Here is a 105392-nt window from a genome sequence, read left to right as displayed (position 1 = left end):
GCCGATCCACGCGCCGTTCGTGCCCAGCTTCGACCTGGCCGGGTTGCAGGTCCAGTTCGACGGCGGCGCCGTTCAGATCGGCGGCGGCCTGGAGAAGGTGCCCGGCTCCTCCCCGGTCGAGTACACCGGCGATCTGACGATCCAGATCGCCGAGTTCGGCGTGACCGCGTTCGGCTCGTACACGACGGTGAACGGGCAGCCGTCCCTGTTCGCGTTCCTGTTCCTCGACGCACCGCTCGGCGGGCCCGCGTTCTTCTTCGTCACCGGGCTGGCGGGCGGCTTCGGCTACAACCGCAGTCTGCAGCTTCCGGACATCTCGGGAGTGGCCGACTTCCCGCTCGTCGCCGGCGCGATGGGCAAGCTGGACTCGGCGACCACCCAGCAGCAGCTCGATCACTTCATCAAGCTGATGCCGAACGAGGATTGGCTGGCCGCCGGCGTGCGGTTCACCTCGTTCGAGATGGTGCGGTCGTTCGCGCTGCTCACCGTGGCGTTCGGCACGCGGACCGAAATCAGCCTGCTCGGCGAGTCGACGATCAGCGTGCCCACCGGCGCGACCACTCCGGTGGCCGTGGCCGATCTGGTCCTGCTGGTCGACCTCTCGCCGTCCAGCGGTCAGCTGGCCGTCAACGCGCAGCTCACCCCCCGTTCCTACGTACTGGATCAGGCGGCGCGCCTGTCGGGGGGGTTCGCCTTCTACGTGTGGTTCGCGCCCAGCCCGCAGGCCGGTGACTTCGTCGTCACGCTCGGCGGCTACAACCCGTACTTCACGCCGCCGTCCCACTACCCGCAGCAGGTGCCGCGGCTGGGGTTGAGCTGGCAGGTATCCGACGAGCTGTCGGTCACCGGCGGGCTGTACTTCGCCCTCACCCCGTCGGTCCTGATGGCCGGCGGCTACCTGCGGGCGACCTGGAACAGCGGCGACCTGTCGGCCTGGTTCGACGCCCAGGCGGACTTCCTCATCAGATTCAAGCCCTTCCAGTACGAGATCTCGGTGAGCGTGAGCATCGGGGTGTCGTTCACCCTGCACCTGCTGGTGGTCACCCAGCGGATCACCCTCCAACTGGGCATCGGCCTGACGCTGTGGGGACCGCCGTTCGGCGGCACCGCCCTCGTGGATCTGTCCATTTTCTCGTTCACCATCGCCTTCGGCGCGGGACAGCCGCCGCCGCCGGACGATCTCAGCTGGCCCGACTTCCGGAAGTCGTTCCTGCCGCCGGCCAACGCCTCCGAACGCCACGCCGCCGCGGCCGTCACCGTGTCCCCCGGCACGGTGACGCCCACCGACAGCCTGGTCACGATCAGCGCGGCGGACGGCCTGCTGGGCACGGCGCGGCAGGCAGACGCCACCGTGTGCGTCGTGTCGGCGGCCTCGCTGCGGGTCGCGGTCGCCACGCAACTGCCGTCGACCAGTGCCACCGTCGTCGCCGGCGACACGGTGACGCCGTCCGGCGCCTGGACCGATCAGCTCGGAGTCGGCCCGATGGGCGCCGCCCCCGGCGCGCTCGACTCCGTGCTCACGATCGGCATCACGCGTGGCGGCAAGCCCGACCCAAGCCGCTGGACCGCGGCCGCCACCACCGGCGGCGTCCCCAAAGGGCTGTACCTCAACACGAGCAACCAGATGCAGACCGACGGGACCGTCGGCGGCGCGCTGCTCGGCGTGGTGCTGACACCCAGCCCGCCGACCGGCGGCAGCACCACGCCGGTGCCGGTGGAGGAACTGCTCGTCGACGACCCGCCGCACCGCGACTTCGGCTGGTCTCCGGTGACGCCGCCGGACGGCGACACCTTCGACCAGCACACGGCCATGTCGCGGATGCAGTCGTCGCTGACCGATCGCGGCGTCGCCCAGGCGCGCCGCGATCTGCTCGCGGCGCTGCGCGACCAGGGCCTGGCGGTCGACGCCGACGTCGACGTGGCCGATTTCGCCGCGAACGCACTCGGTCTTATGGCGGCGCCGCCCCAGCTGCGGCTGCTCGGCGAGGAGGTCCGATGAGCGCGGACGAGGGCTCCATCAGCTTCGTTCAGTACCTGCTGCCCGCCCTGGAGGACGGCGAGTACACGATTACGGCCACGCAGGCCGTCAACGTGAACGGCCAGAGCGAGTCGCTGCGGGCGACCCAGTCCTTCTTCGTCACCGGCATTCGCTACCAGCTCGACGACAGCGGTGTGAACAGCGTGTTCCCGCCGCCGGGCAGCCAGGGCGAGTTCGACAACACGCTCCCGCACGTCGTACTGACCGACCCGACCCTGCCCTGGCAGCGCGAGCCCGGCGGGATCGCGACCCGGACGGGCTGGCTGGCGCTGCTGCTCTTCGACGAGCAGGACCCGCCGCCGTCACCACGGGCGATGACCATCGCCGACCTGGTCAGCGGCGGCGACGTGTTCGTCCCGCCGCGCACCCCCGAACTCGGGGAGCAGGCCTCGGATCCGGTCACGGTCATCGACGTCCCGGTCGGCCGGTTCGCGCAGATCGCGCCGTCGCCGGCCGACCTGACCTGGCTGGCGCACACACGGCTGGCCTCCCCGGCGGCGAAGGCGACCGACGGCGACACCCCGCCGGCGGCCGAGTTCGCCGTCGTCTTCGGCAACCGGCTGCCCACCTCCGGACACACCAGCACGGTGTTCCTGGTGTCCCTTGAGGGTTATGGACCTTACCTGCCCTCCGACGACGGCGTTCTCCCGGCCGCCGTGCCGCCCGCGGCCCAGACGGTACGGCTGGCGGTGCTGCGCAGCTGGACGTTCTTCGCCACACGGCTAGAACAGAGCTTCCAGGGCATTTTGCAGGCGCTGGACATGAACCCGGCCGCCCTCCAGCTCCCGGCGCCACCGGGCACGCCGGTCTCGCAGGCGCTCGGCATGGGCTACACCGCGATGAACCACACGCTGCGCGACGGCGGCGGCACGGTCTCCTGGTATCGCGGGCCGCTGCTGCCGCTCGGGGTCGCGCCCGCGGCGGCCGTCCACGCGCAGGCAAGCGATGAGCTGCTCCGCTACGACCCCGGCACCGGGATGTTCGACGTGAGCTACGCCGCCGCGTGGGAGCTGGGACGGCTGCTCGCGCTGCACGACCGCGGCTACGCCACCGCACTGTTCCGTTGGAAGCTGACCGTGACCCAGCAGGCCGCGAACCAGCTCGAAGAGGAGATCGTGGATCAACTGCTACCCCCGCTGTCCACCGACACCGATCAATCCCTCCCGCCGGCCCACCGCCGGCTCGCCCGGGTCATCCGCGACGTGGTCGGCCCGGCGGCGGCACAGCTCACGGAGAACGGGGGCCGATGATGCCACGCGAGCTGCCGGGGTTCGTCGGCCGTGAGGCGCTGCGCGCCCGCATCGCCGCGACATCGGGCGTCACCGCCGACCCAGAGCCGGGTACGGACGAGTATCAGGTGATCGACTGGCTGACCCGGCTGCACCTGCTCCATGGAGTGCCGTTCGCCTACCTCGTGCCGGACATCCGGATGCTGCCGATGGAATCGATCCGGTTCTTCCAGGTCGACAACGCCTGGGTGGAGGCACTGCTGGACGGCGCGTTCAGCGTCGGCGCCACCCGGGCCACCGCCGACGCCGGCGAGGCGCTGCGCGCCGCCGCCGTCCCCGCCGCGCGCGCCCGGCTGGGCCGGGTCCGCGCCGATCTGCTCGGCGACCAGGCGCCCGCGGCGGCTCCGGAAGCGATCAGCGGTTTCCTGCTCCGTTCCGCGGCGGTCTCCGGCTGGCCCGGTCTGGAGGTCCGCGGCTACGCCGATGCCGACGCCACGCAGCCGTTGCCGCTGCTGCGCCTGGAGCGGATGGCTCCCGCGCTGCTGCTGTGCCTGCTCGGCGGCGTACTGCGCCGGGTGGAGTTGCGCGAGCCACCGGAGGGCGTGCACTTCGGGCTGGATCCCGCCTCCGGCGGCGGCTGGCAGAAGCAGCTGCGCTACGCCGCCGGTCCCGGCACCGGCGGCTTCATCGACGGAGCCGTGCAGCCGGTCACCCTGCGCGCGGGGAGCACCACCGTCGTCAAGACCGCCGCGCTCGCCCAGGCCATGTCCTCGCGGGTATGGCCGTCGCCGACTCCGGCGACGGAGTTCAGCGCCGCGCAGTTCGGGCTGGAGATGGTGGAAGGCGTCCAGTCGGTCAGCTTCGAGACGGGGAGTTGAGCATGCCGAGGCGCTCGTTTCGGAAGGAAAAGCCGGACAAGCGGCGCAGGCGCCCGTTCCGCCGGCGTCGGGACGCGGAGCCGAGCCCGCCGACGCTGATCGTCTCCATCGACGTGGACGCGCTCTGCGTCGGCAGGCCCGACGTGGACGGGCAGGATCCCGGCGGCGTCGCGATGACGCTGGGACCGACTGCCGACTTCTCGGCGCTGCCGTACGTGGCCGACCGGGTCACGCACAACCGCGGGCCGTACATCAGCGCCGACGTGCTGGCCGGCTCGGTCCCCTTCGGAGGCGCGGTGCCCTTGGCGCAGGGCGTCCATCTGCACTGGGCCCTGCCCGCCGGGCTCAGCCACGCGATCGCCGGCGCCGACGGGCGGCAGGATTTCCCCCCGGTGCCCGAGCGCTGGCTGGTGACGCGCATCGTCCTGGACGTGGCCGTCGCGAGCCGGCCGACGGTGTCCACGCGGAGCTGGGTGGTGGAAAGCGACCGGCTGTCGGCGACGCCCACCGCCACGCCCGGCCGGCCCCAGCCGACCGTGCCCATGCAGCCCACCCCCGGGCAGAACTTCCGCTATCTCGGCGCGTCGTTCGACCTCGCCTCCTGGCGTGAGACGGGCGGAGCGGCGGAACGCCTGACCGGCCTGACCGCGATGGGCTACGGCCAGCCCACGTTTGCCGGGTACTACCCCAACTCCTGCACCAGCTTCGGCTTCCTCGACACGCTCGCCGACCTGACCGGCTACCGCCCCGCGAGCAGCACGATCAGCTACCACGTGGCGGGCTGGTACGGCGACGCCGCGAACGACCCGATGCGCACCGGGAAAATCGTGCCCGGGAGCAACCGATACGGCTGGACCTGGGACGGGACCGTCGCGCCCGCCGCGACGGTGTGCAGCGGCGTGGTGAACGGCATCAGCTGGGATCCCGCCCGGCAGTATCTGGACGACGCGCCGCGGCCGCTCACGGTCGCCGTCGCCGACACCGGCCCGGAGGCGCTGTCCGCGCTGATGGCGGCCGCCGCGCCGGGGTCCCCGGCGGCCGGCGACACCGAGCGGCTGCTCAACGCGCTGCAGTTCGGGCTGCTGTCCAAGAGCGCGCAGGTCGACTCGCAACCGAGTTTCGAGCAGGCGATGCACGATGCCGGCTTCGCGGCGGGCGGAGGCGGGTCGGTCTGGAGCGTCGTCACGGTGGACAAGACCGCCCAGGGCGGGGAGGTCCCCCTGCCCGCCCAGCTCGCCGACGACCTCAGCGCGCTGAACCTGCTCCAGCTGCGGGCGGACACGCTGACCCACGAACTGCGGACGCGCCGTCAGCAGCTGTTCGCCGACTGGTACAAGAACCTCGTCATCCGCTACCAGCCCGATCTGGCGCCGCCGGAACTGCGCGACCAGCTGGGCACGGTGCAGACCTTTCTCAGCGCGCAGGCACAGGCCATCGCCGCCATCACCCAGACCGGCGGCACCCTCGACACGCTGACGGCCGCCATCGCCACCGCGGCGCAGGCCATCCGGGCCGCCCTGCCCGCGGCTCAATCGCTGCGCGGCGACACCCCGGCCCGGCCGTACCGCGAACCCGCCGAGCCGGTGCTGCTGCTCAGCGGTCCCGACGTGGCCCCGGCCGCCCGGCACCTCGCGGCCGGCCGCGACCTGGGCGGCGCCGGCCTGTCCTGCCGTCTGGACACCGAAGTGGTCACCGCGGTGACGCTCCAGGCGGGAGCGGTTTCCGGCAGCGCCCAGGTCACGGTCCCGGCGACGGCGCTGGCCGCGCTGGCGGCCCTCCCCGATCAGGCGCCCGCCGCACTGCTGCAGGCGCTGCTGCGCGAGGCGATCCTGATCGCACCCGCGCTGCAACCGGCGGTGGCCGCCGCCTGCGCGGCGCAGGGCGGACGGACCAACCCGGCGGTGCTCGACTTCGCCGCCACCGGCAACGTGCTGCGCCAGGCCGCGGTCCAGTTCGTGGCCGGAAATCCGCCGACGAGGGTGAGCTACACGGGCAGCGCGCCGTCCCGCGCGGCGGTGCACGACTGGGCCACGACGCCGTGGCTCCCGCTGCTGCTCCAGTACGAGGTCGCGTTCCGCCCGCTGCAGTACATCGACCCGGTCCGCGGCGGCGCCTACGCGCCGGATTTCGTCAGCGCCAACTTCCAGCTTCCGACCAGCGCGGTCGACCTGGGGTACGTCCATGGCACGCCGCAGGACGAGCAGCTCTACTCCGGCAGCACGCTGCTGGGCGGCCGGACCGGCGCCACCATGGTGGACGAGATCCAGCGCTTCCTGAGCAACACCGGAAACGCCGACCCCGATCTCACCGCGATACTGGGTCAGTTGCAGACGTTGCCGCTGCTCGCCCAGCAGCTCACCGGCGCGGGGCAGGCCATGCTGATGCGGGAGCTGGTGCTGCAGTTGCCGGTCGGCGACCCGCTGGCCGCGCCGCCGCTGGCCAGGTTCACCGCCCAGATCGCCGCCGCGGTCGGGCCGGAGAACAGCGTCGCCCCGCTGCCGGAGGCGAGCTTCAACCCGCTGCGCACCGGCACGCTGTCCATTCGGCGGCTGCGCGTGGTCGACGCGTTCGGCCGGTTCAGGGACTTCGCCGGGCCGTCCGTGCTGCTGTCCGCGTCGCTGACGCCGCCGCCCGCCCTGAACGCGCCGGCCGGCGCCGCCTTCCTGCCGCCGCGGCTGACGCAGCCCGCCCGGCTGCTGTTCCGCTGGCTGGCCGCCGGCGACGACCAAGTGGAGACCAACAGCCACCCGGCCACCACGCCGGTGTTCGGGTGGCTGGTTCCCAACTGGCTCGACCGCGCGCTGGCCGTCTACGCCACCGACGGCACCCCGCTGGGTGAGTTCGCGCTGAGCATCGACGAACGCACGGTGCTGTGGACGCCGGCGCCCGGCGGCGCCTACCCGCACGGGGCGAGCGTCGAGACGGTCTTCGCCGGCCAGAATCCGCACCTGTACGGCATCGCCGTCGCGATCTACGCCGGAGGGGACGCCACGTTCCTCGCGCCGTTCTTCGCGCAGATACGCGAATCGCTCGACTTCACGCTGCCCGCGGAGTTCCGGGAAAGCGCGGAGTCCGCCGTACTGGCCGGCCAGCCGCTCGCCCTCGCCCGTGCCGGGCTGAACCTCGAAGTGCCCGGCGGCACCGCCGCCAGTCAGTCCTGGCCCAGCTTCGTGGCGCGAGTCCTGCACGGCGCGGCGCCGGATGACGCGGGCCTGAGCGCGGTGCGTTTCCCGGTCAGGCTCGGCGACCCGCAGCGCCTGGACGACAGCTTGATCGGCTTCTGGGTGCAGCAAGGCGACGACACCGACTGGCTGTCGTTCTACGCGCCCGCCGCGACCGCGTCCAACGGCGGCGTGCGGCCGCCCGCACAGGACACGGTCACGTTGTCGCCCACGTCCGACGCCGGGGCGGGCACCGTCGTGACCCTGCTGCTCGACCCGCGCGGCGTGGTTCACGCCACCACCGGCGTGCTGCCGGTCGAGCAGATCACGATCCCGCCCGAGCACTATGACATCGCTTCGTTGTCGCTGGCCTTGGCCACCCGCCCGGTGCTGACCGCGTCCAACACCGCGATCATGTCGCTGGCCCTCCCGAAGCAACACGGAGCCTGGAACTGGGTCACCGTCGCCGACGGCCAGTGGAAAGTAGCGCAGACGGCCGACGCGCCATCGTCGGCGACGCTCGACTACACCCCGCAGCAGATCACCGAGGGCTGGCTGGTCATGCCATGAACCAACAGGTAACGGCGGCGCTGAAGAACGCCGACGGCACGTCGAACATCTACATCACCCGGGACCCGACGGTGAACGCGCTGACGCTGACGCTCACCAACGGTTTAGGGGCCCCGATCGTGTTCCCGCCGGGGACGCCGGTAGCCGACGGCAGTCTCCCGGCTGGGCAGTCCGCCATCTACGTCTATCTCAACGGGTACATCGACAACGCCGACATCGCCGCCTTCGAGGTATCCGCACCCGGCTGGAAGGCCGCCACCTTCGCCGACGCGAACGATTTCCAGTATCTGGTCATCGCACCGGTGAGCCAGGTGAGCGTGCCGCAGGGCGGGGCGCTGAGCTTCCGGCTCGGCAACGTGCTGGTGTCGGGCCAGCCGATCAGCGGCAACGCGGACATCGACCTCGCCGGCGCGCAGGGCGTCACCGACGACCAGGCCGACGTGCCGCTGTTCCTCAACATCGCCAATCCGCCGCAGCCGGGGCTGAAGACGCTGCCCCTGAAAATCGACTTCAACCAGCCCTCCGTCTACGCCGGGGTGCCGCAGCAGCTGACCCTGCATCTGGTCAACCCCGGCGACGCGGTGCTGGTCCCCGGCGGCACCGGCGCATGGCAGGGCCACACGCCCACGTTCCAGCTCACCTTCGTCTACGGCGACGGTCCGGGCGCGCTGACGACCGTGCCCGACGCCGCGCAGATCGCCATGAGCATCGGCGACGCCTACGGCAATGTCTGGCAGCCGCCGCAGCGGCACGTCCAGGGCCAGGGCCCGTACTGGATCATGCAGCCCGACCCCGACGGGGGCGGCACGGTGCTCGGCAGCGGCGGGCAGGGCATCATCGAGTTCGCGCTGACCGGCATCGAAGCCACGCTGCCCGGCGGGCTCGACGAGGCGCTCACGCTCGCGTACGTGAGCTGGCACAGCGTCCCCGGCTACAACGACGGCTCCACGACAGTGATCATCACCAAAAAGCCGGGGCCCGAGGTGCTGTCGTTCTCCGCGACGCCGCCGGTGGTCCCATACGGCCAGGCCACCGTGCAGACCGTGCTCACCTGGGCGACCGATCACACCACCGGCGCGCGCTTCGACGCACCCGGGATCGCGTCCGGGCAGAACTTCGCGCCCTCGGGCAGCGGCCCGATCACGGGCGGGATCAGGGTCGGGCTCGGCACCAGGCTGACCCTGATCGCGTACAAGGACATCTCCGGGGGCGAGGGCGATTCCGGCCGCAAGGGCAGGAGCCGAGGGGGGCGGGGCAGGAAGCGGGCGAGCGAGGAGTTGATCGCCAGCGCCGTGCTGGACATCGGCGGTGTGACCCGCGGCGACGTGGCGACCGGCCTGCCGTCACTCGGCGGAATCGTCGTCCCCAAGGGCGCCGGCAAGGCGTTCTTGTTCCAGATCAACATCGGGATGAGGATCACCCAGCCGCTGACCCGCGGCGCCGTCCTCGACCTGGCGACGCTGAAGGTGACGGGCGGGTTCGACGTCGGCCCGATCATTCCGCCCAGCCGCAGCGGCGGCACCCTGATCAATGCCGCCGCGGCCGGTCCCGACGGGAAGACGATCCACCTGATCGCGTCATCGGGAAACGGCGACGTCAGTCGCCTCTCGCCCGACTACTCCATCCTGCCGCTCGACGTCGGCACCGCGCGGCTGGGCAAGCCCGTGGGTCTCGACTCGCTGGCGCCCTCGGGGCAGCCTTCCATTCCGTACATGCTGGTCACCGGAGACGGCAAGACGGTCTTCATCGGGAACAGCGACATGAGCACCCGCCGGCTCTGCGTGGCCGCGCTTGACCCCGCCACCTACGCCGTCAGGAACTCCTGGGTCGCCCCGGCCGACCCGGCGCTCGGCATGGAAGGTGTGGCCGCTGTCAGCCCGGATGGCGGCAAGCTGCTGCTGGCGGGCTTCGGTGGGCTGGCGGTCGTCGACGTCGCGAACGGGTTCGTCACCAAGGACACGCTGTACGTCTCGCAGCGGCTGCGCGTGATGGTCGCCAATCAGGTCGTCACCGCGGATTTCACCCGCGCGTACTGCTTCTGCGTCGACAGCGTCAAGTCACCCGCCCACGGCAGCCTGCTCACCGTCGACATCGACCCGGTCACGGGCGCGCTCGCACTCGTCAGCGACACCCCGCTCGGACTGACCCGGACCGACGGCCCGATCCTGCTGTCCGCGGACGAGGACACGCTCTACCTGAACTCTCAGGCGGGAACCCTGACCGCGATGGACACCGCGACCCTCCAGGCGATCCCGTACGGCTGCGGCGACTTCACCCCGCTGCTCGTGGCCAACGGCTCCGCCCCCGGCATCCTGCTCGCCACCGGCGCCAACGGCGTCAGCACCGACACCATCAGCGTGATCACGATCCACTAGCGCCGGTTCGGAGCCGGTGTTTGACGTCGACGGCGCCTATTTGCCTAACCTGCCTTAACCAACCCCAAGCGGCTGACCAGCAGGTCCCCCGACGGCACGAAGGACACGGCGGACACCCGCCCGGCGCGCCCGGCCGACGCGCTGGTCACCCCCGAGGCCGAACAGATGATCAAGGCTATCCCGGCGACCAACACCCCCGCGGATCACTCGAAATGAAGGATCGCGTGAATTCGGAGCGCGGGCCGCGCCCCTGGGTGCAGTCTGAGGTCCCAGGGGCGCGGCTGCGTCAGTTCGACCGCGACCTTCCCGTGCCTAATCCTTGGGCACGTACAGCCGGATGTTGTCGATGCGGGCCTGGCCCTCACCGACGTTCGTGTACGGCTCACCGATGACGAAGTAGTCGGGGTAGGCCGAACCGGCCGGCCACTGGTTGTCCCACGTCTTGGAGCCGAACGCGCCCCGCGCGGTGTGCGACGTGTTGAACTGGCCGTTGTACTCCTCGGCGTCCACGTTGTAGTGGAAGATCGGGACGTTCGCCCCGACCACGCCGGCGTCGTCGTCGATGAAGCCCCGGGTGAACCGGTAGGTCTGCTTGCCGACGTGCTTGAAGACGCCGCTCACCTCGAGCGTGTAACCCGCCTCGGTGCGCTCGATGGCGAACGCGTAATCCTTGTGGGGCATAAGCTCGGGCTGCAGTTCCACGGCCGACTTCTGCACGCCGGAAACCGGCCGACGGTCGCAGCTGGTCACGAACGTCTGCGACTGACCGAGTGAACCGGTGAAGTAGAGCATGTTCACCGTGGTGCGGTTGCTCTGGTCCCAGGGGTACTTCTCACGGGTCTGCGAGTTACAGACGTCGTAGCCGTTCGTGTTCCGGGACGGGGCCGGGCTGAACTGGTCCATGAGCACCTTGCGGTGCCAGTGGTACATCGCCAGGTTCCGGGGCATCGCCGGGAAGTCCAGGATCGACATGAAGTGGAACGCGTTGTACGCCTCGTTGCTGTCCTCCCGTACGGAGCGGGTGGCGCAGGGGTCGGCCGGTTCGATGTCGTTCGGGTTGCCGACCCAGGGGTAGAACGTCTTGCACTCCCCGAGGGTGTATCCGTTGTACTTGCCGTCGTAGAACAGCGAGCCGTTACGCAAGCCGCCGAAGTCGAGCGTCTTGAGATCGTACTCGATGCGGTAGTACTTCGGCAGCGGCTCAGTGTTGCGGATGATCGCGCCACCTGTGTAGTGAGGCACGATGATCTTGGCGACGGCGCCCACGGTCTCCAGCTTCTCCGTCGTGATCGACGGACGTTCGGCGGTGTCGGTATAGCTGTCGTCGACCCGCCCGCCGCTCTCTCGCGCGGAGAGGGACACCGTGAGCCAGCCGTCCCGGCCGAACTCGGTCTCCTGCCGGTAGGTCCGCATGGTCGCCATCGCCGCGTCGAACTTGGGACCGAGCTGAAGGCGGTAGAGGTCGCCGTTGTCGTCGTTGAAGTCGTCGACCGGCTCGCTGTAGTCGTCGAGCACCCACGGGCTGGCCTCGGTGCGGATCCGCTTCGAGAACGGCTCGTCATACTTGAGCCTCCAGCGCGGGGGGACGGGTTCCGGGTCGGGCGAGGCGGCCGCGCACGGCGGGGTCACTCCGTCGTCCTGGATGATCGTCAACTTCACGCTGTGTAAGGTCACCCCGGCCGAGCCCGCCTCGACGCGGAAGTCGGCGCCGCCGTTCTCGCGGTTGGCGAACCGGGCGTCCATCAGCTCGAAGCCCGCCGTCTTCCACGTGTTCGACCCGGTGCGGTTCACCGAACCCGTAGAGCCGTACGCGCTGCTGGTCGAGTCGTACTGGACGCGGAATGTGGCCCCGCCCTCGTCGAAGTACTCAACCTGCAGGCACGCGACGAACGCGCCATCGAAGGCGACCGCGTCGTCGACCTGGAAGTACATGTGTTCCGCCGGTGCCGAGGTCTGCACGGTCGCGCGTGCGCTCAGCCCGCCAACCGTCACGGGTGCGGTCGTGCCGTCACCCTGCTCGATCTGGCGGAGACCGTTCTCCTCGTTGATCTCGCCCAAGATGATCGAGGCACTGGGCCCGTCCGCGGCGGCCGACGTCGGGCCGAGGACCAGAGATGCCCCCAGGGTGACCACGCTCAGGGCCGCCACGGCCGGGCGACGTCTGCGATTGCGAGTTGTTGCTCTCATTGCGCTTCCTTTTCCGTTGAGCAAGGCGTCCGTTCGTGCCGCTCGGGGCCGCGTGTGAGGCGCGGCCCCCGTCACAGGTGCCGATGTGCGCTGGTTCGGTTCACTCGTCGGTCGCGCTCGCGCGCGGTAACTCCTTCCCGCCACCATTGGTCAGCACGAGCGTCGCGGTCGCACCCGTGCTTCCGGTCGAGTCGTCGACCAGGGCGGCCGTCATGTCCTGGCAGATGAGGGTTGTGGACACGTTTGGCCGTGACCGACACACCTTCGTCGTCGTGGGCGAACCCGACGTGCGCGACGCCGGCGGACGCCACCGTCTTCAGCAGCTCGAACACCTTAATCGCACTCGACTTCCTCGTCGTCGGCATTCCTGTCGTCACCATTCGAATAACTCGAATCCTCTTCGATTTGGTACCTGATCACAGCCTTGATAAATGCGAGACATCTTGTCAAGGGTTTCGATTCGTGGACTTTCCTGGCTGATAGACGGATTCCTCACGGGCATTCGAGAATGTCGAATCGGCGGTTCATCTCGACACCGGCGCGGGCCGTCGATGGTCGGCCACGGTGATGGGCACCGCGGCAAATGGTTACGCCGCTTGTCGCAAGGGGAGACAGATCCCGCCGCACGTCGAGCACGAGCCCGGTCACCGGCAGGCGGCGTTCGAAGGACGTCAGGCGCGCGCTCGCTCGTGCCAACCATGAGGTCCACTCGGTAGACTTGGCCACCAGCTGCTTTGTCAATGACCAGTTACTAAGTGAATCAGAACAATTTGAGGGGCCTTGCATTTGATTATGGAAGGCCTCCAGATCGCTGCAGAGCCGGATTTCCCCGACCTCGTCCGCGCGGCAATAATTCTCCTCCGCAACCCCTATCAGCAGAATTCTTCGAAGGTCGCGGAGACGTGGCGCAAGGCGACCTCAACTGAACCGCCGGAGTTGATCATCTTGGCGCGTAGGGTGGGCCCGTCCATCAAGCAAGCGAACGCCTTCAGCCAGCCCTAAGCCACGCCGCACACCCGATCCCTAATTGCGAGGAGAATTGGTAATGGCGTTCCAGGGTTTATTGATGACGGGCGGCCACGTGCTGGACGTGGCGGGCGTGGAAGTCGTTGCCGTCTTCTCGGTAGTCGGTATTGCTAGCCATGACCGCCTAAGCGACGAAAAGCAGGGCGGGAGCAGGGTGTCGGCGACGGCGACCGCGCCCTTCCCTCGCTGGGCATTCGGCCTCCGGCCGATCCTGGCGAGGAGCGGCAAGCCGCCCCGGATTCCGTACGTGCCACTTTCACTGGGCCAGGACAACGGCCACGAGACGGTCTGGCACGTCTCCGGCCTCGAGACCTCGTCCGCCAGCCAGCGCCAGGCCCCAAGCACGGCGCTAGGCACTGAAAACCGCCGGGCCGCCCGGTCCCCGAGCCGCTGGACCCGCAACTGGTCGGCCAGATCCGGGTACACCGCCGGGGCTGACATCCCCCCACCTGAATGAAGGAACCTCCGGGGGCGCGAGCCAGGAGGGGCGAGACGTCGGTGGCCACGGCGAGGCGTGTGTCACCTCCGTGGGTGCGGTCCCATCGGATCGGCCAACACCGCCATATCGATGATTCCGCCGATTCGCATTTCTCGCGGCCGCCTGTTGACAAACCGCGATGGTAACGTAAACACTGCTGCGAAACACAGCAGCAACATTGCCGCGAACCGATCGCCCCCGTCCCGCCGGGGGTTCCCCCGGTTTTCCCGCCCGGCCTGTGTCCTTCGCTGTTAGCGCAAACACTCTGTTTTCCGCTGTCGAAGGGTGGCCCAATGTCTTTGCGCTCCAACATCACCGCCTCGCTCATGGTCCTGATGAGCTCGCCGAGCACGCGCTCGGCATGGTCCTCCGTCGGGTCACGTACGAGGAGGCCGAGAACGATGAGAACAGGCTTACGCAGGGCGGCGGCCGCCGCCCTGCTGGTCGCCGGTGCCGTCGTCGCCCAACCGGCGCCCGCCCAGGCGGCTCCGGTCACGATCACCAACGGGACCCAGTTCCGTGACACCGCCGGAAACGTCGTGCACGCCCACGGCGGCGGGATGCTGAAGTCCGGCGCGTACCACTACTGGTTCGGCGAGAACCGCAACGCCGACAACACCTTCCGCGCGGTCTCGGTCTACCGGTCCACCGACCTGCTGAACTGGGAGTTCCGGCGCGACGTGCTCACCCGGACCTCGAACGCCGAACTGAACGTCGCCAACATCGAACGGCCGAAGGTCATCTACAACAGCTCCACCGGCCGTTACGTCATGTGGATGCACAAGGAGAACGGCCGGGACTACGGGGAGGCGCGCGCCGCCGTGGCCTCCTCGGCGACCATCGACGGCGACTACACCTACCACGGCAGTTTCCGTCCGCTGGGCCAGCACATGTCGCGCGACATCACGCTGTTCAACGACGGCGGCACCGCGTACATGATCTCCGCGGCGGACGAGAACTACGACCTGCACATCTACCGGCTCACCGCCGACTACCTGAACGTCGCCTCGCTGGTCGGCAACTTCTGGAACGACGCCCACCGTGAGGCTCCGGCGATGTTCAAGCGGGGCTCGACGTACTTCCTGCTGACGTCCGCGGCCACCGGCTGGAACCCCAACCAGGCGAAGTACGCGACGGCCTCCAGCGTCTCCGGCCCGTGGAGCGGATGGACCAACACCGGCGACGGCACGACCTTCGGCTCCCAGCCGGCGTACGTGCTGCCGGTGCAGGGCACCTCGACGACGAGCTACCTCTACCTGGGCGACCGGTGGGCGGGCGCGTGGGGCGGCCCGGTGAACGACTCCCAGTACGTCTGGCTGCCGATCACGTTCCCGTCCGCGACGAGCATGAGCCTGAGCTGGCACCCGCAGGTCACGATCGACGCCGCCACGGGCACGGTCACGGGCTCCGGGTCCACGCCGTCGTACCGGATCACGGCCCGGCACAGCGGCAAGGTGATGGACCTCGTCGGGGCGTCCATGGCCAACAACGCCGAGGTCAAGCAGTATCCGTGGAACGGCGGCGGCAACCAGCGGTGGCAGTTCCAGGACGCGGGCGGCGGCTACTTCCGCCTGGTGAACCAGAACAGCGGCAGATGCCTGGACGTGTCGGGCGGCTCGACCGCCGACGGCGCGAACGTCATCCAGTACACCTGCGGCGGAGCCACCAACCAGCAGTGGCAGTGGGCCGCCACCGGCAGCTACTTCCAGCTCAGGGCCCGCCACAGCGGCAAATGCCTCGACGTCACCAGCGCTTCCACCGCCGACGGAGCCGACATCCAGCAGTACACCTGCGGCACCGGCACCAACCAGCAATGGACCCGCACCCAATCCTGAGCCCTGACCGGTCGGCTGCGACAAGAGGCATCGCTATGAACAGACTCGCAACCCCTCGCACCCCCATCCGCCGTCACGTCGGCGCCGCTTTGGCGACGGCCGTCGTGGTACTGCTCGCGTTGTGCCAGTCGCTGGTGGTCGCCGGCCCGGCCGCCGCCGTGACCGTCACCGGCTCCGGTCGTGCCGCAGCGGCACCCGGGCCGTCCTTCACCAACCCCCTCGTGGGAACACCCAACAGCGCGGACCCGTCGATCGTGTACAGCGGCGGCAACTGGTACTACGTGGCCACGACGTGGTCCTCGAAGATCATCATGCGCAGGTCGTCCACCATGGCCGGCTTGAAGACCGCAGCGGAGACCACGGTGTTCACCCTGGCCGCCGGGCCCGGCTGCTGCACGATGTGGGCACCGGACCTGCAGTGGATCAACAACCGGTGGTACCTGTACTTCTCGGCCGAGGCGTCGCCGGGCCAGGGTCAGCGCCGGACCGGCGTGCTGGAGAGCTCCGGTACGGACCCGATGGGCCCGTACACCTACCGGGGAATCCTCAACCTGGAGCCCAACAACGGGTGGGCGATCGACGGCAGCGTGGTCCGGTTCAACGGCCACGTGAACCACTTCGTCTACTCCGCATTCCGCGGTGGGGAACAGGGGCTGTTCATCGCCCCGATGTCGTCGCCGACCCAGGTCTCGCGGAACGGAGTTCGGATCTCGTCCCCGACGCTGTCGTGGGAGCGGCAGGGCGGGGCGGTCAACGAAGGCCCTTACGCCGTATACAACGCCGGAAAGACATTCCTGACGTACTCGGCGAGCTCCTGTCAGACGCCTGACTACAAGCTCGGCATGCTGACCTGGACCGGTGGCGACCCGATGTCGCCCAGCTCATGGACGAAGAAGTCCACGCCAATCTTCCAACGCAACGACGCCAACGGCGTCTACGGCCCGGGCCACGCGTCCTTCGTCAGGTCACCCGACAACGCCGAAACCTGGGTCGTCTACCACGCGAACGCCTCCGCCGGCCAGGGCTGTGGCACCACCCGCACCACGCGGGCTCAGAAGATCAACTGGAACTCGGACGGCTCGCCCAACCTCGGCGTGCCGGTCCGGACCGGGACCTCGATCGCGGGTCCCTCCGGCGACTCGTAACACCCCTTGTGGCGCGGTGGGACGCCCGCGGCAAGGGCGTCCCACCTGCCAATCCGCTGTACGCCGCCGTTACGTAGCCGCCGGTCCTGCTGCTGGAGCAGCACGATGCGGCCCGGACGTACGTCAGCGAGTTCGACCCGGGAATTCAGATCTAGTGATTGGACATTCCATGGCACTGATCATGGCGTCTGATGGTTACTCATCAGGACCATCGCGCAGCACTCGGTCGCTGCGCCGGTTGCTGATCGCCCTCGTGGTGGCCGCGCTCACCGCAGTGGCAAGTCTCGTCTCCGCGCCGCCGGCCGATGCCGCCACCCGCCAGTTCCGCGGCATGAACTGGGCCGTGCTGGGTGACAACTTCAGCACCGGCACGCTCGTCGTGCAGGGCCTGAGTCAGTCCGACAGCAACGCGACCGTACGGGCCAAGGCCAACGCTCTCTACGACGACATGGCCTCCACCATGGGGGTCAACACCGTCCGGCTGCCCATCAACACGCACACTGTGGCCAACACGACCTGGTGGAACGCCTATCGCGGCGCCATTGACGCCGCCACCGCCCGTGGATTCAAGGTCATCCTCGCCTACTGGGAGGACGGCGCCGCCTCCGGCGGCAAGATCACGAACATCGCCGCATGGAACACGATGTGGTCCAGCGTGACCAACACGTACGGGTCGAACAGCAACGTCTACTTCGAGCCGATGAACGAGCCGCACGGCTACACATCGGCGGACTGGCGCAACGTCGCAGCGAACTGGCTCAGCTACCACACCTCGGCAGTGCCCGGCAGGGTGCTCATCGGCGGCACCGGCTACAGCCAGGACCTGCGGGACGTCTGCAACGACAGCCGCTTCAACTCGACGCTGCTGTCCTTCCACCACTACGCCTTCTTCTACAGCGCGATGACGTACGACGCCTTCCGAAGCCACATCCAGACGCGTCTGGGCAACTGCGCCTCCCGCGCGGTCGCGACCGAGTTCGGCGCGCCGATGTCCACTGGCCTCAACTACGGCGACGCGAACAGCACCGACAACTTCGTGCGCCACATCCGCGCCATGGCCCAGGTCATGCGTGACAACCAAATGGGCGGCACCTACTGGCCCGCCCTCGGCGGCAAGCCAACCGGAAGCCTCGGCTACGACCACTACTCCATGTACGCTCTCAGCGCCAGCGGCACGAATCTCAACTTGACGGTCCGCAACACCTCCGGCGCTGACCGAATCCGGTATGCCTGGGGTGACACCATCGGCGGCTCCACTCCTCCGCCGGCGTCGGGGACGGTCTACAGGATCAATGTGCGCCACAGCGGCAAGGCCATGGACGTCCAGCAACCGAACACCGACAACGGTGCGCGCGTCGGCCAGTACACCTACGGCGGCAACGCGTGGCAGCAGTGGCAGTTCCAGGACGCCGGCAGCGGCTACTGGCGCATCATCAGCCGCCACAGCGGAAAGTGCCTTGACGTGGTGAGCGCTTCAACCGCCGACGGCGCCGAGCTCGCCCAGTACACCTGTGGCACCGGCACCAACCAGCAGTTCCAGATGGTCGCCAACGGCAGCTACTTCCAGCTCCGGGCACGACACAGCGGCAAATGCGTGGACGTACCGTCCGCATCGACCGCGGACGGCGTGATCCTCAAGCAGTATCCGTGCAACACCGGCACCAACCAGCAGTGGTCGCGCACGGCCGTCTAACGGTCGTCTCGACGTGATCTTCTCGTTCGGGCGTGGTGGTGCGTCGCCTAATGCGTCCGCAGACATCTAGAAATCCGTTACGAATTCAGAATGAGAGCATATGAGAAGCTACATCGCTCAGCTTTCTCCCCGCTTCCGCTGGCTGGCGGCGCTCACGGGCATTCTCGCCGCCCTTCTCGGAAATCTGGTCATCGCCCAACCGGCGTCCGCGGCCACGACGCTGATCTATGCGACGTTCAAGGGTGACTCGGCGGCCGACCAGGAGCTGTGGATCTACCAGTCCACCAACGGCGGCACGAGCTACAGCGTTCTGTACGACACCAACTTCCGGGGCCCGACCGGTGTGCTCCGCGACCCGAGCATCATCAAGCGGGGCAGCACCTACTACATCGCCTACACGTGGCAGTCCTGGACGACGAACTCGACCTACTTCGCCGTCGCGCGCAGCACGAATCTGCAGAGCTGGACCAACATCGCCACCGTACCCTCCGGGATCAGCAACACCAGGTTCACGTGGGCGCCCGAGTTCTACGTCGAGGGCAACACCGTCAACATCATCGCGAACGTCGCGCAGACGACCTGCTCCAACTGCTTCCGCCCCTACGTCTACACGGCGCAGAACGGTGACCTCACCTCGTGGAGCGGACCGCAGCAGATGTGGGGCCTGGGCACCAACCACATCGATGTTTATGTGGTGAAGTCGGGCAATACGTGGCACGCGTTCGTCAAGAACGAGACGACCAAGTACATCGAGCACTGGACCAGCACGGACAGGCTCACCGGCGGCTGGATCAACCGGGGCAACCTGTTCAGCTCGGGCTACGAAGGGCCATCCCTGGTCCGCATGGACAACGGCCAGTACCGCATGTACATCGACAAATACACCAACGGCGGGATCTGGACCGCGACCAGCTCCGACCTCAACTCCTGGAGCGGTCTGAGCTTGGTCGGCTGCTCCGGCTGCCGCCACGGCACCGCAATTCCGAAGTAACATCCGTTTCCACCGTAACGCTCCTGAAACACCTTCCCTTCATCCCCCAACATCGTGAAGCAAGGGAGGCACTGTTGATGAGACGTTTCACCTCCTCACTCCGCACCATCGCGGCCGAGGTGGCGAGCTTGCTGACGGCAACCTCAGCCACTGTCTTCATCGGACCCACGGCAGTCCTCGCCGCGGCCCCTACGGTGAGCCAATCCAGCACGACCACGCTGACCAGCAGCGGACGGACGGCAGTGAGCTACTCCGGTCTGATGAATGGTGAATCCTTCCAACAGGACGGAATCACCACCTTCAACGGTTGGCAGTACGCCGCCTTCTGGGACCAGAGCGGCTACGCCAACATCTCCCGCCGCCAGGGAGGCACCGGTAGCTGGCAGAACGTTCGGCTGACCGACTACCAGACCACGTCCACCGACTCGCACAACGTCATCTGCATCGGCATCTCACCCCAGGACGGTTCCATCCACCTGGCCTTCGACATGCACTCAAACCGGCTCAAATACCGCCGGTCCGCCACCGGTCTGGCCACCTCGCCGGGCAGCGCCAACTGGGCGGCCGGCAGCTTCGGCACCGTACAGAACAGTCTCGGCGGCCAGAACTTCTCACAACTGACCTATCCACAGTTCTTCGCCGCCGCCGACGGCACCCTGCAAATGGCCATTCGCACCGGGGTCAGTGGCAACGGCGACGAGGTCCTCTTCGAGTACCGATCAGGCTCGTGGAGCTACATCGGCGAGTTCATCGACGGCACCTCGTCCGATAACAACGCGTACCTGTTCGGGATCGAATACGACAGCGGAGGCCTCCTACACGCCACCTGGACCGTACGCGAGACCTCCAACGGCAGCAGCAACCACGACATCTACTACGCCTACAGCAGTGACAAGGGCCGCAACTGGCGCAACAACGCAGGCACGGTGATAGCCACCACCGGCTCCAACCCGTTGGCCTCCAGCGCCACCGGCCTGCGGGTCTGGCCCAACAGCCAGAACCGCGGCCTGATGAACCAGGAGTCCCAGGTGGTGGACGCCGCAGGCGTCGTGCACGTGCTCGCCTCGCATCTGCCCGCCAACACACCGAGCATCACCGACTTCAACACCGCCCGTAACAGCGTGGTACTCGTGCACTACTGGCGGGAAAAGGCGTCCAAAGAGTGGAAACAGCGGTACCTGAACTACACCGAAGGACTGAGCCGCGGTGACATCGCGGTCGACTCTCACGACAACCTGTACGTCGTCAGCGGCCACTCCGGCACCAACGTCCTACAGATCGCGACTGCCTCGAAGGCGTCCGGCTGGACCGACTGGACCGTCCGGAACCGCTCCGCCGCAAACTACATGTCAGACCCGCTGATCGACCACGCACGACTGAAATCACAAAACGTCCTCAGCATCTACGCCCCCCGCAGGGGCGGCAGCCAGATCGAGGTACAGAACTGGAACACCACCGGCGGCTGAACCCTCGGCGCGCATCACCTCCGCGGTGATGCGCGCCGAGATCTCGCTGATCCGCAGCGGCTTGCCGGGTTCCTGATCGTATGGATCGGGCCGGGATGGATCCTGGCGCGGGACGCTGTTCCGGCTGCCCGTTCGTTCGCGAGGTCCTGGTCCACAATCATGTCGCCGGGATCAGCCAAGGGCTTCACCGCTCAGAAATCCTCCGCCACGTCGTCAGTTCTGGTGGCCCCTCGCCACCTGCGGAAGGATTGACGACCATGAACGACGCCAGACTGCCAGGCGATGACGAGGCCGCGTTCATCGCGGCGGCCCGCTCAACCGACGCGGCACAGTTCGCGCTCATCACGGAGCGCTATCGGCGTGAGCTGCAGGTGCACTGCTATCGGATGCTCGCGAACTACGAGGACGCCCAGGACATGACGCAGGAGACGTTCCTGCGGGTGTGGAACAAGCGGGAGTCGTTCCAGGGTCACGCCGCGCTGCGGACCTGGCTGTACCGGATCGCGACGAACGCCTGCCTCGACTTCCTGGAGAAGCGCAACGACCGCACACCCGTACCTGCCGAGCTGCCGGGTGCGGGCTCGGAAGTGCAGTACCTGCAGCCCTACCCGGACCGGATGCTCCCGGAGGACCCGCAGGAATCGGTGGTGGCGCGGGAGACGATCGAGCTGGCGTTCATCGTCGCCGTCCAGCACCTGCCGCCGCGGCAGCGGGCGGTGTTCATCTTGCGCGACGTCCTCGGCTGGCCGGCGTCGAAGGCCGCCGACGCCCTCGAGCTGACCGTCGCATCGGTGACCAGCGCACTGCAGCGGGCGCGCGTGACGATGCGCGAGCGGTTGCCCGACCGCCGCCTCGACTGGCGGAGCCCTGCCACGCACGAGCTGTCGGATGACGAGCGCGGCGTGGTGAAGTCGTACATGGACGCCCATGAGCGCAACGACCTCGACGGGCTGATGGCCCTGCTGCGCGAAGACCTGCGCTTCGCGATGCTGCCCGATCCGGGCACCGTGATCATGGGGGCCAAGGACGCGGTGGACGGCTGGGTCTCCGGTGGGCTCTTCCAGCGCGGCCACGACGACTGGCGCTGCGTCGCCACGACGGTCAACCGCATGCCTGCCGCCGTGCTGTACCTCCGCACCCCCGACGACCCGGAGTACCGGCTATTCGCCATGGCGGTCCTGCACATCGTCGACGGGAAGGTCGCCGAGCTCACCGGATTCGACGCCGCCGACAAACCATGGCTGGGCCTGCCCGCGACGCTGTGATCAGACAAGTCCCCGTTGCCCCGCCGGCGGGGCATCTTCATGCCCGAAGAACATCGTCACGATCAACGACGCCGTCGTCCTCGTCTTCAGCGAGTCGGTCAACAGCTCACTCGGAACCCAAGGAAGGGCCGAGAAAGGGTTCCCTCATCGCCGAGGGTCCTGGTGAGCACGCCCGACCTGGCCTTACGAGCCGAGCATTCGGCCCGTGCTCATCGCCTCGTCTCGTATCGGGTCAGCATCACGCCGCCGGGAAATGTCCGCGTCTCGACCAGGTTCAGGTTCACCCAGCTGTCCAGCGCGGTGAAGAACGGCGTGCCGCCGCCCACCAGGACCGGCGCGGTGACCAGCACGTACTCGTCGATCAGCCCGGCCCGCATGGCCGCTGCGGCAAGTGTGGCGCCGACGATGTCCATGGGGCCGCCGTCTTCGGCCTTGAGCCGGGTGATCTCGGTGACCGCGTCGCCGGTGACCAGGCGGGTGTTCCAGCCGACCGTGCTGGTCGTCGAGGAGAACACCACCTTCGGCATGTCCCGCCAGCGGCGGGCGTACTCGATCTCCGCCGGAGTAGCGTTGGGCTGCTGGTCGGCGGTCGGCCAGTGGGAGCTCATCGTCTCCCACAGCTTGCGCCCGTACAGCGACAGATCGCTCGCCCCCACCCGGTCGGACCACCACTGGAACAGCTCGTCGCTCGGTACGCTCCAGCCGAGGTCGTCGCCGGGCGCGGCGATGTAGCCGTCCAGGCTCAGGTTCATGCCGAAGATCAGTTTTCGCATCGTGCCTCCCGTGAGTCGATCTCACACGTACAGACGGGCGCGGCGCGGAAACCTAATCGGTGCGCGTGCTCGGCGGGCTCGAGCACCACCGTCACACAGCTCACAGCGCCGGGCCTCTCACCGCGCTGGAGATCGCCAAGCAGCTCCCGACGCCGGGCATGTGATCTTCCTGCAGATAACCTCAGTACGCACGGGCACGACATCGAAGTGCACGACGGAGCTATGCGTGGGCGAACATCTTTCACTGGTCGGGCGGGCACCGGAACAGGCTGCCATCGGCGCACTGCTCGACGGAGCCGCCGAGGCGGGCGCCGCCCTGGTCTTCCGCGGTACGCCCGGCGTGGGCAAGTCGGCCCTGCTGGAGTGGGCCGCCGCGGCAGGCGCCGGAAGGTTCCGTGTGGTGCGGGCGGTCGGTTCCATCACCGAATTCGGACTGCCCTACGCCGCGCTGCACCAGGTGCTGCGGCCGATTCTCGGCCACGCCGACCGGCTGACCCCGCACTACCGGCTCGCCCTCGATGTCGCCTTCGGCCGTACGGCGGGCGCGTCGCCGGACCCGTACACGGTGGCCATGGCGGCTCTGGAGCTATTGGCGGAGGCGGCGGCCGATCGGCCGGTACTCCTGCTGGCGGACGACGCGCAGTGGATGGACCCGGCCAGTCAGCAGGCGTTGGCCTTCGTCGCCCGCAGGATCTCCTCCGACCGCATCGTGCTGCTCGCGACGCACCGCGAGAGCGAGCCAGGGTTCCTGCTCGACGCGGCCATTCCGAGCATGGACATCGCCCCGCTCGACGTGGAGTCCGCGGCCGTGCTGCTCGACGGCGCCGCCGGCGCGCTGGATCCGGGTAGGAGGTCGCTGCTGCTCGACGCCGCATGCGGCAACCCCCTCGCCTTGCTGGAGTTGCCTCGCGCGCTGGACGTGCACTCCGGCGCGGAATTCGACCGGTTACCGCTGACCGCGCGCCTGGAGAACTCGTTCCTGGCCCGCATCGGTGAGTTCGACGACACCACCAAGAAGATCTTGGAGGTGGCGGCGCTCAACGATTCCGACGACGTCGCCGAGATCGTCGCGGCCGCCGAACTGCTGTCCGGTTCTGGCAACACCCCCTCCCTCGACCCGGCGGTGTCGGCCGGGTTGATCGTGGTGGACGGCGCCGCCGTACGCTTCCGGCATCCGCTCATCCGATCCGCGATCCTGCAACCCCTCGGACCCGACCGGCGGCGGGCCTGCCACAGCGCGCTGGCACGTGTCCTGGTCGACCAGCCGGAACGATCTGTGTGGCACTGGGCCGCCGCGGCGTTGAGACCGGACGCCGCGCTGGCGGCCGACCTGGAACAGCACGCCGAGCAGGCGATCAAACGCGGTGCCCCGGCGAACGCGGTACGGGCCCTGGAGCGCGCGGCCCAGCTGTCCGTCGACGGCCGTGACAAGAGGGAGCGCACCTACCAGGCCGCCGCGCTCGCCTACGCGGTCGGCCAGCCGGAGTCCGGAGAACGGTTACGCACCCGCTACCGGGATCTCGTGGACGGCGAGCACGACGACCTCCGATATGAGTGGTTGAACGAGCTGGCCAGCGGAGACGGTGGCGGGGAGCGGCGCATCACCACCCTCGTCGACCTCGCCGGGCGGGCCAGAGCGATCGGCGACGACCGGCTGGCGACCGACCTGATCCGCGCGGCGGCGCTCCGCTGCTGGAATCTTCTCCCCGGCCGCCCGATCGGCAAGGAGGTGATCGCCGCCGCGGACCGGCTGGCAGTCGCCGACCTCCCGACACGTGCCGAACTGCTCGCCTACGGCTCACCTTTCGACAGCTCCGACACGGTACGGGCACTGATAGCCCAGGTACCGGCCGCGGCCCGGGACGCGACCACCACCTACCGCCTCGCCCACGCGGCGGCCTGCGCGGGAGCCTTCGACCTCTCCGAAGGGCTGCTCGCCGAGGCGGCGGAACGGCTCCGTTCGGAAGGTCAGCTGTACACCCTCGGCAGGACGCTGTCACTGCTCGCGTGGACGGCGCTGCGCCGAGGGCACTGGTCCCACTCCGTGGCCGCGGCCGAGGAGAGCACCCGCCTGTGCGCCGAGACCCGTCAGCCGTTCTGGGAGGCCAGCTCGCGGGTGGCCCACGCCGCCGTGGCGGCGTTCCGGGGCGACTTCGCCACCGCCGAGAACCTCATCGCCGGCGCCGATCTCACCGACTCCCGCAGATTCGCCACCATCGAGGCCGCGACACTGGTCGCGCGAGCCGCCATCGCATCGGGGCAGGGTCACTACGAGCACGCGTTCACCTGTCTCGCCCAGCTGCACGATCCGGCCAACGGCGCCTACCACCCGGCACACGCCCTGTGGTCGCTGGCGAGCATGGCCGAAGCCGCCGCGGCATGCGGTGAGCTCGCCGCCGCCCGCTCGCTCGTCGCCAACCTGCGTCCGGAGGTACGCGAGACGACCTCGCCCACGGGACGCATGAACCTCAGCTTCGCAAGGGCGGTACTGGCCCCCGACGACGAGGCGGAGTCACGGTTCGCCGAGGCGCTGCGGATCGACATGACGATGTGGCCGTACGAGCGCTATCGCCTGCTCTTCACGTACGGGATGACGTTGCGCCGCCGGCGGCGCGTCCGCCAGTCACGCGACTACCTGCGCCAGGCCCGGGACGGATTCGACAGCCTGGGCGCCCGGCCTCTCGCGGAGCGCGCCAGGAACGAGCTGCGGGCAGCCGGAGAGCGCAGCGACTCGCGTGTGGCCGACGTCTGGGACACGTTGTCGCCTCAGGAGATCCAGATCGCGTCCATGGTCGCGCAGGGGTTGTCCAACCGGGACATCGCCAAGGGCCTGTTCATCTCGCACCGGACCGTCGGCAGCCACCTGTACCGGATGTTCCCCAAGCTCGGCATCACCTCGCGCGGAGAGCTGCAGCGGATGGCCGCGCAACACCGGCTCTGAGCCGTCAGCGGATCCCCCGATGCAGTCGTTTTACTCACGAGCGAGCCGGCGGCGCCGCGTAACGTCCCTGGCATGTCACCGATTCCCCGCCGCACGGCCCTGACCGGATCCGCGGCGGTCATCGCTGGCGAAGCGCCCGCTCCACCCGCGACCTGACCGACTGAGAGGATCCATGCCCTTCGTCACCACCACCGACGGCACCCGGATCTTCTACAAGAACTGGGGCGCCGGCCGCCCGGTCGTGCTGAGCCACGGATGGCCGCTGAACTCCGACAGCTGGGAGGCGTACAAGGATCTCGCCGACGGGCCGTTCTTCGGCCACAACCGGCCCGGCGTGAACGTCTCTCGGGGCATCCGGGACGCGTTCTGGCTGCAATCGGTGGCCGCCGGGCACCGCAACGCCTACGAGTGCGTCGCCGCGTTCTCCGCCACCGACTTCCGCGGCGACCTCGCCAGGTTCGACGTGCCCGCCCTGGTCATTCACGGGGACGACGACCAGGTGGTGCCGTTTGAGGTCGGCGGCCAAGCCTCCGCCGACCTGATCAAGGGGGCCGAGCTCATCGTCTACGCCGACGCTCCGCACGGCCTCACCGACACCCACAAGGAGCGGCTCGGCGCCGACCTGCTCGCCTTCCTCAACGGAGACAAACTGGCATGAAACCCAACACGATCGTCCTCATCCACGGCTTCTGGGTCACCCCCCGATCCTGGGAGAACTGGGTCACGCACTACGAGGCCAAGGGCTTCCGCGTACTGGCCCCGGGATATCCGGGCTTCGAGGTCGAGGTGGAGGCGCTGCGCGCCGACCCGACCCCGATCGTCGACCTGCGCGTCCCGCAGATCATCGAGAAGTTCGAGAAGGTCATCGGTGACCTGGACGAGAAGCCCGTCCTCATCGGCCACTCGGCCGGCGGCGCCTTCACCCAGATCCTTCTCGACCACGGCTACGGCGCGGCCGGCGTCGCCCTCAACTCGGCCCCTACCGAGGGCGTGCGGGTCGTCCCGTTCAGCCAGGTCAAGTCGACCTTCCCCGTGTTGAAGAGCCCGGCCAACCACCACAAGGCCGTCCCGATCGAGTACGACCAGTGGCGCTACGCCTTCACCAACACCTTCCCCGAAGACGAGTCCCGCGCCCTCTACGAGCGCTACTCCATCCCGGTGTCGGGCCGCATCCTGTGGGACAGCGTCCTGGCCAACTTCCAGCCCGGCAAGCAGGCCGTCGCCGTCGACTACCACAACGACGCCCGGGCACCCCTGCTCTTCGTGTCGGCGAGCGAGGACCACATCATGCCCCCCGCCGTCCAGGAGTCCAACGCCAGGCACTACAAGTCCAAGACCATCACCGAACTCAAGCACTACGAGGGCTACCCGCACCTCCTTCCCGCCGCCCCCGGCTGGGAGGCCATCGCCGACCACGTCCTCGAATGGGCCCTCGATCACGCCAAATAAGACCAGAAATCGGAAGGGCCCGCCGGCCGGCCCTTTCGCATCCGTACCAGCGGCTGACGGCCTCCTGCTCGCCCGCAGGGCGGTGAAGTCGGCGTGCGCCCGGGCGAGGACCTCGGGGTCGATCTGGTTCTGTGTGCCCTTTGACCGGTTGCGGAACCCCGGTCTCCCGCGGGGCGGTACTGCCGAGTTGAGCCGATGGCGAGTGCCCGCCCCCCGAACGGGGTCCTGGGCATCCCGAACGACTCGGCGCAGGCAAATCGACTTAGGGGAAAGGTATGGAATCTCAGAAAAGGCGGTGGACGATCGTGTTCACCGTGATGGTGTTCATGCTCACCGGGATGACCGCGGTCATGCCGGTCGCTGCTTCCGCGGGGGCACGGCCCGGTCCCCCCACGGGCACGACATCAGGCAACATGGTGATCAAGGATGATGCGGCCGGTGAAGGTGGCGTGCCGTCTCCGGAGACGGAGATGCCCGTCCCGCCGACGCTGCCGCCAGGAACCTCGGTGCCCGGCGACATGTGCGGGGACCCTTACTTCGGCTTCTGGCGGTGGGTCGAGCCGGGTTGGCAGCCGTCGGAGCGGCGCCGTCATGAATGGCATGCGAACTGCGCTTCCGGGCCGCGACGCGGTGCCTGGAGCATCTATATGGGTGGGGCGTGGAGCCCTGGCGGCGTTGTCTGCGTGGCACCGGGAGGTTCCTTCTACGCGGGCTGGAAGACGCTCAACTGGACACACGAGGACGGTGAACTGCACAGTGCGGGGATGACGATGGGTGACTGCACCCTGCCGTCACCGCCGGATCCTCCCGAGGTGCGGGTGACGGGGCAAGCGGTAGTGCCTCGTCGTATGGGCGAGAACGCGCCGATGCGGCCGATGGCGGGCGCCAGGTGGGAATTGTGGTACAAGGGCAGACACGGCACGTTGTCCGATCCGGAGGAATGGCACCCGGTACGCCCGGGAGCCGGCGGCACCGGGGATCCCCTGACCGGATATCTGGGTCCGAATGGCGAATTCGATATCGAGTTCGTCTACCCCCAGAATTACCAGTTGGCAAACGGGTCGATGTGGTACGGCTGCCTGCCCACTGAGCCGGAAGTCGATTTTCAGCAGTCCCACGCCTGTGCCGACGACAAACTGGTACTGCGCGTTGAGCCGAAGAACGCGGACGCGACGGTGAAGGTGTCCGAGCCGGGGGGAAACGGCGAGGTCGAGGTGTCCGACGAGATCGAGCTGGGACTGTTCTTCCAGCGCCCCGAGGATCAGGAACACGAGCTGACCTCCCCCGCCGCGGCTGCCTACGGCGGAATCCTCAATGTCCGCGACCGAACGGAAGGTGCTCTGGGAGCGGCCCTGGTACAGCTCAACGACGAGGGACACAACCGTCTTTCACCCTTCACCAACACCATCGAGATCGACACGGACTTCGCGCGGTCGAGCGCGGTGGAGCACGAGGCCGGCCACCTTCTGGAACGCCGCCTGGCAAGTGCCATCCCCGACTTGGATCCCGCGTGCCGGTCCCACGCCTTCACCCTCCCGTCCAGCGACGGATGCGGCTGGGCGGAAGGTTTCGCCGACTTCGTCGCGGTACTCGCCGAGAACACACCGGGGACGACCGACTGGACCCGGATGGTGGATCCCGGCGGTTACCACGACCTTGAGGGCTGCTACTCCGTGTTCGCCAACCCCGATCCGTACCGCTGTGAGTCCGGTCCCGCGGTGGAAGGGCGAGTGGCCGCCGCGTTGTGGGATCTGGTGGACGACAACCCGCCGCAGGAACCCAACATCGGCCCGACCGAGATCAAGAACGGTTTCGCCGACTACAGCACCTCCTCGTTTCAGGAGATCATGCGGGTGGTGGACGAGGCGGAACCGGAGACCTTCGCCGAGTTCTGGCGGGGCTGGGTCGACCATCAGTCGGGCGAACTGCGCGACGCGGAGACGATGTGGCTGAACACGCTGCACTACAGCAAGGTCTTCGATGATGATCTGTCCAGTTCCGAAGGTGGGTGGAAGCTGAGCGACTGCGCTCCCGAGCAGTGCTACGAGGCAGCCACAGCCTGGTCGCGGCCAGATAGCGGCCCGAGTTGGTCCATGACCTGGGACATCACCTCGGCGGTTGGACAGGACACGTCAGCATCCGGCCGGTGGGACATCTGGGTGCACATTCCGGAAAGGGAGAATCTCGATCCGTACGCGCACTACGAGGTGAAGTCGTCGGCCGGCGTCCAGACGTACATCATCGACCAGAAGACCTCCCGGGGCTGGGTGGGACTCGGCACGCAGGGATTCAAGCTGGGCACCGACGGGCCGGTGACGGTGCGGCTGTACAACGGTGAACAGCCACCCTCCGAGGGGACGAGCCTGGTCGCGGACGGCTTGCTGGTCGCCCCGAGCCTGTGAGCGGCCGGGAACATCCATCCCGGCGGTCCTCCGCCGACGGTCCGGCCGGAAGGATTCCCCTGCCAGGCTCTATCGTCTATCGTCGATTATAGATGAATGAGAATCCGGAACCGCTGGACCGGGAATCGGCCGAGGAGTACGCGAGCTGGTTCAAAGCTCTCGCCGACGCCACCCGCATCCAGATCGTGTCGCTGCTGGCCAGGCGGCGAAAGCCGATGACCGTCGGGGAGATCGTGCTGGCCTCCGGGGTGGGCCAGTCGACGGTCTCCCACCATCTGAAGATCCTGTCTGACGTGCGGTTCGTTCTGGTCGAGCGGCAGGGCACCTCCAGCCTGTACCGGATCAACGAGCAGTGCGTGAGCTGCTTCCCCACCGCGGCCGACGTCGTGATGGGCAACCCCGTCCCGGCCGCTCCGGTCTGCGAGTGAACGCATCAGGCCAGGTGAGTGAGGAGATCGTTATGGCGCACGAGGAAGTCGTCGACCGCTACTCCGCCCTGGCGCGGGCCGCCCTGGACGGGGAGAAGGTCGTGGACTGCTCACCGCAGGAATTCGATCGGGGCGGCTTCGGGCCCGCCGGCTATGACGAAACGGCGGGGCTGCCCGACGCGGCTGTGCGGGTCAGTCTCGGGTGCGGCGACCCCGTGGCCGTGGCCGAACTGCACACCGGAGAGACGGTGCTTGATCTCGGCTCCGGGGGTGGCATCGACGTGCTGCTGTCGGCGCGGCGGGTCGGCTCGTACGGGAAAGTCTATGGGCTGGACGCCAGCGCGGACATGATCGAGCTGGCCCGGAGCAACGCCCGCGAGGCGGGCGCGGCCAACGTGGAGTTCCTGCACGGCGCGATCGAGGCGATCCCGCTGTCCGATCATTCGGTCGACGTCGTCATCTCCAACTGCGTGATCAACCTGTCCAGCGACAAGGCGGCCACGGTCGCCGAGAGCTTCCGGGTGCTGCGACCCGGCGGCCGGCTCGGGATCAGCGACGTCGTCACCAGCCAGATTCTGGACCCCGCCCGGCGCGTGGCCGCCGAGCGGCGCATCGGTTGCGTCGCCGGATCGCTGACCGTCGCCGAATACCGCGATCTGCTGGCGGCCACCGGCTTCGTCAACGCAACGGTCACTCTGACCGCCGATCACGGTGACCACGTGCATTCCGCGATCATCCATGCGGTCAAACCCGCCTGCCCACCCGGGCTGGAGATCCGGCCGATGCGCGAGGCCGACGCCGCCCAGGTGCTGGCCATCTACCAGGCGGGCCTGGACACCGGCCAAGCCAGCTTCGAGACCGCCGCGCCGAGCTGGGACGGCTTCACCACGGGCAGGCTGCCACATCTGCGTTACGTCGCCACCGACACTCACACCGGTGAGGTCGTCGGCTGGGTCGCCGCCTCTCCGGTCTCATCCCGTCCGGTGTACGCCGGGGTGGTCGAGCACAGTGTCTACGTTCATCCGGGCTGCCAGGCGCACGGCATCGGCCGCGCCCTGCTCACCGCGTTCGTCGCCGCCAGCCAGGACGCGGGCGTCTGGACCATCCAGACAGGCATCTTCCCCGAGAACACCCCGAGCCTGGCTCTGCATCAGGCGCTTGGCTTCCGGATCGTGGGCACTCGTGAGCGCGTCGGCTGCCATCACGGGACCTGGCGCGATGTGCTGCTGATCGAGAGGCGAGTCACGGGCGCCTGAGGAAAGTCGCCCATGGAAGCAGATGGCCACTGAGATCGATCAATGTCAATATAGACAGCTGTTGATGTCGATTGATCTCGATAAGGATGCCTGGTGAAGGATCTCCCCCTGCTGGACTGCTGTTCGCCGCTGGCCCGTGAGCCACTGGACGATCAGCGGTCGGCCGAACTGGCGCGGGTGTTCAAAGCGCTCGGCGACCCGGTACGGCTGCGCATCCTGTCGATCGTGGCCGCGCACGAGAACGGCGAAGCGTGCGTATGCGATCTGACCGCCGCCTTCACGCTCTCGCAGCCGACCATCAGCCACCACCTGAAGGTGCTCAAGGAGGTAGGTCTGCTCACCAGCGAACGCCGCGCTTCCTGGGTGTACTACCGCCTGGTCCCCGAAGCGCTCGCCGACCTGTCGGCGCTGCTGGCCGCGCCCGAGCGGGTGGCTCGGTGAGCCGCCTGGGCCGTCGGCTTCTGGCCGAATTCGTGGGCACCGCTCTGCTGGTGGCCGTGGTCGTGGGTTCGGGCATCATGGCCCAGAACCTGGCCCCGGGACAGATCGGCTTGCAGCTGCTGGCCAACTCCACGGCGACCGTGTTCGGCCTGGCCGTGCTGATCCTCATCCTGGGGCCGGTGTCCGGCGCGCACTTCAACCCGGTGGTGTCACTGGCCGACTGGTGGCAGGCGCGCCAGCGGGGCACTGGTTTGTCGAGTCGTGAACTGGGCGGCTACGTCCTGGCCCAGGCGCTGGGCGCGATCGGCGGTTGTCTGCTGGCCAACGCCATGTTCGCCGTACCGGCCATCTCCTGGTCGTCGACCGAGCGGACCGGAGCGGCCGTGTGGCTGGGTGAAATCGTCGCGACGGCGGGCCTGATCTTGGTGATCTTCGCTCTCACTCGTACCGGCCGGGCCGCGGCCGCGCCTGTGGCGGTGGCCGCGTACATCGGCGCCGCGTACTGGTTCACCTCCTCCACCAGCTTCGCCAACCCGGCCGTCACCCTCGGCCGCGCCTTCTCCGACACCTTCGCCGGGATCGCCCCCATCTCGGTCCCCGGCTTCGTACTCGCGCAACTGGCGGGCGGGGTTATCGGATTCCTGCTGGTGCAGGGGCTGTTCGGCCGTCCAGGCGCGGATGTGCCCGAAGCAGTGAGCGGAGAACCCACGGCTAGTCGCTGAGCCGCGTTCACCCGCAGGCCATCAGATCGTCGTTTGACGCCATCAAATCCAGTCAGTAATTATTGAGTCAATGAATGCTGACTGGGCTGACGCGGTGGCGGGGCGGGCGCAGGTGCACGCCGCCCTCGGCGACCCCGCGCGGCTGACGATCGTGGACCGGCTGGCCCTGGGTGACGCCTCGCCGGGCGAGCTCGGCGGGCAGTTGGGCCTGCCCACCAATCTGTTCGCCCACCACGTGAAGATCCTGCACGAGGCGGGTGTAGTCGAGCGGCGGCGCTCGGAAGGTGACCGTCGCCGCACGTACCTGCGCCTGGTGACCGGCGCGCTGGAAGCGCTGATGCCGGTGCAGGCACGGCAGGCCCCGCGCGTGGTGTTCGTGTGTACCCACAACTCCGCCCGATCCCAGCTGGCAGCCGCCCTGTGGCAGCGGCGCAGCGCGGTGCCCGCCGCCTCGGCCGGGACCGTCCCGGCTCAGCGGGTCAACCCCGGCGCCCAGGCCGTGGCCCGCCGTCACGGCCTGGACCTGGACCAGGCCCGTACCGCCCACCTGGACCAGGTCGCCCAGCCGGAGGATCTGATCGTGGCGGTCTGTGACAGTGCTCACGAACGACTCGGCGGGCGCGAGCGCCTGCACTGGTCGATCCCCGACCCGGTCCGTCTGGGTACCGACGCGGCTTTCGAGCACGCCTTCACCGACATCGCCGGCCGGATCGACCGGCTGGCCCCCGCCGTCCTTCCCATTGATCCCCCCATCGACCTTCCTGTCCCCGCTGTCCGACTCCCGCAGGAGTGACTCATGCCTGAGACCTACCAGCGTGCCGACCTGAGCGTGGACCAGCAGCACGCCCTGCTGACCGCCGCCCGCAATCTCGGCGACCTGTTCGCCGGCACCTTCGGCACCGAGACCATCGAACGTTTCCTCCACACCAGCTACGACCAGTTCGCCGAGAAGGCCGCCATCCCGGCCTTCCTGCCACTGCTGGCCGAACGCTTCGCCCGCCAGCGCCTGACCGCCCTGGCCCGGGTGGAGGGCAACGCCGAGGACGGCCGCCCCATCGTGCTGTTCCTGTGCGTGCACAACGCCGGCCGCAGCCAGATGGCCATGGGCTTCTTCCAGCATCTGGCCGGAGAGAACGCCGTGGCCTGGTCGGGCGGATCGGAGTTCGCCAGCGAGATCAACCCCGCCGCCGTCGCCTCCATGGCCGAACGCGGCATCGACATCTCCGCCGAGTTCCCCAAGCCGTGGACCGAGGAGATCATCCGTGCCGCCGATGTGGTCGTGACCATGGGCTGCGGCGACACCTGCCCCGTCTTCCCCGGCAAGCGCTACCTGGACTGGGAACTGGACGACCCGGCGGGCAAGAGCGCCGAGGACGTGCGGCCGATCCGCGACGAGATCGAACGCCGGGTGCGTGACCTGCTGGCCGAGCTCAAGGTCGCGGTGGCGTGAGATCTTCCAGGCCCGGGTCATGGACCTTTGGCAATCGGGCGGTCAGGCGGTGACGAGTTCCACGTCGACTGGGCCGGAGGCCGCCCCGGGCTCGGACAGCGGGGTGAACAGGGCGCCGAGCTTGGCGACCACGGACGGGATGATCCAGTAGTAGACCCAGGTGCCGCGGCGTTCGGAGTCGATCAGGCCGGCGGTGCGCAGGACCTTCAGGTGGTGGGAGATCGTGGGGGCGGTCAGGTCGAAGGCGTCGGTCAGGTCGCAGACGCAGGCTTCGCCGCCCGCGTGGGAGCCGATCAGCGAGAGCAGGCGGAGCCGTACCGGGTCGGCGACGGCCTTGAGCAGCGCGGCCATCTCCACGGCGTCGGACTCCGACAGTGGCTCGCGGGCGATCGGCGCGCAGCAGGTGATGGTGGCATCGGTCACGGCGAACACCCCTTTACTTCGACATCTGTCTAAATCATAGGCGATGGTAGGCCACCAGGGACGACGCGGCGATCAGGCAGGCGACGGCGACCGCGCCCATGACCCAGCTGTATCCGGCCGTCTGGGCGAGCGCGACCGCGCCGAGCGGGGCCAGGGCCTTGTCGGCGACGGAGAAGACGGCGATTCTGCCGGACAGGGTGGCGTAGGCGGCGGTGCCGTACCGGTCGACCAGCAGGTGGGGCAGGGTGATGGAGGCGATGCCGAAGCCGAGGCCGAACAGCAGGACGCAGGCGACGGCGCCCTGCACCGTCGCTCCCAGAGGTGGCAGGAGCAGGACGGCCACCCCCTGGAGGGCGAAGATCGCGGCCGCGATCAGGGCGGCGGGCAGGCGGCGTTGCAGGCCGGTGGTGATCAGACGTCCGGTCACCGACAGCACGCCGAGCAGGCCCGCGAGGGTGGCGGCGAGTACGGGTGAGTGGCCGAGGTGGATGAGGTAGCTGATGAGCAGGACCGACATGATGGAGACCGCGCCGCCGTTGGCGGTGAAGGCGATCACCAGCAGCCAGAACGGGCGGGCGCGGGTGGCGGCTTTGACGATTCCGTCGCGTTCGGCTCGTGGCTTCGGGCGTGGACGGCGGCGCAGTACGAGGGCGTGCAACGGGATCGCGGTCACGCCGTACCCGATGGCCAGGATGACCAGCGCCTGGCGCCAGCCGTGGGAGTCGACGAGCAGGCCGGTGACCGGGAGGAAGATCGCGGAGGCGAAGCCCGCGACGATGGTGATCGCCAGGAGGGCGTTCGCCCGGTTGTCGCCGTCGAACCAGCTGACGACGACGGCGAAGGCGGATTCGTAGAGGACCATCGCGCAAGCGATTCCGATGACGGCCGAAACGACATACAGCTGCGGCAGATTCTCCACCCGCGACCAGGCCAGCACGGCGACCGTGCCCAGGACCGAACCCACCGTCATCAGGCCACGGCCGCCGCGCGCGTCCAGCCAGCGGCCGACCAGCGGCGCGCACAGGGCGGCGATCAGGATGGAGATCGTGAGGGCGGCGGCGACCTGTGCGCCGGTGGCATTCAGGTCGCGGGTCATCGGGATCAGGAAGACCGAGAAGGCGTAGTAGAGCACGCCGTACCCGATGGTCTGGGTGACGGCGAGCGCGACCACCATCCGCCAGCCCTGGGAGACCGAGGCCGGCGGCGCGGCGGACTCGCCGGTGGATTCGGCGACGGACGAGGCGGTCGACTTGCCGGTGGACCGGTCTGTGCCTTTGATGGTGGCGCTCATGTGGGCTCGCAGGAGATCAGCTTGCGGCCTGCGGCGGTGGCCGACCAGAATCCCCCGGTTTCGGTGAGGAAGCCCTGGGCGTGCAGTCGCCAGGTCAGCGTTCCTGCCATGCGGGCAATCGCGGGAGTGAATCCCGGGTTGCTGCTCGATCGCCGCGCGCGGACCAGGTGAGCGCCCAACTCGTCAGTGTCGAGCCGGCCGTGGGCGCAGATGAGGCGCAGGGCCTCCTTCTGGGCGGCGGTGGGATATCCCTCGGACATGGTCTCAGCCGCAGCATCCGCCGCCGGAGGAGACCTCGGCCAGTGGCAGCGGGGTGGCGAGTAGGCCGCCGCTGATGCCGGTGGCCAGGCCGACACGTCGTTCCTGGGCTTCGGCCAGGCTGGAGGAGCAGACGCCGGTCTCGGGCAGGTCGAGCTGCACCTCACGGGCCGCCTCCCAGTCACCGGCGATGGCGGCCGCAACCGAGCGGGCCTGCTCGTAGCCGGTGGCCATCAAGAAGGTGGGCGCCCGGCCGTAGCTCTTGACGCCGACCGCGTAGTAGCCGTTCTCGGGGTGGGCCAGCTCGTCGACTCCGTGGGCGGGTACGGTGCCGCAGGAGTGCCGGTTGGGGTCGATCAGCGGGGCCAGCGCGCGGGTGGAGCCGAGGATCGGGTCCAGGTCCAGCCGCAGTTCGGAGGCGATCGAGTGGTCGGGGCGGAAGCCGGTCGCCGCCACCACCCGGTCCGCGGTGACCGACCGCTCGGCCCCCGTGCGGTCGCGGCTGACGACCGTCACCGCCGCGTCGTCGGCGCGGACGGAGTGGGCGTAGAAACCGGTGAGCAGGGTGATCCGGCCGGAGGCGACGTGCTGCCGGAGGCGGGAGCCGAGTGCGCCGCGGGCGGGCAGGGCATCGGCGTCGCCGCCGCCGTAAGTGCGACCCGCGTCACCGGCGCGGATCGCCCAGGTGATGCGGGCGTCCTCCAGCTGGGTCAGGGCGAGCAGGGTGGTGGCGGCCGAGTGGCCCGCGCCGACGACCAGGGTGTGGCGCCCCTCGTACAGCTCCCGGTCGGCGCCGAGCACATCGGGTAGCGCGTGGTCGATCAGATCGGCGGTCTCGCCATGGGCGGGCAGACCGCTCGCGCCCAGCACGTTCGCGTACGCGCCGGAGGCGTCCACGATCGCGCGAGCCTGGAACTCCTCGCCGTTGGCGGTCCTGATCAGGAAAGGGGCGTGCTCGCGGCCGTCCGTACGGACGCGGTCGAACCCGAGGCAGCTGATGGCCGTCACCCGAACGCCCAGCCGCACCCGCGCGCCCAGGAGCTTGGCCAGCGGGGCGAGATAGTCGGAGATCAGCTCTTCCCCGGTGGGCAGCCAGTCCGCATCCGGGGCGGTCCAGCCGTCGGCCTCCAGCAGGCGGCGGGCGGCGTCGTCGATGTTGAACCGCCACGGGCTGAAGATCCGCACGTGACCCCACTGGGCGACGGAGGCCGCGACCTGCTCACCGGCTTCCAGGACGAGGAAGTCCAGGCCGCGCTCGGCCAGGTGCGCGGCGGCGGCCAGACCGACCGGCCCGGCTCCGATCACCACCACCGGTAGATCGTTGCGGCCCGGCGGGGTCGGTACGGCGGTGTTGAGAGAGGCGGTGGCTGTGGAGTTGGTGGTGAGGCCACTCATGACTGATCCTCCTGATGATCGTTGGGCGGCGGAAAGCAGCAGAGCGGGCATCGATCTGCTGCAGGGCCGGGCGTCGGGCGCACCAGCCCGCCTGATTAGAAGATTGTCTAATCAGACTTGGGGATAGCATGCAGCCCTGATTAGATATCTGTCAAATCAGCGCATCAATCGCGCCCTGCTGGACCTGCAGTCGCTCTTGTATGCCTGCTGCCCGCCCCAGGATGGCCCGGCTCCGACCTGCTCACCGTCCGCCTCGTGCGAGGGCGTGTCGGCAGCCGGCCATCAGGCAAGTGCGGGACGACATCGAGCACGCGAGTGGTCGTGGGCGTAAGCTGGGTGACGCGCTCAGGGCGCACCCGGTCCGCGGGAAGGGCCAAGCCCACCTGATACTCGTCGAACGACGCGATCCGACCTCTTTCCGGCCTGATCATGCGGACACCAGGCGCTGACGGAAACGAGGTTCCGATGCCTGTTCACCGCCTGCCCGACAACCCCAGCCTCGAACGGCTCCGCAAACAGGCCAAGACACTCTTCCAGTACGTGAACGCGAGAGTTCCCGAGGCGCTCGGACTCGTCACCGAGTTCCATCCCCGGCCGTCACAGCCACTCAAACTGTCCGACGCACAACTCGTCACCGCCCGCATGTACGGCTTCGCGAGCTGGCCCCGGCTGAAAGAACACATCGACACCGTGGCGCGGTACTCCCGATCGCCACACCAGGTCGAAGCGTGCCGAGAACTGCCGCAGGAGTTCCTCCGGCTTGCCTGCCTCACCTACGGGAGCGACTATCCGGGCCGGACCCGGGAGGCCGACCAGCTGCTGGCCCGGCATCCACAGCTGGCCACCGCGGACGTTTTCACGATGGCGGCCACCGGCTCGGCCGATGCGCTGGCTGATGCGCTGGCCGGGAATCCCGGGCTGGCCCGGACTCAAGGCGGCCCCTTCGGGTGGGAGCCGCTGCTGTACCTGGCCTACGCGCGCCTCGACCCTCCCGGCCGGTCCGTCGCGGCGGCCCGGCTCCTCCTCCGGCACGGCGCCGACCCCGACGCCGGATTCCTGTGGGACGGACTGACGTCGCCGTTCACCGCGCTCACCGGCGCATTCGGCGGAGGCGAGGGCGACCAGCCACCGCACCCGCAGGGCCTGGCGCTCGCCAGGCTGCTGCTGGAGGCCGGAGCCGACCCCAACGACAGCCAGACCCTGTACAACCTCGGCCTCGGCGGCTCCTTCTCGGACGACACCGCCCACCTTGAGCTGCTGCTGGAGTTCGGCCTGGGCCGCGGCCAGGGCGGGCCGTGGCACGCTCGACTGGGCCCGACGATGCAGTCCCCGCAGCAGTTGCTGCGCGAGGAACTGGCCACCGCCGCGCTGCGGGGCGGCCCACGGCGGGCCCGGCTGCTCCTGGCGAACGGCGCGGAGGTCGACGGCCTGGGCGGGCATCCCGCCTACGGCGGGCGCACCCCCTACGAGCTTGCCCTGCTCAACGGACACACCGAGGTCGCGCACCTTCTCGCCGCCGCGGGCGCCTCAGCGGAACTGGAGGAGATGGACGCCTTCACCGCCGCCTGCATGCGCGCCGACGCCGAGACGGTCGCCGGACTCGGCCCGCGACTGCTGGCCCGCGTACTGGCCCGGCACCCGGAGCTGATCAACCGTGCGGCCGGGCTGCGCAAGACCGCGGCGGTACGGCTGCTCGCCGGACTCGGCTTCGACGTCAACCACCTACACCGTTCCACCCCGCTGCACGAGGCGGCCTGGAACGACGACAGGGAGACCGCCACGGCGCTGATCGAACTCGGCGCCGACCCGACGATCAAGGACACTCAGTACGACTCGACCCCGCTCGGCTGGGCCGAATACGGCGGCAAGCACCGCGTGGCGGCCTACTTGCGAGACCTCGGGAATCGGGAAAGATCCCACCCCGCTGACTGAACCTACCGACCTCGACCAATCTGGTGACATGACAGCAGTCGAACCCGTCCAGGCCGCAGGCGAAGGTCAGGCATCCGACGGCGAAGAGGTGGGCGTTCTCCCGCCATCGGATCAGCGACATCACCGTCATGGTCGCGAAGGCCACGCCCAGGGCCTGGATGCAGATCCGCCCGGTGCGCCGGTGGCGTCGGCCGCCTTTGCCGGAGAAGGCGGCCATGGCACCTGTTGCAATGCAGGTGAGACCAGCGGTCACGTGTACGGCCAAAGGCGAAGAGGAAGACGGGTCCGCCGTCAGGGACGTATCCCATACCGGATTTCTCATGCGTAGGATAACTACCTATAGGAATCCTACGCATGCGGTTGGCGGCGCGACAATGCCGGTATAGCGTTGCTACATATGAGGGCCGAAGTACTGAAGGGCCACCTGGACGCGCTGCTGCTGGCAGCCCTGGACGAAGGTCCACGACACGGCTACGCGGTCAAGGAGGCGTTGCGCGAGACCACCGCCGGGAAGCTCGACCTGCCCACCGGCACCATCTACCCCGCACTACACCGGCTGGAACAGGCCGGGCTGATCAGCGGCACCTGGTCAGTGGTGGCCGGACGTCGCCGCCGTACCTATCAACTCACCGGGCACGGGCGGACGGCGCTGGCCGACGCCCGCCAGAACTGGCGCGAGTTCGCCGACGTCATCTCCTCAGCCCTGAAGAGCGCACCGTGGCCGGCCACGAGCTGATCGAGAGCCAGGTCCGGGTGCTGGCCAGGCGGCTGCCTCCCCTCATCGTCGAGGAACTGGCCGACGGCCTGACCGAGACCTACCAGGCCCAGTTGCGGCGGCTCCGCGACCCGGACGCCGCGGCCGGGCGGCCGTGGCGGAGTTCGGCGACGCCGACACCATCAGCGCCGCCTTCGTCCGGGACGCACCCGTCCGCGCCGCCGCCCGGCTGCTGCTGGCCACCGGCCCTCTGGTGGGCATGGTGTGGGGAAGCGCGCTGGTGAGCGCGGAGGTGTGGACCTGGCCGGTGCCGACGGCCGTTCCGGTGAGCGTGGGCGCGGTGCTGCTGATGGTCGTGGCGACGCTCGCGCTGGCGCGGGCGGTCTCCCACCACTACAAGGTGTTACGGCGGGCCGTCGTGAGCGGAGCCTGCGGGCTGGTGCTGGTCGACCTGGCCGTGCTGACCACAGCCAGGGCCATGGCTCTGCCGTCAGTATTGATCATCTGTGCTTTGACGGTCAGCCTCGCCCGGATCGTCCTGGTCACCCAGATGCTGATCAGGATCCGCTGATCAGAGTTTCGGTTCCGACTTCGCCCGCCGCCGGTCACCGAGCGAGGCGCATGCCTTCGAGCAGGGTGGCGAGGTATCGGCGGGCGGTCTCGATCCGCTCGATGGGGGTACCGCCGTGGACGGCCACGGCATGGGCGACGCCGCACATGAGCGGGACGAGGTCGGCGGCGGCGAGGTCGGGGCGGACGGCACGGGCGTCGCGCGCCCGCTCGAGGAGCGTGGTGCCGGCGGACGCGAGTGACTTCTTGAGTTCCGTGGTGCGCGCCAGGGTGTCGGTGGTCGCGGCGGCGACCGGAGGCAGGGCGGCGTCGGTGACCTGTGCTTCGACGACGCGGGACAGGAAGCCGTCCAGCGCCCGCCGGGGGTCGGGGTCGGCCAAGGCCCGCTCGCCGTGCGCGGCCAGGGCTTCCAGGCAGGGAGTGGCGACGGTCTCCAAAAGTGCCTCGGGCGTGGCGAAGTGCCGGTAGACCGTCGCGACCCCGAGGCCCGCCCGGCGCGCGACGTCGTTGAGCTGCAATGGGGTGCCCTGGTCGACCAGGTCGCGGGCGGTGGCGACGATCCGCTCCCAGTTACGGGCGGCGTCCTTTCGCAGCGATGTGGTCGTCATGGGGGAAGTATCCAGGTTCACGGACTCGCCACCCGACAGGGCCCGCACCGGCGGATGGTCATCCGGCCACCGCGGGCGCGTGGGTTCGGCTGAGCAGGTGCACGGCTTCGGCGATGCGGCGGTCGGTCGCCGCGCGGAACGGGGCGACGGGGGGGCGCCTGGGGCCGATGACGAGGCCGGTCCTGCCGGTCAGCACCGGGTCGGTGGCGGCGGCGATCGAGGACCTGGCCGCAGCGGACACCGGCCCCGAGGTGGATTGTTCGAACCTGCGGCGGACCAGCGGCCGCACCGTCAACGGCTCCCCCGACGCGGCGTGGTCGGCGGCTATGCCGTGGGCCAGCGCGCGTACCTGGTCGAGCGAGGCGAGGTCGGCGGCCAGAAACCGTCCGGGGTACGCGGGTCGCGCCGCGTTGATCCGCTCCACCGCCCTGGCTCCACGCTCGGCGTCGCGCCCGACGACGGTGACCGCGAACCCTGCGGCGGCCAGCCCCAGCGCGGTCTCCAGGCCGATGCCTCCCGTGCCTGCCGTGACCACAGCTGACCTCGTCATGAGACCACTCCGTCCAGATAAACGGATACTTCATCCGATTGGCTCGGACACTAGCACAATCGGATGAACTATCCGTTTGATGGCTCGACAGGCTTCATGGACACGCTGGGGCGAACCAGGCATGTGGGCGCCGGCCAGCGGTTCGAGTGTGACGAGGGGGCGGACCACCCCACTGTTCGGGAACGGGGTCAGCCGTTCACCTTCCCCGAATGGTTGGCTTGACCCCGGGCGCTCACTGCCGCCGCAGATAGCGCCAGCCCAGCACGCCGTACCAGATCATGATCGGCAGGTAGAGGGCGTACCCGAGCTGCTCCGACGCCTCCGAAGGGGTGTCGCCTCCGGCCGTCCATGGCAGTGCGACCGCGGCCAGGGCGCAGAGCGCCGCGATGGCGCCGGCCCAGCGAAGGCCGCCGGGCATGGGGACGCCCAGCGCGGTGGTGGTCGCGGCGGCGACCCAGAGCAGCCCTGCCAGGTTGACCATCCACTTCGCGGTGAGCAGTACCGCCGTGGCCGCGGCGGCGGTGGCCGGCGTGACCGGATCGGTGCTCAGCCCGGTCAGCGCCAGGTTGCCGGCGTCGTGAAGCAGCCCCGCCAGCCCGGTGGCGGCCAGCAGCCCACCGGCGAGTACGACCAGGTGTGGCCGGGGCGCGACCTGCGGGCTCGCGGCCATGACCAGCCCGGCCGCGGTCAACGACAGCCAGCCGAGCACGTCGAAGGCCAGTTCGGTCAGGTGCAGACCAACCTGCTCGCCCACCGCGACGAGCGTGGTGCCCGGGTCGGTGGGATTCAGGGTCAACCCTGATGGCACCACGATGGCCAGACCGGCGATCATGGCCAGCAGTGAGGTCAGCAGCAGGACACCGGTGAGCCGGGCCCCGGGGTTCAGATCTGTCATGGACGGTGACGGTAGAACCCTGACACAGGGAGAAGGTCAACACGCTGAGGGCAAGGAGTCGTCATGTGGCGGATCGGTCAATTGGCGCGTATGGCCGGGGTATCCCAGCGCACCCTGCGTCACTACGACAAGATCGGGCTGCTGGTGCCCGCCGCGGTGGATCGGGCCACCGGTTATCGCTGGTACGGCGTGACCGAGTTGTCCCGGCTGGAGCGCATCCGGGGATTGCAACGCCTCGGCCTGCCGCTGCGCCAGATCACCGATCTGCTTGACGCACCCGAGGCACAGCTGCGCCAAGCCTTGGCCGAGAACGTGACGAGTCTCCACCGCGACATCGCCGCATTGGCCGCGACCGCGGCCCAGGCGGAGGACCACCTCAAGACGCCCATGTCGATACTGCCTCAGCAGACCACGGTGGGGCCGCGCCGCCTGCGCGTACGACACCTGCGTCTCGACCACGCGTCCGAACTGGCCGCCATCTGCGCGGCGGTATCGCCGTCGACCTTGCTGACCTGGCTCGGCGGACAGCCGACGGGCGGATTCGCCGCGGCGGTGACCACAGATCGGGGCGGCGAGCAGCTCGTCCTGCCCGCCCGTGCCGTTGTGCGCGCCATCGTCCCCGCCTCGATCGGTGTCGTCCGTGCCGGTGAGGAGCTGTTCGGCTGGCTGCACCGCCACGAACTGACCGTCGCCGGCCCCACTCTGGAAGATCACCTCATCGACGCGGGCGGTGCCCACGCCACCGTTCTGGAGGTGCCGGTGCTCAGGCGTGCGGATCGACCCGCGGCATGATGATCAGGTTGGAGAGGCCCCAGCCGCGGATGCCCGCAGCTGGGGTCGATACACGGCGATGGGTTCTGGTTATGAGATCCGGGCCGTGGAAGCGGACCAGGTGTTGCAGTACTTGGGGTTGCGGGAGTTGAAGCCGCGGTTCAGCCAATACGTGATGGCCTTGGCCGAGCCGTAGATGTAGCCGAACTCCTTGCTCTTCTCGCGGACGATGGACTTCCACTCGGCCGTCTTGCGGGGCATCGACTTGTAGACGCTCGCGGTGAAGGCGGCGCCCAGGCAGGCGGCTTCCCCGTAACCGACACAGGCCCGGTTGGAGTCGTGATCGTGTGGCTGGGAAAGGATTGGACGGGATGATGGCCGGACTTGTAGCTTGCGGGTGACCGCGACACCGTCCGAGGAGGTGAGACCCATGAACGCTGTATCGATGTGGGTGCTCCCCCTTCCCGTCACGGTCGGGCGATTGACGTAGGTGTCGCCGGGAGCGCCTCGCCAACACGGCACTCCCGAAAGGCAACACCTATGCGCTCCCAGTTCACCGTCTCCGGCGCCGACCGCGCGCCCCTCATGTTCGACGTGATCATTGCCGGGTGCGGGCCGACCGGCGCGATGCTGGCCGCCGAACTTCGGCTGCACGATGTACGGGTACTCGTTCTGGAGAAGGAAACCGAGCCCGCGTCGTTCGTTCGCATCGTCAGTCTGCACATTCGCAGTCTCGAACTGATGGCGATGCGCGGACTGCTGGACCGCGTTCTCCCGCACGGCAGAAAGCGTCCGGCCGCCGGTTTCTTCGCCGCCATCGCCAAACCCGCGCCCAAGAGCCTGGATTCCGCGTACGCCTATCTGCTGGGAATCCCCCAGCCGGTCATCGAGCGAGTGCTCGAAGAACACGCGATCGAACGGGGTGCGCAGGTCCGGCGCGGTCGCGCGGTGACCGGTTTCGCGCAGGACGACGAGGGGGTGACCGTCGAACTGGCCGACGGGGAACGGCTGCGGTCGCGCTACCTCGTCGGCTGTGACGGCGGGCGCAGTACGGTGCGCAAACTGCTCGGCGTCGGCTTCCCCGGCGAGCCCTCACGGGCCGACACGCTGATGGGCGAGATGAACGTGGGCGTGCCGCAGGAGGAGGTCGCCGCCAAGGTGACCGAAATCCGCGAAGCCCATCACCGATTCTGGCTCCGGCCCTTCGGCGAAGGGGTCTACAGCGTGGTAGTCCCCGCCGCGGGAGTCACCGACCGCGCGGAGCCGCCCACCCTCGACGATTTCAAACAACAGTTGCGTACCATCGCCGGAACCGATTTCGGCGTGCACTCCCCGCGCTGGATGTCCCGCTTCGGGGACGCCACCCGGCTGGCCGAACGTTATCGGGTCGGGCGGGTGCTGCTGGCCGGCGATGCGGCACACATCCATCCACCCATCGGCGGACAGGGCCTCAACCTGGGCGTTCAGGACGCGTTCAACCTCGGCTGGAAACTGGCCGCACAGATCCGCGGCTGGGCGCCGGAAACACTGCTGGACACCTACCAGGCCGAACGTCATCCGGTCGCCGAGGACGTGCTGGACAACACCCGCGCCCAGATGGAACTGCTGTCCACCGAACCGGGCCCGCGGGCCGTGCGCCGACTGCTCACCGAACTGATGGACTTCGACGAGGTGAACCGCCACCTGCTGGAGAAGATCACCGCAACCGGCATCCGCTACGACTTCGGCGCGGGCCCCGACCTGCTCGGCCGCCGCCTGCGCGACATCGACGTGAAACAGGGCCACCTCTACGGTCTGCTGCACCGCGGCCGCGGCCTGCTGCTGGACCGCACCGAACGCCTGACCGCCGGCGGCTGGTCAGACCGGGTCGATCACCTCGCGGATCCCACCGCGGCGCTGGATGTTCCGTCCGTCCTGGTACGCCCCGACGGCCACGTCGCCTGGGTCGGCGACGACCAGCAGGACCTGGACGACCATCTCTCCCGCTGGTTCGGCAAGCCCGCCGACTGATTTCTCACTGGCCACGTCCCGAAGCTGCGACGTTAAGCTTTCTGATCAGCCATCGCTCGGCGTGGCGGGAGATTTTCTTCGGGACTGTGTCGATCCGTGCGCCGCTCGTTCGACGTGCGGGTGCGAGGGCCGAGCGGCGGCCCCGCTGAACGAGGAGAACACGATGCCGAAGTACATGTTGATCATGCGGGGCACCGATGAGTCGAACGCGGCCATGATGGCGTCGATCGACGAGGCGATGGCCGCGACCGGCCGGTTCATCGAGGAGATGCTCAAGGCCGGTGTTCTCCTCGCGGCCGAAGGGCTGGACCATCCGGACCGGGGCGTCGTGGTCGACTTCAACGGCGAGACCCCGGTGGTCACCGACGGGCCGTACGGCGAGACCAAGGAACTGTTCGGAGGTTACTTCCTGCTCGATGTCGTCTCGAAGCACGAGGCGGTCGAGTGGGCCAGGCGGGTCCCGGCGGTCCGCGGGTCCAAGATCGAGGTCAGGCGGGTGGCCGAGGCCGACGAGGTCCCGCAGGACAGCGAGAGCAACGGCCGGGTCTGATGGGCACGGCCGACGTCGAGGCCGTCTGGCGGATCGAGTCGGCGCGGATCGTCGCCGCACTGACCCGGTTCACCGGCGATTTCGGGCTGGCCGAGGACGCGGCCCAGGAGGCGGTGGCCGAGGCGCTGGTGTCATGGCCGCTCGCCCCTCCGGCCAACCCGGCCGGCTGGCTGATGGCCACGGCCCGGCGTCGGGCGATCGACGCGATCCGCCGCCGGACCGCCCTCCAGGACCGGTACTCCCTGCTGGCGGCCGACCGGGCGGTCGACGCGGAAATCGACCCCGACAGGATCGACGACGACGTCCTGGCGCTGATGTTCGTCAGCTGTCACCCGATGCTCTCCCCGGAGGCCCGGGTGGCGCTGACCCTGCGCGTGGTCGGCGGCCTGTCCAGCGAGGAGATCGCGCGGGCGTTCCTCGTATCCGTGCCGACCGTGCAGGCCCGCATCACCCGGGGCAAGAAGACGATCGCGGCGGCCGGGGTGCCGTTCGAGCTGCCGGCGGCCGGCGAGCGCCGGGAGCGGCTGGGCGGCGTGCTCAGCGTCCTTTACGTGATCTTCACCGAGGGGTCGACGGCCACGTCGGGCGACCGGCTGCTCCGCCCCGACCTCGCGTACGAGGCGATCCGGCTGGCCCGCACGCTGGCCGCGCTGCTGCCGGACGAGCCCGAGGTGCACGGCCTGCTCGCGTTGTGCGAGCTGACGGCCGCGCGCTTCCCGGCCCGGACCGGCCCGGACGGTTCGCCGGTCCTGCTCGAGGACCAGGACCGGCGGCGGTGGGACTTCTCGGCGATCCGCCGTGGGCTGGCCGCGCTGGCCAGGGCATCGACCCGCGGCCTCGGTCCGTACGGGCTGCAGGCCGCGATCGCCGCCGTCCACGCGTCGGCGCCCTCCGTCGAGTCGACCGACTGGGACCGGATCGTGGTGCTCTACGAGGCGCTCGGCCGGGTCGCGCCCTCGCCGGTGGTCGAGCTCAACCGGGCCGTCGCCGTGGCCATGGCCTCGGGCCCGGCGCAGGCCCTGGCCATCGTGGACGAGCTGATCGCCCTGGACCGGCTCCCCGGTTCCCATCTGGTGCCGACCGTACGGGGTGAGCTGCTGGCCCGGCTCGGACGGCGACCGGAAGCGCGCGCCGAACTGGAGCTGGCGGCCCGGCTCTGCGCCAACCAGCGCGAACGATCGGTGCTGCTGCGCAAGGCGGCCGCGCTGGACTGACTTCTCCGGCTGCCGCGGCTCAGGTCTCCGGAAAGAGTCTTCTGCTCAAGATTTCCTTGGCCCGTTCTGTCCATGTCGGCTGCCCGTGAGCGGCCTGCGCGGAGGTGACCACGTGCGGATTGGGGCTGACGATGACGTTCTCCATCGGCTTCCACGCACTGGTGCCGTCGGAACGGTCCTGCCGGGAGACCGTGGCCTGCCATGACCAGTCCGCGCGCCGCAGCGCCACCCAGATGCTGTGCGCGCCTTCGGGCTTGTAGACGAGATACAACTGGAAGAGGTCCTTGCCGTCGATCCCGGCGACGGCCCCCGGGAGCTCATATCCGGGGCTGTCGCAGAAGTAGGGGCCCGGTCCGATAGTCGCCGCTTGGCCTGCCGTGACCACCTTCTCGATGGTGTAGAGCACGCTGCCATCGCGCTTGACGTCGTCGGCATCCAGCGCGGTCGCCGTCGCGCTGCCGAGTGAGGTTCTGATGTGAGCCTGACCCTGATTCCGTACGGGGGATACGGTCCAGTCAAAGCCGCATGTCTGGATGAATCCAAAACTGCCGGCGCCGAGGTACCGTGCGTTCATCAGCCCCAAGCCCACCTGCCTGGACGGGGCCTGCACGCGGGCCTCCCAGGAACAGCCGTAGCGCTGACCGGACTCGCCCACCTGGGGCTCATACAGTGCCACCCAGCTGTTGACCTTCTCGCGGTCGCCGTGATACTGGCCGGGCCCGCACAGCGTGACATTGGACGTGGTGATCCGGAAGTAGTGGACCGTCGGAGCGGCCACGTCCACCGTGGCCTCCCTGCTGGCCTGCACGCCGCCGATCCTGGCCGTCACCCGTACGGTCTTCAGGCCGCCGCTGATCCAGTAGAACGAGATATCGCCGGCCGCCCGCTGAGCGGGAGTGAGCCCAACGGCAGTGCCCGTGAGGAGGGTCTGCACGCAGTCTCCCAGGGCGCCGTCGCCCACCGTCCAATTGATCTCGCTCAGGTGGGCCTGCGGCCCTCCGGCGGTGCGGACCTCGACTCCCAGGCGCACACGCTGGCCGACCACTACCTGGAGTCGGCCACCCGAGAAATTCGGGTGCTTGGTCAGTGGACCGGTGGACCCGTCGAGGGTGGCGATGATCTCCAGCGTGGCGGGTTGCGCCTTGCCGAGCGGGGCTTTCGAGATCACCTGCTGCTCTCGGCTGGTCGCCTGATTGTTGAGTAGCTGGGCCTTGCTGACTTCCAGGCTCCTTTTCATGGCGTGGGCACCGCGGCGGCGGATCCGTCCGGCGAGCCGCTGACGGCCGCCTGTTCGATCTGGTTGACGATCTGCGGCGGCGGGAAGACCCGCTGGTAGAGATCGACTCCTGCGGTGTCGCCCCGCTCCACCAGCGAGACCGCGAGCCGGAGGCGGTCCACCTCCGCCTGACGCCGGTCGTTCTCCAGACGACGGCCGCGGACCTCCTCCTCCTGCAGGCCCCGCGAGTAGTCGTCGAGGCCGTTGCCGAGACCGAGGAAGGTGTCGACCACGACGCCGTCGGTTCGCATGACGTGGGTGTCGGCATTGAGGATCACGCCGGGCAGGTTGATGACCGGGCCCGCCACGCCGTTGCCGTACGTCGAGGTCGCCTTGTCGTTGACCCGCAGGTAGGTCATCGTGCCGTCGTCCGCGCCGGTGAGCGTGACGCTCTCCACGAAGTCGGTGCGAACCCTGCCGGCGTGGTCGACGATGCTCTGCAACTCGCCCGTGACGGCGGCCAGCACCGCCTGCCGGTGCTCCGGCAGGATGTAGGTGTCCAGCAGTTCGGCGAGCGCCGGCAGCGGCACCTCCGCCCGCGACTCGACGAAGCCGTTGAAGAAGGCCGCCCGGATGTCCACCAGGTGGAGCAGCGTGACGAACTCCTGGTTCATCTGCCGGAAGACGAAGTTCAGCGTCCTGCTGACGTTGACGTTCTCCAGCTCGCGCTCGATCGCCTGCTCCTCGCCGAGTTCCAGCTTCACGTCGAGGCTGGTGTCGATCTGCACGTCCCTGCGGGAGGAGGCGCGGGCCGCGTTCTGCGACACCGCGGTGGCGACGTTCTTGGCGAACTCCTCGCGGGCGGCGTTCGAGGTGCCCTTGACGCCTCCCGAGGCGGTGACGCTGGCGCTGCCCCAGCCCCACGAGGCCTTTGCCTCGGCCTCCACGTCGGCGTGGTACTCGAAGGCCCGGCTGTTGTTGTCCCGCCTCGTCTGCTCGCCCTGGATACTGCGCTCGAACTCGCTCTCGGTCTCGTCGCTGGTGGAATCCAGAACCGACGACGAGCGGCTGGCGGTCTCCGCGGTGCGCTTGTAGGTGCTCACCCGAATCCTGGTCCGCTCGCCGGGCAGCAGCGAGAACGTCTTGATGGTCCGCCCGGCGCCGTACCGCGCGGGGAAGGAGGACAGCCGGTAGTACTCCACCAGCAGCAGCGCCGGCGCCCCGGTCCGCGGCACGGGGATGAACCTGTAGGTGCAGCGCCCGCTGGTGTCCCGGTAGATGACGAAGCGGTTGCCGGCGTTGATCTGAGTGACCACGGTGGTGGCGTCCAGGTCGGCCAGCGCCTCCTTGACACAGCTCCGGGTGTACTTGTCGTCGCCGGCCTGGACGTTCGGAAAGACCGCGGGATCGAAGTAGCCGGTCGACTTGGCCAGGTTGAACGCGGTGGTGATCCGCTCCACCGTGAGCTGGTCGGGGGTGGCGCGCCCGGTGGGCACCGACGTGCCGAACACCGGGGCCTCCTGGTTGTAGACCTGGCTCGACCCGCTGCCGTCCGGCCCGAACATCGGATCCTGCTGGGTGGGCACCGACGCGGCCGCCACCTGCGGTGTGGCGTCGGCCTGCTCCTGCGTGACGAAGTAGTCCGGCGGAATGTCGAGTTCGATGATGTGGCGGCCCCGGTAGGAGGTCGGCTCGGGAACGTCGTACGACAGCACCACCGGGGTGCCGCCCGGGTCCAGCTCGGCCAGCGGCCGGGCGTCGCCGCCCACCAGCATCGCGTGCGACGCCCAAGCGAAAGCCTTCCGATGGGCGGGGTCGCTGCCCTGGTAGACGACGAATATCCCGTCGTCCTGCAAGATGGCGAAGCTCTGGCCCTGCCCCCGGGCGATCCCGGTGTTCCACACGAAAGCACCTTTGTGGGACGGGTCACTCCCCCGGTAGATGACGAAATTCCCATCCGGTTGCATGATCGCGTAGCACTGGCCCTGCCCTCGGGCGGTCCCCGTGTTCCACACGAAAGCGCCCTGCTGGGACGGGCCGCTCCCGCGGTAGATGACGAAATTCCCATCCGACTGCATGATCGCGAAGTACTGGCCATTGGCCGCGACCAGGTAATCGCCCACCGTCAGGTACTGCCCGGCCGACAGCCAGGCACCCTTGCCAGGTAAATCGGTCATCCTTCTCCCTCACCAGGGCAATCCCTCTGATGAGGGACGGCACCGCAAGCATCCGTCCTCGCGATACCGCCGTCGAGACGGAGGGGATGGCCAGAAGCGGACCGCGCGGACTCATCGCGACTTCACGACCCGGGGGCCGTCACCTCGACCGGCGAGACGGCCCCCGGGCCCCGTGATCTAGAAGCCGGGCGCCCAGAGGGCCCAGACGCTGCCCGACTGGTAGCAGGTGTACCAGGGCCAGAGGCCGCCGAGGCCGCGCTGCCCGGCGGCCTCGCACGAGACGCTGCTGGGGTAGTAGGCGACGACGCCGGCGTGAGCGGGCGAGGCGGTGAGGGTGACGGCGGTCAGGCCGAGAGCGATGATCCCCATCCGAAGAGCACGTCTTTTCACGAAGCCCCTTCCAGAGAAATTAAAAATAAACTTTCCTAAGAGATAAGCCGATGTGGGCAGGTCTGGCAAGGTTCGTACCGAGGGGACTCGAAGGTGATGGCGGCGGGCCGGACGGGCGGCCCGCCGCCATCGGTGGCTACGCGAAGGGCAGCCGGATGACGCTCTGGTTGCCGATCCCGACGTTGGTCGTGGTGGAGCCGATCGCGCTCCAGATCTCGACCCGCACCGAGCCGTTGGCCAGGTTGCCGAGCGCGCCGGTGGCCGTCTTCACCCCGGCCGCCTGGGTGTAGTGCTCCCAGCCGCTCACCGGGTCGGTGGCGAAGTACGTGTACGTCTCCACCCGGTCCCAGCTGCCGTTGCCGGTCAGGTCGTAGGAGACCCTGACCTGGGTGGCGTTGCCGACGTTGGTCCCGGCGTCCACGAACACGTCGAACGTGGTGGCCGCGCCGCCGAACGTGGCGGTCAGCCCGGTCGCGTTGTAGACGGCGGGGTTGTTCGGGACACCGTCGTGGTTGCCGTTGGCCGCGGCCAGCGTGACGGTGCCGGCCGTACCCGTCGTGCCCGGCAGGGAGCCGTTCGACTGCGGGTACCGGTTGGCGGAGAACCCACCCGGCGGTGAGGGCGACGGGCTGGGCGACGGGCTGGCGCAGACGCCGCCGCCGAAGACCTTGAACTCCCACAGCGAGTAGCCCCACGCGGTGCCACGCGCCGTACCGTAGAGCCGCACGTAGCGGCCCGACCCGGACACCGTCAGGTTGTCCGTGCCGCCGTCACCGGTGGTGGTGCTGTAGATGTCGGTCCAGGGGGCCGTCCCGGTGGTGGACGTCTGGATCTGGTACGACCGACCGTAAGCGGCCTCCCAGGTCAGCTGCACCGACGAGATGTTCTGCACCGAGCCGAGGTCCACCTGGATCCACTGCGGGTCACTGAACGCGCTCGACCAGCGGGTGGCCGCGTTGCCGTCGAACGCCAGGCTGGCCGGGTAGCCGGTCTCGATACTCGACGAGGTGGCCGGCCGGCCCTGCGAGAGCAGCGAGGTCGGCGTGCACGGGGAGGGCGACGGGCTCGGGGACGGGCTGGGCGACGGGCTGGTCGTCGGCGTGCCGCCCCCGTTGGCGTTGCCGCCGCTCCAGGTGAACAGGCCCGAGGTGACCGTCTTGCCGGCCGGCGCGGTCAGCGTCGTGCCGTTGGAGAAGGTCACCGTCAGCGGGCTGTTGGTGATGTTGGAGGCGACGTAGGTCCGTACACCGTTCTTGACGAAGACCTTCGCCAGCGGGTGGTTCGCGGTGACCGTGGTGTCCACCGTGCCCAGGGAGGCGAGGTTGCGCAGCCAGTGGAAGGTGTGCGCCTTGCTCTCGCCCTCCTCGGAGGTGAAGTTCGGATTGGCCTGGAAGGCCGCCAGAGCGGCCGGTCCGTCGCCGAGCGCCCGGAACTCCTGGAGGATGTCCTGCCAGACCGTCGGCGGTCCGCCGTTGTTGGTGACCAGCTCGTTGTAGTTGGTCAGCACGTACGCCGGGTACTCGCCGAGGTAGAAATGGCCACCGGTGATCGGCAGCATGTTGATGCCCTGGATCATCTCGGGCTCGGCGCTGAACCAGGTGGCGTACGCGCCGCCGGAGCCCCAGACCATGCCGACCGTGGAGTGCCCGAAGGTGGATGGGAAGTTCTGGTTGCGCACGTCGAACCAGTACTCCTGGATCGCCGCGCTCTGGGTGGCGTAGATGAACACACCGGCGTCGCGGACGGCGGTGTTGCCGGTCGCCTGACCCCACTGGATCAGAGCGTTGGCGAAGTTCATCCCCTCCGAAGAGGACTCCTGGTTGTTGCCGGAGCCGAACGCGCCGTGCCCGGCCGCCCAGTCGTGACCCGCGTAGATGTCGAAGTCGCGCAGGTACGGGAAGCGGGTGTCGTTGCGGTCGTAGTTGTTGGCGTCCCGGATCAGCAGGTCGACCATGCCGCCGTACTGGGCGTTGGTCGCCCAGGTCGGGTCGAACTTCGCCAGCGTCGCCGCGGCCGCGATGTAGTAGCCGTAGTGAAAGTGGTGGTCGTTGAGCTCGGCGTCCGAGCCGTACGAGGCCGGGTAGCCGAGCAGGGTGCCCCAAGCCGAGTTGTAGTAGAAGACCCGGCTGGTCTTGCCCGCGCTGGCGGTGAACCAGTCGTTGAGCCTGGTCCGGATGCGGTTGAGCGCCGCGTCCCGGACGGCCGTCAGGTTGAGCTGGTCGGCGATCTCCGCGATGCGCGCCGCCCGGCCGAGGCCCTTGCCGGTCCAGTAGGTGTCGTCGCCGAGGCCGGCCGTGGGGTCGCCGAGCTCCGCGTTCAGGTAGTTGGTGACGGTGGTCAGGTCGCCGCCGGAGTTGTCGGCGACCGCCGGGATCTCGGGCAGCACACCCTGGAACTTCATCGTGGTGCTGAACGAGGCGCCGGTGACCACCTTCATCTGGCCGCGCGCCGAGATGTAGGTCTGCGTCAGCGGCGTCGAGCCGGTCAGGTAGTTCCACTGGTGCGGGTAGAGCGCGATGACGGTGCCGCTCGCGCTGCCCTCCCGAGCCGTCGTGGTGAAGGTGTAGGTGGTGCTGACGTTCGCGTTGCCCGGGTTGTACGAGTACGACACCCGGGTGCCGGTGACGTGAGCGTGGGCGTACTGCGCGTACGTGCTCGCCAGGCTGGTACGGGTGGCGGCCGGGGTCGACGGCGTCGTCGGCAGCACCGCGACCGAGAAGTAGTTCTGCCCGTTCAGCGTCGAGGAGATGCTGGTCCCACTGACCGTCCAGGTCGAGCCGCTGGGGGCGAAGCCCAGGTAGTCCTTGCCGTTGACGGTGAACCCGATGGTCCCGCCGCTGTTGGACCACACGGCCGGGGTCCCGCTGGTGGTGATCTGCGCGTTGCCGCCGGTCTTCTGGAAGTAGGCGAACGGCAGGCCGTGCCCGATGGTGGCCCGCAGCGTCCGGGCGCCGTCACTCCAGTACGGGCTGACCGTCCAGTCCGTCCAGCCGTCCACCTTGGCGTCCGGCGAGTTCAGCCCGGTCACGCCGACCAGGATGTCCTGCACGTACGGGTAGTGGTACTCCCCCACGCCGGTCGCGGTGCCACTGATCGCGGCGACGGTGTTGTAGGAGAAGCCGAGGCCGCCGGCGAACGTGTCGTACGAGATGGGGTGCGCGTGCAGCGGCTCGCTGTAGGCGCAGTCGAACCGCTTCCACAGCAGCGACGACCACCAGTCGTTGGTGGGGACCGCGCCGGCCGGGGCGTTCGCCGTGACGTAGAGGCGCGGGTTGGTCGACAGCGACCCGCAGCCGGACGGCAGCGCACGGCCGGCCGGCAGCGTGTCGGCGTACGACCCGGCGCCGACCGTGCCCGCCTGGGCGGCGGGCGTACTCACCACGACGGCGAGCATCGCGGCGATCATCGCCAGCACGACGCCGACCACGACCGGCCGCGACACGGTACGGCGGGCCGGCCGGGCGGCGCTGGGCGGTGAGGTGCCGGGTAACTGAGCCCCAATGGGCTGGTCCATTCTTCCTCCGTGGGGGGTGACGACCGGGGGTGCGGGAGTCGGGGTTCGGACGGATCGAGGGCTGCGACAGGTGATGTCCGGGTCGCGGTGGAATCGGGGACGCACCGGAGAAAGCGTCCTGCGGGACGGGCTCTCTCCACCGCGATGAGAGCGCTCTCTCAGCGCGGAAACTAATGCCCGGAACACCTCTCGTCAATGTTTCTGAATGATTGCCCGGAGGTTAATCCCTCCAGTGCAGGTCAAGACGGTCCGATGCCGAGAGCGCTCTCACCGCTGGACGGTCTGCCACGACCCACCGGCGGGATCCTCGTAGGGCCCGGCCGCCCGGAGGGCGGGGTGCGGCACATCGGTGGCGATGGATCACACCCTCGCCCTCGTATACGCTGTGCGCATGATCGAAAGAATCGAGTCTTCCGTCCGCCGGTGAGCAAGACCCCCGAGCCCGGACCGCTCGGAACCCCCACGAGCTTGTACGAGCACGCTCTGCAGCTCCACCGCCGGCATCCCGACGCCGCACTCCCTGACGATGGTGAGCCCTACCCCGACGACGGCGCCCATCGGCGTCGGTATTCGGGCTCAGAGGATCAGCGCCGCCGGGGCGCGGCCGCGGCCGCCATCCTGGATGAGTTCTTCGCCCGACCCGGCGCCACACCGGGCGAACTGGTGTGGGCCTTCCACGAGGTGGATGTTCCCATCCATCACAACGAGCACATCGCCGCCGCGGCCCGGCGCGCCGACCGCGGAAGAGCCCGGGAAACCGGGCGGTGGCTGGTTGGCCACAGCGGCGACCGATGCTCGGTGCTCATCGGGCTTGCCCTGCTGGCCGCCGACTGGAACCCGGATGACATCGACCTGATCCGGCATATCGGTCTGCTGTCGGATACCTTCGGTTCCCTGGCCGCTGAGGCGTTGAAGCGGCGCAGGGGCGGGGGCGAGGCGCTGCTGTGGCTGGCCCAGCGAAGCAGGGGCTGGGGCCGGGTGTACGTCATCGAGACCCTCTGTTCCCTGGCGGGAGCTTCCGCTCGCCCCTGGCTCCTGCGCCACGCGCTGGACGGCGACTTTCTGAGCGGCTATTACGTGGGCGAGGTCGCGATGACCGCCGATGTTCACGAGGCGATCACCGGTCCCGATCCCGACGATGCCCTGATCGATCACACCGGCCGCGTGCTGCAGATCATGGCCGGCAACAGCGGCATGGGCATGACCTGGAACACCTACCCCCCGATCTCCCGCGTCCTGGACGCCCACGTCGGCTACCTGGCCCGCCAGCCACCCACCTGGATCCGCTATGTCACCGCCGCCTTCATCGCCGACCACCTACGGAAAGAGGACCTCAATATCCCGAGCCTGCCCGCGGACGACCGGTCCGTCCTGCTGAATCGCTATCTCGCGGTCCTGCATCGCCAGGACTGGAGATCCATGGCCCGCGCCGCTTTGGACCCCGCTGACAAATTCACCGCCTGGTTCATCGACGGCATCGCAACTCGTCTCAAATTGCTGAACTGATCCTGGCCGAAGGCCCTGGAGCGTTCAGCGTCCTCTGTGGGTGTACGCGCGGAGCGACAGCGGGACGAAGATCGCCAGGAGGGCGGCCGACCAGAGTAGGACGGTGGTCACCGGGTGGGCGAGTGGCCAGGCCAGGTCGCCAGAGGGGGCGCCCGGGTTGCCGAACAGGTGGCGGGAGGCGGCGGTGAGTGCGCTTACCGGGTTCCAGTCGGCCAGGAAGCGTAGCCAGCCGGGCATGCCGTCGGTGGGGACGAACGCGTTCGACAGCATCGTGAACGGGAGGAAGAGGGGCACCATCGCGTCGGCGACCTGGTCGTTCTTCACCGCCAGGCCCACGTAGACGCCCACCCAGCTCAGCGCGTACCTAAGCACGATCATCAGGAGGAACGCCTGGGCCGTGGGGATCAGGCCGCGGTGTGGTTGCCAGCCCACCAGCAGGCCGGCGCCCACCATGATGGCCAGCATCAGCAGGCCGGTCAGCAGGTCGGCGCCGGTCTGCCCGAACGGCACCGCCGAGCGCGCCATCGGCATGGAGCGGAACCGGTCCATCACGCCGCGGGAGGCGTCGGCGGCCATCCGCGTCATGACCCCCATCACCGCGGAGAAGGTCACCATCGCGAACAGGCCGGGCATGAGGTACTCGCGGTAGTCGCCGCCGTCCGGTACGTGGATCGCGCTGCCGAAGACGTACCCGAACAGCACCACCATGACGGCCGGGAAGATCAGGGCCGCGACGAGTTCGCCGGGATCGTGTCGCAGCCGTCCCAGCTCGCGGCCGACCAGGGTCAGCCCGTCGGTGAACGTCCACCGCAGGCGGCGGCCCAGCGGCGGGGCGAGGTCAGTCATCGGACCTGTTCCTTCCGGTCGGTGAGGCGCAGGAACACCTCGTCGAGGGTGGGGCGGCGCAGTCGTACGTCGGCCGCGGCGACCCCGGCGCGGTCGAGTTCGCGCACGATGTGGGCGAGGCGGAAGCCGCCGCCCGGCAGGGCGACGCTGAGCCGGTCGGCGCCGGTCATCGTGGGGTCGGTCCCGGCCAGGGCATTCAGCGCGGTCGCCGCCTGGGGCAGGGCGGCGGGGTCTTCGAGGACGACGTCGAGGCGGTCGCCGATCGTGGCCTTCAGCTCGTCGGGTGTGCCCGTGGCGATCACCTGTCCGTGGTCGACGACGGCGATGTCGTCGGCCAGCTGGTCGGCCTCGTCCAGGTACTGCGTGGTGAGCAGCACCGTGGTGCCGTCCGCCACCAGCTCGCGGAGGCTGTCCCAGATCTCGCCGCGGCTGCGCGGGTCCAGGCCGGTGGTCGGCTCGTCCAGGAAGAGCACCTCGGGGCGCAGGATGAGGCTGGTGATCAGGTCGAGGCGGCGGCGCATGCCGCCGGAGTAGCCGGTGACCTGCCGATCGGCGGCGTCCGTCAGGCCGAAGCGTTCGAGCAGCTCGTCGGCCCGCCGGTGCGCCTCGCGCCGGGACAGGTGGGAGAGGCGCCCGAACATGCGCAGGTTGCCACGGCCGGTGAGCTTCTCGTCCACGGCGGCGTACTGGCCCGCGAGCCCGATCCTGGCGCGCACCTTGCCGGCCTCGCGGACGACGTCGTACCCGGCGATGCGGGCGTGCCCGGCATCGGGATCGGACAAGGTCGCCAGGATGCGCACGGCGGTCGTCTTCCCCGCGCCGTTGGGCCCCAGCACGCCGCAGACCGTACCTCTCGGAACGCTCAGGTCCAGCCCCCGCAGCGCATGGGTGTCGCCGAAGGACTTGTGCAGCCCTTCGGCGAAGACGACCGGATCCGCCATGATCCCTCCAACTGGGTACGTTGTACGCGGTTATGCCGGCCAGGCTAAGTTACTGGGTACCATGTACGCAACTAGGGAGTGGAACGGTGACCGACGCCGAGTACGTGAACATCTGGATGCGGCCCGAACGCCCCGCCCGCGGGCCGAAGCCGGTCTACAGCCGCGCGCAGATCACCGAGGCGGCCGTCCGGATCGCCGACGCCGAAGGGCTGGAGGCCGCCACCATGCGGCGGATCGCCGCCGAGATCGGCGCCGGCGCGATGTCCCTCTACCGATACGTCCCGAGCCGCGACAACCTGGTCGAGCTCATGGCCGACCGGCTGATGGGCGAGATCGACGTCACGGGCATGCCCTCGGGCGACTGGCGCGCCGACCTGACCCAGTACGCCGACGGGCTGCGTGCCATGTGGCTGAGGCACCCGTGGATCGCCACCGTGCAACGGTCGCTCCCCAGCTTCGGCCCCAACCAGCTGCTCCTGATCGAACGGCTGATGGGAGTGCTCGACGTCTTCGTCTCCATCGACGAGAACCTCAGCCTCGTGGCCATGCTGAACAGCTACATCGAGGGCGCCGCCCGCGAGGAGATCAGCTCGGCCGGGGAATTCCGCCGCAGCGGGCTCAGCGAGTCGGAGTGGATGGCGCGGAGTTACTCGTACATCGACCGGCTGGTGAAGAGCGGGGAGTACCCGATCTTCACCAAGATCGTGATGGAGGCGCGCCAGCCGCACCTGAGCCGCGACGACCAGTTCCGGTACGGCCTCCGGCGCGTCCTCGACTGCATCGCCACGGCCCTCCCGTCAACGGCCGAGTCTCCGAGGCCGGCGCACCGGGAGGGACAGGCTCGTTAGCCGACCCTACTTCGGCCCCGGGCGGTGGAGACCGCGCTGTTTTCGATGCCTGGATGGTGTTCGCTTCGCCCCTACGCGATGCCCGCCTTGACGCCGTAACGTACATAGACCGCGCCGTCACTGAAGCGCCGTTCGTCCAGCAGTGCCAGGTCGACGCGTACATCGTCCGGAAAGAACGCGTTGCCGCCGCCCACGACCACCGGCCGGACGAAGAGGTGATACTCGTCGACCAGCCCCGCTCGAATCGCCTGCGCCGCCAGGTGCGGCCCGGCGACGGCTATGTCGAGGTCGGCCTCGGCCTTCAGCTTCCGCACTGCCTCAGGGTCGAACGTGCGCTCGATCCGGGTTCGTTCGCCGACCGCCTCGTGCAGCGTCGTGGAGTAGACGATCTTGTCGGCCGCCTGCCAGATCCGCGCCCACTCCAGGATGAACGGCTCATGGCCGGGCTCCGTGTGCGCGGTCTCCCAGTAGGCCATCGTGTCGTACATCCGGCGGCCGTACAGGTAGGTGCCGATCGATCGCCCGTGTTCGTTGATGAACTCGTGCGACTCCTCCTCGGGGCGGCCCCAGCCGAAGTCGCCGGCCTTGTCGCTCACGTAGCCGTCGAGTGACGTGATCATCGAGTAGACGAGCTTACCCACCGGTGTGCCTTCTTTCCTGTGCTGATGATGGATCTCACGATCGAGGTGCGGCCCGCCCAAAAGGATACCGAACAACTGTTCGGCAATGCTGGAGAATGAGGGAACGGTGGAGCTCAGGACATCGAGGTGTTCCTAAAGGAGACGGCGGGATACCCTGCCTGCGGTGCCTCGAACCACGTGACCGGAGGAGTCGATGCTGGGATGACGGCAGGGCGACCGATGCCCACACAGGACGACGTGCTCGGGTACTTCAACACGCTGTCGAACTGGGGCCGGTGGGGCGAGGACGACGAGCTCGGCACTCTGAACCACATCACCGACGACGTCCGGCTGGCGGCGGCGCGGGCCGTGCGCCACGGCAGGAGCGTGTCGTGCGCATGGGAGGTCGCCGTACCGGAAGACATGGAGCGGTCGACGACGACGTGCCCGTGCGCCGCCGACATGCCGGGCGCCGAGAACATGCCGGTGCCCGCATTCCACAAGGACCGGCGCTGGGGCTTCTCGTCCGAGCGGCTCGGCGTCACGTTCCACGGCAACACCCTCACCCACGTCGACTCGCCGTGCCACATCTTCTGGGACGGCATGATGTACAACGGGCGGTCGCACGCGCTGGTCGACACCGCGACGGGATCGGCGTGGGCGTCGGTCACGGCGGCGGCGAACGGGATCATCACGCGTGGTGTCCTGCTGGACATCGCCAGCGTGCGGGATGTGCCGTGGCTGGAACCGGGGCAGGGGGTGTTTCCCGACGACCTCGAGGAGGCCGAGCGTCGCCAGGGTGTGCGGGTGCGACCCGGCGATGCGGTACTCCTGCGGACCGGGTATGGCCGCGTCCGGCACGAGACCGGTGCGGCCGGCGGTTTCACGCAGGCCGGGTGGCACGCGTCCTGCCTGCCGTGGCTGCATGAACGGGAGGTCGCGCTGATCGGCGCCGACACCCCCCAGGACGTTCAGCCATCGGGGTACGAAGACGTGTTGATGCCGGTTCACGCCGTGAGCCTGGTCGCGATGGGTCTGTGGATGCTCGACAACTGCGACCTGGAGGCGTGCGCGAGGACGGCTGCCGAACTCGGCCAGTGGGACTTCCACCTCGCGGTCGCGCCGGTCCGTTTCGCCGGCACGTCCGGCAGCCCGGTCAACCCGATCGCCACATTCTGACCGCGGTTCACGAGTCGGCGTCCCCCGGGCGCCGGACGAACGCCGTCCGGGGCAGGCGGCGTGTCAGGTCGGGATCCGTAGCGGCAGGCTTCCCCAGTGCAGGCGGAAGTCGTCCACGTCGTCAGGGTCCACCGCTAGCCGCAGTCGGGGAAGCTCGCGGGCGATGCGGTCGAACATGATGCGGGCCTCTAGACGGCCCAGGGAGGCGCCCAGGCAGAAGTGGATGCCGTGGCCGAAGGCGATGTGCCGGTGGACGTCCGGGCGGTGGATGTCGAACACGTCCGGATCGGCGAAGACCGAGGGGTCCCTGTTCGCGCCCCACAGGGACAGGCCGACGCGCTCGAACGCCGGGATCGTGCCCCCGGCGATGTCGAGGTCGCGGAAGGTGAAGCGAGGCGGCACGATCTCGACCGGACCGCGGTACCGTAGCGTCTCCTCGACGAGCGCGCTCGCCAGTGACGGGTCGGCGCGGAGGTCCTGCCACTGCTCGGGATGGGTGAGCAGGAGCCGGATGCCGTTGACGATGACGTCGACGGTGGTCTCCTGACCGGCGATGAGCAGGAGCTGCACCATCGCGACGAGTTCGTCGCGGTCGAGGGCGTCCCCCTGCGCCTCCAGGGCGACGAGCTCGGAGAGCAGGTCGTCCGCCGGGACCGCTCGCCGGCGTGCGGCCAGTTCGTCGATGTACGCGGCGAACGCCAACGTGGCCACGCCATGCTGATCGCTCCCGGAGACGATGGTCGCCGACCACGCGCGGAACTGCGCGCGGTCCTCCTCGGGGACCCCCACGAGCTGGGCGATGACGTTGACCGGCAGCGGATCGGCCAGGTCGGCCACGCCGTCGAACGTGCCGAGCCGCAGCGCGCGGGCGACCAGCTGGTCCGCCACGTCACCGATCCACGGCTCCAGCTTCGCGACCGTACGGGCCGTGAAAGCCTTGCTGACGAGCCCGCGCAGCCGGGTGTGGTCAGGGGGATCCAGGTCGATGAGCTGGCGGGCCGCGATCCGCTCCGCCTCGGTTCGGTGGTGCGCGAGCGCCGGGCCCTGAGCCTGGTGCTCGCGCACTTCGTGACCGATCGCGGGGTGCTGCAGGCCGTCCAGGACGTCGGCGTGGCGTGCCACGATCCAGAACCGGTCGCCTGCCGGATCGATCTGCGGGATGGGCCGGCCGGCGGCCCGCACGCGTGCGTAGAACGCGTGCGGGTCGCGGCGGGTGTCAGGCTCCCACAGCTCGTACGGCCTGAACTCGTCAGTCACGGGCCACCTTCGGTCGTGGTTCCAGAAGCGATCAGGCGCAGGCCGCGGCCGCGTACTCCTTGACGACCTCGGTTGTCACCTCGTCTCCGGCGACCGTACCGGTGACGCGGACCGTGACCTCGCCGGCGGCGACCTGCGGCGCGCGAACCGCGAAGGACTGGTACGCGTACTTGCCGGGGGCGACGTCGTTGAAGGTGCGCGAGCCGTACGGCGTCTGCACCACGACGTCCACGGGCGCGTCGTGATCGTTCGTCACGCGTACGGCCACGAAGGCGGAAGTGCCGATGCAGCGGGACTCGGCGACGACCGTGACCGGTATCTGCGCGCCCGGCGCCAGTTCGCCGCGCGCGCTCACGGCGGCGGCCACCACCGTGTCCTTCTGCTCGGCGGTCAGGAGCCCGGCGGTCACGAACGCCTCGGCCGTCTCGGTGACCGTGGTGACGAACGCCGCGTGGGTCGCGAACGGCGCCTTGTCCCAGACCACGTCCAGGAACGTCAGACCGTCGGTGCCGGGCGACGGAACACCGGTGACCGGGACGTCGTAATTGGGCAGCCCGTCGTTGCGCTTCACGTTGGGCACGCCCGAGTCGATGCTCCCGAAGACGATCTTCGGCTCCACCCGGCGGAAGTACGCGGAATGGGCCTGGGTGTCCCCCACGTACCAGGGGCGCAGGTTGAACCCGTGGGTGGTGAAGAGCGGGTCGCCTGCCGCGTTCGTCCCGGCCGCCGTGATGGCCGCCCGCGAGTAGTCGCCGTCCCGCTTGAGGTAGCGGTAGAGCGAGAGCTCGCGGTAGGTGCCGCCGCCGGGGTTGCCGAGGATCGGCATGAGGAGCGGCCCCCACATGATGGACTGGGTGTCCGGCCGGTCGATGGCGCGTTCGATCCGGATGCTGAAGGGCATCGAGACGTCGATGACGTCCCCGGAGTGCCAGGTGCGGCTCAGGGTCACGTAGGTGCCCGGCGCCGGTGTCTGCATGGGCGCCACGATTCCGTTGATCCGTACGGTGAAGCCCTTCCGGGCCCAGCCGGGAACCCGCAGCTTGATGTCGAGGGGACCGTTGCCCTCGACCTTGAGCTTCGTGCTCGCCTCGCGGGGGAAGTTCGTCTCCTGGGTCACCACGAAGCCCTTGTCCGCCCAGGTCACGGTCGACGGCACGAAGAGGTTGACCCACAGCGTGGAACCGTCGGCGGACTTGAAGTAGACGGTGTCCTGGTACTTCGTGTGGATCTCCAGCCCGGTCCCGCCGCAGCAGGTGCCGGTGTTGCCGTAGGACTTGGTCGCGCCCGGCGTCAGGGGCTGGAAATAGGTGACCTGCGGGTTGCCCGTGCTGGTCGAGTCGGCCCGCGATCCGGCGAGCTGGTTGAAGAGGGCCCGCTCGTAGTAGTCGATGTAGGCCGGGTCCGCCGTGTGCAGGAAGAGGTTGCGGGCCAGCTTGGACACGTTGTAGATGGAGCAGGTCTCCGCGCCGCCCTGGGCGATCGCGTTGGCGATGTTGTCCCGGTTCTGGAACATTTCGATGTTGTTGTTGGAACCCGGGTAGTTTCCGCCGGTGCCGCCGTGCGAGAACATGCGGTGCGGGACGACCATGCCGAAGAAGTTCTTCGCCGCCTTGAAGTAGTCCTGCTCGCCGGTCTGCTCGAAGATGCGCAGGTAGCCGCTGAAGCCGGGCACGTGCTGGTTGACGTGCAGCCGGGCCGGGCGGCGGCGCCCGATGCCGGTGGGGTTGGTCACCACGAGGATGTCCCGGTTCTCGACGGTGGCGCCGAAGAGGGACTCCCGGTTGTCGAAGCACTTCGCCGTCTCAAGGTGCTTGGCGTCCCCGGTCAGCGCGTAGATCTCCGGGAACACCTCGTTGGCGCCGCCGAGCTCACCGGCGATGTAGGTGTCCCACATGTAGTTGAGGTTGTCCCTGGTGACGGGTCCCGCGTACTGCGCGTGGTTCTTGTCGCCGACGGTCAGGGCGAGGTGCGCCCAGTCCGCCATCTTGACGACGACCTCGCGGGCCTTCATGTTGCCGGTCAGGTAGTACGCGTCCAGCAGACCCCGCATGATCTTGTGCTGGGTGTACCAGGGCGCCCAGACGTTCGTGTTGAGGTTGCTGCCGTAGACGGCGAACCGCGGCGGCCCCACCCGGATGACGGCGTCCTCCGGGATGGCCCCCAGATAGCCGGGATGGGTGGGCACCCACGGGGTGTTGCCGGTCTGCGTGACGGGGACGATGCCGGCGTTGCGGCCGTTGGGCGAGGAGTCGAGCGCGGTCGATCCGCTCTGCTCGTCGAAGCGGTACCAGGCGATGTTGCCGCCGCCCGTGGATCCCGCGGCGGAACTCTGGAGGGACTGGATCTCCTCCGGGCTGAGGGCCCGGTCGAAGATGTGGAACTCGTCGATGGTCGCGTTGAGCATCGCGTCGCCGTACGCGGACCGGCCGATCCAGACGTTGCCCGGGACGCCGAGGTTGGTCGGGTTGAGGGTCATGGCGTTGTTCGTGCCGACGGGCGACCCGTTGACGTACAGCGTGCCGACGCTGCCCGAGAGGGTGACGGCGAGGTGCGCCCACTGCCCGGTCGGCACCGCGGACGTGCCGTTGATCTGCTGTTCCTGGCCGCTGCCGCCGACGGTGATGGCGAACCGGGGCGGGTTTCCGGTCACGCCCGCGCGGGCGGTGAGGAACATGTTGACGGTCGTGTTCTGGCCGAAGTCGAAGACTCGGCTCCAGTTCTGGGTGGCGGCGAGGTTGACCCAGGTCGCGATGGTGAAGTTGGTGAGCTGGGACACCGCCTCCTGGGGCAGCCGGATGTGCTCCGCGGTGCTGCCGCCGTTGAGCCGCAGGCCGTTGCCGAAGCGTCCCGCGACCCGGCCGATCACCGGCTCCTCGGGCTCCTCGCCTCCCCCGCCGGGGGCGTCCATCCGCGCGGTGATGGCGGCCTGGCACGCGGCGAGTTCGTTGACCATCCAGTCGAGTTTGTCCTTGAAGACCTGCTGGCCCTGGTCCGCGTACGCCTGGGCGAGGGCGCTCATGTAGTGACCGGCCCAGTGCCCGCTGAGCAGGCCGCCGTCCTCCCAGCCGCCGGGCACCGTCACGCCCGCGGGGTTGGGCCGGCCGGCCTGGTTGTTGAAGAGGACGAGGAAGCGGCGCTCGTCGAACGCCTGCAGGAACGCCTTCATCCGGTCGCGCTTCTCCTGCAGCAGACCGGCGTTCAGGCCGACCTCGTGCAGCCAGAACGGCCTGACCGCGGTGTTGCTTCCCGCGCCGACGTACGGGATCCCGGCTAGGGACGCGGTGACTCCCGAGGCCGTGGTCTCCGCCGCCGCTGATGCCGGAAGGGCCTTGGCCGTCGCGGCTAACGCCACCCCCAGGGCTGATGTGCGGACGAATGTGCGGCGGCTCAGTCCTGACTGCTCGGACGTTGTCATGGCCCGTCTTCCCTTCGCTTGCAAGCTGGACCCTCGGGTGGACGCGTGATCACGTGCCGACGTCGAATGTTAGCGCTAACATAATCAACTGCACCGCTCCCTTCTTCACACCGTTCCTGGGCGTGACAGCTGCGCCTTCCGACAACGCGCTTTGGGCAGGGCAGCGCCGAAGCGTGGCCCGTGTGCCGCTGGCTCCTGACGCGACACCCGGAGCCGCGCGAAGCCGCTCACTCGAGGGGATATCTGATGAAATTGTTAGCGTTCACATGTCATCTTCGACCAGAGTGATCCACCCAACTGTTACCAACACGTTACGGACATCCACCGGGCGCGGTGGAGTCGCGGATGACCAGGCGGCACGGCATGCGGTGCACCCCGGGGGTGGCCCTGCCGTCGATGGCGGCGAACAGGTGCTGGGCGGCGGTGTGACCGAGACGTTCCAGGTCAGGGTCGACGGTGGTGAGGGCCGGCCGGGTCTCCTCCGACAGGACCTCCCAGTTGTCGTAGCCGACGACCGCGATGTCGTCGGGCACCCGCCGGCCGCGCTCCTTGACCGCCTCGATGAAGCCGGCGGCGGCCTGGTCGCTGCCGCAGAACACGGCGTCGATCTTCGGTTCGGTCAGCAGCAGCATCTCCGCCGCGTGCCGCCCCCACCGCTGGGACCAGGATCCGTACAGCGTCTCGCCGGCCTGTTCGAGGCCCGCCTCGGCGAGCGCCTGCCGTACGCCCTCGGCCCGGTCGGTGGCGGCTTTGTAGTCGGGGGGCCCGGTGACGTGCGCGATGCGGGACCGGCCGCCGGCGATCAGGTGGCGGACGGCGAGCCGGGCGCCGCCCACGTCGTCGGGGACGAACGAGACGTCGTCGGGGTCCTCGGAGGGCGCGTAGGCGTAGACCACCGGGACGAACACGTCCTTGGTGATGGACGGGCGGGGGTTGGTGCTCTCGCCGACCACGATGAGGCCGTCCACCCGGCGGGACAGCAGCGTGCGCACGTAGTGCTGCTCCCGGATGGCGTCGCCCCGGGCGTCGCAGAGCAGCACCGCCATCTCGCCCGCGCCGAAAGCGTTTTCCGCGCCGAGCAGCACGGGGATGCCGAACCGGCCCACCATGTCGCCCGTGAGCAGGCCGACCGTGCGGGTCTGCCCGGACAGCAGCCCCTGGGCCAGCGCGTTCGGCTGGAAGCTGAGCCGGGCGGCGGCGTCGAGGACCAGTTGCCTGGTCTCGGCCCTGACGTCCACGCGGCCGTTGATGGCCTTGGACGCGGTGGCGATGGAGACGCCGGCCAGGGCGGCCACGTCGGTTATGGTCGCACGCCTGGCCGTCAACTCACGAAACCCTTTTCTTCACGCTCTTGTTGGCTGGGCCCCATCGTACCCGGGGATCCGTTGACAGCGACGCAGGCTTCTTCTACGTCACGAAAACCTTTTAGGTAATTTCGGACGTCGATTCGGGGGTATCGGAAGGAGAAGGCCATGGAGCCATGTGTGCTGGTCAGTGCCGCCGTGGAACGACTTCTTGGCGCCGCGAATCCTGCTCAATGACGGTGCGAGCTTCCCCCTGCCGGTCGCCGTGGTCATCGCGATCCCGTGCCTGATCCACTTCCTTGTCCGCCAGCGCCACTTCGTGCGCGGATTCACGTCAGGAGCTCTGCGTGGCTAGTCCTGTGCTGCCCTCCTCCGGAATTCTGACTCCCCTCGGCCTGGACGCCGTACGGCCGGAGCCCGGCTTCTGGGGCGACCGGATCGCCCTGAACCGTGAGGTCACGATCGCCCACTGCCAGGAATGGATGGAGCGGGAGGGCTGGATCGGCAACTTCCGGGGCGAGCGCCCGCGCCGGGGCCGGGAGTTCAGCGATTCCGAGATCTACAAGCTGCTCGAAGCCATGGCCTGGGCCGATCACCCGGCGTTGCCCGAGCTGGCCGCGACCGTGGCCCGCGCCCAGGAGCCCGACGGCTACCTCAACACCAGGTGGCCGGACAACCGCTACACCGACTTCGAGTGGGGCCACGAGCTCTACTGCTACGGCCACCTCATCCAGGCCGGCGTGGCCAGGCTGCGCGCGCACGGCGAGGACGAGCTGACCGACGTCGTGCGCCGCGCGGCCGACCACATCTGCGACCGCTTCCTGGCGACCACCGAGACCTGCGGCCACCCGGTGGTGGAGATGGCCCTGGTCGAGCTGTACCGGGCGACCGGAACCGAGCGTTACCTGGAGATGGCCAGGCGTTTCATCGACCGCCGCGGCCTGCCCGCCCTCGGCGACATCGAGTTCGGCCGCGGCTACTTCCAGGACGACATGCCCGTACGGCAGGCCAAGGTCTTCCACGGCCACGCGGTACGCGCGCTCTACCTCGCCTCCGGCGTGGTGGACGTCGCCGTGGAGACCGGGGACGTGGAACTGCTGAAGACGGTCGAGGCGCAGTGGGAGAGCACGATCGCCCGGCGCACCTACCTGACCGGCGGGATGGGCTCGCGCCACTCCGGCGAGTCGTTCGGCGAGGACTTCGAGCTGCCCTCGGACCGTGCCTACTCGGAGACCTGCGCCGGGGTCGCCTCGTTCATGCTCGCCCACCGGCTGCTGCTGGCCACCGGCGACGTCCGCTACGCCGACCTGGCCGAGCGCACCCTGTACAACGTGCTGGCCACCTCGCCGGCGCTGGACGGCCGGTCGTTCTTCTACGCCAACCCGCTCCAGGTCCGGGTGCCCGCCGAGCCGCTCGACGGGATCAACCTGGCGTCCGAGGGCGGGCTGCGCTCCCCCTGGTTCACCGTGTCGTGCTGCCCGAACAACATCGCCCGCACCTTCGCCTCGCTGCCGGCCTACCTGGCCGCCGCCGACGCGTCCGGGGTGCGGATCCACCACCACACCCCGTCCGAGATCCGCTCCGGCGACCTGGTGCTGCGCGTGGAGACCGGCTACCCGTGGTCGGGCGAGGTCACGGTCCGGGTGGTCGAGGGCGGGACGGGACGGATCTCCCTGCGGGTCCCGGCGTGGGCCGACGGCGCGACGATCTCCCACGGCGGCGTCCGGCGTCCCGTGTCCCCCGGCTACGCCGAGGCCGAGGGCGCGTGGCGGCCGGGCGACACGATCGGCCTCGACCTGCCTGTCACCTCCCGGTGGACGGTGCCGGACGCCAGGATCGACGCGCTCCGCGGCAGCGTGGCGGTCGAGCGAGGGCCGCTGGTCTACTGCGCCGAGTCGGTGGCGGACGAGCCGCCGCTGGCCGAGGTGGCGGTGCGCCGGAGCGCGCCGGCCGAGCGCGTGGTGGACGGGGCCGTCGAGCTCGACGTCGAGGCGGCGCCGCTCACACCGGCGCCGGCGGCCTGGCCGTACACGGCGGAGGGGAACGGGTCCCGGGCGGCCGGGGACGGGGAGCCGTTCACTCTTCGGCTGGTGCCGTACCACCGGTGGGGCAACCGCGGGCCCGCCACCATGCGGGTCTGGCTGCCCGCCGCGAACGACTCCGCGTCCTCGGAGGGAACGCGGTGCGAGTAACCCTTCCGATCACCACGTGTTCCCGGGACGGGCGCGCCCCGCCACGCGGAGACACCGCCGTGGAGCGTGCCGCCCCCTGAAATCCAAGCAAGCAACCGACCGACATCAATCCCGAGCCACCCCAGCCGCACGTGTCCCGTCACGGCGCGTCACCCGCCATCCGGTACCAGGAGGAGTAATGATTACCCGACGCTTAGGCAGAGCGCCCACCTGGGTGACTCTGTCGGCGCTCTTGGCGGCAGGCCTGGTCAGCCTGCCGTCCGCCGCTCATGCCGACAGCCCGATTCTGCCCGGCAACGAGGGCGACGTCGGTGTCTACACCAACGGGCAGAGCCACGTCATGGACATCGGGGACCCCGTCTACGCCAACGTCGGCGACGTCGTCAACCAGCTCAAGCCCGGTGTGCCGTTCACCGCGGCCAGCATGCACCAGTCGATCTTCGAGAAGGACCTGGCCGCCGGCGGCACCGACTACTACCTCGACCGCGTGCTGGGCGTGCGCGGCAACCTCGGCTCGACGGTGCTGATGACCAGGGGCCGCTCCCTGTACATGCGCGGCGCGAGCAACAACAACTTCACCGTCATGGGCTTCGCCGGCAGCGCCTTCGTCGGCGGTCCCAACAACCTGGGCAACCTCTACACCGTCACCGTGCCCGGGCAGACGGTCACCGAGGTGAACGCCAACCGGTTCAACGCGCCCAGCCACGCCAGGAGCCGGTACACGATCGGCACCACCGGCGTCACCGCCGACCTGACCAAGTTCATCACGTACGACAACGTCGCGGTCACCGCGATCGACTTCACCAACCCCGGCGAGTCCCCCGCCACCTTCACGGTCCGGGCCGCCTCGCCGCTGGCCACCCAGGCCGGAGCCACCGCGGCCGAGCTGACCGGCACCCGCGTCATCACCAGCGGCGCCAACAACGGGCTCATCGACACCCCGTGGAACACGATCAAGATCGACGTGACCGGGGCCGGCTTCGCCCGCAGCGGCAGCAACCTGGACCGCGAGATCACCGTCCCCGCCGGGGGCACGGTCTCCCTCTCCGTGGTCGGCGCGGTCTCCTCGGCCACGCTGCCGGAGACGGTGGCGAGCTACCACGACTACGCCGAGCTGGCCCCGGCGGCGGCGGTGAAGCAGGGCGTCACCGCGTTCAACCGCCGCTGGGCGCAGGACGTGCCCTACATCAACGTCCCGGACCCCGCGCTGGAGAAGGCCATCGTCTACCGCTGGTGGGGCGAGCGTTACAACTCCCTCGACGCCAACGCGACCGGCCACGTCTACCAGTACCCCACGACGATCGAGGGGGTGAACCTCTACCAGAACGCCGTGGCGCTGACCCAGCCGATGCACCTGCAGGACACCAAGTGGCTGCGCACGCCGTACCTGCCGTACGGCCAGATCCTGAACATCGGCGAGCTGTCCGGGTCCTCGGCCTTCCTGGACAGCCCGGGGCACACGAGCTGGAACAACCACTACTCGCAGTACATCGGCACCGCCGGCCTTGAGGCGTACGAGGTGCACGGCGGCGGCAAGGAGATCGCCCAGAAGTTCGCCCGCTTCTTCGAGGGCGACGGCGTGGGGCAGCTCCAGCACTACGACGGCAACAACGACAAGCTCATCGCGTACGACACCAACTACATGCCGGGCAACGACGCGGACGCCATCTCCTTCGGGTTCCCGAAGTCCGGCGGCGGCGCGCCCGGCGCGCGGACGATCGAGCGTCCCGAGTCGGCGTACGTGTGGGGCGCGTTCGACGCCGCGCGGCAGCTGTACCAGATCTCCGGCGCGCCCCAGGCCAAGGTCGACCAGATGGCGGCCGGCGCCAACGGGATCAAGGACGCGATCCTGACCAAGCTGTGGAGCCCGGACATGCGCATGTTCCTGGCCGCCACGTCGCACGGGGCCACCAGCGCCGCCACCTCCAACGGCCGGGCCAACCCCCTGCCGGCCGGGGCCCGGGGCCTGATCCCGGCCAAGGAGTCCAACCTCTACGACGTCTACGCCGAAAACCTCATCCCGTTCGACCAGTGGCAGACCTACGTCGACGGTTTCCGGTTCCTGACCTACGGCGACAACTTCCCGATCTTCCCGTTCTACACCGCCAACCAGTACGACCGGACGGCCTACGGGGTCGGCGGCTCCAACAACTTCTCCAACATCAACTTCACCGTGCAGTACCGCGGGGTGCGGTCGGCGCTGCGCCACTACGACCCGCAGGGCAAGTACGTCACCCCGGCGTACGCCAAGCGGCTGCTCGACTGGATGGCCTGGAGCATCTACCCGGGCGCCGACCTGCGCGTTCCCAACCAGTCGGAGTACTACTCCAACTGGAACGCGACCGCGAAGACGTACAACCGGAACAACCCGAACCACGTGATGCTCGGGAACATGAACTACATCTTCGTCGAGGACATGGGCGGCATCCAGCCGCGCTCCGACGACAAGATCGAGCTGTGGCCGATCAAGTTCGGCTACGACCACTTCATGGTCAACAACCTGCGCTACCACGGGCAGGACGTCACCATCGTCTGGGACCCCGACGGCAGCGAGTACGGCCTGGGCGCCGGCTACAGCCTGTTCCTGAACGGTGAGAAGAAGGTCAGCACCGACCAGCTCGGCAAGATCACCTACGACCCGGAGACCAACCAGGTCCAGGCCGAGAACGGGCTGACCGTCACCTTCACCGCCGCCGCCGGGAGCGACTTCCCGACCGCGGTGGACACCCCGATCCAGGACGACCGCGTCGTCGGCTACCTCAAGACGGCCGGCATCGACCTCACCGAGGACGGGCAGAACCTGGCGAACGGCGCCACCCTGGCCTCGTCCCACACCCAGCAGGGCACCCGGCCGGCCCCGTGGCGGCAGTTCCACACGCCCGGGTGGAGCACCACCTCGATGAACTACACGCCCGGCGCCATCAAGGAGACCGAGCAGCCCGTGGCCCTGGCGGCCGTGACCGACGGCGTCACCGCCAACGAACCCTACTGGGGCAACTACGGCGCCACCGACAAGAACGGCTACGTCGAGCTCGACCTGGGCTCGGCCAAGTCCTTCGACAACGTGAAGGTGTTCTTCGTCAGCGACCGCCAGGCCGGCGGCTACCGCGAGCCCGCCCGCTGGTGGGTCCAGGTGCCGAACGGCAGCGGCGGCTGGAAGGAGGTACCGGGCCAGTTCAAGAACCCCTCGGTGCCCTCCGCGAAGTTCAACGAGGCGCTCTTCGACGGCGTGTCCACGGACAAGGTGCGCATCGCCTTCACCAACAACCCGACCTTCTTCACCGCGATCTCCGAGATCCAGGTGTTCGACTCGGGCCGGGACGTGCCGGACGTCAGCAACCAGGCGCCCGCCGTCACCGCCACCCGCGACGCCTCGGCGGACGGCAACCTGTCCACCCGGCTGGTCGGCACCGCGACCGACGACGGCATCCCGTACGACGACGAGCTGACCTTCGGCTGGGAGACCGTCTCCGCTCCGCAGGGCGCGGGCGTCATCTACGCCGATGCCAAGGCGCTGTCGACCCGGGTGACCGGCACGGTCGCCGGTGACTACGTGTTCCGGTTCTTCGCCGACGACGGCGAGAAGCGGTCCACGGCCACCGTGTCGGTGACGCTCGCCAAGAAGGACGTCGTGGCGGAGTTCGGCTCCACCGCGACCATCACCACCACCGGCACCGCGTCGTGGGAGAACCACTCGCGGGTCAACGAGGCCACCACGCCGAGCAGCTCGAACCCCGGCTCCGGGAACGGCTGGGGCAACTGGGGCCAGACCCGCAACGGCACCAGCCCGGCCACGGAGGCGTGGATCCAGTACAGCTGGAACTCGCCGGTGCGGCTCTCCTCGACCGACATCTACTGGTACGACGACAACGGCGGCACCCGCCGCCCCACGGCCACCACGTACGCCATCGAGACCTCGGCGGACGGCACCACCTGGACGCCGGTCACGCTCCAGGGCTCGACGTACGCGAACGGCCTGGCCACCAACACCTACAACCGCTTCAATTTCGAGCCGGTGACCACCAGCCGGATCCGGATCCGGATCTGGGGCCTGATGACCGGCGGCGCCGGCACCGGCGTGCTGCGGTGGCGCGCCAACGGCGAGACCGTCGACTCGGTGGCCTCGCCGGTGCTCATCCGGACCGGCGTCGGCATGGTGCCCGCCCTGCCGTCCACGCTGGACGCGGTCTACGCCAGCGGCGCGCGGGGAACCGTCGCCTTCACCTGGCAGCCGATCACGCCGGACATGGTCGCCGAGACGAACGTGGAACCGTTCGTGGTCTACGGCACCAACGACGGCTACGGCCTGATCGCCGAAGCCCGCGTCTACGTCCGGCCAGAGATGTCCGATGACGGCATCTCGATCCAGGGCGCGCAGTCCTTCGAGCAGCACGTGGACGTGGGCGAACTCCCCCACCTGCCCACCAAGGTGGAGGTCTCCTACAACGACGGCTCCCGGGACAACCAGGCCATCGGCGTGAACTGGCGGTTCAACCCCGACATCGTCAACACCGACGGCACCTACACCATCATCGGCGACCTGATCCTGCCCGACTACGTGAGCGAGGCCGGCACCACCCGGACCACGCTGACGCTCACCGTGGGCGAGGGCGGCCCCATCTGGGAGACGGCCGTGCAGACGCGCAGCCAGTGCACCGGCACGAACGCCTACGTCTCCCTCAACGTCCGCAACGACGACGACGTGCCGCTCACGATCGAGCTCGTCACGCCGTACGGCTCCCGCACGGTGGCCAACGTGGCGCCCGGCAAGTTCGCCTACCAGGCGTTCAACACCCGCGCCAAGTCGATCCCGGCCGGAACGGCGACGGTGAAGGTCACCGGAACCGTCGACGGCGTGCCGGTGACCGTGCCGGCGGACGCGCCGTACAGCGCGATCAACTGCGGCTAGCACCCCCCGGTGGCGGCGTCCCCGTGGCGCCGCCACCCCCCAGCCGAGAGTAAGGACGCACCTTGAAGATCGCCGTGAGGCGTCCCTCCGCCTCATCGCCTCCCCGGTTACGCAGAACCCTCGCCGTGGCGGCCGCCCAGATCGCGGCCCTCTGCCTGGTGGGGGTTCCCACAGCGGCTCACGCCGCCGACTCCGTCACCTTCACCAGCACCCGCAACCCGATCCTCGCCGACGGCAGCTACTATTCGGCCGACCCGGCCCCGGTCGTCATCCCGGCCGGCGCCCCAGGCAACAGCAGCGGCCGCGACGAGCTCTTCATCTACACCGGCCACGACCAGGCCGGGCCGTCCCAGAACGACTTCATCATGAACGAGTGGGGCGCGTTCAGGACCTCGGACGTCGAAGCCGGTCAGTGGACCCACTACCCGTCGCTGATGCGCCCCGAGCAGGTCTTCTCCTGGGCCACCCCGGGGCGCGCGTACGCGGGCCAGATGATCCAGGGCGTCGACGGGCGCTACTACTGGTACGTCCCGGTCAGTGAGCGCGACAGCACCGCGTCCGACAGGTTCGCCATCGGCCTGGCCGTCGCCACCGACCCGACCGGCCCGTGGACCGACTACGTGGGCGGGCCGCTGATCTCCCAGCGGGTGCCCACCACCAACAACATCCAGAACATCGACCCGACCATCCTGATCGACGGCGAGGCCCCCAATCAGCGGGTGTACGTCTGGTGGGGCACCTTCGGGCAGCTGCGGATGCTCGAGTACCAGCAGGACATGAAGACGCCGATCGGCACCCAGCGCTCCGTCACCGGCCTGACCGGCTACTTCGAGGCGCCCTGGGTCTTCAAACGCAACGGCGCCTACTACATGGCGTACGCCGGGAACAACGCCGGCCCGACCTCGCAGTGCACCCCGGCGAACTACCACGCCTGCATCGCGTACGCCACGGCCTCCTCGCCGGCCGGGCCGTGGACCTACCGGGGCACCATGCTCCGGCCGGTCTCCTCGACCACCAGCCACCCGGGCATCCTGGAGTTCAACGGCAAGTGGTACCTCGCGTACCACACGGCCGACGCGGTCGGCGGCGGGCACTTCCGCCGTTCGGTGGCGATCGACCGGGTGGAGTGGGACGACACGCAGACCCCGCCCCGGATCAAGCTCGTCACGCCCACGCCGGTCAAGGGCCGCGACCTCACCCCCCGGGCGAACATCGCGCAGGAGGCGAAGGCCACCGTCTCCAACGAGCCGGTGCCCACCCAGTACTGGATCAAGGCGCTCAACGACGAGATCGTCCGGTCCAACCCGCTGCCGCCGGACATGTGGGGCACCTGGACCGGCAGCAACCCCCCGCAGCAGTGGGCGCAGTACACCTGGGACCAGCCGATGCGGATCTCCGGTTCGCAGATCGAGTTCTGGAACGACCAGCCGCAGGGAAGCGGCGTGGGCGTCGCGGCGCCCGCCCGCTGGCGCGTCCAGTACTGGAACCTGGACACCGGCCAGTGGGCCGACGTGCCGAACCCGAGCGGCTACCCGACCGGCACACAGGGATTCCAGAACACCACGTTCGACCCGGTCACCACCACCCAGGTCCGCGCGGTGTTCGACGCCTCCACCAACGGCAGCACCTACTCGGCGGTGGCGGTCGAGGAGTGGAAGATCCTCGCCGTGCAGCCCGAGTCCGTCACCCCGCCGGCCATCACCGTCGAGGTGGGCGAGCAGGAGCTGCCCGGCACCGTCGGCGTCGCCTTCGGCGGCGAGACCCTGCGGATCCCCGTCTTCTGGGACCCGCTCACCGCCGGGCAGGTCGCCCAGCCCGGCACGGTCGCCATTCAGGGGACGGTGCTCGGTTACGCCGCCGCCCGGATCTCCGCGCAGGTCACGGTCCTCTCGCCGGACGACACCGAAGGCGACGAGACCGCGCCGACGCTGACGCTCACCCCGAGCGGCAGCGCGGGCAGCGCCGGCTGGTACCGCTCGGCGGTGCGGGTGCGCGCCGCCGGCGTCGACGACCGGGGCGGCCGGATGACCATCCGGGCGCGGGTGGACGACGGCCAGCCGGTCGTCACCCAGGACACCCGGCAGGCCGACGTGGACGTCACCGGCGACGGCCAGCACACGGTCACCGCCACCGCGACCGACCGCGCCGGCAACGTCTCGGAGCCCGCGACCCTCGCCGTGAAGATCGACGCCACGGCGCCGATCAGCGCGGGCACCCTCAACGCCGCCGACCGGACGGTCAAGGTGCTCGCCGCCGACGCCACCTCCGGCGTGGCCGGCATCGAGTACGCCATCGGCACCGGCCCGTGGACCCCGTACGCGGGCGGCGTCGTCACGGCGCCCGACGCGAACCGGCACACGGTGTCGTACCGGGCGATCGACAAGGCGGGGAACCTGGAGACCGCCAAGACGGTCGTCATCCCGGCGGACCTGTCCGCGCCGCTCAACGGCAACATCGCGCCGATCGGCACGCCCACCGCCTCCTACACGGCGGGCTGGAACAGCGTCACCGCGCTCAACGACAATTCCGACCCGGCCAACCCGAGCCAGGCCCAGATCTGGGGCACCTGGTCCGGCACCCGCCCGGCCACCCAGTGGGTCCAGTACGACTGGTCCCGCCCGGTACGGATCATCTCCTCGGAGCTGAAGTTCTGGCGGGACTCCAACCAGGGCACCGGCGACGGCGTCGCCCAGCCCGACGGGTGGGTGCTCCAGTACTGGGACGAGGCGGCCTCGGCCTGGCGTGACGTGACCGGCGCCTCGCCGTACGGCACGAGCACGACCGCGTTCAACAGCGTCACCTTCGACCCGGTCACCACCTCCCGGGTACGGGCCACCGTCCGGGCCAACGGCAACGGCACCACCTACTCCGCGGTCGCGATCACGGAGTGGCGGGTCTTCGCCCAGGAACCGGCTCCGGAGGAGCCCGCCGAGATCCCCGTCACGGTCACGGCCCAGCCGCGATGCCTGGCGGGCAAGGCGTACCTGGCCGTACAGGTGCGCAACAACCACGACGGGCCGGCGGACATCGCCGTGGAGACCGCGTACGGCGAGCGGTCCTTCCCGGGCGTCGCATCGGGCGCCAACGCCTACCAGTCGTTCGCCACCAGGGCGGCCTCGATCGCGGCGGGCTCGGTGACCGTGCGCGCCAGCGGCACCGTGGCCGGCGAGGAGACGACGACGGACCGCACCGCCGCACATCCAGCCATCTCCTGTTCCTGATCACAACCCCCCAAAGAAAGCGGAGTAATCCATGAGAACCAACCAGAAGTGGCTGTTCGCGGCGGCAGCGGCCCTCACCGCGTCCGTGGCGTTCCAGACGCCCGCCCTGGCCGACCCCGGTGACAGCTCCGACGTCCAGGTGACGGTCGACATCGAGGAGATCAGGGAGCCGGGCGTGCTCGCCCTCTCGGTCGCCGCCAACTCGGTCGCGCTGGCCGAGGACGGCTCGACCCTGGAGAACCGCCAGTTCCTGGGCACGCTGCCGACGGTGACGGTGACCGACACCCGGACGCTGGAGGAGGTGCCCGCCGGTGCCGCCTGGGCCGTGCTCGGCAACGCGACCGCCTTCACCGGCGACGCCGGCCAGGCGCCCATCACCGCCGGTCACCTCGGCTGGAAGCCGCACCTCATCGACGGCGGTGAGACCGGCCTGGTCGCCGAGGGCGAGGAAGTGGTGACCGTCCTGGACGAGCCGACCCAGCCGGGCAACAACGTCGGCCTGGTGGATCAGGAGCTGCTGGCCTCGACCTTCGACTCCGGCGCCGTCACCGGTGGCGCCTACACCGTCAACGCCGACCTGTTCCTGCGCACCCCGGCCGATGTCGCGGCGGGCTCGTACTCCTCGACGCTGACCCTGTCCCTGTTCGAATAAGGCATGACGTGGGGGCCGCCTCCGGGCGGCCCCCCTCGGAGGAGCTCGCCATGATCCGAAACCTGCTCGCCGTGCTCGCGGCCGTTCTCATCGCCGTGCCGATCGCGCCCGCCCCCGCGGCGGCGGAACCGGCCAAGCCGACCCTCACCTGGTCGGTCCAGCCGGCCGACGAGCAGGGCCCGGACGGGCGCCGGTGGATCGAGCTCGCCCTCGACCCGGGGCAGAGCGTCACCGAGCACCTGGCCGTACGGAACTTCAGCGACGGCGCCGCCGTCTTCACGCTGAAGGCCGCCGACGGCTACCTCACCGACAAGGGCCGCTTCAACATGCTCCAGTCCGACCGCGCCTCGGTGGACGGCGGCACCTGGATCACCGTCCAGAACGAGGTCGCCGTCGGGCCCAAGGAGACGAAGGTGGTGCCGTTCACCATCTCCGTGCCCGAGGACGCCACCCCCGGCGACCATCCGGCCGGCATCGCGGCGTCGGTCACCAGCACCCGGGGCACGGTCGCCGTCGAGAGCCGCGTGGGATTCCGGGTCGTCATGCGCGCCAAGGGCGTCATGAAGGCGTCGGTCGCGGTCGACGGCCTCACCGCCACGTACGAACAGCCGTGGAACCCCTTCTCGTCCGGCACCGTCGTGGTCAGGTACACCGCCACCAACAAGGGCAACGTCGGGGTGACCGGCGCCGGCCAGGTGACCGTATCCGGACTGGGCGGCCTGGCCGAACAGGGCGGCCGGGCCGATGTCGAGGAGATCTATCCGGGCGGCGACAGGGAGATCGAGGCGCGCATCGGAGGCGTGTGGGCGCTGGGACCCCTCAGCACCAGCGTCACCGTGTCGCCGTCCATCCAGGCCGCCTCCCCGTCCGGCGCGATGATCGAGCGAACCTCCGCCGACGTGACCGTCTGGACCCTGCCCTGGCCGCAACTGGCCCTCATCGCCGTCCTCGGACTCCTCTACTTCTCCTTCCGGACCGTCACCCGGCTACGCAGGCGACGCCTCGCGGCACTGCTCGCCCGCGCCCGCGACGAAGGCCGCGCCGAGGCCCGCACCGGACATTCCACCACGTAAGCGTGTGGCTCAGGTCCTGGGGCGCTGCTGATGTTGCGACATGTGAAGGATGCCGACCCTGGGAGAGGAAGCGCGATTACGCGCCAGGTAAGGGATCGGCGAAGAAGCGGAGGATCTCGGCGTTGACCAGTGCGGGCTGCTCCAGATGTGCGAAGTGGCCGCAACCGGGGAGTTCGCGATACAGGCAGCCGGGGATCGCGTCCGCGACCTCGCGTCCCAGATGCGGTGGGGTCAGCCGGTCGTGCTCGAAGGCGACGACCATGGTGGGCACGCTCACCTTCGCCAGCGCCTCCAGGCGATCGGGGATCAGGCACGCCTGGTACTGCGCGCGGATTCCCGGACCGGCCTGCCGCGGCGACATTTCGAACAGGCCGAGCCAGTCGCGTACGCGCTGGTCGTGGTCGAGGGTGGCGGGGGACAGATTGAGCACGCCGCTGAGCACCGCGGCCATGGGACCGGGGACCTCCAGGTGGCGATCCAGCAGGTCGGTCTCGGCGGCGATCAAGGCGGCGCGGAACGCGTCCGTGCGGCCCCGGGTGGCGAGGAGCACGCAGTGGGAGAGCAGGTCGGGCCTGGCCAGCGCGACCTCCTGGAGGATCATGGATCCGAGGGAGAGTCCCACGGCCCGGCACGGCGCCCACCCGAGTTGCTCTATCAGGGCGATCGTGTCGCTCACCATGTCGTCGATGCCGAAATCGCCCGGGTTCGGACCATTCTCCGGCAAGCCGCGATTGTCGAATGTCAGGGCCTGGTATCCCGCCGAGACGAGGGCGGGCACCTGGTGGATGCGCCAGACCGCGCCGCCCGCGCCGGCGCCCATCACCAGGACGATCGGCTCGCCCGTCCCGTGGATCTCGTAGCCGAGGCGGACCCCGTTCACCGCTGCGAATGGCATGCCCCTCCAGACTCTAGAAGCGGCCTGCCTGGACGTCAGCGAGGGCCGCGGTGGCGATGCGTTCGAAAACGGCCGGGTCGGCCTCGTACGGTTCGTCGGGGCGGGGCCAGTGCAGGATCAGGTCCGTCGCGCCCGCCTCCGCGTAACGGCCCGCGAAGTCCCTGAAAGCCTGGACGGACGCGAGCGGCCGTTCGGGGGTGACTCCGGTGAGCAGGACCCGGTGGATGTCGTCCGGCTCGCGGCCTTCCGCGACGCACGCCTCTCCGAGGCGATCGACCTGCTGCTCGAACGCGGCGAGGCACTTGCGGGGATCTTCCTGCGGCGGCGGTGAGCGTCGGCAGTGCGGCGAACCACGTCCGGTCGCGCAGGCGCTGCCAGGACAGGTGGTCATAGGTCCAGGCATGGTCGAATCCCAGCAGTTCGGCCCGCCGCCAGAGTTCGCCGGCCTCCGGCCAGCGATGCTCCGGGAGGATGAGGACGCCGACGCGCATGCCGCTCACACCGGCTCGTGGAGAGCGGCCAGGTCGACCTTCCCGTGGGCGGTCAGCGGCAGCTCCGGGACCAGGTGGAAGACCGCGGGCACCATCTCGCGGGGCAACCGGCCGGCCGCGAAGGCGCGTACCGCGTTCTCGTCCACGGCGGGTTCCCGTGTCACCAGGAAGGCGAGGAGCCGGCCGGCCGCCGGGTCGGCGGTCACGACCGCGTCGTCGAGGAGCGGGTGACTTCGGAGTACGGCCTCGATCTCCCCCGGTTCCACCCGCATGCCGCGCACCTTGAGCTGGCGGTCCAGCCGTGCGAGGAAATGCAGCACGCCCGTGCTGTCCCGCCTGACCAGGTCGCCGGTCCGGTACCAGCGGCCGGGGCGACCCCGCAGCGAGGTGAAGGGCGATCGCGCGTTCTCCTCCCGCCAGTAGCCGAGCGCAAGGCAGTCGCCCCCGAGAACCAGCTCCCCCGGCTCCCCCGGTGGCGTACGCCTGTCGTCCTCGTCCAGGACCAGCGTCGTGGCGGAGGGGATCGGCCGGCCGATCGGGATGGCACCGGACTCCGCAGGCTGGACGTCATGAAATGTCGCCAGAACGGTGCCCTCCGTGGGGCCGTAGTGGTTCACGAGACGCCGCAAGGGGTGCCCGTCGGCCAGGCGGAGCCGGTCACCGCCGGTCAGCAGGCACCTGAGCTGGTCGTACGAGGAGCCGCGACGGACGTACGCCTCGGCGAGCGGAGTGGGCAGAAAGGCCAGATCCACCTTCTCCGCCGAGAACCAGGAGCCGAGTTCCCAGGGGGCGTACCGCAGTTCGGGCGGCGCGAAGCAGACCCGCGCGCCGGCGCACAGGTACGGCCACGTCTCCCACTGGAAGGCGTCGAACGACGGAGCGGCCACCGACGAGGCGGTGTCTCCGGGGGCCACCGCATAGGTCCGGATGTGCCAGTCGATGAGCCGGGCGAAGGAGGCGTGCCCGACCAGTACGCCCTTGGGCCTGCCCGTGGAGCCGGAGGTGTAGAGCAGGTAGGCGGGCGCATCGGGACGCGTACCCCGGAATCGGCGGCTGTCGCCTCGCGGGGAGAGCCGGGAGAGGTCGATCTCGAGGACGCCCCCGAGCCCCGAGGGTTCGGCGGTGAACAGGGCGGCCGGTCCGGCGTCCGCGATCATCGTCTCGGCGCGGGCGAGCGGCTGCGCGGGGTCGATGAGCAGGGGTACGCCGCCGTGGAGCCAGATGCCGAGCTGCGCGGCGAGAACGGCGGCGCAGGGCGCGCTTCGGATGCCGACGACGGAGCCGGCGGGGACCCCGTGATCGCGGAGCAGGCCCGCAGCGCCCGACGCGAGTGCGAGCAGTTCCGCGTACGAGGTCCGGCGGCCGTCCGCCTCGGAGACCGCGACGGCCTCGGGACGCTCCCTCGCCCGGCGCAGGAACAGCACAGGGGCCGAGGCGGGGATCATCGCCGGTCACCGGCGGTGTGATCCAGCCTCGTGCACGCCTCGGCCACGGCCGACACTCGGGCGTCCTGGAGGAACTGCCTGGCCGGGACCTGGAGGCCGTACCGGTCGCGAAGTTCGGCGATCGCCTCGATGACGAGCAGCGAGTGCCCTCCCAGCAGGAAGAAGTCGCTCTCCGGATCGATGGTGACGCCTTCGCCGAGTATCCGTCCGAAGACGACCGACACCGCGTGCAGCCGGTCGTCGAGCAGGTGGCCGATGGTCTCTTCACGGCTCATGGGCAGGACCCTCCGGAGGGTGATCGTGTTCGGGTGTTCGCAGCACACAGGCCCGTGCCAGCTTGCGGTAACCCCGGTCGGCCGACCAGCGCACGCTGCCGTTCACGACGCGCGCCCGGGGCAGCGACGACAGCCAGGCCGAGATCGCCACCTGCGCCGTCATCCGCGCGATCGGGGCGCCGAGGCAGTGGTGGATGCCGGTGCCGAAGGCCAGATGCGACGGCGCGCGGGACAGGTCGAGCAGGTCGGGGTCGGCCGTGACCCGGGGGTCCCGGTTGGCCGCGCCGAGGATGACCACGATCCGGTCTCCCGCCCTGATGAGTTCGCCGCCGGCCGCCACGTCCGCCGTCGCGATCCGCGGCACCTGCGGCACCGAGGTGTCGAACCGCAGGATCTCCTCGACGGCCTTCTCCACCGTCACCTCGTGCCGGAGCAGCTTCCCCCAGGCCGCCCGATCGCGGAGCAGGTGCAGCAGACCTGCTCCGATGAGGCCCGCGGTCGTCTCCTGGCCGGCGAACACCAGCAGGATGGCCGTGTCCGCGAAGAGCGCGTCGGGGCCTCGCTCGGCGGCCAGTGCGGCGAGCAGGCCGTCCGGCGTGAGCGCGTCGGCGCAGCCGCGGAACAGCCGGTTCAGCTCCTCGGCCGCTTCCGCCGCGGCGGCCTCGAACCGGCGGCTGTGCGGCATGGCCAGGAACCCGGCGATGGGCGGCATCAGGCGGGCCGCCCTGACGCCGTGCTCCAGCGGGATGCCCAGGACCCTGGAGATCATCCGCTGCGCCAGGGGCTCGGCGAAGCCGCCCATGACGTCCACCCGGTCGCCGGACGTCCCGCGGAGCAGCTCATCCGCGTCCCGCCGCAGGTCGGCGCGGAGCACCTCGATGCGCCGCCGGGTGAACCAGCCCTGGACGGCCCGCCGCAACCGGGTGTGATCGGGCGGATCCATCAGCATGAACCAGCCGCCCAGCATCCGCCGCAGGACGTCCGCCTGCTCCGTACGGTGGAGGAGGTCCCACCGGGAGGAGACGTGCGGCGAGCGCAGGATCGCGGTCGCCTCCCGCCTGCCGGTGACGATCCAGACGCCCATGCCCTCGTCCCGGACGACCGGCGAGCCGGACGCGATGGCCTGGTAGGTGGGGTACGGATCCTCCCAGAAGGAGGGCCTCACGCCCACGGTCGCCCCTGCCGCAGAGTCTCCCGGTAGGTGTCGGCGAGCTCCCTGACGAGCGCGGCGGCGACCCGCTCCGGCTGGTGGCCGATCTCCACTCGGGCGCCCCCACCCGGCAGCGGCCACACCTCGGCGACGATCTCCGCGACCGCCCGCGGACCGGCGGGCCGGTCGAACCGGGTCACGCAGCCGGGCAGGCGCAGTTCCGGGACCGGGTCGTCGTGCAGCGCGAACATCGCCTGGTAGAGCGGGCTACGGTCGTCGCGCCGCCGTACGGACAGGGCGACGACCTCCATGAACGGGACGTCCTGGTTGGCCAGGCAGCTCATGATCGATTCGGCCATGGACTCCACGAAAGCGGGCCATGGGCCGAGGGCCGATCGTACGGGTACGCACACCGTGTCGATCAGGCAGCCGACGGCGTGCGCCGCCGACTCCGCGTTCCGCTTGGTCACGGCCGTGCCCAGGCCGAAGGCGTCCTGCTGGGTGACCTGGGCGAGGGCGCGCGCGAAGGCGGCCATCATGACGACGAACCCGGTGGTTCCCTGCCGGGCGGCCAAGCGCTCCCATGCGCCGTACTCGGGTGCCGTCAAGTGGAAGGCGACGCCGGTTTCGCATGTCCGCCACGTCCGGCCAACCGCGGCACGAGGATCGGCGCGTCCGTCCCGTGACGCGGCGGGCGGATACCGCAGGGGCGGGAGCCCTTCCAGCCGGTCTCGCCAGAAGGCGCGCTGGGCGGCCAGGGAGCTGTGCGCCTCGGCCTCACCCCACTCGGCGGCGGCAGCCGCCAGCCCGGGGGCGGGCAGGTCGAAGACGGGGGCGCGTCCGCGTGCGCGCGCCGCGTAGCTCCTGGACAGGTCATCGGCCAGCAGGTGCTCGGAGAAGCCGTCGACGGCCACGTGGTGGACGGCGATCCCCAGCAGATGGACGTCGCCCGCGCCGACGACCGCCGCACGCACGACCTCTCCCTTCTCGATGGCCAGCGGCCTGGCGAGCGCCCGGATCAGACTCTGCTTCCCCCCGTGACCCAGCCGCTCCGGCAGGCCCGCCGTAGGCCTGGGCGGATCGAGCACCACGGCCGCGGGTGTCGGCTCGGCGACGTACGCCGAGCGGAGGGCTTCATGCCTGCCGATGAGGTCCCCGAGGGCGGCCTCCAGGGCGTCGGCGTCGAGTGGCCCTGTCACCTCCCACGTCAGCAGGCACAGGGAGGACAGATCGTCGGGGAAGAACTGCCGCATCGCGCAGAAGGCCGCCTGCATCCCGCGCAACGGAACCCCGCCGTCGTCTCCCGGCGACGGCACTGCGCGGGCGGCGTCCTCCGCGCTCCTGAGCCAGGCGGCCAGGCCGTTCACGGTCGGGTTCCCCATCAGGCGGGAGACGGGTATGGGACGTCCCAATCGGCGGCGCAGCCGTCCGCAGATCCGCCCGGCGTCCAGGGACGTGCCGCCGAGTTCGAACAGGGAGGCGTCGCCGGGTATCCGGGTCAGCCCCGTGACTTCGGCGAAGACCCTGGCGACGGCCGCGGTCAGCTCGTCGGGAGAGGCGGCGGACGCATCGTCGCGCGGCCGCAGCTGATCGAGCGGGGTGGTCTGTTCGATCAGCTCGTCGGGATGCGTGTCGGTGGCAGCGGGCGCATCGTCGCCTAGCCGTACCTGATCGAGCAGGGCGGTCTGTTCGATCTTGCCGTTGGGGGTCAGCGGGAAGGACTCGACGCGGTGTACGGCGTCGGGGAGCGCATAACCGGGTAACGCCTCCTCCAGTTGCCGCCGGAGCGTCTCAGCCGCCAGGGCCGTGTCGGAGGTGTAGAACAGGACGACGGCGCGGGCGCTGCCCCATCGGTCGGTGTCGACGACGGCGACGCATCGGGTCACTCCGGCGATCGCGTCCGTGGCGGCCTCGACGGCGGCGAGTTCGATCCGGTGCCCGCGCAGCTTGATCTGCCGGTCGCGGCGTCCTTCGAAGTGGAAATCTCCGTCGGGCGAACGACGTCCGAGGTCGCCGGAGCGGTACAGCCGCCGCGCGCCGCCGCCGACCTCGATCATCCTGAACCTCTCGGCGGTGAGACGGTCCTCGTCCAGGTACCCGATGGCCAGCCCGTCGCCCCCGACGCAGATCTCGCCTGTTTCGTCCGGCCCGCACACCCGATCGCCGTCCAGGATGTGGACCTCCGTGCCCGCCACGGGGCGGCCGATCGGGATCCCACCCGGCAGGCGACAGTCCTCCCGTCGTACGGCATGCGCCGTGGTGAACACCGTGCTCTCGACCGGCCCGTACCCGTTGACCAGGCGGATGGAGGGGTGAACGGTCAGGAACGACTCGACATGGGCCGGCGACAGCCGCTCCCCTCCGGTCATGACCTGACGCAGCCCCGCGAAGGCGTCGCAGTCCTCCTCCACGAAGAGGTTGAACAGCGAGGCGGTGAGCCACACCCGGTTCACCCCGTGCCGGGCGACGAGATGCCTCAGCTCCTGCGGCAGCAGATAGGGAGCCGTCACCACGACGGAGGCGCCGCCGCTCAGCAGGGTCGTCCACAGTTCCAGGCTGTAGCCGTCCCACGGGACCGGCGCGGCCTGGGGCATCACCGATCCCGGCCCGCCGCGCACGAGCGGGTCCCCGGTCAGGCGTGCCGTCGCGCGGTGCGGGGTGACGACGCCTTTCGGCGGTCCCGTGGTGCCGGAGGTGAAGAAGACCGTGGCCGGGCAGGCGCCGTCGACCCGTACGGGCAGGGGCGTCTCCGGTCCGGCCGCGGCGAGTTCGACGGGTTCGGGCCGCCAGGCGGGCACGCCCCAGTCGGCCGCCGCGTCCGTGACGACCAGCGGCGGGCGGAGCCGGTGGACGAGTGCCCGTACCTGCCCGGCCGGCCACCCGGTGTCCAGGGCCGCGTAGGCGGCGCCGCACTTGAGCAGTCCGAGGAGGGCGGCGACGAGGCCGGCCGAGCGCGGCATGAGCACGGGGACGAGATCCCCGGGGGCCACTCCCCTGTCCTGCAGCCGCCGGCAGAGGACGTCCGAGGCCCGGTCGAGGTGCGCGTAGCTGAACCGCCTCTCGCCCTCGATCAGGGCGACGGCGTCGGGCCTGACACGGGCCTGGTGGCGGAACATCTTGTGGATGAGCTCACCGTGCGGATAGCGGGCGCTGGGACGCATCGGGCTTCTGGCCCCTCTCAACCGGCGACCAGGACGGCCTTCATGACCGCGCCCGCCTCGACGTCGTCGAGTGCCTGGTCGGCGGCCTCCAGCGGATAGGTGACGACCAGCTTTTCGAGATCGAATCGGCGCGTCAGCGCCGGCAGGAGGTTTACGTACTCGGCCAGGTGGGCGCCGGTGAAGCCCCACGAGCCCAGCACGTCCAGCTGCTTGTAGACGATCAGATGAGGGTTCACTTCCGTGTCTCCCCTGTCGGTGTACTGGCCCACCACCAGATAGGCGCCGCCTCTGGCCGCCATCCGCAGGCCCTGCGCCACGGCGGGCGGCGAGCCCGTGCACTCGATGACGAGATCGGCCCCCTTGCCGCCGGTGAGGTCCATGACGGCGGCGAGCGCGGGCTCCGGGCCGTCCGGTCCTTCGACGTCGAGGTGGTGGTCGCCGAAGCCGGAGCGCGCCGCGAGGTCCAGCCGTTCCGCGGGGCCGCCGACGAGGATCACCTGGGCGGCGCCCGCCAGGTGGGACAGGGCGGCCGCGGCCAGGCCGACAGGTCCGCTGCCCTGCACGACGACCACGTCGCCGGGCCGTACGGGACGGCGGTCGTGGAGCGCGTGGACCATGGTCGGTCCCGCGCAGGCCAGCGACGCGGCGGCGAGTGGCGGGACGGCGTCCGGCAGCTTCACCACGGTCGTGCCCGCGCGCAGCACCATGTGCCCGGCCCACGAGCCCGACAGCCCGGGATGGTCCGCCAGCCCGAGCGTCACCCCGTACGTGCTGCGCCGCAGGCACAGGGTCGGCTCCCGCCGGCCGCACGCGACGCAGCGCCCGCAGGAGATGGACGATGACCACATCACCTGGTCGCCAGGGCGCAGCGGGCTACCGAAGTAGTCCTCGCCGGCCCCGTTCCCGCAGGTCACAACCGTTCCGACGCCTTCGTGCCCCAGCACGAGCGGGAGCGGAACCCGCAGGAAGCCCGCTCTCAGGTGCACGTCGGTGCCGCAGACCCCGCCGTAACGGACGGCGACCACGATCTGCCCCTCGTCCGGCGGCGGGACCGGGAATTCGCGGATCCCCACCGACTCGCCGAACGTCGCCAGGACGGCGGCCCGGGTGGAGGTCAGGCCGTTCATACGAGCTTCCTTTCGCAGGACGGCTTGCAACTATAGTTATAAGTCATCACAACAAAAGTTGCCATAGCTGGGTTCAGTGCCCGTGCCGGATCGGCCGGTCCGGGTGCGCGACGCCGTCGGCGAGGATCTGCGTGACCTCGGCGAGCATCTTCCTGGCGCTGTCCTCGCGCCACAGGTTGGTGTTGTACTCCAGGCTCCACCACAGCCCGTCGCCCCGCCGGAAGGCGGAGAAGAACAGGTCGTTGCGGGCCGTACCGGTCGAGACGTAGCGCCAGTCGACGCGGCATCCGGCCAGCTCCAGCGGCGGGGCGTCCTGCCAGTCGCTGGAGACCTGGAAGAGGGCCATCTTGTTGCCGTGCCGCCCGCTGCCGGCGGCCTGGATCATCTTCGGCACGGGGAGCCCCTGGTGGTCGTGCGCGTCGAGGGTCAGGTCCCGCACCTGCCGTACCAGGCCGGTGAAGCCGAGGTCGGGGTCGCACCGGACGGGCAGGACCAGCATGCCGGTGGTGCATCCGACCAGGTCCCTGGCGGCCGGCAGGTGCCGGTTCTCCGAGGGGACCGCGAGCGGCACCACCTCCTGACCGGCGCGCCGGCTCAGGAGCGCGGCGACGGCCGCCGTGGTGACCATGAACGGTGTGGTGCCGGTGGCGCGGGCGAAGGCGGCGAGCGCGCCGGCGTCGCCCCCGGCCATCTCCAGATGGCTGCCGTCGAAGGTCAGCCGGGACGGCCTCGGCAGGTCGGTGGGAAGCGCCAGTTCGGGCACACCCGAGAGGCGTCTGCGCCAGAAGTCCGTGAGCCGCGGTTCCTCCCGGTCCAGCCAGCCCGGCTCCCACGCCGCGTACTGGCCCCACGTGAGCGGACCGGCGGGCAGGGCGGGGCTGACGCCCGCGCGGGCGGCGGCGTACGCCGAGGACAGGTCGCGGCAGACGACCGCGAGCGCGAGTCCGTCGACCGCCACGTGGTGCGCGGTCAGCATGAGCCGGTATCCGCCGGGGAGGCACAGCAGGCTCGCGCGCAGCGGCGGCTGCCTGGCCAGGTCGAACGGCTGCCGCGCGGCGGCCCGCTCCCTCCGGTCGGCCTCGGCCGTCGCGGCGGCCGGAGGCAGGGACCGCAGGTCCACCGTCTCCAGGCACGCCGGGGGCGCGGTGGGCAGTTGCACGACATGGTGGTCATCCATGGTGTACAGGCTGCGCAGCGCTTCGTGCCTGGCCACGACCCGGGCGAACGCCGTCGCCAGGGCCGTCTCGTCCAGTTCGCCTTCGATGTCGATGACCAGCGGCACGTTGTACACCGGCTGACGTGGCGCGAGCCGTTGCACCACCCAGATGTCGGCTTGCGCCACCGTCAGTGGCGATCCGCCGGACGGCGTGGCCGGGACGGGCTCCGGCACGGGCCGTACGCGTTCCAGATCGACGAGCCCGGCCAGTTCGGCCACGGTCGGGCATTCGAACAGCCGCCGGACCGGCAGCCGCACGCCCAGGCGGTCGGCGATCGCGTCGAGCAGCTCGACGGCCAGCAGGGAGTGACCGCCGGCGGCGAAGAAGTCGTCGTCGCAGGTGAGCTCGGGCCGGCCGAGAGCGGCCCGCCACAACTCCAGCAGGGTGTCCTGCACGTCCTGCGGAGCCGGCGGCGCGGCCAACCCGATCAGCTGCGGAAGGGCGTGGCGGGGCAGCCGGTCGCGCAGGTACGCCAGGAGCCCGGCCGGCTCGACGTCGGGACGGGCGGGAAGGACCTCCGCGCGCAGCCGCCCGTCGACCAGGCGGACCCGGGCCTCCCTGATCGCGGGATGCACCAGCAGGGTGGCCTCGATCGTGTCCAGCGGCACGCGCACGCCCTGCACGAGCGGCAGCCGGTCGGGCGGTCCGAGCGTGACCAGGGTGTCGCCCTCCCACCGGCCGAGCCGCCCGGTCGGAAGGGGGGCCAGCCCGTCCCCCCGGGACGTGACCCGGTCGCCGACGATCGCGCACAGCTGCGGGTAGATCTGGTGCACCTCCCCCACCACGCCGGTCGGGGAGAGCAGGGCGCCGTCGGTGAGGACGACGTCGTGCGCGAGCGCCGGCGCTCCGGGCGGCGGCCGTTCGCCCAGCGCCCGGCGACGTTCGGCCGGGCCGAGCAGCGGCAGCTCGGCCAGCGCGCGGTCCGGATTGGCGAGCGCCGCCGTCAGCGCGTTGCGCAGGTGCCCCACGAAACGCTCCGCCCACGCGGCGTCGAGGAGCTCGGCGTCGCACTCCAGCCAGAGGTGCCCGGTGCCGCTGCCGGTCCTGGCCTCGATCAGCAGGTCGAACCTGGCCCGGCCGCGGGGCACCTCCCGCTGCCGTACGGCCATGGGCCCGATCCGCTGCGGGCCGGGCAGCTCGGTCGCGTGCGTGAACACCACCTGGAGCAGCGGCGGGCAGCTGGCGTCGCGTCCCTGGCCGACGAGGTCGACGAGCCTCGGGAAGGACACGTCCTGGTGGTCGAGCGCGTCGAAGTTCAGCTCGGTGACGACCTCCACGAGGGCGCGGAAGGACATGTCGGGGTCGAGGCGGAGGCGCAGCGGGAGCAGCGTGGCGAAGAACCCGATGACGTTCTCGAGCTCCTCGCGCGGCCTGGCCTCCGACGCCGAGCCGATCACCAGGTCCCGGCGGCCCGTGTAGCGGTGCAGGACCACGCCGAGGGCCGCCAGCAGGATGGCGGCCCGGGTGGTGGTCTCCTGGGCGATCAGCCGGTCCATCCCGGCGATCAGCTCCGGATCGAGGTCGAAGCGCAGCCGCTCGCCGCGCCCGCTGCGCTCGACGGGCCGCAGGCGCGGGCCGACCAGGTCCAGCACGGGCTCGACCCCCGCCAGCTGTTCCTTCCAGTACGCGAGGTGGTCCGCCGGCTCCCCCCGCTCCTGCTGGGCACGGGCGTGGTCCAGGTAGCCGTACGGCGGCGCCGCGCCCGGCGCGCCCGGGTCGCGGTAGAGCTCGTCCAGCTCGCGGACCAGGATGCCGGCCGACCAGCCGTCGGCGATCAGATGGTGCAGGCCGAGCAGGAGCGCGTGCCGTTCCCGGTCCAGGCGCAGGAGCGCGGCCCTGATCAGGGGACCCTGTTCGAGCCGGTACGGCTGGTCGGCGAACTCGGCGGCCAGCCGCGCTACGGCCTGCTCCTGGTCCGGCCCGGGAAGCCGGGTGAGATCGACCGGCTGGCTCAGGTCCAGCCGCACGTCCGGCAGCAGCCGCACCACCGGCCTGCCCGCCACGTCGTGGAACGTGGAGCGCAACGTGGCGTGCCGATCCAGTACCGCCGCCAGCGCCGCCCGCAACCGGTGGGGTTCCAGCGGACCGCCGAGTTCGAGCACGATCAGCTCGTTGTACTGACCGCTGTCCGGAGCCAGCCGCTCCACGAACCAGACCTGCTGTTGCTCCCGCGACAGCGGCAGGTGGGTCATGGCGTCCCGCCGTCAGCGGCGAGCGGGGCCCGGGCCAGGAACTTGGTCACCGAGTGCCGGTGCGGCGTCCAGGCTCCCTCGTGCGAGGAGGAGATGTCCTCGTCGCGCACCTCCCAGATTTCCCAGCCCTGGTACAGCTCGAGGAGCCGGTCGTGCCCGAGCAGCAGCCGGGGCGGGTTGTCGTGGCCGGACAGGTCCTGGGCGCGGTCGTTGAACGAGCAGAGCAGGTGCGCGCCGCCCGGCCGGGTGGCGTCCTGGAGGACGCGTACGAGCTGCCTGGCCTCGGCGTGGCTGACGAGCCAGTGGATCACGCTGTCGCAGAGGACGACGTCGTAGGCGGCACGTTCCGGCGGGGTGGTGAGGACGTCCGCCTGCCGCCATTCCACGCGCGGCTCGCCGGGCCAGGTCTCGGCCGCGTTGCGCAGCGCCCTGGCCGACACGTCCACCGCCGTCACGTGGGCTCCCTGCCTGGCCAGGTGTACGGCGTTGCGGCCCTCGCCGCAGCCGGCGTCGTACACGCGCCGGCCGTCCACGGGGTAGCGGGCGGTGAGCGCTTCCAGGAGCGGTTCCGGCTCCACGCCCCAGACGCAACCGGAGGCCGCGTACACGGCCTCGCATCCGCCGTCGACCTGACGATTCTGCTGGATGGTCATGTCACTTCCTCTGTCTAGGTCCGCGGGGTCACGCGGCCTGGCCGGCGAACGCGGCGGCCGCCAGCCAGCGGGAGTCGGGGCTGTGCAGGCGCAGCTTCGCCAGCAGCGCGGCCGGGTCGTCGGCCGCGACCGTCAGCCGGCTGGTCGCGAAGACGCCCGCCTCCGGGTCGGACCAGGCGGGCCCGTCGTGGGGGATCTCGGCCGCCAGCCGTACGGCGGGAGGGCGGCCGTGGCCTTTCTGGAGGGTGTGCGGCGAGAAGACGGGGACACCGGTGGCCATCGCGGCCAGCCGCATCGTGCCGGACAGCCGCGGGTTGAGCTCCAGGACCAGCGGGCCGCCGTCCTCGGGCACCAGGTATTCGATCTCCACATAGCCGGTGATCTCGGCCCGGACGGCGATGCCGGCCGTGAGCTCGTACAGCAGCTCGGACAGGACGGGGTCGGGCTCCGGGAGGGGGCAGCGGCGCAACCGGCGCCACGGCGGGACGAGATCCCGGCCGGTCGGCCCCTTCCACACGGGCGGGAAGATCACCAGGCGCTCGGCGTCGCGGTAGGCGATCATGGAGTACTCGATCCCGTCGCGGTACGGCTCGCAGAACTCCCGCGCGGTCACGGGCGGACCGCCCGGCCCGAGCAGCCGGATCCCCTGGCTCTGCGTGCCGTGCCTGGCCTTGACGACGACGGCTCCGTCCAGGCCCTCCCCGTCGGCCCGCTCGCGCGCGTGCCACCACGGCAGGGTCGGGAAGCCCTCGGCCCGCAGGAACTCCTTCATCACCAGCTTGTCCATGCCGAGCAGCACCGCCCGGTGCGACTGGCACAGCACCCGGTGCCCGGCCGTCTCGAGGCGGTCGGCCAGGGCCCGGTCGCGCAGAAGGGTGTCGTGGTCGGAGACGAAGACCGCGACGCGACCCGCGCAGAGCTGTTCCAGCCGGCGCGGATCGACCGGATCGACCGGGCCGAGCGGAACCACGGGATCGTCGTCGCCGGCGGCCCGGAAGTAGGGCATCCAGCTCATGACGCTCCCCGGCCCCACCAGGTGGATGAAGCCGCTCACCGCCGCGCCCCCCGCGAGGTCGTGAGGCCGGCCAGGGCGGCGTCCGCGGCGGCCAGGTAGCCGTCCAGGACGAGCGGCTCCGGCGCGTTGAGCTGCGGCCCGAGCAGGCTGACCCACTGGCGGTGCAGGGACTCGCTGACCGGCAGGTCACCCGGCCGGTAGCCCAGGGGCGTACGCAGGACGTCGGGGGACGCCTCGCCGCGGAAGACCGAGGCCAGGTGGAGCGGAGCGCTGCGCGGCACCCCGGCGGGCAGACCGTGAGCCTGCAACGCCGCGATCAGATCGTCTCTGGTGAATCCCGCGCTGTCCTCGTCCACGGCGAACACCACGTCGTACCACCCGCCCGTCGTCGCCCCCGCCGCGACGGGCAGCTCTTCCACCCCGGGGTGGACGGTCAGCCGGCTCAGCAGGGCCCTGGCATTGCGCTGCTTGGCGGCGACCAGTTCCGGCAGGCGGCGGGCGTGGCTGGCCGCGAGCACCGCCGCGATGGGCGTTATCCGGAGATTGCCCCCGAGCCCGACGTCGGCGAGCCCGCGTAACCGGGGATCGATGACGGTCTCCGCGCTGCGCTGCTGGAAGGAGCTGAGCAGGCAGGCGAGGTCGTGGTGCCGGGCGTCCCGGGCGAGCAGGACGCCTCCCATGCCGCCCGAGACGAGCTTCAGGCCGCCGATGCTGTAGACGGCGAGGTCGCCGAAGGTGCCGACGGAACGGCCGTCCAGCGTGGAGCCGTGCGCGTGGGAGCAGTCCTCGATGAGGGGCAGGCCGTGCTCCCGGGCCAGCGCGGCGATCTCGGCCATCGGCGCCGGGTGGCCGAAGAGGTGCGTGACGGCGATGGCCTTGGTCCTGGGGGTGACGCGCTCCCTGAGCGTGTCGGCGCTCACGTTGCCCTGGGGCGTACCCGCGTCGCACAGGACGGGGACGGCGCCCAGCAGGAACAGCGGCGAGGCGGTGGCGAGGAAGGTCAGCGCGGGGACCAGCACCTCGTCGCCCGGCCCCACGCCGAGCGCGTGGTAGGCGGCGAGCAGGGCGCTGGTGCCGGAGTTCAGGGCCACGGCGTACCGGCCGTCGTGCGCCCGGGTGAACAGCTCCTCGATCTCGGCGAGCTCGGGCCCGTGGTGGTAGTCGAACGTACGGCCGGCGCGCGCGAGCTCCGCCACGCGGGCCAGCGACTCCTCGTCGTAGCGGGGCCACGCCCGCTGCCGCACGGTGGTTGCGCCGTCGGTCGCGGTGGAGGGTGCCGTGGAGGGTGCCATGGTGGTCATCGGGTCGTCTCCCTGCTCAGTTCCCCGGTGAGGTCGGTCAGGTCGCGGTCGAGGGCGGTGAGGATCGCCGGCAGCTGGGAGGTCAGGAAGAAGTGCCCGCCCGGCAGCGGCGAGAGCTGGAACCGGCCGGTGGTCTCCCGTCGCCAGTAGGCCATGCGGTCGGGCCCGGCGTAGTCGTCGTCCTCGCCCGCGAAGGCGTGGATCGGGATGCTCAGGGGCTCGCCGTCGTGGTACGGGTGCGTGGCCACCACGGTGAGGTCGGCGCGCAGGGTGGGCAGCAGCGCGTTGAGGATCTCCGGCCGTTCGAGGATCTCCCGCGGGGTTCCGTCCATCCGGCGCAACCAGCTGATCAGGCCGTCATCCGGTTCGTTCCAGCCGCCGACCGTGGTGTTGAGGCAGGGGCCGGGGCTGCCGGACACGAAGAGCGCGCGCGGCGAGGGGCCGCCGTCCGCGCTCAGCCTGCGGGTCAGCGCGAGGGCCACGCGGGCGCCCATGCTGTGCCCGAAGAAGGCGGTGGGCCGGTCGAGGTACGGGGGCAGGATCGCGCAGAGCCAGTCCACGAGCTCGCTCATCCGCTGGAAGGGACTCTCGTGGTAGCGGTCCTCCCGGCCGGGCAGTTGCACGCCGAGAACCTCGACGCCGGCCGACGGCCGCAGCGCCCGGTAGACCGACAGTCCTCCTCCGGCGTACGGAAAGCACACCAGCCGCATCGCCGAGGTCGAGCCGGGTGCCAGCAGCCGGACCGGCTCAAGAACCGAAAGTGATGACATGTGCCACCCTGCCTTGAATTAGACCATTTCCAGAGCCAGCCGGCCCAGCATCGCGACGGCGAACGAGCCGCCCTCCCGCTGGGGCCGCCGCCCGTACGCCATGAGGAGGTTGTCCAGCACCAGCACGTCGCCGGCCCGCCAGCTGAAGCGGTGCTCCACCCGGTCGTAGGCGGACTCGATGACGGCGTGCTCCTCCGCCGTCAGCGGTCTCCCGTCGCCGAAGGCGGTGTCGGCCGGCAGGCCCGCCGTGCCGTAGGCGGCCTCCAGCACCGCGCGCTCGTCCGGCAGCAGCGCCCATCTGCTGAGGAAGCCGAGCTGGTTGAACCAGACCGGATCGCCGGTCTCCGGGTGCCGGACCACCGCCGGCCTGCGGCGCGTGGTCCGCAGGCTGTCGCCCCGCGTCCACTCGCACGTCACCGCTTCCGCGGCGCAGTGGGACTCGACCCGCTCGCGTTCCTTCGTGGCGAACGCGGCGGTCCACGGCACGCCGACGTAGGTGCGGAAGTTCCGTACCAGCGTCCAGCCGGTGCGTTCGGCGTGCGCGACCAGGTCGTCCGGCAGGGTGGCGAGGACGGCGCGGCCGTCGGCCAGCACCGCGTCGCCGTCCGCGCCGGGCGCGCGCAGGCAGGCCACGACCAGCCGCGCGGGCGGCCTGAGGGCGTAGGCGGCCTCGGGATGCGGGCAGAGGACACGCTCGTCCGGCCAGGGCAGCGGACCGTAGACACGATCGGCCAGCTCCTCGCGCGGGACGAACCACTCCCCCGGCCGCGACGGCTCGCTCCCCAGCGCCGCCAGCACCGGCGTGAGATCGGCGGGCGTGCGCAGCGGCATGCCGCGGACGAGCACGGCGCCGCTCTTCGCCAGCGCGGTGTCGAGTTCGCCGGCGCGCCGGCCCAGCCACGCCGCCGCCTGCGCTGTCCCGCGCGCGGCTTCCGGGGGCGTGCTCCACCGCTCCGGGGCGCTCATGCCGGATCCGCCGGTCCGACCCGCGCCAGGTCTCGTCCAGGAGAGTCGATCAGGAGGCTCACGGCGGCCGTCGCCGCGTCGAGCGCGTCCGTCACCGCCGTCTCGTCGTCGCCCTCGGCCATGATGTGTCCCAGCCGTCCGTATCCGTCGCGCGCGGGCGCGACCGGCGCGCCCGGCTCGCCGGAGAAGTGCACGTTCACCACTCCGGGTACGCGCCTGGCGACGTCGATCCCGGAGGCGTCCCGCAGCCGTCCCGTCCGGGGCGCGAGGATGAAGCGGATGCCGGCGTGCCGGTTCAGCGTGGGGACGAGGTCGGGGACGCGGCCGCAGGCCTGCGCGATCTGCTGGGCCAGGAGGTCGACGCCGGTGGCCCGCCGTACCAGCTCGGGGATGAGGCCGCCGGCGAGGCGCGGGTTGACCTCGACCACCACCGGCCCGTCCGCGGTCAGCCGTACCTCCGTGTGGGCGGGTCCCAGGGTGAGGCCGAGCGCCTTGAGCGTGCGCGTGGTGAGATCCACCAGGATGGCCCTGGTGGCGGCGGGAAGCGGGGCCGGGAAGTGGTGCCCGGTCTCGACGAACCACGGCGGCGGGCCCAGGCGCTTGGCCGTGATCCCCAGGCAGACGACGTCGTCGCCCAGCCCCATGGTCTCCACGCTGAACTCCGCTCCGGCGAGCAGTTGCTCGATCAGGACGCGCGGCCGGATCGGCTGCCCGCGCACGTTGTGCGTACGCCGGAGCAGGAGCGCGGCGTGGTCGCTCGCTTCGGCCGGGGTCTCGCAGAGCCGGACGCCCTCGGAGGCGGAGCCCTCGGCCGGCTTGACCACGCACGGCAGCCCGACCGACTCCAGCGCGCCGGCCACGTCGCCGATCCGCTCGACCACCGCGAAGAGCGGCTGGGCCAGCCCCGCTCGCGTCAGGGCGCGCCGGGTCCGCGACTTGTCCCGGCACCGGGCGACCGCCTGGGGCGGGTTGGCGGGGAAGCCCGCCGCCGACGCCAGCCGCGTGGCGGCGATGGTGTAGAAGTCGCTGGTGGTGGTGATCCCGGCGAGCGGCGTCTGCGCGCCGACGGCGGTCGCGAGGGCCGCCGCGTCCGCGGTGTCGGCCCGCACGACCTGCGCCCCGGTCTCCGCCAGCCCCCGGTAACGCGACGGGTCCTCGGTCACCAGCACCGGGACCAGGCCCTGCTCGCGGGCGCGTACCAGGGCGCGCATGCCGGTGCCCGTGGTGTTCGACTCCACGAACACCATCCGGGCGCCGCCGTCACCCGCGCTGAGCCGGGCGAACGACCAGCCGCGGACCGGCTCCCCGTAGGGAACGAGGCTCGGGGCCGTCGCGCGGGGCTGCGCCGTCACTCCGCGCTCGCGAAGGTAGGCCTCGTCGAAGATGGTGTGGACGTACCGGTCACCCCGGTCGGGCAGGACGGCCACGATCCGGGTCCCGGCGGGCGCCTGCCCCGCCAGGTACCGGGCCACCCGGTACACCGAGCCCGAGGTGTTGCCGGCGAAGAGCTGCTGCTCGGTGGCGAGCTCCATGGTCGCCTCGAACGCCTCGCGGTCGTTCAGCCAGTGGATCTCGTCGATGACCGCCCGGTCCACGTTCGCCGACCGCAGGCTGTTGCCCAGGCCGCTCTGCAGCCGCCCGGGCCGGTCCGGCTGGTCGAACAGCACGCTGCCCACGCTGTCCACCGCCACCACGCGCACCGGCTGCGGCTGGGTGAGCCTGAGTGTCCTGGCCGCGCCGCACAGGGAACCTCCGGTGCCCACCGAGCCGACGAGCACGTCGACCCGTCCCAGATCCGCCAGGAGTTCCTCCGCCAGGCCCGCGTACGCGCTGGGGTTGTCCGGGTTGGTGTACTGCCGGAGCCAGAAGGCGTCGGGCATGGTGGCCAGCAGCTCGGCCAGCAGGTCCAGCCGCGCGCCCTGCCAGCCGTGCGCGCCCATCTTGTCGACCACGTACACGGCGCAGCCGAGCGCCTTCAGCTTGGCCATGGTGAGGGGGTCGATCCGGGGATCGGTGACGATGTGCACGGGGTGGCCGAGGGCGCGCCCGACCAGGGCCAGGCCCAGCGCCATGCTGCCGGAGGAGCTCTCGATGATGGGCGCGCCGGGGCGCAGCAGGCCCGCCGCCCGGGCGGACCGCAGCATCTGCCTGGCCACCCGGTCCTTCATCGCGTAGAGGTTCTGCAGTTCCAGCTTCGCGTACAGCTCCGCCTGGCCGGCGGGCAGCCTCAGCCGGACGAGCGGCGTGTGGCCGATCGCATCCACCACGTCGTCGTGTCGCACTCAGCGCCTCCCGGATGCAGCACATGAGACGGCGTTCATCCGCCGCCGATCCCGAACAGCCCGTCCAGTTCCGTACGGGCCCGCGCGTCGGCCTGGCGCAGGCGTGCCAGGTCGAGTTCGACACCGTCGAAGGCGCCGCCCTGGGCGGTGAGCAGGTCGTCCACCCGCCGTGGATGCGCGCTGCCCAGCCCGCGCCACCGGCTCAACGCCGTCTCGGGCGCGAGGGCCGCCAGCGCCGCGGCCGGATCGGTGAGGCGGTGGCCTTCGCCCGCGGCCAGTTCCCGGAGCAGCGGGACGTCGGGGCGGTCGGGGGGCAGGCCGCGTTCCATGGCCGCGCGGACGTACCTCCCCGCCACGACCTGCGCCGCCCGCCAGGGCAGCGCCTCCCGCAGGCAGAGCGCGTTGGCCAGGGCGAAACCGCCGATGTAGGTGGGGCCGAGGGCCGACCACATGCGGTCGTGCCGCCACTCGGCGGCGTCGATGGCCGCGCCCAGCAGGCGCAGCGCGGAGCGGAGGTGGTCGGCCATGGCGAGCAGGTTCGCCCCCGCCTCCTTGCCGACCTCGACGGAGTTGGCGTAGGGGGTGTTGCGCTGTCCCGTGAACACGTCCGTGGCCAGCGCCGCCACGTGGCCGAGGCGGCCGCGGACCCGTTCGAAGATGGGGTAGTTCTTCTTCTGCGGCATCGCCGAGGAGATCGCGGCCAGTTCGTCGGGCAGGGCGAGGAAGCCGTAGGCCTCGCCGGCCCACGCCATCAGGTCGGTGGTGAACCGGCTCAGCGTCACGGCCAGGGCGGCCCACTCGCCGGCGAGCGCGAGATGCCAGCCGCGCCCGGCGACCGCGGTCAGCGCGTGCGGCACCGGCGCGGCGAAGCCCAGCAGCGCCGCCAGGCGCCCGCGGTCCCAGTCCAGCTCCTGCCCGGCCATGGCGCCCGCGCCGAGCGGGCAGCGGTCGATGTCGTGGTAGGCGGCGACCATGCGGCGCGTCGCGTCCAGCGTCTCACCGGCCAGCGCCGCCAGGTAGAACCCGGGACTGATCACCTGGGCGGCCTGCAGGTGGGTGTAGCCGGGCATCGGCACGTCCGTCAGCGGCGCGGCGGCCCCCAGCACGGTACGGCCGAAGGCGAGACACGCTCCCGCGCAGTCCAGCAGCAGCCGCCTGGCGAACATCAGCTGGGCGGTGGCCTGCAGGTCGTTGCGGCTGCGGTCGACGTGCCAGGCCGCGGGGACGTCATCGGCCGCCGCCTGCACCACGCCTTCCAGGGCGAAGGCGAAGTCCGACAGGTTGGCGTCCGGGTCGGCGTCGAGGTCCTCCGGCCGTACGGCGTCGAGCGCCCGCGCCAGCGTCGTGGCGCCGTCGGCGTCGAGCACGCCCATCCGGAGGTACTCGGCCAGGAGCGCCTTCTCCGCCCGCACGTACCCCGTGAGCAGGTGGCGCCGGTCGTAGGCGAACTGCGGCGCGAGGGCCTCCTCCTGCAGCAACCTGGCGGGCCCGCCCGTGAGCCGTCCGGTCAGTGATGACGTCAACGCTCCCCCTCGGCGACGGCGGCCAGATCCGCCAGGACCGGCCGCTCCGTGATGTCCACCAGCGACACCAGCCCGTCCAGCCTGACCACCAGGCGCACGGCCGCCAGGGAGTTGCCGCCGACCGCGAAGAAGTCCTCGTCGGTGCTCACCTGGTCGGCGGACCGGCCCAGCACCTCCGCCCACGCTTTCGCGATCAGCCGTTCGGTGCTGGTCGCGGGGGCCTGCCGTACGCCGGTCAGGGACCGGTCCGCCAGTGCGAACAGGGCCCGGCGGTCCACCTTCCCGTTCTCCGTGAGCGGCAGGTCGGCCACCCGCAGGCAGTGGGCCGGGACCATGTGCGCGGGCAGGACGGCGCCGAGCGTGTCGCGTACCCGGTCGGGCGCGAGTTCCTCGCCGGTGTAGAAGGCCAGCAGGGTGACACCGGACGGATCGTCGCGGACCAGCACGACACCGGAGTTCACGCCGGGCACGGCCAGGAGGCGGTTCTCGACCTCGCCCACCTCGACCCGCATGCCGCGGATCTTCACCTGCTGATCGCGCCTGCCGAGGTACTCCAGCACTCCGCCGGGCGTCCAGCGCCCGATGTCGCCGGTCCGGTACATGGCCTGCCCCGGCCGCAGCGGGTCGGGGACGAACGACTCGCGGGTGCGTTCCGGGTCGTTGACGTACCCGCGGCCGACGCAGACACCGGAGAAGACGATCTCGCCCGGCGTGCCGAGCGGAACCAGGCGCCGCCGCTCGTCGAGTACGGAGACGGCGACGTTCGGCACCGGGCGGCCGACCGGCACCAGCTCATTCGGCGGCACCGTACGCAGGATCGCGTGCGTGGCGTCGTCGGACGATTCCGTCGCCCCGTACGCGTTGACCAGCGGGATCCCGGGGAAGGCCGCGAACCACCGGCGGACGAGCGCCCGGCTCACGGCCTCGCCCGTCACCGAGACGCAGCGCACCATCCCCAAGTCGCCGTCCCGTACCGACTCCTCCGTGAGCAGGACGTCCAGGTAGCTCGGGACGACCTGGAGCACGCTCGCCCCCTCCGCCCGCAGAATCGTGCAGAACTTCCCGAGGTCGACCAGGTCGTCGGGGCCGATGATCAGGGTGCGCCCGCCCACCAGCAACGGCGCGCACAGCTGCCAGAGGGAGATGTCGAAGCACTGCGGCGCGTTCTGCACCACCACGTCGTCAGGCCCGAGCTCCAGATCCTCGATCTTGGCGAGCAGGTGGTTGATCATGCCGCCGTGCTCGCACATGGCCCCCTTGGGCTGCCCGGTGGAACCCGACGTGAAGTAGATGTACGCGAGCCGGTCGGCCGCCACCGGCACCGGCGGCGCGTCGCCAGGACAGGGCAGGACCCGGCGCACACCCTCCAGCCCGGGCTCGCCCAGTGCCTGCTCCAGCGGCGCGACGCCGTCGTCGGCCAGCACCCACCGGCAGCCGCTGCGCCGCAGCAGCATGGCGATGCGCTCCGGCGGGTAGAGGGGGTCGATCGGCAGGTAGACGCCGCCCGCGCGCAGGATGCCCAGGACCGCGGCGGCCCAGGGCAGGTCCCGCCGCATGACGACGGCCACGACGTCCTCGGCGGCCAGTCCCGCCCGGTGCAGGCCGCCGGCCACGTGGGCGGCGGCCGTGTCGAGCGCGGCGTAGGTCCAGGAGCCGCTCGGGGCCCGGACCGCGAGCCGGTCGGGGTGCAGGGCGGCCTGCTCCGCCACCAGTTCGGCCACGCCCTTGGCGGGGAGTTCGCGCGCCGGACCGGCCAGGTCGTGGATCTGCAGGTGGCGTTCGGCCGCGTCGAGCAGGTCGGCGTCGTCGTGGGCGGCGTCCGGGTCGGCGACGAGGTGGGACAGGGCGGCGAGGTGATATCCGGCGACGCGTTCCGCGTGGTCGTCGCCGAACCGGTCCGGCGCCAGCCGTACCTCGAGAGTGCCGGGGGTCCAGCTCAGCGTGAGCCCGGCCCGCGCGACGCCGCCGAACGCGGCGTCGCAGTCGGCGAGATCCTGACCGGTGAGTTCGCCCGCGATCCCGATGAGCTCCCGCCACGAGGTCGCGGGCAGGTCGAGGCGGTGGCAGCGGCCGTCCCGGCGGGTGCAGACGGTCCGCTGGCCGGTCAGCCTCGCCAGGACGACCAGGTGGGCGGCGAGCAGGACCTGCTCCACCGGCACGTCCAGCGCGTCGGCGAGGCGTGCGACCCCTGCCGGCAGCGTACGGCGGGCGGCAGGCGTTCCGGCGGCTGTGGAACGCCAGGACGGGAGAACGGTCATGGGGTACCTCCGGCCAGGTCGGTCACGCCGACGGGATCGGTCGTGGTCCGTTCGGTCCTCGGCATCGCTCACTCGCTCGCGGTGTGGGCCGGCGCGCTCAGCTCCTCGGCGAGCAGGGCGCGCAGGACGTCCGGGCAGCGCAGATAGTCCAGGTGCCGGCCCGGAAGGGTGCGATGCCGTACCTCGGCCACCTCGTCCCAGCCGTCGTGCACCAGGTCGTCGGGGACGACGTCGTCGGATCGCCAGCCGAGGACCGTGACCGGGCAGGGCAGCGGCCGGTCGTCCGCGTAGCGGAAGCCGCGCTGCGTCTCCAGGTCGACGACGAGCGTCTCGGCGGCCAGCTCCACCAGGTCGTCCGGCACGCGTGCCCGGCCCATCTGCGCGAACAGCGCCTTGACCTCCGCCATCGGGTCGAAGGCGTTCAGGTCCACGAAGTTCAGCCGGCCGTACAGGCCGCGTTGCGGCGGCCCCCAGGAGGAGGCGATCAGCCGCGCGGGCGGGCGCACCCCGCTGTCGTGCAGGTTCCAGATGGTCGCCAGCGCGTACGGCACGGCCCCGCAGTGCCCGATCAGGGCGTACGGCCGGTCGGCGTAGCGGGCGATCGTCGCCCCGAGGTCGGCGGCGAAGTCGGCGTGGTTGCGGTGCGGCCGCTCCCGCAGCCGGTTCTCCCGGCCCGGCGGCTGCAGGGGGCAGACGGCGATCGGCCCGATCGCCGACGGCCAGTCCCGGTAGGACGAGGCTCCCACCCCGGCGTACGGCAGCGCGAACAGCAGCAGCCGCGCGTCGTCCGGCGGCGGCCGCAGCAGCCAGCGGCCCGGGGTCGCGGTGATGCTCATCGCTCCCCTCCCCCGGTCTCGCCGACCGAGGCCAGGACCTGCGGCGCCCGCCCGGCGGGACGGACGGAGACCGGCAGGCCGGTGATGCCGTTGATGAAGTTGGAGTAGAGGTGGGTGACCTGCCCCGCCACCTCCAGCTCGGAGACGCGCAGCGCCAGCTCCTCCAGGAGGATGGGCAGGGCGAGCCGGGCGGCGGGCGCTCCGTTGCAGAAGTGGATGCCGTTGCCGAAGGCCAGGTGCGGGTTGGGGTGCCGGTCGGGGCGGAAGGTGTAGGGGTCCTCGAAGACGGCCTCGTCCCTGTTGGCGGAGGCGATCCAGGCGCACACGGTCTCTCCCGCGGCGATCGGCGTGTCCGCGATCACGACGTCCGTGTTCGCCCGCCGCAGCAGATGGTTGGTGGGGGTCGCCCAGCGCAGCGCCTCCTCGACGGCGTGCCGCGTGCTCGTCTCCCCCGCCTTCAGCCTCCGCCACAGCCCGGGATCTCGCGCGTACGCCTCGACCAGGTGCGTGGCCACGTGCGGGGTGGTGGTGTTGGCCCCCATCACGAAGCTGTAGCAGTTGAGCAGCACGTCGTCCGGGCTGAGCTTGCGTCCCTCGTGCTCGACGGAGAGCAGCATGGAGATCATGTCGTCCCCGGGCCGCGCCCGCCGTTCCCTGATGAGTCCGTGGAAGAGGGCGAAGAGTTCGTAGTGGGCGGCCTGGAGGGTCTCCTCGGTGGTGCCGTGCGCGAAGGCGGGGTCGGCGGGCGCGACCCCGGACATCGTCCAGCGGGCCACGTCCGCCCAGTCGCTCTCGGGCACGCCGATGACGTCGCCGACGGCGATCATGGGGAGCGGCAGAAGCAGGCCGGCCATGTCGTGGACGCCGCCGTCGGCCAGCGGGGCCAGCAGCGCGCGTACCCGGTCGCGGACCTTCCCCTCGTGCCGCTGCATCGCGCCGGTGGCCAGCAGTTGCATGGTCGGCACCCGGATCGAGCGGTGCTTGGGGGGATCCATCAGGTTGATGGTCCGCCCGCCCGCGCTGTCGCCGCCGAGGACGGCCAGGATCGTTCCGTGCTCGGAGCTGTAGGTGCGGTGGTCCTTGATGACCTTCAGCACGTCCGCGTACCGCGTCACCGACCAGAAGCGCCCGCCGTCGGGACCGGTCTCCGGCCACACCGGTGCTCGCTCCCGCAGGGTGTGCCAGGCGGCGTGCTGCGATCCCGACCGGAAACGCTCGGGATCGAACAGGTCGATCTCCTCGAGCGGTGTCGGCTGCGGCGGCGGGGCAGTCAGGTTTCGCATGACCTCATCCGGGATGCACGGCAACGGGCATGCGGGTCAGCCCGTTGATCCAGTTGGACAGGAGATGGGTGGGTACGCCGGTCGGCTCGACCCGGCGGACATGGGTGAAGAGCCACTCGAAGGCCATGGTGAGACCCGCCTTGGACAGGTGTGTGCCGATGCAGAAGTGCGCGCCGACGCCGAAGCTGAGATGCGGGTTGCGCTCGCGGTCCAGGCGGAAGGCGTACGGGTCGGCGAAGACCTCCTCGTCCCGGTTGGCGGAGGCCACCCAGGCGCAGACCCAGTCACCCGCCTTGATCGTCGCCCCGTCGAGCTCCGCCTCGGCGTCGGCCCGGCGGACCAGGTGGTGCGTCGGCGAAGTCCAGCGGGCGCCCTCGTCGACCAGCGCCGGGATCAGGGAGCGGTCGGCGGCGACGGCGTCCCAGAGGTCCTCGCGCCGCGCCAGCACGGACAGCGTGTGCGCGGCCACGTGCGGCGTGGTCGAGTGGGCGCCGAGGATGTAGCTGTAGCAGTTGAGCAGGATCTGCCACTCGCTCATCGGCTGCCCGGCCGGCTCCATCGCCGACAGGATGGTCAGCAGGTCGTCGCCGGGGTTCCGCCTGCTGTGCCGCAGCGCCTCCGTGAACAGCTCGAACAGGGAGTGATGCGCGTTGCGCATGCTCTCGGCCGGGGAGTTCCCGGTCCGGAACTCCGGATCCTCGGGGGCGATGCTGGCGTGGGCCCAGTGGGCGATCTGCGGCCACAGCGGCTTGGGGACGCCCATCATGTCGCCGAACATCGTCATGGGCAGCAGCCGTACGAGACCGGCGAAGTCGTGTTCGCCCCCGCCGGCCAGCGGGGACAGCAGCTCGTCCACCCGCGCTCTGATCAGCTCCAGCCTCCTGCGCACCCCCGAGCCGCCGAGCAGCCGCATCGCGGGCTTGCGGATGGCGGTGTGCTCGGGCGGGTCCATGAGGGTGATGGTCAGCCCGCCGGCCGGGTCGCCGATCCCGACGGAGGCGAGGATGGTGCCGTCCACGGAGCTGTAGTTCTGGTGGTCGCGGAGGATCCGGTCGCAGTCGGCGTAGCGGGTGACCGACCAGAAGCCGGTGCCGTTCGGGGCGGACTGCCAGTGCACGGGCGCGTGCTCGCGCATGGTCCGCCACAGCGCGTGCTGGCAGGCGCCGCGGTAGAGGCCGGGGTCGGCCAGGTCGACGCCGGCCGGGCTCGGGCGCAGCAGCGGGTCGGGCGCGGTGATCTCCACGTCAGCGCCCGGTCGCCAGGACGCGGCCGCCCACGCCGGAACGATCGACGAAGGCGGCGAGGTCGGCGATCCTCGGATGGGCGAAGAACTCCCTCGCGGTGACGGCGATGCCGCCCTCCCGCAGCTGCTCCAGGACGGCCACGCTGCGCAGCGAGTCGCCGCCGAGCTGGAAGAAGTCGTCCTCGCGGCCGACCCGGTCCAGGCCCAGGGTCTCCGCCAGCACCGTGGCCAGCAGGCGCTCCATGGAGGTCCGCGGGGGGACGTACGCCGGCAGGTCGAGCTGGTCACGCGAGGCCCACGGCTGCGGCAGCGCCCGCCGATCGATCTTGCCGTTGGGATCGACCGGCAGCTGGTCCAGGAGCACGTAGTAGGAGGGGCGCAGGTATTCCGGCAGGCGCTCCCCCACCCAGGCCCGCAGGTCGGCGGCGGTCAGATGGCTGTCCGGCGAGGCGCTGACATAGGCGGCCAGCCGTTTGGCCCCGGTGTCGTCGGCCACCGCGAGGACCGCCGCGCCCGTCACGTCGGCGTGCGCGGCCAGCGCCGACTCGAGCTCCCCGAGCTCGACGCGGAAGCCGCGGACCTTGACCTGCCGGTCGGCGCGGCCGGCGAATTCGAACTCGCCGTCGGGCAGCCGCCTGCCGCGGTCGCCGGTGCGGTACATGCGCGCG

General features: G+C 70.3%; 78 protein-coding genes. 37 read left to right on the top strand and 41 right to left on the bottom strand.

Features of this window, described 5'->3' with window-relative positions; genetic code table 11:
* The 5 genes from Aph01nite_RS18060 to Aph01nite_RS18040 all read left to right on the top strand — a co-directional run.
* Window positions 1-1999: DUF6603 domain-containing protein (locus tag Aph01nite_RS18060; RefSeq protein WP_373872304.1), on the top strand; the 1999-nt coding region annotated here is incomplete at its 5' end.
* Window positions 1996-3288, top strand: a complete 1293-nt coding sequence (locus Aph01nite_RS18055) for a hypothetical protein (protein WP_204042078.1) — start codon at window positions 1996-1998, stop codon at window positions 3286-3288. The genes Aph01nite_RS18060 and Aph01nite_RS18055, both read left to right, overlap by 4 nt.
* A complete protein-coding gene (locus Aph01nite_RS18050) occupies window positions 3285-4145 on the top strand; it encodes a hypothetical protein (protein ID WP_204042077.1) in 861 nt (286 codons plus the stop codon). The genes Aph01nite_RS18055 and Aph01nite_RS18050 overlap by 4 nt, the downstream gene beginning before the upstream one ends.
* Before the next feature lie 2 nt (window positions 4146-4147).
* Complete coding sequence (locus tag Aph01nite_RS18045) at window positions 4148-7876, top strand: hypothetical protein (protein ID WP_204042076.1); 3729 nt, start codon at window positions 4148-4150, stop codon at window positions 7874-7876.
* Window positions 7873-10251, top strand: a complete 2379-nt coding sequence (locus Aph01nite_RS18040) for a beta-propeller fold lactonase family protein (protein ID WP_204042075.1) — start codon at window positions 7873-7875, stop codon at window positions 10249-10251. Before Aph01nite_RS18045 ends, Aph01nite_RS18040 begins: the two co-directional genes overlap by 4 nt.
* A 312-nt stretch (window positions 10252-10563) precedes the next feature.
* Here the strand turns inward: Aph01nite_RS18040 and Aph01nite_RS18035 are convergent, their stop codons facing one another.
* The gene (locus tag Aph01nite_RS18035) at window positions 10564-12438 is read right to left on the bottom strand and encodes a hypothetical protein (protein WP_204042074.1); all 1875 of its coding nucleotides are present in this window, start codon (window positions 12436-12438) and stop codon (window positions 10564-10566) included.
* A gap of 100 nt (window positions 12439-12538) precedes the next feature.
* A complete protein-coding gene (locus Aph01nite_RS18030) occupies window positions 12539-12679 on the bottom strand; it encodes a hypothetical protein (protein ID WP_204042073.1) in 141 nt (46 codons plus the stop codon).
* An 804-nt stretch (window positions 12680-13483) separates the two neighbouring features.
* On the opposite strand from Aph01nite_RS18030, the gene Aph01nite_RS18025 reads away from it, so the two are divergent.
* From Aph01nite_RS18025 to Aph01nite_RS17995, 7 genes are all read left to right on the top strand, one after another.
* Complete coding sequence (locus Aph01nite_RS18025; RefSeq protein ID WP_204042072.1) at window positions 13484-13921, top strand: type 1 periplasmic-binding domain-containing protein; 438 nt, start codon at window positions 13484-13486, stop codon at window positions 13919-13921.
* Window positions 13922-14343: 422 nt separating this feature from the next.
* On the top strand, window positions 14344-15777 hold the full coding sequence (locus tag Aph01nite_RS18020; RefSeq protein ID WP_204042071.1) for an RICIN domain-containing protein: 1434 nt from the start codon (window positions 14344-14346) through the stop codon (window positions 15775-15777).
* 35 nt (window positions 15778-15812) lie between these two features.
* On the top strand, window positions 15813-16922 hold the full coding sequence (locus Aph01nite_RS18015; RefSeq protein ID WP_204042070.1) for a glycoside hydrolase family 43 protein: 1110 nt from the start codon (window positions 15813-15815) through the stop codon (window positions 16920-16922).
* Window positions 16923-17091: 169 nt separating this feature from the next.
* The gene (locus tag Aph01nite_RS18010; RefSeq protein WP_204042069.1) at window positions 17092-18615 is read left to right on the top strand and encodes an RICIN domain-containing protein; all 1524 of its coding nucleotides are present in this window, start codon (window positions 17092-17094) and stop codon (window positions 18613-18615) included.
* Window positions 18616-18715: 100 nt separating this feature from the next.
* Complete coding sequence (locus tag Aph01nite_RS18005) at window positions 18716-19606, top strand: family 43 glycosylhydrolase (RefSeq protein ID WP_204042068.1); 891 nt, start codon at window positions 18716-18718, stop codon at window positions 19604-19606.
* Window positions 19607-19683: 77 nt separating this feature from the next.
* The gene (locus Aph01nite_RS18000; RefSeq protein WP_204042067.1) at window positions 19684-21072 is read left to right on the top strand and encodes a BNR repeat-containing protein; all 1389 of its coding nucleotides are present in this window, start codon (window positions 19684-19686) and stop codon (window positions 21070-21072) included.
* Window positions 21073-21329: 257 nt separating this feature from the next.
* Window positions 21330-22337, top strand: coding sequence for an RNA polymerase subunit sigma-70 (locus Aph01nite_RS17995; RefSeq protein ID WP_204042066.1), 1008 nt, complete (start codon window positions 21330-21332; stop codon window positions 22335-22337).
* 209 nt (window positions 22338-22546) lie between these two features.
* Here Aph01nite_RS17995 and Aph01nite_RS17990 read toward each other — a convergent pair whose 3' ends face one another.
* Window positions 22547-23110 (bottom strand): dihydrofolate reductase family protein, encoded by a 564-nt coding sequence (locus Aph01nite_RS17990; RefSeq protein WP_204042065.1) that lies wholly within the window; start codon window positions 23108-23110, stop codon window positions 22547-22549.
* A 226-nt stretch (window positions 23111-23336) separates the two neighbouring features.
* On the opposite strand from Aph01nite_RS17990, the gene Aph01nite_RS17985 reads away from it, so the two are divergent.
* The 10 genes from Aph01nite_RS17985 to Aph01nite_RS41520 all read left to right on the top strand — a co-directional run bounded on the left by Aph01nite_RS17985 (window position 23337) and on the right by Aph01nite_RS41520 (window position 34199).
* Window positions 23337-26051, top strand: coding sequence for a helix-turn-helix transcriptional regulator (locus Aph01nite_RS17985; RefSeq protein ID WP_204042064.1), 2715 nt, complete (start codon window positions 23337-23339; stop codon window positions 26049-26051).
* A 172-nt stretch (window positions 26052-26223) separates the two neighbouring features.
* Entirely contained in the window at window positions 26224-26709 is a 486-nt protein-coding gene (locus Aph01nite_RS17980; protein ID WP_204042063.1) for an alpha/beta fold hydrolase, read from the top strand.
* Window positions 26706-27500, top strand: a complete 795-nt coding sequence (locus tag Aph01nite_RS17975; RefSeq protein WP_204042062.1) for an alpha/beta hydrolase — start codon at window positions 26706-26708, stop codon at window positions 27498-27500. Before Aph01nite_RS17980 ends, Aph01nite_RS17975 begins: the two co-directional genes overlap by 4 nt.
* 305 nt (window positions 27501-27805) lie before the next feature.
* On the top strand, window positions 27806-29902 hold the full coding sequence (locus Aph01nite_RS17970; RefSeq protein ID WP_204042061.1) for a carbohydrate-binding protein: 2097 nt from the start codon (window positions 27806-27808) through the stop codon (window positions 29900-29902).
* Between the two features lie 92 nt (window positions 29903-29994).
* Entirely contained in the window at window positions 29995-30330 is a 336-nt protein-coding gene (locus tag Aph01nite_RS17965) for an ArsR/SmtB family transcription factor (RefSeq protein WP_204042060.1), read from the top strand.
* Window positions 30331-30362: 32 nt separating this feature from the next.
* Entirely contained in the window at window positions 30363-31586 is a 1224-nt protein-coding gene (locus Aph01nite_RS17960; RefSeq protein WP_204042059.1) for a GNAT family N-acetyltransferase, read from the top strand.
* Between the two features lie 93 nt (window positions 31587-31679).
* The gene (locus tag Aph01nite_RS17955) at window positions 31680-32027 is read left to right on the top strand and encodes an ArsR/SmtB family transcription factor (protein ID WP_204042058.1); all 348 of its coding nucleotides are present in this window, start codon (window positions 31680-31682) and stop codon (window positions 32025-32027) included.
* Window positions 32024-32749 carry an aquaporin gene (locus Aph01nite_RS17950; RefSeq protein WP_204042057.1) on the top strand — a complete coding sequence of 242 codons (726 nt, stop codon included), beginning with the start codon at window positions 32024-32026 and terminating at the stop codon, window positions 32747-32749. The genes Aph01nite_RS17955 and Aph01nite_RS17950 overlap by 4 nt, the downstream gene beginning before the upstream one ends.
* A 70-nt stretch (window positions 32750-32819) precedes the next feature.
* Window positions 32820-33542 carry an arsenate reductase/protein-tyrosine-phosphatase family protein gene (locus Aph01nite_RS17945; RefSeq protein ID WP_204042056.1) on the top strand — a complete coding sequence of 241 codons (723 nt, stop codon included), beginning with the start codon at window positions 32820-32822 and terminating at the stop codon, window positions 33540-33542.
* Between the two features lie 3 nt (window positions 33543-33545).
* Entirely contained in the window at window positions 33546-34199 is a 654-nt protein-coding gene (locus Aph01nite_RS41520; RefSeq protein ID WP_204042055.1) for an arsenate reductase ArsC, read from the top strand.
* 42 nt (window positions 34200-34241) lie between these two features.
* Here Aph01nite_RS41520 and Aph01nite_RS17935 read toward each other — a convergent pair whose 3' ends face one another.
* From Aph01nite_RS17935 to Aph01nite_RS17920, 4 genes are read right to left on the bottom strand one after another with little or no spacing between them, the layout of a single operon-like run.
* Entirely contained in the window at window positions 34242-34622 is a 381-nt protein-coding gene (locus tag Aph01nite_RS17935) for a metalloregulator ArsR/SmtB family transcription factor (protein ID WP_239161778.1), read from the bottom strand.
* Between the two features lie 34 nt (window positions 34623-34656).
* Complete coding sequence (locus tag Aph01nite_RS17930) at window positions 34657-35913, bottom strand: MFS transporter (RefSeq protein WP_239161777.1); 1257 nt, start codon at window positions 35911-35913, stop codon at window positions 34657-34659.
* Window positions 35910-36173, bottom strand: a complete 264-nt coding sequence (locus Aph01nite_RS17925; RefSeq protein WP_204042054.1) for a hypothetical protein — start codon at window positions 36171-36173, stop codon at window positions 35910-35912. The genes Aph01nite_RS17930 and Aph01nite_RS17925 overlap by 4 nt, the downstream gene beginning before the upstream one ends.
* Window positions 36174-36177: 4 nt before the next feature.
* Window positions 36178-37566, bottom strand: coding sequence for an FAD-dependent oxidoreductase (locus Aph01nite_RS17920; protein ID WP_204042053.1), 1389 nt, complete (start codon window positions 37564-37566; stop codon window positions 36178-36180).
* A 465-nt stretch (window positions 37567-38031) separates the two neighbouring features.
* On the opposite strand from Aph01nite_RS17920, the gene Aph01nite_RS17915 reads away from it, so the two are divergent.
* From Aph01nite_RS17915 to Aph01nite_RS17905, 3 genes are all read left to right on the top strand, one after another.
* Window positions 38032-39498: an ankyrin repeat domain-containing protein gene (locus Aph01nite_RS17915; RefSeq protein WP_204042052.1), complete on the top strand. Its 1467-nt coding sequence runs from the start codon at window positions 38032-38034 to the stop codon at window positions 39496-39498.
* 397 nt (window positions 39499-39895) lie between these two features.
* Window positions 39896-40234 (top strand): PadR family transcriptional regulator, encoded by a 339-nt coding sequence (locus Aph01nite_RS17910; RefSeq protein WP_204042051.1) that lies wholly within the window; start codon window positions 39896-39898, stop codon window positions 40232-40234.
* A gap of 133 nt (window positions 40235-40367) precedes the next feature.
* Window positions 40368-40784 (top strand): hypothetical protein, encoded by a 417-nt coding sequence (locus Aph01nite_RS17905; protein WP_204042050.1) that lies wholly within the window; start codon window positions 40368-40370, stop codon window positions 40782-40784.
* Between the two features lie 34 nt (window positions 40785-40818).
* On the opposite strand, the gene Aph01nite_RS17900 is transcribed toward Aph01nite_RS17905, so the two are convergent.
* The 3 genes from Aph01nite_RS17900 to Aph01nite_RS17890 form a co-directional block, all read right to left on the bottom strand.
* Window positions 40819-41391 carry a TetR/AcrR family transcriptional regulator gene (locus tag Aph01nite_RS17900; protein WP_204042049.1) on the bottom strand — a complete coding sequence of 191 codons (573 nt, stop codon included), beginning with the start codon at window positions 41389-41391 and terminating at the stop codon, window positions 40819-40821.
* A 58-nt stretch (window positions 41392-41449) separates the two neighbouring features.
* Complete coding sequence (locus Aph01nite_RS17895) at window positions 41450-41941, bottom strand: SDR family NAD(P)-dependent oxidoreductase (protein ID WP_204042048.1); 492 nt, start codon at window positions 41939-41941, stop codon at window positions 41450-41452.
* A gap of 232 nt (window positions 41942-42173) precedes the next feature.
* A complete protein-coding gene (locus Aph01nite_RS17890; RefSeq protein WP_204042047.1) occupies window positions 42174-42836 on the bottom strand; it encodes a hypothetical protein in 663 nt (220 codons plus the stop codon).
* Window positions 42837-42899: 63 nt separating this feature from the next.
* On the opposite strand from Aph01nite_RS17890, the gene Aph01nite_RS17885 reads away from it, so the two are divergent.
* Complete coding sequence (locus Aph01nite_RS17885) at window positions 42900-43628, top strand: MerR family transcriptional regulator (RefSeq protein WP_204042046.1); 729 nt, start codon at window positions 42900-42902, stop codon at window positions 43626-43628.
* Window positions 43629-43697: 69 nt separating this feature from the next.
* Here Aph01nite_RS17885 and Aph01nite_RS17880 read toward each other — a convergent pair whose 3' ends face one another.
* A complete protein-coding gene (locus Aph01nite_RS17880) occupies window positions 43698-44039 on the bottom strand; it encodes a hypothetical protein (RefSeq protein ID WP_204042045.1) in 342 nt (113 codons plus the stop codon).
* Between the two features lie 153 nt (window positions 44040-44192).
* Here Aph01nite_RS17880 and rox point away from each other — a divergent pair, with 153 nt between their 5' ends.
* The 3 genes from rox (at window position 44193) to Aph01nite_RS17865 (ending at window position 47381) form a co-directional block, all read left to right on the top strand.
* Complete coding sequence (gene rox, locus Aph01nite_RS17875; protein WP_204042079.1) at window positions 44193-45617, top strand: rifampin monooxygenase; 1425 nt, start codon at window positions 44193-44195, stop codon at window positions 45615-45617.
* A gap of 163 nt (window positions 45618-45780) precedes the next feature.
* Window positions 45781-46167: a YciI family protein gene (locus Aph01nite_RS17870; RefSeq protein WP_204042044.1), complete on the top strand. Its 387-nt coding sequence runs from the start codon at window positions 45781-45783 to the stop codon at window positions 46165-46167.
* Window positions 46167-47381, top strand: coding sequence for an RNA polymerase sigma factor (locus Aph01nite_RS17865; protein ID WP_204042043.1), 1215 nt, complete (start codon window positions 46167-46169; stop codon window positions 47379-47381). Before Aph01nite_RS17870 ends, Aph01nite_RS17865 begins: the two co-directional genes overlap by 1 nt.
* A 19-nt stretch (window positions 47382-47400) precedes the next feature.
* On the opposite strand, the gene Aph01nite_RS17860 is transcribed toward Aph01nite_RS17865, so the two are convergent.
* The 4 genes from Aph01nite_RS17860 to Aph01nite_RS17845 form a co-directional block, all read right to left on the bottom strand.
* Complete coding sequence (locus Aph01nite_RS17860; protein ID WP_204042042.1) at window positions 47401-48618, bottom strand: hypothetical protein; 1218 nt, start codon at window positions 48616-48618, stop codon at window positions 47401-47403.
* Window positions 48615-50774, bottom strand: a complete 2160-nt coding sequence (locus tag Aph01nite_RS17855; RefSeq protein WP_204042041.1) for a hypothetical protein — start codon at window positions 50772-50774, stop codon at window positions 48615-48617. The genes Aph01nite_RS17860 and Aph01nite_RS17855 overlap by 4 nt, the downstream gene beginning before the upstream one ends.
* 177 nt (window positions 50775-50951) lie before the next feature.
* Window positions 50952-51143, bottom strand: a complete 192-nt coding sequence (locus tag Aph01nite_RS17850) for a hypothetical protein (protein ID WP_204042040.1) — start codon at window positions 51141-51143, stop codon at window positions 50952-50954.
* 157 nt (window positions 51144-51300) lie between these two features.
* Complete coding sequence (locus tag Aph01nite_RS17845) at window positions 51301-54678, bottom strand: glycosyl hydrolase (RefSeq protein WP_239161776.1); 3378 nt, start codon at window positions 54676-54678, stop codon at window positions 51301-51303.
* A 423-nt stretch (window positions 54679-55101) separates the two neighbouring features.
* On the opposite strand from Aph01nite_RS17845, the gene Aph01nite_RS17840 reads away from it, so the two are divergent.
* Window positions 55102-56184: a hypothetical protein gene (locus tag Aph01nite_RS17840; RefSeq protein WP_204042039.1), complete on the top strand. Its 1083-nt coding sequence runs from the start codon at window positions 55102-55104 to the stop codon at window positions 56182-56184.
* A gap of 24 nt (window positions 56185-56208) precedes the next feature.
* On the opposite strand, the gene Aph01nite_RS17835 is transcribed toward Aph01nite_RS17840, so the two are convergent.
* Window positions 56209-57030: an ABC transporter permease gene (locus Aph01nite_RS17835; protein ID WP_204042038.1), complete on the bottom strand. Its 822-nt coding sequence runs from the start codon at window positions 57028-57030 to the stop codon at window positions 56209-56211.
* A complete protein-coding gene (locus tag Aph01nite_RS17830) occupies window positions 57027-57971 on the bottom strand; it encodes an ATP-binding cassette domain-containing protein (RefSeq protein WP_204042037.1) in 945 nt (314 codons plus the stop codon). The genes Aph01nite_RS17835 and Aph01nite_RS17830 overlap by 4 nt, the downstream gene beginning before the upstream one ends.
* Window positions 57972-58057: 86 nt before the next feature.
* Between Aph01nite_RS17830 and Aph01nite_RS17825 the strand changes: the two genes are divergently transcribed.
* Window positions 58058-58819, top strand: coding sequence for a TetR/AcrR family transcriptional regulator (locus Aph01nite_RS17825; RefSeq protein WP_204042036.1), 762 nt, complete (start codon window positions 58058-58060; stop codon window positions 58817-58819).
* A 71-nt stretch (window positions 58820-58890) separates the two neighbouring features.
* Here the strand turns inward: Aph01nite_RS17825 and Aph01nite_RS17820 are convergent, their stop codons facing one another.
* Window positions 58891-59460 (bottom strand): dihydrofolate reductase family protein, encoded by a 570-nt coding sequence (locus Aph01nite_RS17820; RefSeq protein WP_204042035.1) that lies wholly within the window; start codon window positions 59458-59460, stop codon window positions 58891-58893.
* 219 nt (window positions 59461-59679) lie between these two features.
* On the opposite strand from Aph01nite_RS17820, the gene Aph01nite_RS17815 reads away from it, so the two are divergent.
* On the top strand, window positions 59680-60618 hold the full coding sequence (locus Aph01nite_RS17815) for a cyclase family protein (protein ID WP_204042034.1): 939 nt from the start codon (window positions 59680-59682) through the stop codon (window positions 60616-60618).
* 63 nt (window positions 60619-60681) lie between these two features.
* On the opposite strand, the gene Aph01nite_RS17810 is transcribed toward Aph01nite_RS17815, so the two are convergent.
* The 3 genes from Aph01nite_RS17810 to Aph01nite_RS17800 all read right to left on the bottom strand — a co-directional run bounded on the left by Aph01nite_RS17810 (window position 60682) and on the right by Aph01nite_RS17800 (window position 66615).
* Window positions 60682-61875, bottom strand: a complete 1194-nt coding sequence (locus tag Aph01nite_RS17810; protein ID WP_204042033.1) for a cytochrome P450 family protein — start codon at window positions 61873-61875, stop codon at window positions 60682-60684.
* A 31-nt stretch (window positions 61876-61906) separates the two neighbouring features.
* The gene (locus Aph01nite_RS17805; protein WP_204042032.1) at window positions 61907-65290 is read right to left on the bottom strand and encodes a beta-L-arabinofuranosidase domain-containing protein; all 3384 of its coding nucleotides are present in this window, start codon (window positions 65288-65290) and stop codon (window positions 61907-61909) included.
* Window positions 65291-65601: 311 nt separating this feature from the next.
* Window positions 65602-66615, bottom strand: a complete 1014-nt coding sequence (locus Aph01nite_RS17800; RefSeq protein WP_204042031.1) for a LacI family DNA-binding transcriptional regulator — start codon at window positions 66613-66615, stop codon at window positions 65602-65604.
* Window positions 66616-66941: 326 nt separating this feature from the next.
* On the opposite strand from Aph01nite_RS17800, the gene Aph01nite_RS17795 reads away from it, so the two are divergent.
* The 5 genes from Aph01nite_RS17795 to Aph01nite_RS17775 all read left to right on the top strand — a co-directional run bounded on the left by Aph01nite_RS17795 (window position 66942) and on the right by Aph01nite_RS17775 (window position 78641).
* The gene (locus tag Aph01nite_RS17795) at window positions 66942-68786 is read left to right on the top strand and encodes a glycoside hydrolase family 127 protein (RefSeq protein ID WP_204042030.1); all 1845 of its coding nucleotides are present in this window, start codon (window positions 66942-66944) and stop codon (window positions 68784-68786) included.
* 178 nt (window positions 68787-68964) lie between these two features.
* Entirely contained in the window at window positions 68965-73695 is a 4731-nt protein-coding gene (locus tag Aph01nite_RS17790) for a discoidin domain-containing protein (RefSeq protein WP_204042029.1), read from the top strand.
* 62 nt (window positions 73696-73757) lie between these two features.
* The gene (locus Aph01nite_RS17785; protein WP_204042028.1) at window positions 73758-76916 is read left to right on the top strand and encodes a family 43 glycosylhydrolase; all 3159 of its coding nucleotides are present in this window, start codon (window positions 73758-73760) and stop codon (window positions 76914-76916) included.
* A 31-nt stretch (window positions 76917-76947) separates the two neighbouring features.
* Entirely contained in the window at window positions 76948-77568 is a 621-nt protein-coding gene (locus Aph01nite_RS17780; RefSeq protein ID WP_204042027.1) for a hypothetical protein, read from the top strand.
* 50 nt (window positions 77569-77618) lie between these two features.
* The gene (locus tag Aph01nite_RS17775; protein WP_204042026.1) at window positions 77619-78641 is read left to right on the top strand and encodes a WxL protein peptidoglycan domain-containing protein; all 1023 of its coding nucleotides are present in this window, start codon (window positions 77619-77621) and stop codon (window positions 78639-78641) included.
* Between the two features lie 76 nt (window positions 78642-78717).
* Here Aph01nite_RS17775 and Aph01nite_RS17770 read toward each other — a convergent pair whose 3' ends face one another.
* The 20 genes from Aph01nite_RS17770 to Aph01nite_RS17675 all read right to left on the bottom strand — a co-directional run.
* The gene (locus tag Aph01nite_RS17770; RefSeq protein ID WP_204042025.1) at window positions 78718-79536 is read right to left on the bottom strand and encodes an alpha/beta fold hydrolase; all 819 of its coding nucleotides are present in this window, start codon (window positions 79534-79536) and stop codon (window positions 78718-78720) included.
* A gap of 13 nt (window positions 79537-79549) precedes the next feature.
* Window positions 79550-79927, bottom strand: coding sequence for a hypothetical protein (locus Aph01nite_RS17765; protein WP_239161775.1), 378 nt, complete (start codon window positions 79925-79927; stop codon window positions 79550-79552).
* A gap of 105 nt (window positions 79928-80032) precedes the next feature.
* Window positions 80033-81472 (bottom strand): amino acid adenylation domain-containing protein, encoded by a 1440-nt coding sequence (locus Aph01nite_RS17760; RefSeq protein WP_204042024.1) that lies wholly within the window; start codon window positions 81470-81472, stop codon window positions 80033-80035.
* On the bottom strand, window positions 81469-81747 hold the full coding sequence (locus Aph01nite_RS17755; RefSeq protein ID WP_204042023.1) for an acyl carrier protein: 279 nt from the start codon (window positions 81745-81747) through the stop codon (window positions 81469-81471). The genes Aph01nite_RS17760 and Aph01nite_RS17755 overlap by 4 nt, the downstream gene beginning before the upstream one ends.
* Window positions 81737-82918: a cytochrome P450 gene (locus tag Aph01nite_RS17750; RefSeq protein ID WP_204042022.1), complete on the bottom strand. Its 1182-nt coding sequence runs from the start codon at window positions 82916-82918 to the stop codon at window positions 81737-81739. Before Aph01nite_RS17750 ends, Aph01nite_RS17755 begins: the two co-directional genes overlap by 11 nt.
* On the bottom strand, window positions 82909-86058 hold the full coding sequence (locus tag Aph01nite_RS17745; RefSeq protein ID WP_204042021.1) for an AMP-binding protein: 3150 nt from the start codon (window positions 86056-86058) through the stop codon (window positions 82909-82911). Before Aph01nite_RS17745 ends, Aph01nite_RS17750 begins: the two co-directional genes overlap by 10 nt.
* 17 nt (window positions 86059-86075) lie before the next feature.
* Entirely contained in the window at window positions 86076-87185 is a 1110-nt protein-coding gene (locus tag Aph01nite_RS17740; RefSeq protein WP_204042020.1) for a zinc-binding dehydrogenase, read from the bottom strand.
* Between the two features lie 73 nt (window positions 87186-87258).
* Window positions 87259-90594: a condensation domain-containing protein gene (locus Aph01nite_RS17735; protein ID WP_204042019.1), complete on the bottom strand. Its 3336-nt coding sequence runs from the start codon at window positions 90592-90594 to the stop codon at window positions 87259-87261.
* Window positions 90591-91247, bottom strand: coding sequence for a class I SAM-dependent methyltransferase (locus Aph01nite_RS17730; protein ID WP_204042018.1), 657 nt, complete (start codon window positions 91245-91247; stop codon window positions 90591-90593). The genes Aph01nite_RS17735 and Aph01nite_RS17730 overlap by 4 nt, the downstream gene beginning before the upstream one ends.
* A gap of 28 nt (window positions 91248-91275) precedes the next feature.
* The gene (locus Aph01nite_RS17725) at window positions 91276-92301 is read right to left on the bottom strand and encodes an ATP-binding protein (protein ID WP_204042017.1); all 1026 of its coding nucleotides are present in this window, start codon (window positions 92299-92301) and stop codon (window positions 91276-91278) included.
* Window positions 92298-93563 carry a DegT/DnrJ/EryC1/StrS family aminotransferase gene (locus tag Aph01nite_RS17720; protein ID WP_204042016.1) on the bottom strand — a complete coding sequence of 422 codons (1266 nt, stop codon included), beginning with the start codon at window positions 93561-93563 and terminating at the stop codon, window positions 92298-92300. Before Aph01nite_RS17720 ends, Aph01nite_RS17725 begins: the two co-directional genes overlap by 4 nt.
* Entirely contained in the window at window positions 93560-94333 is a 774-nt protein-coding gene (locus tag Aph01nite_RS17715) for a thioesterase II family protein (RefSeq protein ID WP_204042015.1), read from the bottom strand. Before Aph01nite_RS17715 ends, Aph01nite_RS17720 begins: the two co-directional genes overlap by 4 nt.
* An 18-nt stretch (window positions 94334-94351) precedes the next feature.
* Window positions 94352-95299, bottom strand: coding sequence for a TauD/TfdA family dioxygenase (locus Aph01nite_RS17710; protein WP_204042014.1), 948 nt, complete (start codon window positions 95297-95299; stop codon window positions 94352-94354).
* A complete protein-coding gene (locus Aph01nite_RS17705) occupies window positions 95296-97581 on the bottom strand; it encodes a pyridoxal-phosphate dependent enzyme (protein WP_204042013.1) in 2286 nt (761 codons plus the stop codon). The genes Aph01nite_RS17710 and Aph01nite_RS17705 overlap by 4 nt, the downstream gene beginning before the upstream one ends.
* Window positions 97582-97616: 35 nt before the next feature.
* A complete protein-coding gene (locus Aph01nite_RS17700) occupies window positions 97617-99104 on the bottom strand; it encodes an argininosuccinate lyase (protein WP_204042012.1) in 1488 nt (495 codons plus the stop codon).
* Window positions 99101-101362, bottom strand: a complete 2262-nt coding sequence (locus tag Aph01nite_RS17695) for a non-ribosomal peptide synthetase (RefSeq protein ID WP_204042011.1) — start codon at window positions 101360-101362, stop codon at window positions 99101-99103. The genes Aph01nite_RS17700 and Aph01nite_RS17695 overlap by 4 nt, the downstream gene beginning before the upstream one ends.
* A 68-nt stretch (window positions 101363-101430) precedes the next feature.
* On the bottom strand, window positions 101431-102198 hold the full coding sequence (locus Aph01nite_RS17690; protein WP_204042010.1) for a thioesterase II family protein: 768 nt from the start codon (window positions 102196-102198) through the stop codon (window positions 101431-101433).
* Window positions 102195-103481 carry a cytochrome P450 gene (locus Aph01nite_RS17685; RefSeq protein WP_204042009.1) on the bottom strand — a complete coding sequence of 429 codons (1287 nt, stop codon included), beginning with the start codon at window positions 103479-103481 and terminating at the stop codon, window positions 102195-102197. The genes Aph01nite_RS17690 and Aph01nite_RS17685 overlap by 4 nt, the downstream gene beginning before the upstream one ends.
* 4 nt (window positions 103482-103485) lie before the next feature.
* Entirely contained in the window at window positions 103486-104724 is a 1239-nt protein-coding gene (locus Aph01nite_RS17680; RefSeq protein ID WP_204042008.1) for a cytochrome P450, read from the bottom strand.
* Between the two features lies 1 nt (window position 104725).
* Window positions 104726-105392, bottom strand: a 667-nt coding sequence (locus Aph01nite_RS17675; protein WP_204042007.1) for a non-ribosomal peptide synthetase, incomplete at its 5' end; no start/stop codon positions are given.

Origin of the sequence: Acrocarpospora phusangensis (genome assembly GCF_016862995.1) — a bacterium.
Classification (GTDB): domain Bacteria; phylum Actinomycetota; class Actinomycetes; order Streptosporangiales; family Streptosporangiaceae; genus Acrocarpospora; species Acrocarpospora phusangensis.
Note: the sequence above shows the minus strand (reverse complement) of the source record. Positions and strands in the feature narration are given on the sequence as shown.

Bases quoted from the DNA above. Each gene is read 5' to 3' on its own strand.
- Aph01nite_RS18055 (WP_204042078.1), top strand. From the start codon at position 1,996: ATGAGCGCGGACGAGGGCTCCATCAGCTTCGTTCAGTACCTGCTGCCC.
- Aph01nite_RS18050 (WP_204042077.1), top strand. From the start codon at position 3,285: ATGATGCCACGCGAGCTGCCGGGGTTCGTCGGCCGTGAGGCGCTGCGC.
- Aph01nite_RS18045 (WP_204042076.1), top strand. From the start codon at position 4,148: ATGCCGAGGCGCTCGTTTCGGAAGGAAAAGCCGGACAAGCGGCGCAGG.
- Aph01nite_RS18040 (WP_204042075.1), top strand. From the start codon at position 7,873: ATGAACCAACAGGTAACGGCGGCGCTGAAGAACGCCGACGGCACGTCG.
- Aph01nite_RS18035 (WP_204042074.1), bottom strand. From the start codon at position 12,438: ATGAGAGCAACAACTCGCAATCGCAGACGTCGCCCGGCCGTGGCGGCC.
- Aph01nite_RS18025 (WP_204042072.1), top strand. From the start codon at position 13,484: ATGGCGTTCCAGGGTTTATTGATGACGGGCGGCCACGTGCTGGACGTG.
- Aph01nite_RS18020 (WP_204042071.1), top strand. From the start codon at position 14,344: ATGAGAACAGGCTTACGCAGGGCGGCGGCCGCCGCCCTGCTGGTCGCC.
- Aph01nite_RS18015 (WP_204042070.1), top strand. From the start codon at position 15,813: ATGAACAGACTCGCAACCCCTCGCACCCCCATCCGCCGTCACGTCGGC.
- Aph01nite_RS18010 (WP_204042069.1), top strand. From the start codon at position 17,092: ATGGCACTGATCATGGCGTCTGATGGTTACTCATCAGGACCATCGCGC.
- Aph01nite_RS18005 (WP_204042068.1), top strand. From the start codon at position 18,716: ATGAGAAGCTACATCGCTCAGCTTTCTCCCCGCTTCCGCTGGCTGGCG.
- Aph01nite_RS18000 (WP_204042067.1), top strand. From the start codon at position 19,684: ATGAGACGTTTCACCTCCTCACTCCGCACCATCGCGGCCGAGGTGGCG.
- Aph01nite_RS17995 (WP_204042066.1), top strand. From the start codon at position 21,330: ATGAACGACGCCAGACTGCCAGGCGATGACGAGGCCGCGTTCATCGCG.
- Aph01nite_RS17990 (WP_204042065.1), bottom strand. From the start codon at position 23,110: ATGCGAAAACTGATCTTCGGCATGAACCTGAGCCTGGACGGCTACATC.
- Aph01nite_RS17980 (WP_204042063.1), top strand. From the start codon at position 26,224: ATGCCCTTCGTCACCACCACCGACGGCACCCGGATCTTCTACAAGAAC.
- Aph01nite_RS17975 (WP_204042062.1), top strand. From the start codon at position 26,706: ATGAAACCCAACACGATCGTCCTCATCCACGGCTTCTGGGTCACCCCC.
- Aph01nite_RS17965 (WP_204042060.1), top strand. From the start codon at position 29,995: ATGAATGAGAATCCGGAACCGCTGGACCGGGAATCGGCCGAGGAGTAC.
- Aph01nite_RS17960 (WP_204042059.1), top strand. From the start codon at position 30,363: ATGGCGCACGAGGAAGTCGTCGACCGCTACTCCGCCCTGGCGCGGGCC.
- Aph01nite_RS17945 (WP_204042056.1), top strand. From the start codon at position 32,820: ATGAATGCTGACTGGGCTGACGCGGTGGCGGGGCGGGCGCAGGTGCAC.
- Aph01nite_RS41520 (WP_204042055.1), top strand. From the start codon at position 33,546: ATGCCTGAGACCTACCAGCGTGCCGACCTGAGCGTGGACCAGCAGCAC.
- Aph01nite_RS17930 (WP_239161777.1), bottom strand. From the start codon at position 35,913: ATGAGCGCCACCATCAAAGGCACAGACCGGTCCACCGGCAAGTCGACC.
- Aph01nite_RS17925 (WP_204042054.1), bottom strand. From the start codon at position 36,173: ATGTCCGAGGGATATCCCACCGCCGCCCAGAAGGAGGCCCTGCGCCTC.
- Aph01nite_RS17920 (WP_204042053.1), bottom strand. From the start codon at position 37,566: ATGAGTGGCCTCACCACCAACTCCACAGCCACCGCCTCTCTCAACACC.
- Aph01nite_RS17915 (WP_204042052.1), top strand. From the start codon at position 38,032: ATGCCTGTTCACCGCCTGCCCGACAACCCCAGCCTCGAACGGCTCCGC.
- Aph01nite_RS17910 (WP_204042051.1), top strand. From the start codon at position 39,896: ATGAGGGCCGAAGTACTGAAGGGCCACCTGGACGCGCTGCTGCTGGCA.
- Aph01nite_RS17900 (WP_204042049.1), bottom strand. From the start codon at position 41,391: ATGACGACCACATCGCTGCGAAAGGACGCCGCCCGTAACTGGGAGCGG.
- Aph01nite_RS17895 (WP_204042048.1), bottom strand. From the start codon at position 41,941: ATGACGAGGTCAGCTGTGGTCACGGCAGGCACGGGAGGCATCGGCCTG.
- Aph01nite_RS17890 (WP_204042047.1), bottom strand. From the start codon at position 42,836: ATGACAGATCTGAACCCCGGGGCCCGGCTCACCGGTGTCCTGCTGCTG.
- Aph01nite_RS17885 (WP_204042046.1), top strand. From the start codon at position 42,900: ATGTGGCGGATCGGTCAATTGGCGCGTATGGCCGGGGTATCCCAGCGC.
- Aph01nite_RS17880 (WP_204042045.1), bottom strand. From the start codon at position 44,039: ATGGGTCTCACCTCCTCGGACGGTGTCGCGGTCACCCGCAAGCTACAA.
- rox (WP_204042079.1), top strand. From the start codon at position 44,193: ATGTTCGACGTGATCATTGCCGGGTGCGGGCCGACCGGCGCGATGCTG.
- Aph01nite_RS17870 (WP_204042044.1), top strand. From the start codon at position 45,781: ATGCCGAAGTACATGTTGATCATGCGGGGCACCGATGAGTCGAACGCG.
- Aph01nite_RS17865 (WP_204042043.1), top strand. From the start codon at position 46,167: ATGGGCACGGCCGACGTCGAGGCCGTCTGGCGGATCGAGTCGGCGCGG.
- Aph01nite_RS17860 (WP_204042042.1), bottom strand. From the start codon at position 48,618: ATGAAAAGGAGCCTGGAAGTCAGCAAGGCCCAGCTACTCAACAATCAG.
- Aph01nite_RS17855 (WP_204042041.1), bottom strand. From the start codon at position 50,774: ATGACCGATTTACCTGGCAAGGGTGCCTGGCTGTCGGCCGGGCAGTAC.
- Aph01nite_RS17850 (WP_204042040.1), bottom strand. From the start codon at position 51,143: ATGGGGATCATCGCTCTCGGCCTGACCGCCGTCACCCTCACCGCCTCG.
- Aph01nite_RS17845 (WP_239161776.1), bottom strand. From the start codon at position 54,678: ATGGACCAGCCCATTGGGGCTCAGTTACCCGGCACCTCACCGCCCAGC.
- Aph01nite_RS17835 (WP_204042038.1), bottom strand. From the start codon at position 57,030: ATGACTGACCTCGCCCCGCCGCTGGGCCGCCGCCTGCGGTGGACGTTC.
- Aph01nite_RS17830 (WP_204042037.1), bottom strand. From the start codon at position 57,971: ATGGCGGATCCGGTCGTCTTCGCCGAAGGGCTGCACAAGTCCTTCGGC.
- Aph01nite_RS17815 (WP_204042034.1), top strand. From the start codon at position 59,680: ATGCCCACACAGGACGACGTGCTCGGGTACTTCAACACGCTGTCGAAC.
- Aph01nite_RS17805 (WP_204042032.1), bottom strand. From the start codon at position 65,290: ATGACAACGTCCGAGCAGTCAGGACTGAGCCGCCGCACATTCGTCCGC.
- Aph01nite_RS17790 (WP_204042029.1), top strand. From the start codon at position 68,965: ATGATTACCCGACGCTTAGGCAGAGCGCCCACCTGGGTGACTCTGTCG.
- Aph01nite_RS17780 (WP_204042027.1), top strand. From the start codon at position 76,948: ATGAGAACCAACCAGAAGTGGCTGTTCGCGGCGGCAGCGGCCCTCACC.
- Aph01nite_RS17775 (WP_204042026.1), top strand. From the start codon at position 77,619: ATGATCCGAAACCTGCTCGCCGTGCTCGCGGCCGTTCTCATCGCCGTG.
- Aph01nite_RS17770 (WP_204042025.1), bottom strand. From the start codon at position 79,536: ATGCCATTCGCAGCGGTGAACGGGGTCCGCCTCGGCTACGAGATCCAC.
- Aph01nite_RS17765 (WP_239161775.1), bottom strand. From the start codon at position 79,927: ATGACCACCTGTCCTGGCAGCGCCTGCGCGACCGGACGTGGTTCGCCG.
- Aph01nite_RS17760 (WP_204042024.1), bottom strand. From the start codon at position 81,472: ATGATCCCCGCCTCGGCCCCTGTGCTGTTCCTGCGCCGGGCGAGGGAG.
- Aph01nite_RS17755 (WP_204042023.1), bottom strand. From the start codon at position 81,747: ATGAGCCGTGAAGAGACCATCGGCCACCTGCTCGACGACCGGCTGCAC.
- Aph01nite_RS17745 (WP_204042021.1), bottom strand. From the start codon at position 86,058: ATGCGTCCCAGCGCCCGCTATCCGCACGGTGAGCTCATCCACAAGATG.
- Aph01nite_RS17740 (WP_204042020.1), bottom strand. From the start codon at position 87,185: ATGAACGGCCTGACCTCCACCCGGGCCGCCGTCCTGGCGACGTTCGGC.
- Aph01nite_RS17735 (WP_204042019.1), bottom strand. From the start codon at position 90,594: ATGACCCACCTGCCGCTGTCGCGGGAGCAACAGCAGGTCTGGTTCGTG.
- Aph01nite_RS17730 (WP_204042018.1), bottom strand. From the start codon at position 91,247: ATGACCATCCAGCAGAATCGTCAGGTCGACGGCGGATGCGAGGCCGTG.
- Aph01nite_RS17720 (WP_204042016.1), bottom strand. From the start codon at position 93,563: ATGACCACCATGGCACCCTCCACGGCACCCTCCACCGCGACCGACGGC.
- Aph01nite_RS17715 (WP_204042015.1), bottom strand. From the start codon at position 94,333: ATGTCATCACTTTCGGTTCTTGAGCCGGTCCGGCTGCTGGCACCCGGC.
- Aph01nite_RS17710 (WP_204042014.1), bottom strand. From the start codon at position 95,299: ATGAGCGCCCCGGAGCGGTGGAGCACGCCCCCGGAAGCCGCGCGCGGG.
- Aph01nite_RS17695 (WP_204042011.1), bottom strand. From the start codon at position 101,362: ATGACCGTTCTCCCGTCCTGGCGTTCCACAGCCGCCGGAACGCCTGCC.
- Aph01nite_RS17690 (WP_204042010.1), bottom strand. From the start codon at position 102,198: ATGAGCATCACCGCGACCCCGGGCCGCTGGCTGCTGCGGCCGCCGCCG.
- Aph01nite_RS17685 (WP_204042009.1), bottom strand. From the start codon at position 103,481: ATGCGAAACCTGACTGCCCCGCCGCCGCAGCCGACACCGCTCGAGGAG.